This is a genomic window from Kitasatospora sp. NPDC001159, from assembly GCF_053598235.1.
This window is the reverse complement of record NZ_JBSFJV010000002.1, coordinates 112,781-224,826: the sequence shown is the minus strand read 5'-3', so window position 1 is coordinate 224,826 and position 112,046 is coordinate 112,781. Positions and strand designations below refer to the sequence as shown.

General features: G+C 71.1%; 110 protein-coding genes, 2 tRNA genes and 1 pseudogene (2 of these 113 running past the window's edge). 77 read left to right on the top strand and 36 right to left on the bottom strand.

Translation table 11 applies throughout. From position 1 onward, the window contains the following. Together ACWC9T_RS02490 and ACWC9T_RS02485 are read right to left on the bottom strand one after the other, a co-directional pair. A protein-coding gene (locus tag ACWC9T_RS02490) for a hypothetical protein (protein WP_449819184.1) crosses the window boundary here: on the bottom strand, positions 1-230 show its 5' portion. Its footprint begins 100 nt before the window's first position; only the first 230 of its 330 coding nucleotides appear in the window; the start codon lies at positions 228-230; its stop codon lies beyond the left edge, outside the window. Between the two features lie 148 nt (positions 231-378). Continuing rightward, entirely contained in the window at positions 379-843 is a 465-nt protein-coding gene (locus ACWC9T_RS02485) for an ATP-binding protein (protein ID WP_449819183.1), read from the bottom strand. Between the two features lie 171 nt (positions 844-1,014). Here ACWC9T_RS02485 and ACWC9T_RS02480 point away from each other — a divergent pair, with 171 nt between their 5' ends. Both ACWC9T_RS02480 and ACWC9T_RS02475 read left to right on the top strand, forming a co-directional pair. Next, on the top strand, positions 1,015-2,295 hold the full coding sequence (locus ACWC9T_RS02480; RefSeq protein ID WP_449819182.1) for a hypothetical protein: 1,281 nt from the start codon (positions 1,015-1,017) through the stop codon (positions 2,293-2,295). 17 nt (positions 2,296-2,312) lie between these two features. Continuing rightward, the gene (locus ACWC9T_RS02475; protein ID WP_449819181.1) at positions 2,313-3,026 is read left to right on the top strand and encodes a creatininase family protein; all 714 of its coding nucleotides are present in this window, start codon (positions 2,313-2,315) and stop codon (positions 3,024-3,026) included. A 311-nt stretch (positions 3,027-3,337) separates the two neighbouring features. On the opposite strand, the gene ACWC9T_RS02470 is transcribed toward ACWC9T_RS02475, so the two are convergent. After that, positions 3,338-5,281: a TIGR03960 family B12-binding radical SAM protein gene (locus tag ACWC9T_RS02470; protein ID WP_449819180.1), complete on the bottom strand. Its 1,944-nt coding sequence runs from the start codon at positions 5,279-5,281 to the stop codon at positions 3,338-3,340. Between the two features lie 545 nt (positions 5,282-5,826). Between ACWC9T_RS02470 and ACWC9T_RS02465 the strand changes: the two genes are divergently transcribed. After that, on the top strand, positions 5,827-7,143 hold the full coding sequence (locus tag ACWC9T_RS02465) for a M14 family zinc carboxypeptidase (RefSeq protein WP_449819179.1): 1,317 nt from the start codon (positions 5,827-5,829) through the stop codon (positions 7,141-7,143). Between the two features lie 103 nt (positions 7,144-7,246). Here ACWC9T_RS02465 and rodA read toward each other — a convergent pair whose 3' ends face one another. From rodA to ACWC9T_RS02415, 10 genes are all read right to left on the bottom strand, one after another. Then, complete coding sequence (rodA, locus tag ACWC9T_RS02460) at positions 7,247-8,446, bottom strand: rod shape-determining protein RodA (RefSeq protein ID WP_449819178.1); 1,200 nt, start codon at positions 8,444-8,446, stop codon at positions 7,247-7,249. 73 nt (positions 8,447-8,519) lie between these two features. Continuing rightward, positions 8,520-10,811 carry a penicillin-binding protein 2 gene (gene mrdA, locus ACWC9T_RS02455; protein WP_449819177.1) on the bottom strand — a complete coding sequence of 764 codons (2,292 nt, stop codon included), beginning with the start codon at positions 10,809-10,811 and terminating at the stop codon, positions 8,520-8,522. Between the two features lie 58 nt (positions 10,812-10,869). Next, the gene (gene mreD, locus ACWC9T_RS02450; protein WP_449819176.1) at positions 10,870-11,511 is read right to left on the bottom strand and encodes a rod shape-determining protein MreD; all 642 of its coding nucleotides are present in this window, start codon (positions 11,509-11,511) and stop codon (positions 10,870-10,872) included. Positions 11,512-11,514: 3 nt separating this feature from the next. Further along, positions 11,515-12,462, bottom strand: a complete 948-nt coding sequence (gene mreC, locus ACWC9T_RS02445; RefSeq protein ID WP_449819175.1) for a rod shape-determining protein MreC — start codon at positions 12,460-12,462, stop codon at positions 11,515-11,517. A gap of 97 nt (positions 12,463-12,559) precedes the next feature. Then, a complete protein-coding gene (locus ACWC9T_RS02440; protein ID WP_355669593.1) occupies positions 12,560-13,585 on the bottom strand; it encodes a rod shape-determining protein in 1,026 nt (341 codons plus the stop codon). A gap of 342 nt (positions 13,586-13,927) precedes the next feature. Beyond that, complete coding sequence (gene ndk, locus ACWC9T_RS02435) at positions 13,928-14,341, bottom strand: nucleoside-diphosphate kinase (protein ID WP_355669542.1); 414 nt, start codon at positions 14,339-14,341, stop codon at positions 13,928-13,930. Between the two features lie 110 nt (positions 14,342-14,451). Continuing rightward, positions 14,452-14,805, bottom strand: coding sequence for a DUF4233 domain-containing protein (locus ACWC9T_RS02430; RefSeq protein ID WP_449819174.1), 354 nt, complete (start codon positions 14,803-14,805; stop codon positions 14,452-14,454). A 1-nt stretch (position 14,806) separates the two neighbouring features. Beyond that, on the bottom strand, positions 14,807-16,198 hold the full coding sequence (gene folC / locus ACWC9T_RS02425) for a bifunctional tetrahydrofolate synthase/dihydrofolate synthase (protein WP_449819173.1): 1,392 nt from the start codon (positions 16,196-16,198) through the stop codon (positions 14,807-14,809). A 235-nt stretch (positions 16,199-16,433) separates the two neighbouring features. After that, the gene (locus tag ACWC9T_RS02420) at positions 16,434-16,958 is read right to left on the bottom strand and encodes a hypothetical protein (protein ID WP_449819172.1); all 525 of its coding nucleotides are present in this window, start codon (positions 16,956-16,958) and stop codon (positions 16,434-16,436) included. Positions 16,959-17,254: 296 nt separating this feature from the next. Beyond that, the gene (locus ACWC9T_RS02415; protein ID WP_449819171.1) at positions 17,255-19,891 is read right to left on the bottom strand and encodes a valine--tRNA ligase; all 2,637 of its coding nucleotides are present in this window, start codon (positions 19,889-19,891) and stop codon (positions 17,255-17,257) included. A 190-nt stretch (positions 19,892-20,081) separates the two neighbouring features. On the opposite strand from ACWC9T_RS02415, the gene ACWC9T_RS02410 reads away from it, so the two are divergent. Further along, positions 20,082-20,906 (top strand): hypothetical protein, encoded by an 825-nt coding sequence (locus tag ACWC9T_RS02410; RefSeq protein ID WP_449819170.1) that lies wholly within the window; start codon positions 20,082-20,084, stop codon positions 20,904-20,906. A 70-nt stretch (positions 20,907-20,976) separates the two neighbouring features. On the opposite strand, the gene clpX is transcribed toward ACWC9T_RS02410, so the two are convergent. The 5 genes from clpX to ACWC9T_RS02385 form a co-directional block, all read right to left on the bottom strand. Then, a complete protein-coding gene (gene clpX / locus ACWC9T_RS02405) occupies positions 20,977-22,266 on the bottom strand; it encodes an ATP-dependent Clp protease ATP-binding subunit ClpX (protein WP_063347569.1) in 1,290 nt (429 codons plus the stop codon). Between the two features lie 246 nt (positions 22,267-22,512). After that, the gene (locus ACWC9T_RS02400; protein WP_153460658.1) at positions 22,513-23,175 is read right to left on the bottom strand and encodes an ATP-dependent Clp protease proteolytic subunit; all 663 of its coding nucleotides are present in this window, start codon (positions 23,173-23,175) and stop codon (positions 22,513-22,515) included. Between the two features lie 56 nt (positions 23,176-23,231). Continuing rightward, positions 23,232-23,849: an ATP-dependent Clp protease proteolytic subunit gene (locus ACWC9T_RS02395; protein WP_449819197.1), complete on the bottom strand. Its 618-nt coding sequence runs from the start codon at positions 23,847-23,849 to the stop codon at positions 23,232-23,234. 268 nt (positions 23,850-24,117) lie between these two features. Continuing rightward, positions 24,118-25,521: a trigger factor gene (gene tig, locus ACWC9T_RS02390; RefSeq protein WP_449819169.1), complete on the bottom strand. Its 1,404-nt coding sequence runs from the start codon at positions 25,519-25,521 to the stop codon at positions 24,118-24,120. A 298-nt stretch (positions 25,522-25,819) separates the two neighbouring features. Further along, positions 25,820-25,893 (bottom strand) — tRNA-Pro (locus tag ACWC9T_RS02385). A gap of 159 nt (positions 25,894-26,052) precedes the next feature. Between ACWC9T_RS02385 and ACWC9T_RS02380 the strand changes: the two genes are divergently transcribed. Beyond that, positions 26,053-26,123, top strand: a tRNA-Gly gene (locus ACWC9T_RS02380). Between the two features lie 83 nt (positions 26,124-26,206). Here the strand turns inward: ACWC9T_RS02380 and ACWC9T_RS02375 are convergent. Beyond that, positions 26,207-26,782, bottom strand: coding sequence for a DUF6197 family protein (locus tag ACWC9T_RS02375; RefSeq protein WP_449819168.1), 576 nt, complete (start codon positions 26,780-26,782; stop codon positions 26,207-26,209). A 190-nt stretch (positions 26,783-26,972) separates the two neighbouring features. Between ACWC9T_RS02375 and ACWC9T_RS02370 the strand changes: the two genes are divergently transcribed. Next, a complete protein-coding gene (locus tag ACWC9T_RS02370; RefSeq protein ID WP_449819167.1) occupies positions 26,973-27,764 on the top strand; it encodes a DUF6348 family protein in 792 nt (263 codons plus the stop codon). Between the two features lie 18 nt (positions 27,765-27,782). Here the strand turns inward: ACWC9T_RS02370 and ACWC9T_RS02365 are convergent, their stop codons facing one another. The 4 genes from ACWC9T_RS02365 to ACWC9T_RS02350 form a co-directional block, all read right to left on the bottom strand. Beyond that, the gene (locus tag ACWC9T_RS02365) at positions 27,783-27,980 is read right to left on the bottom strand and encodes a hypothetical protein (protein ID WP_355669551.1); all 198 of its coding nucleotides are present in this window, start codon (positions 27,978-27,980) and stop codon (positions 27,783-27,785) included. A gap of 505 nt (positions 27,981-28,485) precedes the next feature. Continuing rightward, complete coding sequence (locus tag ACWC9T_RS02360) at positions 28,486-29,712, bottom strand: PP2C family protein-serine/threonine phosphatase (protein WP_449819166.1); 1,227 nt, start codon at positions 29,710-29,712, stop codon at positions 28,486-28,488. A 330-nt stretch (positions 29,713-30,042) separates the two neighbouring features. Then, a complete protein-coding gene (locus tag ACWC9T_RS02355; RefSeq protein ID WP_449819165.1) occupies positions 30,043-30,528 on the bottom strand; it encodes a ribose-5-phosphate isomerase in 486 nt (161 codons plus the stop codon). 47 nt (positions 30,529-30,575) lie between these two features. Further along, positions 30,576-31,175 carry a biotin transporter BioY gene (locus tag ACWC9T_RS02350; protein ID WP_449819164.1) on the bottom strand — a complete coding sequence of 200 codons (600 nt, stop codon included), beginning with the start codon at positions 31,173-31,175 and terminating at the stop codon, positions 30,576-30,578. 266 nt (positions 31,176-31,441) lie between these two features. Between ACWC9T_RS02350 and ACWC9T_RS02345 the strand changes: the two genes are divergently transcribed. Next, complete coding sequence (locus ACWC9T_RS02345; RefSeq protein WP_449819163.1) at positions 31,442-32,866, top strand: amino acid permease; 1,425 nt, start codon at positions 31,442-31,444, stop codon at positions 32,864-32,866. A gap of 14 nt (positions 32,867-32,880) precedes the next feature. Here the strand turns inward: ACWC9T_RS02345 and ACWC9T_RS02340 are convergent, their stop codons facing one another. Further along, positions 32,881-33,510 carry a mycothiol-dependent nitroreductase Rv2466c family protein gene (locus ACWC9T_RS02340; RefSeq protein WP_449819162.1) on the bottom strand — a complete coding sequence of 210 codons (630 nt, stop codon included), beginning with the start codon at positions 33,508-33,510 and terminating at the stop codon, positions 32,881-32,883. Between the two features lie 230 nt (positions 33,511-33,740). Between ACWC9T_RS02340 and pepN the strand changes: the two genes are divergently transcribed. From pepN to glmM, 39 genes are all read left to right on the top strand, one after another. Beyond that, on the top strand, positions 33,741-36,383 hold the full coding sequence (gene pepN / locus ACWC9T_RS02335) for an aminopeptidase N (RefSeq protein ID WP_449819161.1): 2,643 nt from the start codon (positions 33,741-33,743) through the stop codon (positions 36,381-36,383). Between the two features lie 1,406 nt (positions 36,384-37,789). Beyond that, positions 37,790-38,683 carry a glycosyltransferase family 2 protein gene (locus tag ACWC9T_RS02330; protein ID WP_449819160.1) on the top strand — a complete coding sequence of 298 codons (894 nt, stop codon included), beginning with the start codon at positions 37,790-37,792 and terminating at the stop codon, positions 38,681-38,683. A gap of 371 nt (positions 38,684-39,054) precedes the next feature. Then, complete coding sequence (locus tag ACWC9T_RS02325; RefSeq protein ID WP_449819159.1) at positions 39,055-40,878, top strand: hypothetical protein; 1,824 nt, start codon at positions 39,055-39,057, stop codon at positions 40,876-40,878. Positions 40,879-41,272: 394 nt separating this feature from the next. After that, entirely contained in the window at positions 41,273-41,581 is a 309-nt protein-coding gene (gene rpsJ / locus ACWC9T_RS02320; protein ID WP_012785157.1) for a 30S ribosomal protein S10, read from the top strand. 14 nt (positions 41,582-41,595) lie between these two features. Then, complete coding sequence (gene rplC / locus ACWC9T_RS02315; RefSeq protein WP_031063055.1) at positions 41,596-42,243, top strand: 50S ribosomal protein L3; 648 nt, start codon at positions 41,596-41,598, stop codon at positions 42,241-42,243. A 4-nt stretch (positions 42,244-42,247) separates the two neighbouring features. Beyond that, a complete protein-coding gene (rplD, locus tag ACWC9T_RS02310) occupies positions 42,248-42,925 on the top strand; it encodes a 50S ribosomal protein L4 (RefSeq protein WP_270146474.1) in 678 nt (225 codons plus the stop codon). After that, the gene (gene rplW / locus ACWC9T_RS02305; protein WP_030280768.1) at positions 42,925-43,242 is read left to right on the top strand and encodes a 50S ribosomal protein L23; all 318 of its coding nucleotides are present in this window, start codon (positions 42,925-42,927) and stop codon (positions 43,240-43,242) included. Before rplD ends, rplW begins: the two co-directional genes overlap by 1 nt. Positions 43,243-43,288: 46 nt before the next feature. After that, a complete protein-coding gene (gene rplB, locus ACWC9T_RS02300) occupies positions 43,289-44,125 on the top strand; it encodes a 50S ribosomal protein L2 (RefSeq protein WP_207810337.1) in 837 nt (278 codons plus the stop codon). Positions 44,126-44,136: 11 nt separating this feature from the next. Then, on the top strand, positions 44,137-44,418 hold the full coding sequence (gene rpsS / locus ACWC9T_RS02295; protein WP_030280772.1) for a 30S ribosomal protein S19: 282 nt from the start codon (positions 44,137-44,139) through the stop codon (positions 44,416-44,418). A 58-nt stretch (positions 44,419-44,476) separates the two neighbouring features. After that, the gene (gene rplV, locus ACWC9T_RS02290; RefSeq protein ID WP_030280773.1) at positions 44,477-44,824 is read left to right on the top strand and encodes a 50S ribosomal protein L22; all 348 of its coding nucleotides are present in this window, start codon (positions 44,477-44,479) and stop codon (positions 44,822-44,824) included. After that, positions 44,824-45,648 (top strand): 30S ribosomal protein S3, encoded by an 825-nt coding sequence (gene rpsC / locus ACWC9T_RS02285; RefSeq protein ID WP_030055823.1) that lies wholly within the window; start codon positions 44,824-44,826, stop codon positions 45,646-45,648. The genes rplV and rpsC overlap by 1 nt, the downstream gene beginning before the upstream one ends. Positions 45,649-45,653: 5 nt before the next feature. Next, positions 45,654-46,073, top strand: a complete 420-nt coding sequence (rplP, locus tag ACWC9T_RS02280; protein ID WP_030300385.1) for a 50S ribosomal protein L16 — start codon at positions 45,654-45,656, stop codon at positions 46,071-46,073. After that, positions 46,073-46,297, top strand: coding sequence for a 50S ribosomal protein L29 (gene rpmC / locus ACWC9T_RS02275; RefSeq protein WP_403062834.1), 225 nt, complete (start codon positions 46,073-46,075; stop codon positions 46,295-46,297). The genes rplP and rpmC overlap by 1 nt, the downstream gene beginning before the upstream one ends. Beyond that, positions 46,297-46,569 (top strand): 30S ribosomal protein S17, encoded by a 273-nt coding sequence (gene rpsQ / locus ACWC9T_RS02270; protein ID WP_153460991.1) that lies wholly within the window; start codon positions 46,297-46,299, stop codon positions 46,567-46,569. Before rpmC ends, rpsQ begins: the two co-directional genes overlap by 1 nt. A gap of 101 nt (positions 46,570-46,670) precedes the next feature. Further along, complete coding sequence (gene rplN / locus ACWC9T_RS02265) at positions 46,671-47,042, top strand: 50S ribosomal protein L14 (protein ID WP_030232481.1); 372 nt, start codon at positions 46,671-46,673, stop codon at positions 47,040-47,042. 15 nt (positions 47,043-47,057) lie between these two features. Next, the gene (gene rplX / locus ACWC9T_RS02260) at positions 47,058-47,369 is read left to right on the top strand and encodes a 50S ribosomal protein L24 (protein ID WP_270151185.1); all 312 of its coding nucleotides are present in this window, start codon (positions 47,058-47,060) and stop codon (positions 47,367-47,369) included. Then, positions 47,369-47,938, top strand: coding sequence for a 50S ribosomal protein L5 (gene rplE / locus ACWC9T_RS02255; protein WP_030280779.1), 570 nt, complete (start codon positions 47,369-47,371; stop codon positions 47,936-47,938). The genes rplX and rplE overlap by 1 nt, the downstream gene beginning before the upstream one ends. 4 nt (positions 47,939-47,942) lie before the next feature. Continuing rightward, entirely contained in the window at positions 47,943-48,128 is a 186-nt protein-coding gene (locus tag ACWC9T_RS02250) for a type Z 30S ribosomal protein S14 (RefSeq protein WP_030055830.1), read from the top strand. A gap of 286 nt (positions 48,129-48,414) precedes the next feature. After that, positions 48,415-48,822: a 30S ribosomal protein S8 gene (gene rpsH / locus ACWC9T_RS02245; RefSeq protein WP_207810340.1), complete on the top strand. Its 408-nt coding sequence runs from the start codon at positions 48,415-48,417 to the stop codon at positions 48,820-48,822. A gap of 22 nt (positions 48,823-48,844) precedes the next feature. Next, the gene (rplF, locus tag ACWC9T_RS02240; RefSeq protein WP_449819158.1) at positions 48,845-49,384 is read left to right on the top strand and encodes a 50S ribosomal protein L6; all 540 of its coding nucleotides are present in this window, start codon (positions 48,845-48,847) and stop codon (positions 49,382-49,384) included. Between the two features lie 3 nt (positions 49,385-49,387). After that, the gene (rplR, locus tag ACWC9T_RS02235; protein WP_031063032.1) at positions 49,388-49,771 is read left to right on the top strand and encodes a 50S ribosomal protein L18; all 384 of its coding nucleotides are present in this window, start codon (positions 49,388-49,390) and stop codon (positions 49,769-49,771) included. 48 nt (positions 49,772-49,819) lie between these two features. Continuing rightward, positions 49,820-50,440 carry a 30S ribosomal protein S5 gene (gene rpsE, locus ACWC9T_RS02230; RefSeq protein ID WP_449819157.1) on the top strand — a complete coding sequence of 207 codons (621 nt, stop codon included), beginning with the start codon at positions 49,820-49,822 and terminating at the stop codon, positions 50,438-50,440. Then, entirely contained in the window at positions 50,440-50,622 is a 183-nt protein-coding gene (gene rpmD, locus ACWC9T_RS02225; protein ID WP_030055835.1) for a 50S ribosomal protein L30, read from the top strand. Before rpsE ends, rpmD begins: the two co-directional genes overlap by 1 nt. Positions 50,623-50,624: 2 nt before the next feature. Continuing rightward, positions 50,625-51,077: a 50S ribosomal protein L15 gene (rplO, locus tag ACWC9T_RS02220; RefSeq protein ID WP_255752515.1), complete on the top strand. Its 453-nt coding sequence runs from the start codon at positions 50,625-50,627 to the stop codon at positions 51,075-51,077. Positions 51,078-51,402: 325 nt separating this feature from the next. Beyond that, positions 51,403-52,713: a preprotein translocase subunit SecY gene (gene secY, locus ACWC9T_RS02215; RefSeq protein WP_449819156.1), complete on the top strand. Its 1,311-nt coding sequence runs from the start codon at positions 51,403-51,405 to the stop codon at positions 52,711-52,713. After that, on the top strand, positions 52,713-53,366 hold the full coding sequence (locus ACWC9T_RS02210) for an adenylate kinase (protein ID WP_449819155.1): 654 nt from the start codon (positions 52,713-52,715) through the stop codon (positions 53,364-53,366). Before secY ends, ACWC9T_RS02210 begins: the two co-directional genes overlap by 1 nt. A gap of 114 nt (positions 53,367-53,480) precedes the next feature. Further along, entirely contained in the window at positions 53,481-54,320 is an 840-nt protein-coding gene (gene map / locus ACWC9T_RS02205; protein WP_449819154.1) for a type I methionyl aminopeptidase, read from the top strand. Positions 54,321-54,462: 142 nt separating this feature from the next. Next, positions 54,463-54,888: a large conductance mechanosensitive channel protein MscL gene (gene mscL, locus ACWC9T_RS02200; protein WP_449819153.1), complete on the top strand. Its 426-nt coding sequence runs from the start codon at positions 54,463-54,465 to the stop codon at positions 54,886-54,888. A gap of 192 nt (positions 54,889-55,080) precedes the next feature. Then, on the top strand, positions 55,081-55,302 hold the full coding sequence (infA, locus tag ACWC9T_RS02195; protein ID WP_003956442.1) for a translation initiation factor IF-1: 222 nt from the start codon (positions 55,081-55,083) through the stop codon (positions 55,300-55,302). A 32-nt stretch (positions 55,303-55,334) separates the two neighbouring features. Continuing rightward, positions 55,335-55,448, top strand: a complete 114-nt coding sequence (rpmJ, locus tag ACWC9T_RS02190) for a 50S ribosomal protein L36 (protein ID WP_003956441.1) — start codon at positions 55,335-55,337, stop codon at positions 55,446-55,448. Positions 55,449-55,624: 176 nt separating this feature from the next. Continuing rightward, positions 55,625-56,005 (top strand): 30S ribosomal protein S13, encoded by a 381-nt coding sequence (gene rpsM / locus ACWC9T_RS02185; RefSeq protein WP_380608253.1) that lies wholly within the window; start codon positions 55,625-55,627, stop codon positions 56,003-56,005. A gap of 72 nt (positions 56,006-56,077) precedes the next feature. Then, positions 56,078-56,485: a 30S ribosomal protein S11 gene (rpsK, locus tag ACWC9T_RS02180; RefSeq protein ID WP_030232513.1), complete on the top strand. Its 408-nt coding sequence runs from the start codon at positions 56,078-56,080 to the stop codon at positions 56,483-56,485. 182 nt (positions 56,486-56,667) lie between these two features. Continuing rightward, positions 56,668-57,690, top strand: a complete 1,023-nt coding sequence (locus tag ACWC9T_RS02175) for a DNA-directed RNA polymerase subunit alpha (RefSeq protein WP_049649049.1) — start codon at positions 56,668-56,670, stop codon at positions 57,688-57,690. Between the two features lie 127 nt (positions 57,691-57,817). Continuing rightward, complete coding sequence (gene rplQ, locus ACWC9T_RS02170; RefSeq protein WP_449819152.1) at positions 57,818-58,297, top strand: 50S ribosomal protein L17; 480 nt, start codon at positions 57,818-57,820, stop codon at positions 58,295-58,297. A gap of 90 nt (positions 58,298-58,387) precedes the next feature. Then, complete coding sequence (gene truA, locus ACWC9T_RS02165) at positions 58,388-59,311, top strand: tRNA pseudouridine(38-40) synthase TruA (RefSeq protein WP_449819151.1); 924 nt, start codon at positions 58,388-58,390, stop codon at positions 59,309-59,311. Between the two features lie 55 nt (positions 59,312-59,366). Then, on the top strand, positions 59,367-61,025 hold the full coding sequence (locus ACWC9T_RS02160) for an ABC-F family ATP-binding cassette domain-containing protein (protein WP_449819150.1): 1,659 nt from the start codon (positions 59,367-59,369) through the stop codon (positions 61,023-61,025). A 245-nt stretch (positions 61,026-61,270) separates the two neighbouring features. Next, complete coding sequence (rplM, locus tag ACWC9T_RS02155) at positions 61,271-61,714, top strand: 50S ribosomal protein L13 (RefSeq protein ID WP_035848207.1); 444 nt, start codon at positions 61,271-61,273, stop codon at positions 61,712-61,714. A 46-nt stretch (positions 61,715-61,760) separates the two neighbouring features. Beyond that, the gene (rpsI, locus tag ACWC9T_RS02150; protein WP_449819149.1) at positions 61,761-62,264 is read left to right on the top strand and encodes a 30S ribosomal protein S9; all 504 of its coding nucleotides are present in this window, start codon (positions 61,761-61,763) and stop codon (positions 62,262-62,264) included. Positions 62,265-62,425: 161 nt separating this feature from the next. Next, on the top strand, positions 62,426-63,790 hold the full coding sequence (glmM, locus tag ACWC9T_RS02145) for a phosphoglucosamine mutase (RefSeq protein ID WP_449819148.1): 1,365 nt from the start codon (positions 62,426-62,428) through the stop codon (positions 63,788-63,790). A 63-nt stretch (positions 63,791-63,853) separates the two neighbouring features. On the opposite strand, the gene coaA is transcribed toward glmM, so the two are convergent. Continuing rightward, positions 63,854-64,849, bottom strand: coding sequence for a type I pantothenate kinase (coaA, locus tag ACWC9T_RS02140; protein ID WP_449819147.1), 996 nt, complete (start codon positions 64,847-64,849; stop codon positions 63,854-63,856). A gap of 99 nt (positions 64,850-64,948) precedes the next feature. Between coaA and glmS the strand changes: the two genes are divergently transcribed. The 6 genes from glmS (at position 64,949) to ACWC9T_RS02110 (ending at position 71,980) form a co-directional block, all read left to right on the top strand. Continuing rightward, positions 64,949-66,805 (top strand): glutamine--fructose-6-phosphate transaminase (isomerizing), encoded by a 1,857-nt coding sequence (gene glmS / locus ACWC9T_RS02135; protein WP_449819145.1) that lies wholly within the window; start codon positions 64,949-64,951, stop codon positions 66,803-66,805. A 111-nt stretch (positions 66,806-66,916) separates the two neighbouring features. Next, entirely contained in the window at positions 66,917-68,392 is a 1,476-nt protein-coding gene (locus ACWC9T_RS02130) for an NAD(P)H-hydrate dehydratase (protein WP_449819144.1), read from the top strand. A 154-nt stretch (positions 68,393-68,546) separates the two neighbouring features. Continuing rightward, on the top strand, positions 68,547-69,746 hold the full coding sequence (alr, locus tag ACWC9T_RS02125; RefSeq protein WP_449819143.1) for an alanine racemase: 1,200 nt from the start codon (positions 68,547-68,549) through the stop codon (positions 69,744-69,746). Further along, a complete protein-coding gene (locus tag ACWC9T_RS02120; RefSeq protein ID WP_449819142.1) occupies positions 69,743-71,038 on the top strand; it encodes an alpha/beta fold hydrolase in 1,296 nt (431 codons plus the stop codon). Before alr ends, ACWC9T_RS02120 begins: the two co-directional genes overlap by 4 nt. A 96-nt stretch (positions 71,039-71,134) precedes the next feature. Further along, complete coding sequence (gene tsaE / locus ACWC9T_RS02115; RefSeq protein ID WP_449819141.1) at positions 71,135-71,629, top strand: tRNA (adenosine(37)-N6)-threonylcarbamoyltransferase complex ATPase subunit type 1 TsaE; 495 nt, start codon at positions 71,135-71,137, stop codon at positions 71,627-71,629. A gap of 156 nt (positions 71,630-71,785) precedes the next feature. Next, positions 71,786-71,980 carry a hypothetical protein gene (locus tag ACWC9T_RS02110; RefSeq protein ID WP_449819140.1) on the top strand — a complete coding sequence of 65 codons (195 nt, stop codon included), beginning with the start codon at positions 71,786-71,788 and terminating at the stop codon, positions 71,978-71,980. 17 nt (positions 71,981-71,997) lie between these two features. Here ACWC9T_RS02110 and ACWC9T_RS02105 read toward each other — a convergent pair whose 3' ends face one another. Further along, the gene (locus ACWC9T_RS02105) at positions 71,998-72,564 is read right to left on the bottom strand and encodes a hypothetical protein (protein ID WP_449819196.1); all 567 of its coding nucleotides are present in this window, start codon (positions 72,562-72,564) and stop codon (positions 71,998-72,000) included. Positions 72,565-72,719: 155 nt separating this feature from the next. On the opposite strand from ACWC9T_RS02105, the gene tsaB reads away from it, so the two are divergent. The 5 genes from tsaB (at position 72,720) to ACWC9T_RS02080 (ending at position 76,231) form a co-directional block, all read left to right on the top strand. Next, positions 72,720-73,394, top strand: coding sequence for a tRNA (adenosine(37)-N6)-threonylcarbamoyltransferase complex dimerization subunit type 1 TsaB (gene tsaB / locus ACWC9T_RS02100; protein ID WP_449819139.1), 675 nt, complete (start codon positions 72,720-72,722; stop codon positions 73,392-73,394). 23 nt (positions 73,395-73,417) lie between these two features. Next, positions 73,418-73,906, top strand: coding sequence for a ribosomal protein S18-alanine N-acetyltransferase (rimI, locus tag ACWC9T_RS02095; RefSeq protein WP_449819195.1), 489 nt, complete (start codon positions 73,418-73,420; stop codon positions 73,904-73,906). Further along, positions 73,899-75,005 carry a tRNA (adenosine(37)-N6)-threonylcarbamoyltransferase complex transferase subunit TsaD gene (tsaD, locus tag ACWC9T_RS02090; protein ID WP_449819138.1) on the top strand — a complete coding sequence of 369 codons (1,107 nt, stop codon included), beginning with the start codon at positions 73,899-73,901 and terminating at the stop codon, positions 75,003-75,005. The genes rimI and tsaD overlap by 8 nt, the downstream gene beginning before the upstream one ends. Continuing rightward, positions 75,002-75,262 (top strand): hypothetical protein, encoded by a 261-nt coding sequence (locus ACWC9T_RS02085; protein WP_449819137.1) that lies wholly within the window; start codon positions 75,002-75,004, stop codon positions 75,260-75,262. Before tsaD ends, ACWC9T_RS02085 begins: the two co-directional genes overlap by 4 nt. Before the next feature lie 78 nt (positions 75,263-75,340). Beyond that, complete coding sequence (locus tag ACWC9T_RS02080) at positions 75,341-76,231, top strand: polysaccharide deacetylase family protein (RefSeq protein ID WP_449819136.1); 891 nt, start codon at positions 75,341-75,343, stop codon at positions 76,229-76,231. Between the two features lie 4 nt (positions 76,232-76,235). Here the strand turns inward: ACWC9T_RS02080 and ACWC9T_RS02075 are convergent, their stop codons facing one another. From ACWC9T_RS02075 to ACWC9T_RS02065, 3 genes are read right to left on the bottom strand one after another with little or no spacing between them, the layout of a single operon-like run. Next, positions 76,236-77,423: a class I SAM-dependent methyltransferase gene (locus ACWC9T_RS02075; protein WP_449819194.1), complete on the bottom strand. Its 1,188-nt coding sequence runs from the start codon at positions 77,421-77,423 to the stop codon at positions 76,236-76,238. After that, complete coding sequence (locus tag ACWC9T_RS02070; RefSeq protein ID WP_449819135.1) at positions 77,420-77,728, bottom strand: hypothetical protein; 309 nt, start codon at positions 77,726-77,728, stop codon at positions 77,420-77,422. Before ACWC9T_RS02070 ends, ACWC9T_RS02075 begins: the two co-directional genes overlap by 4 nt. 2 nt (positions 77,729-77,730) lie before the next feature. Continuing rightward, on the bottom strand, positions 77,731-78,042 hold the full coding sequence (locus ACWC9T_RS02065; RefSeq protein WP_449819134.1) for a hypothetical protein: 312 nt from the start codon (positions 78,040-78,042) through the stop codon (positions 77,731-77,733). A 248-nt stretch (positions 78,043-78,290) separates the two neighbouring features. Here ACWC9T_RS02065 and groES point away from each other — a divergent pair, with 248 nt between their 5' ends. The 3 genes from groES to ACWC9T_RS02050 all read left to right on the top strand — a co-directional run bounded on the left by groES (position 78,291) and on the right by ACWC9T_RS02050 (position 81,509). Continuing rightward, on the top strand, positions 78,291-78,596 hold the full coding sequence (gene groES, locus ACWC9T_RS02060) for a co-chaperone GroES (protein WP_014136232.1): 306 nt from the start codon (positions 78,291-78,293) through the stop codon (positions 78,594-78,596). A gap of 116 nt (positions 78,597-78,712) precedes the next feature. Beyond that, positions 78,713-80,344 (top strand): chaperonin GroEL, encoded by a 1,632-nt coding sequence (gene groL / locus ACWC9T_RS02055; protein ID WP_449819133.1) that lies wholly within the window; start codon positions 78,713-78,715, stop codon positions 80,342-80,344. A gap of 166 nt (positions 80,345-80,510) precedes the next feature. Next, the gene (locus ACWC9T_RS02050) at positions 80,511-81,509 is read left to right on the top strand and encodes a LysR family transcriptional regulator (protein WP_449819132.1); all 999 of its coding nucleotides are present in this window, start codon (positions 80,511-80,513) and stop codon (positions 81,507-81,509) included. A 97-nt stretch (positions 81,510-81,606) separates the two neighbouring features. On the opposite strand, the gene ACWC9T_RS02045 is transcribed toward ACWC9T_RS02050, so the two are convergent. After that, complete coding sequence (locus ACWC9T_RS02045) at positions 81,607-81,933, bottom strand: WhiB family transcriptional regulator (protein WP_350519940.1); 327 nt, start codon at positions 81,931-81,933, stop codon at positions 81,607-81,609. A 564-nt stretch (positions 81,934-82,497) separates the two neighbouring features. Between ACWC9T_RS02045 and ACWC9T_RS02040 the strand changes: the two genes are divergently transcribed. The 4 genes from ACWC9T_RS02040 to ACWC9T_RS02025 all read left to right on the top strand — a co-directional run bounded on the left by ACWC9T_RS02040 (position 82,498) and on the right by ACWC9T_RS02025 (position 87,382). After that, entirely contained in the window at positions 82,498-83,109 is a 612-nt protein-coding gene (locus ACWC9T_RS02040; RefSeq protein WP_014136228.1) for a response regulator transcription factor, read from the top strand. A gap of 334 nt (positions 83,110-83,443) precedes the next feature. Further along, the gene (gene shbA, locus ACWC9T_RS02035; protein WP_449819131.1) at positions 83,444-84,160 is read left to right on the top strand and encodes an RNA polymerase sigma factor ShbA; all 717 of its coding nucleotides are present in this window, start codon (positions 83,444-83,446) and stop codon (positions 84,158-84,160) included. A gap of 252 nt (positions 84,161-84,412) precedes the next feature. Further along, a complete protein-coding gene (gene guaB, locus ACWC9T_RS02030; RefSeq protein WP_449819130.1) occupies positions 84,413-85,915 on the top strand; it encodes an IMP dehydrogenase in 1,503 nt (500 codons plus the stop codon). Between the two features lie 339 nt (positions 85,916-86,254). Then, positions 86,255-87,382 carry a GuaB3 family IMP dehydrogenase-related protein gene (locus ACWC9T_RS02025; protein WP_449819129.1) on the top strand — a complete coding sequence of 376 codons (1,128 nt, stop codon included), beginning with the start codon at positions 86,255-86,257 and terminating at the stop codon, positions 87,380-87,382. A gap of 121 nt (positions 87,383-87,503) precedes the next feature. Here ACWC9T_RS02025 and ACWC9T_RS02020 read toward each other — a convergent pair whose 3' ends face one another. After that, entirely contained in the window at positions 87,504-88,070 is a 567-nt protein-coding gene (locus ACWC9T_RS02020) for a hypothetical protein (RefSeq protein ID WP_449819128.1), read from the bottom strand. Between the two features lie 253 nt (positions 88,071-88,323). On the opposite strand from ACWC9T_RS02020, the gene ACWC9T_RS02015 reads away from it, so the two are divergent. Beyond that, on the top strand, positions 88,324-90,309 hold the full coding sequence (locus tag ACWC9T_RS02015; RefSeq protein WP_449819127.1) for a serine/threonine-protein kinase: 1,986 nt from the start codon (positions 88,324-88,326) through the stop codon (positions 90,307-90,309). Positions 90,310-90,369: 60 nt separating this feature from the next. Here ACWC9T_RS02015 and ACWC9T_RS02010 read toward each other — a convergent pair whose 3' ends face one another. Further along, positions 90,370-90,924, bottom strand: coding sequence for an SHOCT domain-containing protein (locus tag ACWC9T_RS02010; protein WP_449819126.1), 555 nt, complete (start codon positions 90,922-90,924; stop codon positions 90,370-90,372). 57 nt (positions 90,925-90,981) lie between these two features. Between ACWC9T_RS02010 and ACWC9T_RS02005 the strand changes: the two genes are divergently transcribed. The 8 genes and pseudogenes from ACWC9T_RS02005 to ACWC9T_RS01970 all read left to right on the top strand — a co-directional run bounded on the left by ACWC9T_RS02005 (position 90,982) and on the right by ACWC9T_RS01970 (position 103,563). Next, entirely contained in the window at positions 90,982-92,091 is a 1,110-nt protein-coding gene (locus ACWC9T_RS02005) for a protein kinase domain-containing protein (RefSeq protein WP_449819125.1), read from the top strand. Between the two features lie 163 nt (positions 92,092-92,254). After that, on the top strand, positions 92,255-94,060 hold the full coding sequence (locus tag ACWC9T_RS02000) for a protein kinase domain-containing protein (protein WP_449819124.1): 1,806 nt from the start codon (positions 92,255-92,257) through the stop codon (positions 94,058-94,060). Positions 94,061-94,163: 103 nt separating this feature from the next. Next, positions 94,164-95,807, top strand: coding sequence for a succinic semialdehyde dehydrogenase (locus ACWC9T_RS01995; protein WP_449819123.1), 1,644 nt, complete (start codon positions 94,164-94,166; stop codon positions 95,805-95,807). Positions 95,808-95,891: 84 nt separating this feature from the next. Further along, positions 95,892-97,697 carry a GMC oxidoreductase gene (locus ACWC9T_RS01990; protein ID WP_449819122.1) on the top strand — a complete coding sequence of 602 codons (1,806 nt, stop codon included), beginning with the start codon at positions 95,892-95,894 and terminating at the stop codon, positions 97,695-97,697. Between the two features lie 139 nt (positions 97,698-97,836). Beyond that, the gene (locus tag ACWC9T_RS01985; protein ID WP_449819121.1) at positions 97,837-99,723 is read left to right on the top strand and encodes a hypothetical protein; all 1,887 of its coding nucleotides are present in this window, start codon (positions 97,837-97,839) and stop codon (positions 99,721-99,723) included. A gap of 1,013 nt (positions 99,724-100,736) precedes the next feature. After that, on the top strand, positions 100,737-102,332 hold the full coding sequence (guaA, locus tag ACWC9T_RS01980; RefSeq protein WP_449819120.1) for a glutamine-hydrolyzing GMP synthase: 1,596 nt from the start codon (positions 100,737-100,739) through the stop codon (positions 102,330-102,332). 196 nt (positions 102,333-102,528) lie between these two features. Then, a pseudogene (locus ACWC9T_RS01975) lies at positions 102,529-103,062 on the top strand (DoxX family membrane protein); the annotation flags it as partial. Continuing rightward, positions 103,051-103,563, top strand: a complete 513-nt coding sequence (locus tag ACWC9T_RS01970; protein WP_449819193.1) for a QcrA and Rieske domain-containing protein — start codon at positions 103,051-103,053, stop codon at positions 103,561-103,563. The pseudogene ACWC9T_RS01975 and the gene ACWC9T_RS01970, both read left to right, overlap by 12 nt. A 27-nt stretch (positions 103,564-103,590) precedes the next feature. Here the strand turns inward: ACWC9T_RS01970 and ACWC9T_RS01965 are convergent, their stop codons facing one another. After that, on the bottom strand, positions 103,591-103,800 hold the full coding sequence (locus ACWC9T_RS01965; protein ID WP_449819119.1) for a hypothetical protein: 210 nt from the start codon (positions 103,798-103,800) through the stop codon (positions 103,591-103,593). Continuing rightward, positions 103,797-105,230, bottom strand: coding sequence for a PspC domain-containing protein (locus ACWC9T_RS01960; RefSeq protein WP_449819118.1), 1,434 nt, complete (start codon positions 105,228-105,230; stop codon positions 103,797-103,799). The genes ACWC9T_RS01965 and ACWC9T_RS01960 overlap by 4 nt, the downstream gene beginning before the upstream one ends. Positions 105,231-105,364: 134 nt before the next feature. Here ACWC9T_RS01960 and ACWC9T_RS01955 point away from each other — a divergent pair, with 134 nt between their 5' ends. The 3 genes from ACWC9T_RS01955 (at position 105,365) to pcrA (ending at position 110,243) form a co-directional block, all read left to right on the top strand. Then, positions 105,365-106,846, top strand: a complete 1,482-nt coding sequence (locus tag ACWC9T_RS01955) for a PspC domain-containing protein (protein ID WP_449819117.1) — start codon at positions 105,365-105,367, stop codon at positions 106,844-106,846. Next, positions 106,839-107,516: a response regulator transcription factor gene (locus ACWC9T_RS01950; protein ID WP_316523700.1), complete on the top strand. Its 678-nt coding sequence runs from the start codon at positions 106,839-106,841 to the stop codon at positions 107,514-107,516. Before ACWC9T_RS01955 ends, ACWC9T_RS01950 begins: the two co-directional genes overlap by 8 nt. Positions 107,517-107,618: 102 nt before the next feature. After that, positions 107,619-110,243 carry a DNA helicase PcrA gene (gene pcrA, locus ACWC9T_RS01945; protein ID WP_449819116.1) on the top strand — a complete coding sequence of 875 codons (2,625 nt, stop codon included), beginning with the start codon at positions 107,619-107,621 and terminating at the stop codon, positions 110,241-110,243. A gap of 8 nt (positions 110,244-110,251) precedes the next feature. Here the strand turns inward: pcrA and ACWC9T_RS01940 are convergent, their stop codons facing one another. Next, a complete protein-coding gene (locus ACWC9T_RS01940) occupies positions 110,252-111,040 on the bottom strand; it encodes a M23 family metallopeptidase (RefSeq protein ID WP_449819115.1) in 789 nt (262 codons plus the stop codon). A 338-nt stretch (positions 111,041-111,378) separates the two neighbouring features. Here ACWC9T_RS01940 and ACWC9T_RS01935 point away from each other — a divergent pair, with 338 nt between their 5' ends. Beyond that, positions 111,379-111,786 (top strand): cobalamin B12-binding domain-containing protein, encoded by a 408-nt coding sequence (locus ACWC9T_RS01935; protein ID WP_355669695.1) that lies wholly within the window; start codon positions 111,379-111,381, stop codon positions 111,784-111,786. A 69-nt stretch (positions 111,787-111,855) separates the two neighbouring features. On the opposite strand, the gene ACWC9T_RS01930 is transcribed toward ACWC9T_RS01935, so the two are convergent. After that, on the bottom strand, positions 111,856-112,046 hold the final stretch of the coding sequence (locus ACWC9T_RS01930) for a DUF5691 domain-containing protein (protein WP_449819114.1). Its footprint extends 1,435 nt past the window's final position; only the last 191 of its 1,626 coding nucleotides appear in the window; the start codon falls outside the window, past its right edge — the gene reads right to left on this strand; it ends in the stop codon at positions 111,856-111,858.

Genomic DNA, 112,046 nt, shown 5'->3' with positions numbered 1-112,046 from the left:
TGCCCGATCGACCGCACCACCTCCGGCTCGAACAGCTCGTCGAAGTACTCCCGCTGCCCCGCATCCAGCGGCAGCGCCCGCAGCGAGCCGAGCAGCGCCGCCAACGCGTCCGACAGCTTGGAGAACTGCGCGGGCCCCGTGACCCCCCGGACCTCCACCACGACTGGGAACGGGGAGGGCGCAGCCAACGGGGCCGTGCGCATGGTGTCAGTGACAGGAAGGACCGTCATGCCGGCACCTCCCCCGTACGGCGCGGGTGCTGCGCGTGGACACCGACCTTCCGACCGTTCACCACGATGTACCGCACCAACGCTTTCCGCAGCCCCGCACCGCAGTAGAAACACCGCGACGCCTCCACCCCGGACACCCTCCCGCACCTCATCGAGCACCACCTTCCGGGCCCACCAAAGCCCAAACGATCTTCCCGATACCTTCCGGCCGGGGCATCCAGCCCCACTCCACAGACAAGGCCTCCACCAGACACAACCCACGGCCCGAGTCGTCGTCCGGACCGGTGGACCGCCGGATCACCGGCTGCTCACCGATCGCGTCATGCACCTCGATCCGCAGATGACCACTGACCAACTCGAACCGCACCGCGATGCGCCGCCCCTTGGGCACACGGGCGTGCACCACGGCGTTGGTCACCAGCTCCGAGAGCACGACCAGACCGCCGGCTACGAGTGCGCCCCGCCCCGGGACACCGATGAGAAAGTCCCGCAGCAGCACGCGCGCCGCGTGGACCGACAGACGATGGCGCGGAAGCGTCGCCTCGAACGCGGATATCCCGGCAACCGACTTGTGGGCCTCCGCGTCGTCCTGGAGTTCTTCCGAGCTGATCACGTGCACCACCTCCCGATGCCCAATGGGGGCCGGAACTGGACGCTCCGGCCCTGGACACCAGATTGCCGAGGGGGAATGCGGCGGACGTACCCAAGCTGATTACCCACTGTGGGTAAACTCACAGGTAATCAACTTCCTTGCGGCGGCGACTGATCAACAGCGGGGGTAGTGGTGACCGAGGCGCGCGTTCCGGACCGGCTCCCGCCGGATCTGCTCTCCAACCCGGAGATGGTCACCGCGTGCCGAAGACGAGACTTCGCCGCAGTGTTCAGGCTGCTCAAGCTGGCTGGGATCTACCCGTCGCTCATCGCACGAGCCTGCGACATGACGCCGAGCCGAGTCGGCGAGGTCATGGCGGGCAAGCCCAAGATCGAGAAGATCGACCTCATCGAGCGAATCGCCGACGGCCTTCACATCCCGGGGCACATGCTCGGGCTGGCCTCTCGGCCCTGGGAACAGGAAGCACCCCGGCCACAGTCCCGCTCCCGGGTCCCGGAGCCATCCAAGAGCCGGCCGGGTCTCAACTCGCCGATCGACCATGAGTTCTTCGTCAGCCACCTCCGCAGCGCTATGCCCGGCCACTACAAGGCCGCGAATCTACTCGGCTCCCGCCACGCGCTCGACTCAGTGACCCGGCACCTCCAGCTACTTGACCGCCTTCAGCAGAACGCCGGGGGCCGTACCCGCGATCAACTCCTCACCATCGGCGCCCGCACAGCGGAGTTCTTAGGCTGGCCGAACCAGGATCTCGGGGACTTCGACCGGGCCTTGTACTGGTCGGACCGTGCAATGGAGTGGGCCCAGGAGTCCGGGGACGACGTCATGGCCGCCTACGTTCTCTTCCGGAAGAGCAACCAGGCCACTGCCCAGCGCAGCGCTCAGAAAGCCGTCAGTCTTGCCCGCGCTGCCCAGCGGTCGGCTGGCGCCACACAGCGCATCCGTGCCCTGGCCGCTCAGCAGGAGGCCCAGGGCCACGCTCTCATGGGCAACCCGCGCTTCGCCCAATCCAAGTTCGACGAGGCCCACGAACTCGCTGCCGAACCAGACGACTCGCATGACGACGATGCGCTCGATCTGGCGTACTGCACGCCGACGTACATCGAGATGCAACGCGCGAACTGCCTGATCGAACTCGGCGACCCGCACACGGCCGTGGACATGTTCGAGGCGGAACTTCGGGTCCTGCCGCCTCTTTACCGCAACGACCAAGGGGTGTACCTCTCACGTCTGGCGCGCGCGTACGCGGTGTCCGGCGAGCCGGAGCAGGCCGCCGCCGCAGCCGACCGAGCCTTGTCGATCGCCATCGACACCGAGTCCGCGCGTGCGATGTCCGAGCTGTCCGCAGCGGGCAAGGCCCTTCAGAGATGGAACGCCGTACCCGAAGTAGCCACGTTCACAGGCCGTTTGACGCTGATGAGCAGTAAGGAACACTCTCGACCGCTGACGACCTGATGAGAGAGGCTGAGCCCATGGACGCACTGATCACGGCCGCCACTTCCGCAGACGAACGCCAGCGCGGCGCGAAGATCGCCGTACTGCCGGTCGGAAGCTTCGAGCAACACGGCGATCACCTGCCGCTGACCACGGACACCGTGGTCGCCAGCCTGATCGCCCAGCGGATCGCCGCCGACTACGACTTGTTCCTACTGCCGCCCATCACGCTGTCCTGCTCCCACGAGCACGCCCACATGCCGGGCACCGTCAGCATCAGCGCCGCCACCCTCTACGCCGTGATCAACGACACATGGAAGTCACTCCAGGCGTCCGGCGTCCCCGGTCTGCTGATCGTGAACGGGCACGGCGGGAACTACGTCCTCTCCAACGTGGTCCAGGAGGCCAACACCGGGGGCTCGTGCGTCGCTCTGTTCCCCGTCCGCGAGGACTGGCACCAGGCCCGCGAGGCCGCCGGGCTGGAGAGCACCGGCGCTGAGGACATGCACGGCGGCGAGCTGGAGGTGTCACTTCTCCTCCACGGCGCCCCCCATCTCATCCGCGAAGGCATCGAGCAGGACGACCACGACGCCCCGGAGCGGCCCCATCTCCTCACCCTGGGTATGGCCGGCTACACCCGCACGGGCATCATCGGCCGTCCCTCGCTCGGGACGGCTGAGAAAGGCAGGGCCATCCTGGAGAGCCTGTCCAAGTCAGCCGCCCCGCACCTGTCACTCATAGGGGGTAGCTGACAGCTGTCAGCCATCACCCGCAGGTGGGCAATCCCACCAAACGCAAGAGCCCTCCCCGACAGGATCGGGGAGGGCTCTACACGTCGCCTCCAGGCCTCAGACCCACTCGATCGAGGACTCGATGCCCGGGGCACTCCGGGCGGCGGGCAGAGGGGTCCTCCGGCCGCTTTGCCGGGCCTCCCCGAGGACGGGGGCGGGCCCGCCCGGGGCGCGCGTCATGCCAAGCGCGCCCAGGACGAGCTCCCGCTCACCCTCCGGAAGGCTGTGAAGTAAGTCACACAGCTCGCTCACCGTGTCACCCACGTCGTCGGCTACTTCTGCTGGTCAGCGCCGTTAACGACGCTCAGCGGCAGCATCTTCTTGCCCGTCGGGCCGATTTGTATAGCCGTCTGCATCTGGGGGCACACGCCGCAGTCGAAGCACGGGGTCCAGCGGCAGTCGTCGACCTCGACCTCCTCCAGGGCGTCCTGCCAGTCCTCCCACAGCCAGTCCTTGTCGAGGCCGCTGTCCAGGTGGTCCCAGGGCAGCACCTCCTCGTAGGAGCGCTCGCGGGTGGTGTACCAGTCGACGTCGACGCCCGTGCCGGCCAGGCCCTTGTCGGCGCAGGCCATCCAGCGGTCGTACGAGAAGTACTCGCGCCAGCCGTCGAAGCGGCCGCCGTCCTCGTAGACGGCGCGGATGATCGCGCCGACCCGGCGGTCGCCGCGGGAGAGCAGGCCCTCGACGATGCCCGGCTTGCCGTCGTGGTAGCGGTAGCCGATGTTCTTGCCGTACTTGCGGTCGCCGCGGATGGAGTCGCGCAGCTTGGCCAGGCGGGCGTCGGTGGCCTCGGCGGACAGCTGCGGGGCCCACTGGAACGGGGTGTGCGGCTTGGGCACGAACCCGCCGATCGAGACGGTGCAGCGGATGTCGTTCTGGCCGGTGACCTCGCGGCCCTTCTGGATGACGTTCTTCGCCATCTCGCCGATCTGGAGCACGTCCTCGTCGGTCTCGGTGGGCAGGCCGCACATGAAGTACAGCTTCACCTGGCGCCAGCCGTTGCCGTACGCGGTGGCGACGGTGCGGATCAGGTCCTCCTCCGACACCATCTTGTTGATCACCTTGCGCATGCGCTCGCTGCCGCCCTCGGGGGCGAAGGTGAGGCCCGAGCGGCGCCCGTTGCGGGACAGCTCGTTGGCGAGGTCGATGTTGAAGGCGTCGACACGGGTGGACGGCAGCGACAGGCCGATCTTGTCCTCGGTGTAGCGGTCGGCCAGGCCCTTGGCGATGTCACCGATCTCGGTGTGGTCGGCGCTGGACAGCGACAGCAGGCCGACCTCCTCGAAGCCGGTCGCCTTCAGCCCGCGCTCGACCATCTCGCCGATGCCGGTGATGCTTCGCTCCCGCACGGGGCGCGTGATCATGCCGGCCTGGCAGAAGCGGCAGCCGCGGGTGCAGCCGCGGAAGATCTCCACGGACATCCGCTCGTGCACCGTCTCCGCGAGCGGGACCAGCGGCTGCTTCGGGTACGGCCACTCGTCCAGGTCCATCACGGTGTGCTTGGACACCCGCCACGGCACGCCCGGGGCGTTCGGCACGACGCGGCCGATCCGGCCGTCGGCCAGGTACTCCACGTCGTAGAACTTCGGGACGTACACCCCGCCGGTACGGGCCAGGCGCAGCAGCAGGTCGTCGCGGCCGCCCGGACGGCCCTCGGCCTTCCAGGTCCGGATGATCTCGGTGATGTCGAGGACGGCCTGCTCGCCGTCGCCGATCACCGCGCAGTCCAGGAAGTCCGCGATCGGCTCCGGGTTGAAGGCCGCGTGGCCGCCGGCCAGGACGATCGGGTCCTCGTCGGTGCGGTCCTTGGCCTCCAGCGGGATGCCGGCCAGGTCGAGCGCGGTCAGCATGTTGGTGTAGCCGAGCTCGGTGGAGAACGACAGCCCGAAGACGTCGAAGGCCTTCACCGGGCGGTGGGCGTCCACGGTGAACTGCGGGACGCCGTGCTCCCGCATCAGCGCCTCCAGGTCCGGCCAGACGCTGTAGGTACGCTCGGCCAGCACGCCCTCACGCTCGTTGAGCACCTCGTAGAGGATCATGACGCCCTGGTTGGGCAGGCCGACCTCGTAGGCGTCGGGGTACATCAGCGCCCAGCGGACGTCGCAGGCGTCCCAGTCCTTGACGGTCGAGTTGAGCTCGCCGCCGACGTACTGGATCGGCTTCTGGACGTGCGGGAGGAGGGCCTCCAGGCGTGGGAAGACCGATTCGACAGTCATGTACTAGGAACCCTTACGACGTGATTCGGTGCCGCGAGTCGGCACGGGAGGGGTGACCCTCAAGGGTAGCCCAATCCGGGGAACGCCCCGTCTGCCCGGGAGCCCCGCCCGAACCGGCCGCCGGCCGACCCCCGCCCGAACCGGCCGCCCGAACCGGACCCCAGCCAGACCCCGGCCAGACCCCCGGTGCGCCCCGGCGCGATCCGCCCCGCCCGCACCCGCCCGCACCCACCCGTACCCGCCCCGGCACGCACGGTGCGCGCCCGCCGCCCGGCACCGGCCGCCGTTGACACGCCCGGACGACCCGTGCGCTACTGACAGGGCCCTGCCCAAGGCCCTGTGCCCCTTCCGGAGAGGGGAGTTGGGTCGTACGCTCGGCCAACGCCGACTCCCCCGGCAGCCCGTCTCGCCAGCACGACCTCCCCCGTCCCCCGCGAGGCCCCCTCCCCCCGGCCCCGCAGAGCCCGTCCCCGGCCCGCAGGCCGCGTCCGGTGGCGCAGCACGCCCGCGCCCCGGCGGCCGTACGACCGGTCGCAAGGAGAACCATGACCGACACCGGTCGGCGGGTCCGACCCCTGCGGATCCTCGACAGGACCCTCGACACCCGGCCGCCGGCCCGCTACCCCACGCAGGCCCAGGCCGAATCCGCGGCCCGACGACTCGCCCTGCGCCGCCCGGACCGCTGCCGGCTGCGCGAGGTCGGCCGCTCCCGGGCCGGGCGCCCGCTGCTGCTGCTCTCGGTCGACCGCGGCCCGCGCGCCGCCCTGGTGGTGGGCGGACCGCACCCCAACGAGCCGATCGGCACCGCCGCCGCGGTCCGGCTGGCCGAGGTGCTGCTGGATCGCCCCGCCCGGCCGGGCCTGTCCTGGCACCTGCTGCTCTGCCTGGACCCGGACGGTGCCGCGCTCAACGCCGGCTGGCTGGACGGCCCGCTCACCATGAGCCGCCACTACGAGCACTTCTTCCGTCCCGCCTTCGAGGAGCAGCCCGAACTGCTGCCCGCCCCCGGCTCGGGCCGCCCGCCGATGCCGGAGAGCCTGGCACTGACCGGCCTGATCGACGAGCTGCGCCCGTTCCTGCAGTGTTCGCTGCACGGAGTGGACTTCGGCGGCGCCTTCGTCCAGTTGACCGGCCCGGTGCCGGGGCTGTCCGAGCGCTTCGCCCGCTCCGCCGACCGGGCCGGCCTGCCGCTGGACGTGGACTCCTACGACGCCATCGGTTGGGCCAGCCCGGCCCCCGGTACCTATCTGATGCCGAGGCCTGGCAGCGAGGACACCTCCCGGGCGCTGCCGGACGAGCCCGAGCTGTCCACCTGGTCCTACGCGGCCCGGTCCGGCGCGGTCACCGCTGTGCTGGAGGTCCCGATGTGGGCGGTGGACGCGGTCGGTGACGCCCGTCCGCACCCGGCCGGGCCGCAGGCCGTCGGCGAGGCCGCGCGCGAGCTCACCGCGCGTACCGCGGAGCTCAGCGCGCTGCTCGCCCGCGTTCCCGCGCAGGCCCGGGAGGCGCACGGCGCTCTGGTGCGCACCGCCGAGTTCAACCTGGCGGTCGCCCCGCGGGTCGCCGACGAGTGGCTGGAGCTCTGGTGCCCGCGCCCGCTGAGCGGCTCCCGGGCGACCACCGCCGGGCTGGTCGCCGCCCGGCTGCCGCTGCGGGTCGCCTCGATACTGCTGCGCCTGCTGGCCGACGCCCGCGGCTCGGCGGCCGAGGCCGCCCGGGAGCGCGCCCGCGCGGTGGTCGCTGACAGCCTGGACCGGCTGCGCCACCGCTTCGGCGCCCGCTGGGTCCCGGTGCAGGAGCAGCTGGCCCACCAGACCCGGGCGGTGCTCACCGCCGCCGACTGCCTGCTCCAGGTGATCTGACGGGTCTAACTGACGGTTCGTCAACTCACCGCTGCGGCAAGGAGAAGGGCCGGTCCGGGAAGATCCCGGACCGGCCCCGACATCAACCCGACAGCAAGCGGGCTCAGGCCGCTATCGGCCGCTGGCTGCGCACCGCCTGGAGCAGCCCGACACCGATCCACACCGCGAACATCGAGGAGCCGCCGTAGGAGACGAAGGGCAGCGGGATGCCCGCGACCGGCATGATGCCCAGGCACATCCCTATGTTCTCGAAGGCCTGGAAGGAGAACCAGGCGATGACGCCGGCCGCCACGATCGTCCCGTACAGGTCGGTCGCCTGGCGGGCGATCCGGCAGGCGCGCCACAGGATCACGCCGACCAGGGCGATTATCGCGAGCGCCCCGACGAAGCCCAGTTCCTCACCGGCGACGGTGAACACGAAGTCGGTCTGCTGCTCCGGCACGAACTGCCCGACGGTCTGCGTCCCGTGGAACAGCCCCTTGCCGGTCAGTCCGCCCGAGCCGATCGCGATCCGGGCCTGCGCGGTGTTGTAGCCGACGCCGTTCGGGTCGAGCTGCGGGTTGGCGAAGGCGGCGAAGCGGTCGATCTGGTACTGGCTCAGCAGTCCGAGCTTCCAGATCGCGATGCTGCCGCCGACGCCGGCCGCGAGGATGCCGAGCACCCAGCGGTTGGCCGCGCCGGAGCCGAGCAGGATGCCCAGCACGATCGCGGACATCACCATGGTCGACCCGGCGTCCGGCATCAGCAGCACCAGGCCCATCGGCAGGCAGGCCCAGATCAGACCGCGGAACACCGCCCGGTGCGAGGGGAACTCCCGCTCCCCCGCGTCCACCTGGTCCGACAGCACGACCGCCATCGACAGCACGATCCCGATCTTCGCGAACTCGGCGGGCTGGATCGAGAAGCCGCCGCCGAGCTGGATCCAGGAGTGCGCGCCGTTGACGGTCGAGCCGATCGGGCTGAGCGTCGCCAGCAGCAGCAGGATCACGCCGACGTAGACGAACGGCACCAGGGTGCGGACCCGCCGGGCTCCTATCGCTATCACCACGGCGCACAGCACCAGGGCGACGACGAAGTTGGTCAGGTGCCGGTAGAGGAAGTACTGCGGGTCCCCGTGGGTGAGGTTGTCGCGCCCGCGGGTCGCCGACCAGACCAGCAGCGAGCTGCCGAGCGAGAGGGCCAGCGCGGCCAGCAGCAGTATCCAGTCCAGCCGCCACAGCGGTGAGTCCTTGGCCAGGGCCTTGGAGACCCCGGTACGCTGCGGAGCCAGCCGCAGCTGCCGGTAGGAGCCGTAGGAGCTCATGCGCCCCCCTCGCTTCGCTCAGCAGGCGCTTCGCACAACGCGCACCTTCCGACGATTCGCTCGCTCCGCTCACTCATGCCCGTCCCCTTCCCGGGCGGTTCGGTTCGAGCGCGGCATCGGCCGCGGTGTACGGCGCCGGGCTGTCGGCCGGCGGCGTCGGGTCGAGGAAGGCCGTCGCCGGGGCCGCGTCCGCCTGGGCCGGGGTGACGGCCGGCAGCACCGGGGCCGGGGCGGGCACGCCCGGTGCCGGGTCGATCGTGTAGGAGGCCGGCTTGATGATCGCGGTGCCGTCCGGGTTGAACTTCGGCAGCTCGCTCTGCGGCGTCGGCAGCAGCGCCTTGCCGTTGTCGATGGTGCCCTTGTCGTCCACGCCGTACAGCGCCTGGTAGATCCGGCGGATGGCGTCACCGGAACCGCCGGAGCCGGTGCCGCCCTGGCTGATCGTCATGATGACCGCGTAGTCCTTGCTGTACGTGTCCAGCCACGAGGTGGTCTGCTTGCCCTCGACCTCGGCGGTGCCGGTCTTGGCGTGCAGCGCGATCTTGTCCTGCGGCCAGCCGTTGAACTTCCAGGCGGCGGTACCGCTGGTGATGACACCAGCGGTGGCCTGGTCGATGTAGCTGAGCAGCTTCTGGTCGCCGGGGAACTTGGCGTCCTCGTGCGGGGCGATCTCGCGGACGAGATCCCCGCTCGGGCTTATCACGGCCTTGGCGATGGTCGGCCGGTAGAAGGTGCCGCCGTTGGCCAGCGCCGAGTAGATACGGGCCATCTGGACCGGGGTGACGAGCGTGTCGCCTTGGCCGATCGCGTAGTTGACGGCGTCACCGGCGCGCATCTGGTAGCCGTCGGCGCAGTTCTCGCGGGCGATCTGGTCGGAGAAGCTGTTGCCGCCCTTCTGCGCCTGCGCGCACCAGGCGTCCTTGTTGTTGTCGTAGAAGGACTGCTTCCACTGCCGGTCCGGTACCCGGCCGGTGACCTCGGACGGCAGGTCGATGCCGGTCTTGGCGCCGAGACCGAACTGGTGGGCGGTCTTGAAGAACCAGTCGCCCGGATCCTTCTTCGGCTTGATGCCGCCGTCCTTCATCCACTGGTCGTACGCCAGGCCGTAGAAGACGGTGTCACAGGAAACCTCCAGCGCCTTCTCCAGGGAGATGGCACCGAAGTTCTCGCTCTCGAAGTTCTTGAACTCGCGGCCGCCGATGGTCATGCTCTTGGGGCACGGGTAGGTGCCGTCCAACGAGTAGCCGGCCTGCACGGCGGCGGTGGTCGAGACGACCTTGAAGGTCGAGCCGGGGGCGGACTGACCCTGTATGGCCCGGTTCAGCAGCGGGAAGTTGGAACCCTTGCTGGTCAGTGACTGGTAGTCCTTGCCGCTGATGCCGCCCACCCAGAGGTTGGGGTCGTAGGTCGGGGCACTCGCCATCGCGATGATCCGCCCGGTGTGCACGTCCATCACGACGGCGGCACCGGAGTCGGCCTCGTAGTTGCGGTTGGTGACCTTGTCGAAGGTGTTCCGGGCGTCGGCCATGGCCTGCGCCAGGTTGTCCTCGACCACCTTCTGCACCCGGGCGTCGATGCTGGTGACCAGGTTGTTGCCGGTCTGCGGCGCGACGGTGCCGGCGGTGCCGATCACCCGGCCGAGGTTGTCCACCTCCAGCTTGGTGATGCCGGCGGTGCCGCGCAGGTCGCGGTCGTACACCGACTCCAGCCCGGCCCGGCCGATCTGGTCGGCCGGCAGGTAGCGGTCCAGGCCGCTCTTGTCGGCGGTCTTGCTGACCTCGTCGTCGGTGACCGGTGAGAGGTAGCCGAGCACCTGGGCCATGTTGGCGCCCTCGATGCCGGTGTAGCGGCGCACGGCGGTGGGCTGCGCGGTGATCCCGGGAAAGTCCTCGCGGCGCTCCATTATCTGCATCGCCTGCTGGGTGGTCGCCTCCTTGGTGACCGGGATCGGCTGGTAGGGCGAGCCGTTCCAGCAGGGCTGCGGGGTCTTGGCGTCGCAGAGCCGGACCTTCTCCTGCACGTCCTTGGCCGACATGCCCAGCACCTCGGCGAGGCGGCCCAGCACCGCCTTGCCGCCGTCCTTCTGCTGCAGCAGCGAGGTACGGCTGACGGACACCACCAGCCGGGCCTCGTTGCCGGCCAGGATCCGCCCGGAGGCGTCCAGGATCTCGCCGCGGACGGACGGCTCGACCACCTCGCGGATGTGGTTGCCGGTCGCCTTGGCGGTGTAGACGCTGGCGTTGCGGATCTGCAGGTACCACAGCCGTCCGCCCAGGGTGGCGAGCAGCGACAGCACCAGGATCTGCAGTACCACCAGACGGATCGTCACCCGCCGGGTTCGGCCGGTCTCGGGGATGTTGCTCACGTCTCGTGCGCTCCAGGGTGCGGGAAAGTCGGGAGATCGGGGGCCTGGACGGGCCGGGTTACGGGCGCCGGGCGAAGCCGGGGACGCGCCGCTTCCTGTACTTCGGGCCGGACGAGACCTCACGCGTGGTGCGGTAGCGGGCCAGGGTGCCGAGGCCCGGGCCGCCCTCGTCGTCGTCGCTGGCGGCGGTCACCGGGTCGCGGCCGAAGCGGCGGCCGAGCAGCATCACCAGCGGCACCACGAACGGGGCCAGCAGCAGGTCGTACAGCAGGGCGCTGATCACCAGGCCGCCGAGGCCCACGTGCCGGGCCGCGGTGTCGCCGACTAGGGCGCCGACCATGGCGTACAGCACGGTGGAGGCGATCGCCGCGGCGCCGACCACCAGCAGCGCGCTGGAGACCGAGCGCTGTCGGCCGTGCTCGGGGCGCAGCAGCCCGGCGGCGTATCCCATCAGGCAGAGCACCAGGGCGTAGCGGCCGATGGCGTGGTCGGAGGGCGGCGCGAGGTCGGCGAGCAGGCCGGCCGAGAAGCCGACCAGGCAGCCGCCGGTCGGCCCGTAGACCATGGCCAGACCGACCACGACCAGCAGCAGTATGTCCGGGGTGGCTCCCGGGAGCTGGAGCCGGCCGAACACGCTGACCTGGAGGATCAGGCCGAAGAGGATCAGTGCGGCGGAGACGGGGATGCGGGCGAGGCGCATGGCTCAGTTCCCCCCATTGGGCTTGGCGGGCGGGGTGCTGGCCGCGGGGGCCTGCGGCTGGACGGGCGCGGCGGGGGCCTGGCTCTGGCCCGGGGCGGGCGGCAGGACGGCGTCGCGCGGATCGGCGCGCGGCGGCACGACCACCACGCCGACCAGGTCCAGCCGGGTGAACTGGACGAAGGGCTCGACCAGGATGGTCTTGGTCAGCTGGCCCGCGTTGGCCTGGACCTCGGTGACCTTGCCGACGGGGACGCCGGGCACGAACGGGTGGCCGCTCTGCGAGCCGAAGGTGACCAGCCGGTCGCCGGTCTTGACCTGCGCCTTGCCGTTGAGCAGGGAGACCTTCATCGGGCTGTCGCCGCCGCCGGAGGCGAAGCCGATCTCGCCGCTGCCCTCCAGCCGGGTGCCGGCCGAGAAGCCGGGGTCGGAGGCGAGCAGCACGGTGGCGGTGGTCGGGGCGATGGTGGTGATCCGGCCGACCAGGCCCTGGCCGTTGATCACGGTCATGTCGCGGGTGAGGCCGTCGTCGCTGCCGGCGTCGATGGTGATGGTCCAGGAGAAGCCCTGGGCCGGGCCGATCGCGATGACCTGGGCGGCCTTGACGGTGTATCCGCCAGCGCCCGCGGTGCGCAGCAGGTCGTCCAGTTGCTTGGTGCGCCCGCTCGCCATGTCGGAGGAGGCGAGCTTCTGTCGCAGTTCGGTGTTCTCGCGGGCGAGTTGGTCGGTGCGGCCGTTGTTGGTGGCGGCGTCGCGGAAGGCGCGGACGGTGTTGGCGACCGGGTCGACCACGGTGGCGGCGCCGCGCTCGACCGGGCCGAGGACGCGGGCGGCCGCGTGGCGGGCCGGGCCGAGCGGGGAGTCCTCACCGCCCTTGATGTCCACGGTGATGAGCGCGAAGGCGACGGCCACCAGCAGGATGAGCAGCAGCCGGCTCTCTCGTGTGTCCCTCACGGTGCTGGTACTGCCCCTTCGTACCTGGCAGCCGCCCGGGGCTGTGGGGCCCGGGCGGCTGCCCGTTCAGTTGAGTGTCGGATGTGTCGTCGTGGTGCTAACGGCGCGGCTGGGCGTCCAGTACCTGCTGGAGCGCCTCGAACTCCTCGACGCACTTGCCGGAGCCGAGTGCGACGGAGTCGAGCGGGTTCTCGGCGATGTGGATCGGCATGCCGGTCTCGCGGCGCAGCCGCTCGTCCAGGCCGCGCAGCAGGGCGCCGCCACCGGTGAGCACGATGCCGCGGTCCATGACGTCGCCGGCCAGCTCGGGCGGGCACTGGTCGAGGGTGGTCTTGACCGCGTCGATGATCGAGTTGACCGGCTCGTCGATGGCCTCGCGGACCTCGGCGGCGGAGATGACCACGGTCTTGGGCAGGCCGCTGACCAGGTCGCGGCCGCGGATCTCGGCGTGCTCGTCCTTCTCGCCCTCCAGGCCGAAGGCGCTGCCGATGCTCATCTTGATCTGCTCGGCGCTGCGCTCGCCGAGGAGGAGGGAGTACTCCTTCTTGATGTGCTGGACGATCGCGTTGTCCAACTCGTCGCCGGCCACCCGGATGGACTGGGCGGTGACGATGCCGCCGAGGGAGATCACGGCGACCTCGGTGGTGCCGCCGCCGATGTCGACGACCATGTTGCCGGTGGCCTCGTGGACGGGCAGGCCGGCGCCGATCGCGGCGGCCATCGGCTCCTCGATGATGTGCACCTGGCGCGCGCCGGCCTGCGAGGAGGCCTCGATGACGGCGCGGCGCTCGACGCCGGTGATGCCGGAGGGCACGCAGACCACGACGCGCGGGCGGGCGAGGTAGCGGCGGCGGTGGATCTTGAGGATGAAGTAGCGCAGCATCCGCTCGGTGATCTCGAAGTCGGCGATGACGCCGTCCTTGAGTGGGCGGATGGCGACGATGTTGCCGGGCGTGCGGCCGATCATCTTCTTGGCCTCGACGCCGACCGCGAGGATGCCGCCGGTGTTGGTGTTCACCGCGACGACGGACGGCTCGTTGAGGACGATCCCCTTGCCCCTGACGTACACCAGCGTGTTGGCAGTTCCGAGGTCGATCGCCAAGTCGCGGCCGATGAACGACAGGTTGCTCGCCATGGGGTGTGGGTGCCTTCCCGGGCTCGGAGTTCATGGGGGGTGGACGAATGCACGCCCATGCTTGGGCGGAGACCAGCTGAGCTGCCTTACCGGGCCCTTGAGTCGCGTCCATCGTAGTCACGCCGCACGGTACGGACGTCGACGTGGGGCATACCGTCCATTGTCCGGAGCGTGATCGCTTCTCCGAGCATTGGGACGCCGTGTCGGCGCCCGCAGTTCCCTATTTCACGATAAGAATGCCCCGGCCGGGCCAATGGTCCCGACCAGGGCAGTCCCAAGGTCCTCCGGGGCGTGACGCCCCGTCCGCCCGGGCGTGTCGCCCGGCTCGGATCAGGCGTGCGCCGGGAAGAAGATCTTGATCTCGCGCTCGGCGGACTCCGGGGAGTCGGAGGCGTGGATCAGGTTCTCGCGGGTGATGGTCGCGTAGTCGCCGCGGATGGTGCCGGCCCCGGCCTCCAGCGGGTTGGTGGCGCCGGCCAGCATGCGGATGCCCTTCACGACCTCCTCGCCCTCGACGATCATCGCGATCGACGGGCCGGAGGTCATGAACTCCAGCAGCGGCTCGTAGAACGGGCGGCCGACGTGCTCCGCGTAGTGCTGCTCCAGCGTCGCCCGGTCGAAGGTGCGCAGTTCCATGGCGGCGAGCTGCCAGCCGGCCTTGCGCTCGATGCGGCTGATGATCTCGCCGGCCAGGCCGCGGCGGACGGCGTCGGGCTTGAGCAGGACGAGAGTGCGCTGGGACACGGTGCGTCTCCTGGGGATTCGGTTCGGCAGACAGTCGGGTCGACGAGGTGGGAGCCGACAGGGCAGAGATTACCTTGCGTACACGGCGTGTCGGTTCGCCGGTCCGCGCCCTAGCCCTGTAGGGCCGCCCCGGCCTCGGCGGCCGCGCGGGCGGCCTTGAACCGGTCCACCTTGCGGCCGTAGTGCACCGAGCACCACCACAGGCCGGCGAAGACGACGCCGAGGCCGAACATGGTCGGCAGGACGAAGCCGCTGGCGATCAGGCCGACCTGCAGCACCCAGCCGACCTGCACCGCGCCGGGGCGGTTGATCATGCCGCAGAGCGCCAGGCACAGCGCCATCGCGATGCCGCTGACGATCCACACGCTGGCGGTCGAGACGCCGGAGAGCCGCATCGCGACCAGCGCCGCGAACATGATCAGCAACGCCTCGCCGATCAGCGTGGAGGAGCAGAGCGTCCTCATGTCACTTCCTCCCGAGCAGCAGGCGGGCCTCGCCCACCGTGATGACCGAACCGGTGACCAGTACCCCGGCGCCGCCGAGGTCGCCCTCCTCCTCGGCCAGGGTGACGGCCGCGGCGATGGCGTCGTCGAGCCGGGGCTCGACCTGGACGCGGTCCTCGCCGAAGACCTCCACGGCCAGGGCCGCGAGGGCGTCCACGTCCATCGCGCGGTGGGTGGAGTTCTGGGTGATGACGACCTCCGCCAGGATCGGCTCGAAGGCCTCCAGCACGCCCGTCACGTCCTTGTCCCCGGAGGTGCCGATCACCCCGACCAGACGGGTGAAGCCGAAGGACTCGGAGATCGCGGCGACGGTGGCCTGGGCGCCGTGCGGATTGTGCGCGGCGTCCAGGATGATCGTGGGGCTGCGGCGGACGACCTCCAGGCGGCCCGGCGAGGAGACGCCGGAGAAGGCCTGGCGGATCTTGTCCACGTCGAGCTGCCCGCCGCGGGCGCCGCCGACGCCGAAGAAGGCCTCGACCGCGGCCAGCGCGAGCGCCGCGTTGTGCGCCTGGTACTCGCCGTGCAGCGGGATGAAGACGTCCTCGTACTCTTCGCCGCCCAGCCCGCGCAGCGTCACCAGCTGGCCGCCGACGGCGAGTTCGCGGCGGATCACGCCGAACTCCATGCCCTCACGGGCGACCGTGGCGTCCACCTCGACGGCCCGGCGCAGGATGGTCTGGGCAGCGTCCAGCTGCTGCTGGGCGACCACGGCGACGGCGCCGGGCTTGATGATCCCGGACTTCTCGACCGCGATCTCGCCGGTGGTCTCGCCGAGCTTGTCGGTGTGGTCCAGCCCGATCGGGGTGATCACCGCGACGGCGGCGTCGATGACGTTGGTGGCGTCCCAGGAGCCGCCCATGCCGACCTCGACCACGGCGACGTCCACCGGGGCGTCGGCGAAGGCTGCGTAGGCCATGCCGGTCAGCACCTCGAAGAAGGACATCGGCACCGGCTGGGCCGCGTCGACCATCTGCACGTAGGGCTCGATGTCGCGGTAGACCTCGACGAAGCGCTCGGGGCTGATCGGGGCGCCGTCCAGGCTGATCCGCTCGGTGACGGTCTCCACGTGCGGGCTGGTGTAGCGACCGGTGCGCAGCTCGAAGGTGTTGAGCAGCTGCTCGATCATCCGGGCGGTGGAGGTCTTGCCGTTGGTGCCGGTGACGTGGATGGAGGGGAAGGACTGCTGGGGCTGGCCCAGGATGTCCATCAGCGCCTCGATCCGGTCGAGCGAGGGCTCCAGCTTGTTCTCCGGCCAGCGCTTGGAGAGCTCCAGCTCGACGTCGCGCAGGGCGTCGCCGGTGCCGCCGTCGGCGGGGCGGAGGGTGTACGGGTTCGGGTCGGCCTTGTCGCTCACGACCACAGTCTACGGAGCGACGGCGGCCCGTCCTCACAGGGTGAGAGCGAAGCCGGGGGTCGGGGTGTGGGTCGGGGTGAGAACGGCCACTTCGACCCGGCTTTGACCCATACCTCCGACTCACTCCATTTGTCATTGCTTTAGCAAGTTTGAACGGCAATGAAGCATCGATTCGCAACCTACGGGAGCCAACAGCCTTTGATCATGAGGAGTGCAGGCCCCGGCCGGTTCGGGATCAGACCCCGGCCCGGGCCTCCGGGACGTGCGCGGCACCACCGTGCCGACGGCGCAACTCGGCGGTGATCTCGGCGAGTTCGCCCTCGGGCAGCAGCGGCAGCATCATCGCGACGCCCTGCAGCAGGCCGCCGAGCAGGTAGGTGGTGTCGGCCGTCGCGGCGACCAGCCCACGGACCTCGGCCACCTCGCCGGCCGCGACCGCCTCGATCAGCTGGGCGGCGTTCGCGGTCTCCTCGTCCACCTGGACCGCGGCGGTGTCCTCCGGGGCCCGCCGGGCCATCGACCGCAGCACCCGGTCGCCGACCTCGGGGGCGTACGCCTTGCGGACGGCCTCGGCGGCGATCCAGGTGAGCAGTGTGGTCACCTCCCGCTCGACGTTCTCCTCGAGCAGCAGGTCCAGCTCGTGGTCGAACGCGAGCTGGTTGCCGTGCCGGAAGGCGAGCAGCAGCGTCGCCGCCCTGGCCTTGGCCTCCTCGACCGCCGCGGCAGGCAGTTCCTCGGCCAACTCCTCGGTCACCACCACGCCATGCCCTCCCGTCCGTCGTTCAGCAGGAACGCTCAGCAGAAACGCCCTTCGGAAACTCCGTACACACCGTACACATCCGACCTGCAAACTTCCGCGAACGCGCGCGGGCAAGACCGGAATCAATTCGCTCGGAATAGGGCGTCACCCGGTCCAGGATGAATATTCGCCGGAAGAGAGCAATGTTGCTGCTCTATTAGGCGTAGCGAAAAAGGCGACCGGCGCGGTGCCCGGAAAACGCCGAGGGCCGCACCCCGCGTGTCGCGGAGTGCGGCCCCTCAACGGGCGCGGGCGGCTCAGCCCTGCGGCAGCGCCGCGAGCTGGGCGGTGATCCGGGCGATGTCGGCCTCGGCGGCCTCCTGACGGCCCCGGATCTTGGCGACCACCTCGTCCGGCGCCTTGGACAGGAAGGCCTCGTTGCCGAGCTTGGCGGTGGTCTGGGCCTTCTCCTTCTCGGCGGCCGCGAGGTCCTTGGCGAGGCGCTTGCGCTCCGCCGCGACGTCGATGGTGCCGGAGAGGTCCAGCGAGACGGTGGCGCCGGCCACCGGCAGCGAGGCGGTGGCCGCGAAGCCCTCCTCGGGCACGGTCAGCCGCAGCAGCGAGCGGATCGCGTCCTCGTGGGCGGACAGCGCGGTGCCGTCCAGCTCCAGGGCGGCCGGGACGCGCTGGCCCGGCTTGAGGCCCTGGTCCGTGCGGAACCGGCGGACCTCGGTGACGACCTGCTGCAGCGTGGCGATCTCGGCCTCGGCCTCGGAGTCGCGGAAGCCGCTGTCCTTCGGCCAGTCGGCGATGACCACCGACTCGGCACCAGTGAGGGTGGTCCACAGCGTCTCGGTGACGAAGGGCACGATCGGGTGCAGCAGTCGCAGGGTGACGTCCAGGACCTCGCCGAGCACCCGGCGCGCGGCGTCGGCCTGCGGGCCGCCCTTGGCCAGGGTGGTCTTCGAGAGCTCGACGTACCAGTCGAAGACCTCGTCCCACGCGAAGTGGTACAGCGCCTCGGAGAGCTTGGAGAACTGGTAGTCCTCGTACAGCCCGTCCACCTCGGCGACGGTGCTGCCCAGGCGCGACAGGATCCAGCGGTCGGTCGCGGTCAGCTCCTCCGGCGCGGGCAGCGGGCCCTCGACGGTGGCGCCGTTCATCAGCGCGAAGCGGGTGGCGTTCCAGATCTTGTTGGCGAAGTTGCGGGCCGCCTGGACCCAGTCCTCGCCGATCGGCACGTCGACACCCGGGTTGGCACCGCGCGCGAGCGTGAAGCGCAGCGCGTCGGAGCCGTACTTGTCCATCCAGTCCAGCGGGTTGACCACGTTGCCGAAGGACTTCGACATCTTCTTGCCGTTCTGGTCACGGACCATGCCGTGCAGCGCAATGGTGTGGAACGGCGGGGTGCCGTCCATCGCGTAGAGGCCGAACATCATCATCCGGGCGACCCAGAAGAACAGGATGTCGTAGCCGGTGACCAGCACGGAGTTCGGGTAGAACTTCGCGAGGCTCTCGGTCTGCTCCGGCCAGCCGAGCGTGGAGAACGGCCACAGTCCGGAGGAGAACCAGGTGTCCAGGACGTCGGTGTCCTGGTGCCAGCCCTCGCCGGTGGGCGGCTGCTCGTCGGGGCCGACGCAGACGATCTCGCCGTTCGGGCCGTACCAGACCGGGATGCGGTGGCCCCACCACAGCTGGCGCGAGATGCACCAGTCGTGCAGGTTGTCGACCCAGTCGAAGTACCGCTTCTCCATCTCCTGCGGGTGGATCTTGACCTTGCCGTCGCGGACCGCGTCACCGGCGGCCTTGGCGAGCGGGCCGACCTTGACCCACCACTGCATGGACAGCCGCGGCTCGATGGTGGTCTTGCAGCGCGAGCAGTGGCCCACCGAGTGGACGTACGGGCGCTTCTCCGCGACGATCCGGCCCTCGGCGCGCAGCGCGGCGACGATCGCCGAGCGGGCCTCCAGGCGGTCTAGGCCGAGGAAGGGGCCGTGCGCGGTGATGACGGCGTGCTCGTCCATCACGGCGATGTTCGGCAGGTTGTGCCGCTGGCCGATCTCGAAGTCGTTGGGGTCGTGCGCGGGCGTCACCTTGACGGCGCCGGTGCCGAACTCCGGGTCGACGTGGGCGTCGGCGACGATCGGGATGCGGCGGCCGGTCAGCGGCAGCTCGATCTCGGTGCCGATCAGGTGCTTGTAGCGCTCGTCCTCCGGGTGGACGGCGACCGCGGTGTCACCGAGCATCGTCTCGGCGCGGGTGGTGGCGACGACGATGGAGTTCTCGCCCTCGCCGTAGCGGATCGAGACCAGCTCGCCGTCGTCGTCCTGGTACTCCACCTCGATGTCCGAGATGGCGGTCAGGCAGCGCGGGCACCAGTTGATGATGCGTTCGGCGCGGTAGATCAGCTCGTCGTCGAAGAGCTTCTTGAAGATGGTCTGGACGGCCTGGGAGAGGCCCTCGTCCATGGTGAAGCGCTCGCGGGACCAGTCCACGCCGTCGCCGAGGCGGCGCATCTGGCCGGAGATCTGGCCTCCCGACTCCGCCTTCCACTTCCAGACACGCTCGACGAAGGCCTCGCGGCCCAGGTCGTGGCGGGACTTGCCCTCCTTGGCGAGCTCGCGCTCGACCACGTTCTGGGTGGCGATGCCGGCGTGGTCCATGCCGGGCTGCCAGAGCGCCTCGTAGCCCTGCATCCGCTTGCGGCGCACCAGCGCGTCGATCAGCGTGTGCTCGAAGGCGTGGCCGAGGTGCAGGCTGCCGGTGACGTTCGGCGGCGGGATGACGATAGTGAACGGGGGCTTGTCGCTCTTGGCGTCCGCCGTGAAGTAGCCACGCTCTACCCAGCGCTCGTACAGCTCGCCCTCTACGTCCGCGGGGGTGTAGGTCGTCGGAAGGGTTGCCGCATCGTCCCCGGTGGTGCTCACGGGGCGCTGGTTCGTCGTGTCGGTCACGACGCACAGTTTACGTAACCCCGGGCGCTGGTTACGAACCGCTTTCGGTCCGTGGACTCGCCCCGCCCGGCGCTCCCGTCACGGGCACCGTGCGGTAGCGTGCCCGGACGCTCGTCCAGGCATCCGGACGTGCACGGAACTACCCAACACCACGATCGGCCGCGGGTGCGGCGGGGGAGCACGAGGACAGATGTACGGCCAGGGACAGCAGTATCCGCAGGGTCAGCCCTACGGCGGTCAGCCCTACGGCGGTCAGCCGCCGCAGCAGCCCTACGGCGCCCCGCAGCCCCAGTACGGGTACCCGCCGCAGCAGCAGCCCTACGGCGCGCCGCAGCAACCGTACGGCGTGCCGCCGCAGGCTCCGTACGGGCAGCCCGGCTACCCGACGCAGCCGCAGAAGGGCAAGGGCGGTCTGGTGATCGGCCTGGTGATCGGCGCCCTGGTGCTGGGCGGCGGCGGTTTCGCCGCCTGGAAGTTCCTCGGCGGCAGCGACGCGGGCGGCCAGTACAAGCTCAGCGCCCCGCAGACGCTGCTGGACGGCTACGTCCAGAAGTCTGCGAAGGAGGAGGCCGCCGACATGAGCAAGCCCGACGTCGCGAAGGTCGGCAAGGACCTGCACGCGCTGGGGGCCAGCTACAGCAAGGGCGCCGACGTCAAGAACATGGACTCCCTCTCGATCATCGGCATCTACGGGGACATCAACGACCCGGACCAGATCATCGCGGACTCCAAGAAGGACAGCGGCGGGCTGACCTGGACCACGCCGATGACCGACTACCCCGCCAAGGACAGCCACGCCTCCTCGGGCAAGCTCAGCTGCGGTGTGGCCAGCGTCATCGCGGGCAAGCCCGGGCCGACGATCTGCGTGTGGGCGGACAAGTCCACCTTCGGCCGGGTCACCTTCACCCACCTCAGCCTGAGCGCCACCGGTGACGGCGGCAACCAGGGCATCACCCCGGACCAGGCCGCGGAGAAGACCCGGGCGATCCGCGACGCCATGAAGGTCGCCAAGTAACCCGCACCTCATGCGAAGGGGCCCCGCACCGGATCCGGACGCGGGGCCCCTTCGTATGACGGCCGTCGGGTCAGGCGCTCTTCTCGCGGCGCTCGCGCTTGATCATGTCGCGCGGGACGAGGGTGGGGATGGCGTGCTTGGAGACCACGTCCCCGGTGACCACCACGCGGGCGACGTCCTGGCGCGAGGGGACCTCGTACATCACGGACATCAGCACCTCCTCCATGATGGCCCGCAGACCGCGCGCGCCGGTGCCGCGCAGGATCGCCTGGTCGGCGATCGCCTCCAGCGCGTCCCGGGAGAACTCCAGCTCCACGCCGTCCAGTTCGAAGAGCTTGCGGTACTGCTTGACCAGCGCGTTCTTCGGCTCGGTGAGGATCTGCAGCAGCGCCTCGCGGTCGAGGTTGTGCACGCTGGTGATCACCGGCAGACGACCGATGAACTCGGGGATCATGCCGAACTTCACCAGGTCCTCGGGCATCACCTGGCGGAAGTGGTCGCTGGCGTCCGACTCGCGCTTGGAGCGGATGTTGGCACCGAAGCCGATGCCCTTGGCACCCGCGCGGCCCTCGATGATCCGCTCCAGGCCGGCGAACGCGCCGCCGACGATGAACAGCACGTTGGTGGTGTCGATCTGGATGAACTCCTGGTGCGGGTGCTTGCGCCCGCCCTGCGGCGGCACCGAGGCGGTGGTGCCCTCCAGGATCTTCAGCAGCGCCTGCTGCACGCCCTCGCCGGAGACGTCGCGGGTGATCGACGGGTTCTCGCTCTTGCGGGCGACCTTGTCGATCTCGTCGATGTAGATGATCCCGGTCTCGGCCTTCTTGACGTCGTAGTCGGCCGCCTGGATCAGCTTGAGCAGGATGTTCTCGACGTCCTCGCCCACGTAGCCGGCCTCGGTCAGCGCGGTGGCGTCCGCGATCGCGAACGGCACGTTCAGCATCCGGGCCAGGGTCTGCGCCAGCAGCGTCTTGCCGGAGCCGGTAGGGCCCAGCAGCAGGATGTTGGACTTGGCCAGCTCGATGGCGTCCTCGCGGCCGTTGCCGCCGCTGCGGCCGGCCTCACCGGCCTGGACGCGCTTGTAGTGGTTGTAGACGGCGACCGACAGCGCCTTCTTGGCGAGGTCCTGGCCGACCACGTACTGGTCCAGGAACTCGTAGATCTCACGCGGCTTCGGCAGTTCCTCGAAGCGGACCTCGGAGGTCTCGGCGAGTTCCTCCTCGATGATCTCGTTGCACAGGTCGATGCACTCGTCGCAGATGTACACGCCTGGGCCGGCGATCAGCTTCTTCACCTGCTTCTGCGACTTGCCGCAGAACGAGCACTTGAGCAGGTCGCCACCGTCTCCGATGCGTGCCACGAGGTGCTTCCCCTTCGCCAGGGGCCCCGCGGGGTTTCGGGGCCTGGTGCTGTGGACCGTCCGCGCCGACGGCGCTCGGTCTCGCTATCCGACGGTACTCTGCCGGACCCGTGATTCCGTCCTCTTCGCCGGGTCTGCCCTACGCCCTGGGCGAATTGATACCGAACAGATGCCGTGACAGAGCCCGCCAACAGGCCGGGGCGGGGCGCGCAACCGGGTGCGCGCCCCGCCCCGACGGTGCCGGCCTCAGGAGGTCAGCGAGGTCTTGCGGGTGGAGATGATCTGGTCGACCAGGCCGTACTCGACGGCCTCCTCGGCGGTCAGGATCTTGTCGCGCTCGATGTCCTCGCGCACCTGCTCGACCGACTTGTTGGAGTGCTTGGAGAGCATCTCCTCCAGCTGCTCGCGCATCCGGAAGATCTCCTTGGCCTGGATCTCCAGGTCGGACACCTGACCGCGGCCGGTCTCGGTGTACGGCTGGTGGATCAGGATCCGGGCGTTCGGCAGCGCCATCCGCTTGCCGGGGGTGCCGGCGGCGAGCAGCACGGCCGCGGCGGAGGCCGCCTGGCCCATGCAGACCGTGGTGATGTCCGGCTTCACGTACTGCATCGTGTCGTAGATGGCCGTCAGGGCCGTGAACGAGCCGCCGGGCGAGTTGATGTACATCTGGATCTCGCGGTCCGGGTCCATCGACTCCAGGCACAGCAGCTGCGCCATGATGTCGTTGGCCGAGACGTCGTCCACCTGCGAGCCGAGGAAGATGATGCGCTCCTCGAACAGCTTGGCGTACGGGTCGTACTCGCGGATGCCCTGCGTGGTGCGCTCGACGAAGCGCGGGACGATGTAGCGGCCCTCGGCGCGCATGTCCTCGACGCGGGCCTTGGCGGCCGACAGGCTGGGGATGTTCATGGGGGTTCTTGTCCTCCGGGGCGTTGGGGCTGTGGTCTCGTGGGCCGGGCCGAGGCTCAGGCGCCCGTGCCGCCGCCGCCGGGGACGTCCGCGGCGCTGTGCATGATCGCGTCGATCAGGCCGTACTCCTGGGCCTCCTCCGGAGTGAACCAGCGGTCGCGGTCGGAGTCCCTGGTGATCTGCTCGAAGGACTGGCCGCTGTGGAAGGAGATCAGCTCGGACATCCGCTTCTTGGTGCGGAGCAGTTGCTCGGCCTGGATGCGGATGTCGGTGGCCGAGCCGCCGAGGCCCGCGGAGGGCTGGTGCATCAGGATGTTGGCGTTCGGCAGCGAGAAGCGCTTGCCCTTGGCGCCGGCGGTCAGCAGGAACTGGCCCATCGAGGCGGCCATGCCCATCGCGATGGTGACGACGTCGTTCTTGATGTACTGCATGGTGTCGTAGATCGCCATGCCGGCCGAGATCGAGCCGCCCGGGGAGTTGATGTAGAGGAAGATGTCCTTTTCCGGGTCCGCGGCCAGCAGCAGCAGCTGGGCGGTGATCTTGTTGGCGATGTCGTCGTCGACCTGCTGGCCGAGGAAGATGATCCGCTCGTTGAGCAGCCGGTTGTAGACCTGGTCGCCGAGGCCGCCGAGCACGTCACCAGCGGCGGCGTGCGGCGCCATCGGGCCAGGCATCTGCATCTGCGGGAACGTCACTTAGCCACCTGCTCAGTCGATTTGGACGGTCGCTCCACGGCCGTCACGGTGTCGCACAGCTTCCGGGTATCACGTCGTGATTGTTGCTGTCCAAGGACCCTAACGCGCAGGCCGCGCCGCAGAATCCCTCACGCAGAACTGTTCGCTGTGAGCGCAGGGTCGCGCCGGCGCGCGGGCGGGACGACAGCGGGCCCGGACACCGTACGGCGTCCGGGCCCGCTGTGCTGCCTCAGGGGGCTACCGGGGCTCAGGCCTCGGTGTTCTCCTCGGCGCTCTCGACGGCCTCGACGGCCTCGACGGTCTCGCCCGACTGCGCCTCGTCGACCTCGTCGTCATCGAAGTTGATCTCGTTGCCCTCGGTGTCGACGACCTTGGCGGCCTCGACCACGGTGGCCAGCGCCTTGCCGCGGGCGACCTCGCCGACCAGCAGTGGAACCTGGCCGCCCTGGACGACCTGCTGGGCGAACTGGTCCGGGGTGAGGCCCGAGCCGGCGGCGCGGCGGATGAGGTGCTCGGTGAGCTCCTCCTGGTTAACCCCCAGCTCCTCGTTGGCGACGATCTGGTCCAGGACGAACTGGGTCTTGATGCCCTTCTTCGCCTGCTCCTCGATCTCCGCGTCCCACTCCTCGCGGGTCTTGCCCTGGGTCTCCAGGTAGGTGTCGAGGTTCAGGCCCATCGGCTCGAGCTGGTGGTGCTCGACGTTGTGCTTGCGGGTCTCGATCTCGTCCTTGAGGAGCTTCTCGGGGTACTCGATCTCAACCAGCGCGAGCAGCGCGTCCAGCACCTTCTCCTGGGCCTGGGTGGCCTGGTCGTACTCCTTCATGCGCTCCAGGCGCTTGCGGGAGTCGGCGCGCAGGTCCTCCAGGGTGTCGAACTCGCTGGCCAGCTGGGCGAACTCGTCGTCCAGCTCCGGCAGCTCCTTCTCCTGGACGGCGGTGACGGTGACGGTGACCTCGGAGGTCTTGCCCGCCTGGGTGCCGCCCTTGAGCTCGGTGCTGAAGGTCTTCTCCTCGCCGGCGGACAGGCCGGTCACGGCCTCGTCGATGCCGTCGATCAGGCGGCCCGAGCCGATCTCGTAGCTGACGCCGTTGGCGGTGCCGTCCTCCGGCACCTCGCCGTCGACCTTGGCGACGAGGTCCACGACCACGATGTCACCGGCGGCGGCGGCGCGCTCGACGTCCTTGACCGAGGAGAAGCGCTCGCGCAGCTGCTCCAGCGACTTCTCGATGTCCTCGTCGGAGACGGCGATCGGGTCGACGGTCACCTCGATGGAGGAGAACTCCGGCAGGGTGATCTCCGGGCGGATGTCCACCTCGGCGGTGAACTTCAGGTCACCGCCGTCGGCGATCTTCTCGACACCCTCGATGTTGGTGATGTCGGGCTGGCCGAGGACCTCGATCTTGCCCTCGTCGACGGCCTGCGTGTAGAAGCGCGGCAGGGCGTCGTTGACGGCCTCCTCCAGCACGGCGCCACGGCCGAAACGCTGGTCGATGACGCGAGCCGGGATCTTGCCCTTGCGGAAGCCCGGAACCGTGACCTGCTGGTTGATCTTCTTGTACGCCGCGTCGAGGCTGGGCTTGAGCTCCTCGAAGGGCACCTCGACGGTGAGTCGAACCCGGGTCGGGTTCAGAGTCTCGACGGCGCTCTTCACGGTTAGGTCTCCTATGGGCTTGCGGTCAGGTTGCCTCCGCCCGATCCGTTCCGCCCGGCCGGAGCCGGTACGGGTGGTTCGGGCGAGACGGGCGATGGGCGGTTGGAGCTGCATCTCCCGTGTGGGTGGACGGTGAGCTTGACTCCTCGCCCTCGTGCGGTTGACCTGGGTGGACGCCACAGGGACTACCGCCAGCGCCCCATCCTACCGGTACCACGAAAGGCGGACGCCAGACGCCACCGTACCGCCCCAACAGAACAGGGCCCCGCCCGGTGGGCGAGACCCTGCGCACTCACTGTCGGGGTGACCGGATTCGAACCGACGGCCTTCCGCTCCCAAAGCGGACGCGCTACCAAACTGCGCCACACCCCGTGGTGCCGAGAGGAAGCGTACACGCCGGGCCTGCACGGCTCGTCGACTATTTCGGGGCGGGGCGGAAGAGGGTGCGCGACGAATGCGGTGTGCACGGGAGCGGCCGGACCAGGTACGCTGTCTCCCGAACTTCCGGCCGGAAACGGCTCGGGGGGTCGCGCGGGCGTAGCTCAATGGTAGAGCCCTAGTCTTCCAAACTAGTCACGCGAGTTCGATTCTCGTCGCCCGCTCTTCCGGTCCGGCCCCGGTGCGCCCAGCGCACCGGGGCCGTCGGCGTTCCCGGCATCCCGGGCCCCGGGAGGCCCCGGCGGCCTCAGAGCCCGAGCCGGGCGGCCCGGGCGGCGGCCCGGTCGAGCAGCTGGTGCACATCACCCTCCCGGGTGGCGGGGCGGTCGTTGTACTCGTCCGGGGAACGCGCCGGGCGCCCGGTGGCGTGCAGCACCTCCATCAGCTGGACCCGGGCGGTGCACACGGTCACCGGGGTGCCGTAGCCGTGCGCCAGGACCGCGGCCTGGGCGCCGAGCAGGCAGACCCGGCCGGCCTGGTCCCACATCGCGCCCTGCAGCCAGCCGTGGGCGCCGATGTAGCGGGAGGCGAGCCGCAGGTGGTCGGCGGCGCTGACCGGGACGGGCCGGGCGGGGCGGCGCAGCGCCCGGTCGAGCAGGGTGGCCCGGGGCACCGGGTGGCCGGCGCTCCAGGGGCGCAGGGTGCTGCCGTACCGGCAGACGTACGGCGCCGGGGTGCGCGCGGGGGCGGGCAGCGAGGCGAGGTAGGCCTCGATCTCGGCGACCAGGCCGGAGCCGTCCGGACCCGCCAGTAGCCCCGAAACCAGTAGCCCCGAAAGGGGGGTCCCGAGCGGCGGAAGGGGCGTCAGGTCGGTGCGGGGCATGCGGGTTCTCCAGGCGGGCGGCCTTCAGGTTCCGCTCCCCAAAGTGGGGCATTCGGGACATTTCCGCGACCGGAGGACCCGGGGGTCCGGGCGGTTTCCCGGTTGACGGTCGGGCCGATAGCCTCGGCTGCGTTCGAGCGCAGTTCGAGCGCGACCTCAGCCGGCGCGCTCCCGAGGTGGAGGAGTCCCGGTGCATCCGCAGGAGCGACTGGCCGTCATACAGCGCTGTGTGGTCCGGGAGATGGCGCGACTGGGCCAGGAGTTCCATCCGGACGGCGAGGTCGTGCGCGGCCCGGACACCACGGCGGTGGCGGTGCGCGAGCACCCCGGGGACGACGGCGCCGGGCACGTGGACCTCGGCTTCGTGCTGCAGCTGGGCCGGGCGGGCGCGCCGGTGGTCTGGGACTGCGCGGCGGGCCTCGGCAAGACCGAGGAGGAGAAGCTCGCGAACGCCGTGAAGATGTGGGCGACCACCACCGCCTCGGTGCTGGTCGAGCTGGCGGACGGGCGCGGGGTGCACGCCGACCACCCCGATCTGCCCGAACTCCCGGGCTGGCGCGCGGTGCAGGGCCCGGCAGCGGTGTTCGGCTTCGGCAACGAGCACCTGGCGGCGTGGCTCGCCGAGCACCGGGTGCTGCCGGCGCTGGCGCCCGCGCTGCGCGCGGAGCTGACCGGGCCGGGCCCGGTGGGGGTGAAGCTCTTCCTGGGCGGGAAGGCGGGCGACGACGTCGCCGAGGTCCGGGTGGGCGGCGAGGTGTCGGAGGCGGCCTCCGCGGCGCTCCGCGCGCTGGACTGGCCGCGCGGTGAACGACTGTGCTGGGCACGGCTGTTCGTACTACTGACCGCGGAGCGGGCAGCGCCGGTCACGGCCGCGCCGACGGGTGCCGCGGCACCCGCGCCCCTGCGCGTCCCGGCCCCGGCGGCGGCACGCCCCCGGGGTCTGTTCGCCCGCTGGCGGGAGGCCAGACGGGCCGGCCGGTGACCCGGCGGCCCGGCCCGGTCAGCCGCCGGTGATGCTGGAGATGCTGTGCGCCAAGTTGGACAGCAGGGAGTTGATCGAGGTCGCCATGGTGGTCTCGTGCAGCATGAAGCCGAACAGGGCGGCGACGATCGCGTGCGGGATCTTCAGCTGCTTGTTCCGGATGAAGATGATGCACAGGATCGCGAACAGGACCAGCGCGGAGACGGAGAGTGCCACCCGGACTCACTTCCTCGTTTCATAGCGTGGTGCCGCCGCCCGGCGGCACCTGCGAAGCCGGACCCCGGCCTGTCCGACGGTCCCGAGGCGGAATCGCGGACCGTCCGGCGCAGTGCCGGTGAGGGAGCCCGCGCTCGACCGCTGTCTGACGTGCCGCACGTGTCGCCCCCCATCCCCCGAATCCTGAACAGTCCCGCCCGGACTCAGTGTGGTCGACCGTGCCGATTGCGTAAAGGTCTGACTGTCAGCCCAACGCCGATATCCTGCGATGCGAGACGAGTTTCCGCCGACCGGGACGATAGCGGAGCCGTTCTGACGAATGGTCGGCGGGGCGGTGCTGAGCGGCCGGGAAACGTCCGGGGGCAGGGAGCGGAAGCCGCTGATCCGGTCAGCCGACGGGGCGTCCGATATGGCCGAAGATCAGCTGCCAGGCTTGACAGCGGGGTGCCGGTGGCATGTGACGTCGGGTCCGGCGGATCCGGCCCCGTCGTGCCGGGACGTGCCGTCAGTCGCGCCAGAGCAGCAGGACCGCGCGGTCGTCGTTGATGTCCCGGGCCACCGTCTCGATCAGCGCGGCCGCGGCCCCCGCACCGGTGCCCGGGGCACCGCCGGGGACCAGTCGGTCCGCCTCCCCCATCAGCCGGTCCATGCCCTCGGCGAGGTCCCGGCCCGGCGCCTCGACCATGCCGTCGGTGCAGAGCATCAGCACGTCACCGCGGTTCAGCCGGCCGCGCACGCCCTCGAACTTGGCGCCGTCGTAGATCCCGAGCAGCGGGCCCTCGGCCTCCTTGACCTCCCAGCGGCCGGCGCCCGCCAGCCGCTGCATGCCCGGCAGGTGCCCGGCCGAGAGCAGCTCGTACTCGCCGGTGTCCAGGTCCAGCACCAGGTGGACGGCGGTGGCGAAGCCCTCCTCCCAGGACTGGCGCAGCAGGTAGCCGTTGGCGGCGGGCAGGAAGTCGTGCGCGGGCAGCGAGCCGACCAGGCCGCCGAAGGCGCCGGACAGCAGCAGCGCCCGGGAGCCGGCGTCCATGCCCTTGCCGGAGACGTCCGCGAGGACCACCTCCAGCAGCCGCTGGCCGGGGCCGGTGCGGGCGGCCACCACGAAGTCGCCGGAGAAGGACTGCCCGCCGGCCGGGCACAGCGCCATGTCGGCGTGCCAGCCGTCCGGCAGCCGGGGAACCCGGCTCTGCACCCGCAGCCGCTCGCGCAGGTCGAACAGCATGGTGGAGCCGCCCCACCAGGGCACGCCGACCCGGGCCCGGAACTGGGCCAGCAGCAGGCCGCCCACGCCGGCGGCGCCGACCACCAGGGCCGCGCCGGGGGTGACGCCGTAGACGTAGGCCTCCGGGTTCTCGCTGGCGACCCGCTGGCCGGTGTGGATCACGGACTCGGCGGACAGGCCGAGGGCGGCCAGCGCGTAGAGCACCACCAGGCTGCCGGGGCGCAGCAGCAGCGCGCCGGCCAGGATCGGCAGGACCAGGGCGGTGGGCGGGGCCCAGTCGGGGATCCAGACGTTGAGCACGATCAGCAGCGGGACGAGCAGGGCGAGCGCGCAGAGCACCGGCCAGTCGGCGGCGCCGCCGCGGAAGTAGTCGACACCGGCCGTGCGCAGCCTTCGGCGGACCCGGCGGAGCCTCTTGCGCAGCCGGGCCGTCACGGGCTCGGACGCCGGGGCGACGCCGGGCCTCGTCGCAGTCGTCTGGGGCGTTGCGCCCGGCGGTCTGCCAGCCATGGGGCCCGACCCTATCCACGGGTGCGGCCCGGCGTCGACGGCTCGGGGGCGGTCGACGGCGTCGGCGCGCGGGGCGCTCAGCGGGTTTCGGCCGATCGGAGCGGTGCCGGGCGCGCCGTCAGGAGGCGTACGCCGGTTGGGCGTACGGAACAGGCGCGCGGTGTGCGCGCCCTGCGTGCGGGGGTGTGCGCGCGCCGGGGCCTGTGGCCGATCCCACAGGTCCGGGGCTTGCGGCGGGTCTCGCGGATCCCTACCGGGCCCCGGGCGGAAACGGCGGCGGCCGGCCGCACGGGAGGTGCGGCCGGCCGTCGGGGACGGGTGGGGGCGGGATCAGCCCTGCGGGTGGTGGGCCGGGATCGGCGGGAGCTCGCCGGTGGTCTCGTACTCGCTCAGCATCTCGATCCGGCGGGTGTGCCGCGACTCGCCGCTGTAGGGGGTGTTGAGGAAGACCTCGACGAACTCGGTGGCCTCCTCGACGGTGTGCATGCGCCCACCGATGGAGATCACGTTGGCGTTGTTGTGCTGACGGCCGAGCTCGGCGGTCAGCACGCTCCAGGCCAGCGCCGCGCGGACGCCCTTGACCTTGTTGGCGGCGATCGCCTCGCCGTTGCCCGAGCCGCCGATCACGATGCCCAGGGCCTCCGGGTCGGCGGCGGTGCGCTCGGCGGCGCGCAGGCAGAACGGCGGGTAGTCGTCCTCGGCGTCGTAGATGTGCGGCCCGCAGTCGACCGGCTCGTGGCCGGCCCCCTTCAGCCACTCCACCAGGTGGTTCTTCAGTTCGTATCCGGCATGGTCGGAGCCCAGGTACACGCGCATGCCATGAGTGTGGCATGCGCGTGCGCCCGGACCCGACAACGGGGGCGTCAGCGCTTGCCGAGCAGCTTCCAGGCCAGCGGCAGGGCGCCGGCGGCGAAGGCGGCCTTGAGCGCGTCGCCGACCAGGTACGGGTAGAGACCGAGCTCGGCGGCGCGGGCGAGCGACACGTGCAGGGTGAAGGCCAGGTAGGGGACGCCGACGGCGTAGATGGCCAGGCTGCCGAGGACCATGGTGACGGCGGTGTTCACCGGGGTGCGGTCGGCACCGCGGCGGGCGAGCGCGCCGGTCACGGCGGCGGCGAGGACGAAGCCGAGCACGTAGCCGAAGGAGGGCATGGCCCAGCCGGAGGCGCCCTCGGCGAACCAGGGCATGCCCGCCATGCCGGCCAGCAGGTAGAGAGCGAGCGAGGCGACGCCGCGGCGGGCCCCGAGCGCGGTGCCGACCAGCAGGGCGGCGAAGGTCTGGCCGGTGACCGGCACCGGCGAGCCGGGGACGTTCACCGACAGCTGGGCGGCCACACCGGTCAGCGCGGCGCCGCCGACCACCAGGGCGAGGTCGCGGGCCTGGGCACCGAGGCGGGTGGAGGCGGCGGGCAGCAGGTCGGCGAGAACGGCGCGGCGCGCTATCGGGGTGGTGGCAGTGGCCATCGGGGGATCCTCCGTAAGGGTCCAGGTGAGTGAACACCTGTGAACCTACGCGGTGATCCACTGCGTCACCGCCACGGTTTCGGACAAAGCCCCGCCCTCGGGCGTTGTCGGAACCGGCCCGAAACGACGTTCTGTCGCGCGGCGGTCACGCTGAGGTGTGACCGGGTCCGCATGGTGGGCCTGAAGCGGATGTTCTTGGCATGAACAACGGCTCCCCGGATATTGGACAACTCATGCCGCATTCCGCACAGTCTGGATCCACGCCTATGGCCCCCACCCCCGCACCCACGGCGCCCGGGACCACCGAAGCCGCCACCCGAGCGGGCTCAGGCCCGGCGCCCGGCCAGCAGCTCAGCCACGGGCTCAAGCAGCGCCACCTGTCGATGATCGCCCTCGGCGGCGTCATCGGCGCCGGCCTCTTCGTTGGCTCCGGCGCGGGCATCGCGGCCGCCGGTCCGGCGATCATCCTCGCCTTCGCCCTCTCCGGCGTGCTGGTCATGCTGATCATGCGGATGCTCGGCGAGATGTCCGCCGCCCGTCCGGCCTCCGGCTCGTTCTCGGTGCACGCCGAGAAGGAGATCGGCCCCTGGGCCGGGATCACGGCCGGCTGGATGTACTGGGTGATGCTCTGCTGCGGCGTGGCCGCCGAGGCCACCGCCGCCGGGAAGATCGTCAACGGCTGGATACCCGGCGTTTCGGCCTGGGTCTGGGTCGGCCTGTTCATGGTCTTCTTCTGCGTCAGCAACCTGACCGCGGTGAAGAACTTCGGTGAGTTCGAGTTCTGGTTCGCCACCATCAAGGTCGCCGCGATCGTCGCCTTCCTGGTCCTCGGCGGGCTCGGCATCGCCGGTGTGATCGGCCCCGGCTCCCCCGGCACGAGCAACCTCACCGGTCAGGGCGGCTTCCTGCCCAACGGCGTCAGCGGGCTGGTCGTCGGCCTGCTCGCCTCGGTCTTCGCCTACGGCGGCCTGGAGACGGTGACCATCGCCGCGGCCGAGTCCGACGATCCCAAGAAGAACGTCGCCAGCGCGGTGCGCACGGCGGTGTGGCGGATCGCGATCTTCTACATCGGCTCGATGGCCCTGGTGGTCACCCTGGTCTCATGGAAGGACCCGGCGGTCGTCGCCGACGGCCCGTACGTCACGGTGCTGCGCCACCTCGGGGTGCCCGCGGCCGGGACGATCATGGAGGCGGTGGTGCTGATCGCACTGCTGTCCGCCATGAACGCCAACATCTACGGCGCCTCCCGGATGGCGTACTCGCTGGTCGGCCGCGGCCAGGGCCCCAAGGCGCTGGCCAAGGTCAGCGGCGGGGTGCCGCGCCGGGCCGTGCTGGCCTCCTGCCTGTTCGGCTTCGGCGCCGTGCTGGCCGCCAAGTTCTGGCCCGCCACCGTGTTCACCTGGCTGATGAACACCACGGGCGTGGCGATCCTGGTGGTCTGGCTGTTCATCTGCGTCGTCCAGCTGCGGATGCGCCGCCGGCTGGAGCGGGAGGCGCCCGAGCTGCTCACCGTGAAGATGTGGGGCTACCCGTACCTGACCTGGGTCGCGATGGCCGCCGTGGCCGGCGTCCTCGCGCTGATGACCACCACCGAGGGCAACCGCCAGCAGCTGTACGCGGCCGGGGTGCTGGTCTCGCTGCTGATCGCGGGCGGCCTGGTCAAGCAGCGCCGGGACGCGGCCGCCCGCTAGGAAACCCGGTGGGCCTACTCGAAGGACGGACCCGCCGTGCGGGTGCGCTTGATCTCGTAGAAGCCCGGGGTGGAGGCCACCAGCAGGGTGCCGTCCCAGAGCCGGGCCGCGGCCTCGCCCTTCGGGGCCGGGGTGACGACCGGGCCGAAGAAGGCGACCCGCTCGCCGTCCGCGCCCTCGACCGCGATCACCGGGGTGCCAACGTCCTCGCCGACCAGGGTGATGCCCTCCTTGTGCGAGGCGCGCAGGGCCTCGTCGTAGGCGTCGGTGTCGGCCGCGTCCGCCAGCTCGGCGGGCAGGCCGGCGGCCACCAGGGCGGCCTCGATGGTCTCCCGGTTCTGCGGCAGGCCCTGGTTGTGGAAGCGCAGGCCCAGCTCGGTGTAGAGCCGGCCCAGCACCTCCTCGCCGTGCTGCTGGGCGGCCGCGATGCAGACCCGCACCGCGCCCCAGGCGTTGTCCAGCAGCTCGCGGTACTGCTGCGGCAGGTCGCGGTGCTCGTTGAGCACCGACAGGCTCATCACGTGCCAGTTCACGTCGACCGGCCGCAGCTGCTGGACCTCGATCAGCCAGCGGGACGTCATCCACGCCCACGGGCAGGCCGGGTCGAACCAGAAGTCGGCGGTCTTGCGCTCAGCGGCAGTCATCACTGGGGTCTCGTCCTTCATGAGGTGATCCGAGGCAGCGGGGTGTTCCCCCTCCAGCACCCCAACACCCGTCCGGCACCGGTGATTCCGGCCCCGACGCGGCGGCCTGTGCAATGGTACTGGTCAGGGTGCGCGTGAAAGGATGACCCTGCGTGCGCGACGCACACCGCGCACGGGACCGCACCACCCACAGACGCACCACCGTGCGAGCCGGACAAAGGAGTACCGCCGTGCCGGGCAAGAACCTGAGCCGCGAGGAAGCACAGCAGCGAGCCGGCATCCTGGCCGTGGACAGCTACCGGGTCCAGCTGGACCTGACCTCGGCCCCCGACCCGGCCACCGCCACCTTCCGCTCCACCACCACCGTCGCCTTCCGCTGCTCCCAGCCCGGCACCGCCACCTTCCTCGACCTGCTCGCCCCGGCCGTCCGCTCGGTCACCCTCAACGGCCGTGCCCTGGACCCGGCCACCGCCTACGACGGCGCCCGGGTGCACGTCGACGACCTGGCCGCCGAGAACGTCCTCACCATCGAGGCGGACTGCGCCTACAGCCGCACCGGCGAGGGCCTGCACCGCTTCGTCGACCCGGTGGACGGCGAGACCTACCTCTACACCCACTACGAGCCGGCCGACGCCCGGCGGGTGTTCGCCAACTTCGAACAGCCCGATCTGAAGGCCCCGTTCAGCTTCACGGTGACCGCCCCGGCCGCCTGGGACGTGTGGTCCAACGCCGTGCACGAGACCGTGACCGAGGAAGGCGCCGCCCGCACCTGGGAGTTCGCGCCGACCAAGCCGATCTCCACCTACCTCACCGCCGTGGTGGCCGGCCCGTACCACGTCGCCCGCGACCACTACAGCCGCGAACTCGCCGACGGCACCACCCTGGAGATCCCGCTCTCCGCGATGTGCCGCCAGTCGCTCGCCCCGTACTTCGACGCGGAGGAGATCCTCGGCGTCACCAAGCTCGGACTCGACTTCTTCCACGAGGAGTTCGACTTCCCGTACCCCTTCGGCAAGTACGACCAGACCTTTGTCCCCGAGTACAACATCGGCGCGATGGAGAACCCGGGCTGCGTCACCTTCAAGGAGGAGTTCGTCTTCCGCTCGAAGGTCACCGACGCCGCCTACGAGTCCCGCGCCAACGTCATCCTGCACGAGATGGCGCACATGTGGTTCGGCGACCTGGTCACCCCGCGCTGGTGGGACGACCTGTGGCTGAAGGAGTCCTTCGCCGACTTCATGGGCTCCTACGGCCTGATCGGCGCCCGCACCCGGTACTCCTCCGCCTGGGTCACCTTCGCCAACCAGCGCAAGGCCTGGGCCCACCGGCAGGACCAGTTCCCCACCACCCACCCGATCACCGCCGACATCCGCGACCTCGAGGACGCCAAGCTCAACTTCGACGGCATCACCTACGCCAAGGGCGCCGCCGTCCTCAAGCAGCTGGTCGCGTACGTCGGTTCGGAGGCCTTCTTCGAGGGCGCCCGCCGCTACTTCAAGCGGCACGCCTTCGGCAACACCGAACTGGCCGACCTGCTGGACGTGCTGGAGGAGACCAGCGGGCGCGACCTCAAGAGCTGGGCCGCCGCCTGGCTGCAGACCTCCGGGGTAAACGCGCTCACCCCGCAGGTCACCACCGACGCCGAGGGCCGGATCACCGAACTCGCCGTCCTCCAGGACACTCCGATTGATTCTGCGACTCCGTCGCGCGGCGTCCTCCGCCCGCACCGGATCGCGGTCGGCCTGTACGACCGGGACGCCGACGGCGCCCTGGTGCGCACCGACCGGATCGAGCTGGACGTCACCGGCGCCCGTACGGTCGTCGCCGAAGCGGTCGGCCGCCCGCGCCCGGCCCTGGTCCTGCTCAACGACGAGGACCTGACCTACTGCAAGATCCGCTTCGACGCCGACTCGCTGGAGACCCTGCGCACCGGCCTCGGCGACATCCGCGACGAGCTGGCCCGCGCGCTCGCCTGGTCCGCCGTCTGGAACCTCACCCGGGACGGCCTGATGCCGGCCCGCGACTACGTCGCCCTGGTGCTGCGCTTCGCCGGCCAGGAGGGCAACATCGGCGTGCTGCAGTCGCTGCACGCCCAGGCCAGGACCGCCGTCGACCTGTACGCCGCCCCCGAGTGGCGCGCCGAGGGCACCCGGCAGCTCGCCGACGGCGCCCTGCGCGAGCTGCGCGAGGCCGTCCCCGGCAGCGACCACCAGCTGGCCTGGGCCCGATTCCTGGCCCAGACCGCGGGCGGTGCCGAGCACCTCGGCCTGGTCCGCGGCCTGCTGGCCGGCAGCGCCCGGATCGACGGCCTGGAGGTCGACCAGGAGCTGCGCTGGTCGCTGTGGCTGGCGCTGGCCGCCGCCGGGCAGGCCGCCGACGAGGAACTGGCCGGGGAACTGGCCGCCGACAACACCGCGGGCGGCAAGCGCCAGTACACCCAGTGCCTGGCCGCCCGGCCCACCCCGGAGGCCAAGGCCGCCGCCTGGTCGGCCGTGATCGACTCGGACGAGCTGCCGAGCGCCCTGGTCGAGGCCAACACCGCGGGCTTCTCGATCCCCTCCCAGCGGGACCTGACCGCCCTCTACGCGGCACCGTACTTCAAGCTGCTGGAGAAGGTCTGGGCCGAGCGGACCATCGAGATCGCGATGCGGATCGTCGGCGGCTTCTTCCCGATCGCCCAGACCGACGAGCAGACCCTGGCCGAGGCCGACGCCTGGCTGTCCGGCCGCCCGCAGGCCGCGCCGGCGCTGCGCCGCCTGGTGCTGGAGCGCCGGGACGACCTGGCCCGCGCGCTGCGGGCGCAGGCGCCCGGCTGCGGCCAGGCACCGAGCCCGAGGCCGCCGGGGGTGTCGCTGCCCCACATCAGGAAGTAGCTCGGCTCGGTGTAGACGTCGAAGTAGCAGTAGCGGTCGACGGCCCCGCCGGCCGAGGAGAGGAACTTGGTGAGGTAGAAGCCGGAGACCGCGACGAACGTCGCCACGGTCGAGCCGATCAGCAGCAGGGCCGTGACCAGGGCGCCGGCCCCGTGGGTGCGCCACTGCCGGACGAGCAGGATGACGCCCATCAGCATCAGACCGGCCGCGGACCAGACGAACCAGCCCGAGTACAGCAGGAAGAGCAGGCCGAGCACGGCCCCGACGACGGCCCCCAGCACGGCGGCGCGGCTCCGGCTGAGCAGTTGGGAGCGCTGGATGAGCTGCAGCAGCTTCGCCAGCACCGGGAGCAGCCCGACCAGCACGATGGTGGTGTACGGCTTGTACGGGTCAGCCAGCGGCAGCGAGGCGGTGACGCCGATGCCCAGGGCCCACAGCGGCGGCAGGATCAGCCGCCAGGCGACGTAGGCCGTCGGTCCCAGCAGCGCGGTGAACGCCAGGCTGACCATCTTGAGCGCGTGGCCGGGGTCGCTGTTGGTGAAGTGCTGGGTGTACCAGCCGAGCAGGTGGGGGAAGAGCGGCGGGTAGGTGTCGTCGATCGGCTGGCCGTGGATGAGGTTGTACGCCCACCCCTGCAGCACGCCGGCGTCCCCGATCTGGCCGTAGAGCGACCAAGGGGTGCCGCGCAGCGCGAGCGCGACGGCGCCGGCGAGCACGCCGCTGGAGAGCCCCGCGAATATCGCGGCGCCGAATTGCACCGGAAGTATCGACCAGCGGCGCATGGCGATCATCAGCACCCCGACCGTGGCGCCCATCGCGATCAGCAGAATGAGCTGGAGCCCGGCGAGGCCGCTGACCTGACCGACACGAACCATCGGATCGATGTCGATGAATCGGGTCATCCAGGTCATGAACATGGCGGCCACTACGCCGATGACGCCCTCGACCGCCAGCCACCAGGCTGAGCTCTCACGCCGGTACATCCGTTGCGGCAGAGGGGGGAGCAGCGACTGTTCGGGCGACCGCCGGGCCCTGTCGGCACGGTGCGGAACGCTGATGGTCATTCTGGAAGACCCTTCAGAACCCGGCTGTCCGGGAGTTGTCGTGACGAACCGAAGATATCGTAGAGGCCTAGGCCCGGTTCGCTCCGGTACTGGATATTTAAATCGGCGAAAATCCGGACATTGGCAGCTCTAATTCATTGCCGCGATGCCGGGCGGACTTATTTCCGCGGGCCGGAATTTCCGATTGGTGACGTATGCGAACGCCGGCGCGTGCCGTAGGGCCTCGGGGCGGACAACCCGGCCGACGCAGTCGTTTGAAAAAGCTGGTTGACTTGGCTCGCCCGGCGGCCGCGGCCGGGCGGCACCGAAGCGTGATCCAGGACCAGGAGGTGCGGCGCCGTCATGAGCGTCGATTTCGTCATCCCGTACTACGGCGACCCGGAGTACCTGTTCGCCACCATCGACAGCATCCGGGCTCAGAACCAGCAGGACTGGCGGCTGACCGTCGTGGATGACCAGTACCCGGGCTTCCGCGCGCTGCAGTACATCGAGAGCCTGAACGACGAGCGGATCCGCTACATCCGCAACGAGGAGCGGCTCGGCCCCAACGGCAACACCTACAAGGCGTCCACCCTGGCCGAGCGCGAGTTCGTCTCGATGATGGGCGCCGACGACCTGCTGGAGCCGGACTACCTGGACGTCGTCCTGGAGCGCATGAAGGCCGACCCGAACGCGATCGCGGTCCAGCCGGGCGTGAAGGTGATGGACAGCGACGGGAACCTGGTGCCCTCGCTCGGCATCGGCGACAAGGTCAAGCGCCGGATCGCCGCCCCGGCCCGCAAGGCCGGCGTCATCAGCGGCGAGGACGCGGTGAAGAGCCTGCTGTCCGGCAACTGGCTGTACACCCCGTCGCTGCTCTACCGGCAGTCCGCGTTGTCGAAGATCCCGTACCGCCCGGACATCGACGCCGTCCACGACCTGGCCTTCATGGTCGACATGCTGATGGACGGCGGCAACCTGCTGGTCGACGAGCGCGAGGTGTTCCGCTACCGCCGCCACCAGGCCAGCGACTCCTCGACCCGAGTGAAGGACGGCAAGCGCTTCGACGAGGAGCTGCGCTACTACGGGCTGATCGCCAAGGAGCTGCGCGCCAAGGGCTGGAACGCGGCGGCCCGCTCGGCCGACCTGCACCTCTCGTCCCGCCTGCACGCCCTGATGGTCGCCGCCGGACGCCTCGGTGCGGGCGACTTCGCCCACGCCGGAGCCATGGTCGGCCGCGCCGTCCGCAGTAGCTGACCCGGCCCGGAGCGGGACTTCGCCACCCGTCACCACGTCAACCCGCCGCTCCAGGCTCGCGGCGGCCGGCCGATCAGGTCGGCTCCGCGCGCCGGGCACGGGTTGATCGTCGGGCAGCCGAGCCTGCATTGCCGAAGCGGCGGGCGAAAGGCGGACGGTCAAAATGCGACAAGAGGGCGGATGCGGCATCTCAGATGCCCTAGGCCATTCGCATGTATACGATCCGCCGAATGACCGCGCTGGCTCGACATCGGGCCGCATGGCAGACTTCCCGTGCGATCCAACGAGTGGGGGTGCGTCCAGGCGACTCGCGGCGCACCTATGAGTAGGACATGACAAGTGCTGGTTCCAACAAGTAGGGAAGTGTCCCGGTGCAGCCGCTGATCGATTCTGCCCATGCGTCCGACGGGCAGACATTGAGGGAGGGCGGTGACGGGAACGCGGCCGGGGCCGCCGAGACGACGACACCTCCAGCCGCACTGATCCGACTGAGGGCCCTTGCCGCCCACCGCTGGTTCTGGCCGGCGGCCCTGCTGCTCGGCTACCTCGGGCAGACGGCGTTCCGACTGTCGCTGTCGATCCACAACTACTTCCCCTCGGTGCACGCGGACGAGGACGGGTACCTCGCGATCGCGCGGGTGCTGGCCGGTCGGCCGACCACCGAGATGCCCACCGGCGTGATAATTCCCGGCGGCTACTCGCTGCTGATCTCACCGGCGCTGCGGATCGCCGACAACCCCGCGACCGCGTACCACCTGATCATGGGCATCAACGCGGCGCTCAACGCGCTGGTCTTCCCGCTGGCCTTCGTGGCAGCCCGCCGCCTGGGACTGTCCCGGCCGCACGCGTTCCTGGCGGGGACCGCCGTCGCGCTGGTGCCGCCGGTGATCTTCTACTCCCAGTTCGTCATGACGGACACCGTCCTCCCGGTGCTCCTGCTGATCTGGCTGATCGCGATGCACGGCTGGCTCTCGCCCGGATCGCCGCGCCGCCGCTCGCTCTACGCGGTGACGATGAGCCTGGCCGCCGGCTACTCGATGGCCACCCATGACCGCGGCGGCGTGGTCGTGGCGCTGACGGCGCTGGCCCTGGTCGTGGTGCTGGCCTTCGGCTGGGCGCCGCGGCTCTCCTCGCTGGCGGGGATCGGCGGGCTCGGGGTGGCCTACCTGGGTGTCAAGCTGCTGGCCCGCTTCGTCGAGAGCAAGTTCAAGGACGTGCCGGGGGCCGGCGTGGGCAACAAGGTCTTCGAGAACCTCGAGGACAGCAAATACCTCGGCACGATCATCGTCCGCACCCTCGGCGAGCTGTGGTACTTCATGGCCTCCACCTACGGCCTCGGGGCGGTCGCCTTCGTGCTGTGCGCGGTGGCCGTGTTCCGCCGCCGGTTCTCGGTGGCCGACCGGGTGGTGGCCTTCTGCATGATCGCCATGCTGTGCGGCACCGCGCTGGCCTCAGCCGCCGGCCTCGCGGACAATGAGCGCATCGACAACTGGGTGTACGCCAGGTACTGCGCCGTGCTGGTGCCGGTGTTCCTGGTGGTAGGCCTGGCCGCACTGTTCCGGGCCGGGACGCGCCCGCTGCTGCGGCTGGCCGTGGCCGGCACGGTGGTCGTCGGGATCACCGGGCTGTCGGTCACCGAGTACGCGGGCTCCAAGCTCAGGGCCTGGATCATCCCGTGGACCGTGCCGGACGCGCAGTTCCTCTCCTCGACCTATGACGGCCTGCACATGGGCCGTACGACGTTCGGTGCGCTCGCCGTGCTGGCCGCGTGCCTGCTGCTGCGGGTGGTCGGCGGTCGCCGGGTCGTCACGGCCGTGGTGGGCTGCCTGGCGATCTTCGCCGCCTACGCGACCGTCACCGTCACCAACAACGTCGCCGAGCCGCACTCCAAGTTCCGTAAGTACGAGGGTGCCACCCTGGCCAAGGAGGCCGGCCTGGGCAAGGGCGACAACGTGATCATGGACTGGGACCTCGACTGGGGCACCAGGATGGCGCTGACCTTCCAGGTCTACTGGGGCCGGGTCTGGACCAGCAACGTGAAGCACGGCAACACCCCGCCGGCGACGGCCGACGCGATGCTGTTGACCGTCTCCAAGGACGCGACGCCGGAGTCCAGCTGGGAGAAGCCGCTTCCGGGCTGGCGCGTCGCGAAGTACAACAAGGACCGCGGCTGGGTGCTCTGGCGCAAGGGCTGACCAGCAGAGCTACCCGATCGGGGCCGGTGAGGGACACCTCACCGGCCCCGATTGGCATCCGGGCTGCTCCATGTGGCAGTATGTCCAAGTTGCTCGGTTGAGTGCCGATGCTGCGCGCCTCCCGCCGGGAGGACTGGAAGCGAGTCCCATGTACTCGTCGTTCCCGTGATGGCCGTCAAGCGTGAGTTCTACGCCACGGCAGCTGCGGGGCGGACGTACGGGAATCTTCCGGGAAGCGTATGCGGGGTCTCGGCCCGGCTCCCCCCTCTCCTGAAAGTTCGAAACCGACGAGTTCTTCGCCGGTTTTTTGCAAGCGCGAGTGCGACACGCCCGAGCGCGGGGGTCGGAGGGGAAGTCGTGCAGCAACTTACGGACAAAGGACTACTGAGTAGCCATGGCGGGACAGAAGATCCGCATCCGGCTCAAGGCCTACGACCACGAGGTCATCGACTCCTCGGCGAAGAAGATCGTCGAGACGGTGATCCGTACTGGTGCGCAGGTCGCGGGCCCGGTGCCGCTGCCCACTGAGAAGAACGTGTACTGCGTCATCCGCTCGCCGCACAAGTACAAGGACTCGCGCGAGCACTTCGAGATGCGTACTCACAAGCGTCTGATCGACATCCTCGACCCCACGCCGAAGACGGTTGACTCGCTGATGCGTCTCGACCTGCCGGCTGGCGTCGACATCGAGATCAAGCTCTGAGAGGCGCACCGAAGATGGCTAAGCAGATTAAGGGCATCCTGGGCGAGAAGCTCGGCATGACCCAGGTCTGGGACGAGAACAACCGGGTCGTCCCGGTGACCGTCGTCAAGGCTGGGCCGAATGTCGTGACCCAGGTCCACACCGCTGACAGCCCGGCCGGCTACGACGCCGTCCAGATCGGCTTCGGCGAGATCGACCCCCGCAAGGTGAACAAGCCCCTCGCGGGCCACTTCGCCAAGGCCGGTGTCACCCCGCGCCGTCACCTGGTCGAGCTCCGTACCTCGGACGCGTCCGAGTACACCCTGGGCCAGGAGATCACCGCCGAGCTGTTCGAGGCGGGTGTCAAGGTCGACGTGACCGGCACCTCCAAGGGCAAGGGCTTCGCCGGTGTCATGAAGCGTCACAACTTCAAGGGTCTCGGCGCCGGTCACGGCACCCAGCGCAAGCACCGCTCGCCCGGTTCCATCGGTGGCTGCGCCACCCCGGGCCGTGTGTTCAAGGGCCTGCGCATGGCTGGTCGGATGGGCCACGAGCGTGTGACCACCCAGAACCTGACCGTGCACGCGGTCGACGCGGAGAAGGGTCTGCTGCTCATCAAGGGCGCCGTCCCGGGCCCGAACGGCGGCCTCGTCCTCGTCCGCACCGCGGCGAAGGGGCTGTGAGGAAATGAGCACCATTGACATCCTGTCGCCGGCTGGCGACAAGACCGGCAGCATCGAGCTGCCGGCCGAGATCTTCGACGCGAAGGTCAGCGTTCCGCTGATGCACCAGGTCGTCGTGGCGCAGCTCGCTGCGGCCCGTCAGGGCACCCACAAGACCAAGACTCGTGGCGAGGTCCGCGGTGGCGGCAAGAAGCCGTACCGCCAGAAGGGCACCGGCCGCGCCCGTCAGGGCTCGACCCGTGCGCCGCAGTTCGCCGGCGGTGGCGTCGTGCACGGTCCCGTGCCGCGTGACTACTCGCAGCGGACCCCGAAGAAGATGATCGCCGCCGCCCTGCGCGGTGCGCTCACCGACCGGGCCCGCCACAACCGCATTCACGTCGTCACCGGCGTGACCGCGACCGAGGCGCCGTCGACCAAGGCCGCCAAGGGCCTGTTCGGCAAGATCACCGACCGCAAGAACGTCCTCCTGGTCGTCGAGCGTTCGGACGAGCTGGGCCTCAAGTCCGCTCGCAACCTGCCGAACGTGCACATCCTGGACGCCGGTCAGCTGAACACCTACGACGTGCTCGTCTCCGACGATGTGGTCTTCACCCAGGCCGCCTTCGAGCGTTTCGTGGCCGGTCCGGCCGCGTCCGCCAAGGCCGTTGCCGCTGAGGGCGAGCTCGAAGGGAGCGCCGCCTGATGAGCGACGTTACGAGCAAGACGTTCACGGACCCCCGTGACGTCCTGGTGAAGCCGGTCATCTCCGAGAAGAGCTACAGCCTTCTCGACGAGAACAAGTACACGTTCATCGTGTCGCCGGGCGCCAACAAGACCCAGATCAAGCAGGCCGTCGAGGCGGTCTTCTCGGTCAAGGTCGAGGCTGTCAACACGATCAACCGTCAGGGCAAGCGCAAGCGGTCCAAGACGGGCTTTGGCAAGCGCAAGGACACCAAGCGCGCCATCGTGACGCTGGCCGAGGGCAACCGCATCGACATCTTCGGTGGTCCGGTCTCCTGAACCAGGAGATCGTGATCGTCGATTAGGACGAGGACGAGAGAGCCAAATGGGCATCCGCAAGTACAAGCCGACTACGCCGGGCCGTCGCGGCTCCAGCGTGGCCGACTTCGTAGAAATCACGCGGTCCACGCCGGAGAAGTCGCTGGTTCGCCCCCTGCACAGCAAGGGCGGCCGTAACAACGCCGGTCGTGTCACCGCTCGCCACCAGGGTGGCGGTCACAAGCGCGCCTACCGCGTGATCGACTTCCGTCGTCACGACAAGGACGGCGTGCCGGCCAAGGTCGCGCACATCGAGTACGACCCGAACCGCACCGCGCGCATCGCGCTCCTGCACTACGCGGACGGCGAGAAGCGCTACATCATCGCGCCGCGCGGCATCACGCAGGGCGACCGGATCGAGAACGGCGCTGGCGCCGACATCAAGCCGGGCAACAACCTGCCGCTGCGCAACATCCCGGTCGGTACCACCATCCACGCGGTGGAGCTGCGTCCCGGCGGCGGTGCCAAGCTGGCCCGCTCGGCCGGCTCCGGCATCCAGCTGCTGGCGCGTGAGGGCAAGATGGCGCACCTGCGCATGCCCTCCGGTGAGATCCGCCTGGTCGACGCGCGCTGCCGCGCGACCGTCGGCGAGGTCGGCAACGCCGAGCAGTCGAACATCAACTGGGGCAAGGCCGGCCGCATGCGCTGGAAGGGCGTCCGCCCGACCGTGCGTGGTGTCGCCATGAACCCGATCGACCACCCGCACGGTGGTGGTGAGGGTAAGACCTCCGGTGGTCGCCACCCGGTCTCGCCGTGGGGTAAGCCCGAGGGCCGCACCCGTCGCCCGAACAAGGCGTCGGACAAGCTCATCGTGCGCCGCCGCAAGACCAACAAGAAGCGCTAGGAGCAGGTCAGATGCCGCGCAGTCTTAAGAAGGGCCCCTTCATCGACGGCCACCTCATCAAGAAGGTGGACGCTCAGAACGAGGCGGGTACTCAGAACGTCATCAAGACCTGGTCCCGTCGTTCCGTGATCTCCCCGAGCATGCTCGGTCACACGATCGCGGTCCACGATGGCCGTAAGCACGTCCCGGTGTTCGTCACCGAGTCGATGGTCGGCCACAAGCTCGGCGAGTTCGCTCCGACCCGCACCTTCCGTGGCCACGTGAAGGAAGACCGGAAGTCGAAGCGTCGCTAAGCGCCTGAGCTTCAAGCGCCAGAACGACTCAATGACTTACTCCATTAAGGGGACAACCATGGAAGCCAGGGCACAGGCGCGGTACATCCGCGTGACGCCCATGAAGGCCCGCCGCGTGGTGGACCTCATCCGTGGCATGAATGCCACGGAGGCCCAGGCCGTCCTGCGTTTCGCTCCGCAGGCCGCCACCGTGCCGGTCGGCAAGGTGCTCGACAGCGCCATTGCCAACGCCGCGCACAACTACAACCACTCCAACGTGGACGACCTCTACATCTCCGAGGCGTACGTTGACGAGGGCCCGACCCTGAAGCGGTTCCGTCCGCGTGCCCAGGGCCGCGCCTACCGGATCCGCAAGCGGACCAGCCACATCACCGTGGTCGTCAGCAGCAAGGAAGGGACCCGGTAATGGGCCAGAAGGTTAACCCGCACGGGTTCCGCCTCGGCATCAGCACGGACTTCAAGTCCCGCTGGTACGCCGACAAGCTGTACAAGGACTACGTCAAGGAAGACGTTGCCATTCGTCGCATGATGACGAAGGGCATGGAGCGCGCCGGCATCTCCAAGGTCGAGATCGAGCGCACCCGCGACCGCGTCCGCGTCGACATCCACACCGCTCGCCCCGGCATCGTCATCGGTCGCCGTGGCACCGAGGCCGACCGCATCCGCGGCGACCTCGAGAAGCTGACCGGCAAGCAGGTCCAGCTGAACATCCTCGAGGTCAAGAACCCCGAGCTGGACGCCCAGCTCGTGGCTCAGGGCGTCGCGGAGCAGCTGTCCTCCCGCGTCTCCTTCCGTCGTGCCATGCGCAAGTCGATGCAGGGCACCATGAAGTCCGGCGCCAAGGGCATCAAGGTCCAGTGCTCCGGTCGTCTCGGCGGCGCCGAGATGAGCCGTTCGGAGTTCTACCGCGAGGGCCGTGTGCCGCTGCACACCCTGCGTGCGAACGTCGACTACGGCTTCTTCGAGGCCAAGACCACCTTCGGCCGCATCGGCGTGAAGGTCTGGATCTACAAGGGCGACGTCAAGAACATCGCCGAGGTCCGCGCTGAGAACGCCGCTGCCCGCTCGGGCAACCGCCCGGCCCGTCCCGAGGGTGGTCGTCCCGCCCGCGGTGGCGAGCGCCGTGGTGGCGAGCGCGGTGGCCGTGGCCGTCGTCCCGCCGCTGCCGAGGCCCCCGCGGCCCCGGTCGCCGAGGCTCCGGCTGCTGAGAACACCGGAACGGAGGCCTGACCCCAATGCTGATCCCCCGTCGGGTCAAGCACCGCAAGCAGCACCACCCGAAGCGCCGTGGCGCTTCGAAGGGTGGCACCGAGCTGGCGTTCGGCCAGTTCGGCATCCAGGCCGTGACCCCGGCCTACGTGACGAACCGTCAGATCGAGTCCGCTCGTATCGCGATCACCCGTCACATCCGTCGTGGCGGCAAGGTCTGGATCAACATCTACCCGGACCGCCCGCTCACCAAGAAGCCGGCCGAGACCCGCATGGGTTCCGGTAAGGGTTCGCCGGAGTGGTGGATCGCGAACGTGCACCCGGGTCGGGTCATGTTCGAGCTGTCGTACCCGAACGAGAAGGTTGCTCGCGAGGCGCTCACCCGCGCCGCGCACAAGCTGCCGATGAAGTGCCGGATCGTCCGGCGCGAGGACGGTGAGAGCTGATGTCGGCCGCTACCAAGGCTGCTGAGCTTCGCTCGCTGGACAACGAGGCCCTCGTTGCCAAGCTGCGCGAGGCCAAGGAGGAGCTGTTCAACCTCCGCTTCCAGGCGGCGACCGGGCAGCTCGACAACCACGGACGGCTCAAGCTCGTCCGCAAGGACATCGCGCGGATCTACACCCTGATGCGCGAGCGCGAGCTGGGCATCGAGACGGTGGAGAACGCCTGATGACTGAGAACACCAACGAGACGCGCGGTTTCCGCAAGACCCGTGAGGGTCTCGTCGTCAGCGACAAGATGGACAAGACCGTCGTCGTCGCCGTCGAGGACCGCGTCAAGCACGCTCTGTACGGCAAGGTCATCCGCCGTACGAACAAGCTGAAGGCGCACGACGAGCAGAACGCGTGCGGCGTGGGCGACCGGGTCCTCCTGGCGGAGACCCGCCCGCTGTCCGCGTCCAAGCGCTGGCGCGTCGTCGAGATCCTCGAGAAGGCCAAGTAACGAAGCCGATGAGGTACGGCCGTATGTGCATCGGGTCCCCCGGGACGCCGGTGTGAGCAGCGGCCGGCCCGTCGACTCTCGTTGACGATCAGGAGAAAGCTGTGATCCAGCAGGAGTCGCGACTGCGTGTTGCCGACAACACTGGTGCCAAGGAGATCCTTTGCATCCGTGTTCTCGGTGGCTCCGGTCGCCGCTACGCCGGTATCGGGGACGTCATCGTCGCGACCGTCAAGGACGCGATCCCCGGTGGTTCGGTGAAGAAGGGTGACGTCGTCAAGTGCGTCGTCGTCCGTACCGTCAAGGAGCGTCGTCGTCCGGATGGCTCGTACATCCGCTTCGACGAGAACGCCGCTGTCGTGCTGAAGAACACCGAGGGTGACCCCCGTGGCACCCGCATCTTCGGCCCGGTCGGCCGCGAGCTGCGCGACAAGAAGTTCATGAAGATCATCTCGCTGGCGCCGGAGGTGCTCTAACCCATGGCGAACAGCATGAAGATCAAGAAGGGTGACCTGGTCCAGGTCATCACCGGCAAGGACAAGGGCAAGCAGGGCAAGGTCATCCAGGCCCTGCCGGCCGAGAACAAGGTCCTGGTCGAGGGTGTCAACCGGGTCAAGAAGCACACCAAGCCGGGTCCGGGTACCCAGGGTGGCATCGTGACCGTCGAGGCCCCGGTGCACGTCTCCAACGTCCAGCTGGTCGTGGAGAAGGACGGCAAGAAGGTCGTCACCCGCGTCGGCTACCGCTTCGACGACCAGGGCAACAAGATCCGCGTTGCCAAGCGGACCGGTGAGGACATCTGATGTCTGAGACGACTGTTGAGAAGGTGGCCCCCCGCCTCAAGGAGCGTTACAACTCCGAGATCAAGGGCCAGCTGCAGGAGCAGTTCTCGTACGAGAACGTCATGCTGATCCCCGGCCTGGTCAAGGTCGTGGTCAACATGGGTGTCGGCGAGGCCGCCCGTGACAGCAAGCTGATCGAGGGCGCGATCCGCGACCTGACCGCGATCACCGGTCAGAAGCCGGCCGTGACCAAGGCTCGCAAGTCCATCGCGCAGTTCAAGCTGCGCGAGGGCCAGCCGATCGGCACCCACGTCACCCTCCGTGGTGACCGCATGTGGGAGTTCCTGGACCGTCTGGTGTCGCTGGCCCTGCCGCGTATCCGTGACTTCCGTGGTCTCTCCCCGAAGCAGTTCGACGGCCGTGGCAACTACACCTTCGGTCTGACCGAGCAGGTTATGTTCCACGAGATCGACCAGGACAAGGTCGACCGTCAGCGCGGTATGGACATCACCGTCGTGACCACCGCTCAGACCGACGACGAGGGCCGGGCGCTCCTGCGCGCTCTGGGCTTCCCGTTCAAGGAGGCGTGAGCCAATGGCGAAGAAGTCCCTCATCGCGAAGTCCGAGCGCAAGCCGAAGTTCGGCGTCCGGGCCTACACCCGGTGCCAGCGCTGCGGCCGTCCGCACTCGGTGTACCGCAAGTTCGGCCTCTGCCGTGTCTGCCTCCGTGAGATGGCGCACCGCGGCGAGCTGCCGGGCGTGACCAAGAGCTCCTGGTAGTCCTCTTTCAGTAGAGAGCCAGAGCTTTAGGCACAGCTAGCGAAGCAGAGGTGCCCGATCCCACACCGGCCCGTTTTGGGTCTGCCGTACGGGTTCCCGTAAGGTAGTGGGGTCGGGCCCCCTGCCACGGCTTCCCCATGGATGCCCGTGGTCCTCTTCTGGGAGGGCTCGCACCCAGTCTTACTACGTCGCAGGTCCCCTGCGCTTGTGCCCTTGGCGCACTCGGAAGAGTGCGACAGGGGGACCTGGCGCGGAGAAACCACGGCGAGAGAGGCCTGAGGCCATCATGACCATGACCGACCCCATCGCAGACATGCTCACGCGTCTGCGTAACGCGAACTCGGCGTACCACGACTCTGTCGCGATGCCGTCGAGCAAGATCAAGGCGCACGTCGCCGAGATCCTGCAGCAGGAGGGTTACATCTCCTCCTACAAGGTTGAGGAGCCCGCTGAGGGCGAGGTCGGCAAGAAGCTGACCATCGAGCTCAAGTTCGGCCCCAACCGTGAGCGCTCCATCGCCGGCATCAAGCGCATCAGCAAGCCGGGTCTGCGCGTTTACGCAAAGTCCACCAACCTGCCGAAGGTGCTCGGCGGCCTGGGCGTGGCGATCATCTCCACGTCGTCCGGCCTCCTGACCGACAAGCAGGCCGCCAAGAAGGGCGTAGGCGGAGAAGTTCTCGCCTACGTCTGGTAATTCGGGAAACGGAGGTACAGCAATGTCGCGCATTGGACGGCTGCCCATCCAGGTCCCCGCTGGCGTGGACGTCACCATCGATGGCCAGACGGTCTCGGTGAAGGGCCCCAAGGGCTCGCTCACCCACGTCGTCGCTGAGCCGATCGAGATCGGCAAGGGCGAGGACGGCACCGTGCTCGTCACCCGCCCGAACGACGAGCGTCGCTCGAAGGCCCTGCACGGCCTGACCCGCACGCTGGTGGCGAACATGATCACCGGCGTGACCGCGGGCTACCGCAAGTCGCTGGAGATCAGCGGTGTCGGCTACCGCGTCGCGGCGAAGGGCTCCGACATGGAGTTCTCGCTCGGCTACAGCCACCCGATCCTGGTCACCGCGCCGGAGGGCATCTCCTTCGTCGTCGAGTCGCCCACCAAGTTCCACGTGGACGGCATCGACAAGCAGAAGGTCGGCGAGATCGCCGCGAACATCCGCAAGCTGCGCAAGCCCGACCCGTACAAGGCCAAGGGCGTCAAGTACGCGGGCGAGGTCATCCGCCGCAAGGTCGGAAAGAGTGGTAAGTAAGCGATGAGTGTCTCTGTCAAGATCGGCAAGGGCAACGCCTACAAGAGCGCCGCTCGCAAGCGCCGCGCGATCCGCGTTCGCAAGCGCGTCGTCGGCACCGAGGTGCGTCCGCGTCTCGTCGTGACGCGCTCGAACCGTCACATGGTCGCCCAGGTCATCGACGACGCCAAGGGTCACACCCTGGCGTCGGCGTCCACCCTCGACGTGTCCATCAAGGGCACCGAGGGCGACAAGACCGAGCTGGCCAAGAAGGTCGGGAGCCTGGTCGCCGAGCGCGCCAAGGCCGCCGGCATCGAGTCGGTCGTCTTCGACCGCGCGGGCAACCGGTACGCCGGCCGCATCGCCGCCCTGGCGGACGCGGCTCGCGAGGCCGGGCTCGACTTCTAAGCCGCTCGTCGACTCTGTCGACGGACGTAAACGAGAGAGGTAATTCCAATGGCTGGACCCCAGCGCCGCGAAGGCGGCGCCGGTCGCGGCACGGGTGGCGAGCGGCGCGACCGTAAGCGTGACGGTCAGGGCAGCGCCCAGGCTGTCGAGAAGACCGCTTACGTCGAGCGCGTCGTCGCGATCAACCGTGTTGCCAAGGTTGTCAAGGGTGGCCGTCGCTTCAGCTTCACCGCGCTCGTCGTGGTGGGCGATGGCGAGGGCACCGTGGGTGTCGGTTACGGCAAGGCGAAGGAGGTTCCGGCCGCCATCGCCAAGGGTGTTGAGGAGGCCAAGAAGAACTTCTTCCGCGTCCCCCGTATCCAGGGCACCATCCCGCACCCGGTTCAGGGTGAGAAGGCCGCCGGCGTCGTGCTGCTGAAGCCCGCCGCCCCCGGTACCGGTGTTATCGCCGGTGGTCCGGTGCGTGCCGTCCTGGAGTGCGCCGGCATCCACGACATCCTGTCGAAGTCGCTCGGCTCGGACAACGCGATCAACATCGTGCACGCCACCGTGGCTGCTCTGAAGGGCCTCGTGCGCCCCGAGGAGATCGCCGCCCGTCGTGGCCTGCCGCTGGAGGACGTGGCCCCCGCCGCTCTGCTGCGGGCGCGTGCTGCTGGGGTGAGCGCCTGATGGCTCGCCTGAAGATCACGCAGACCAAGTCGTACATCGGCAGCAAGCAGAACCACCGTGACACCCTGCGTTCGCTTGGCCTCAAGCGCATGCACGACGTCGTGGTGAAGGAGGACCGTCCCGAGATCCGCGGGATGGCCCACACGGTCCGTCACCTGGTGACGGTTGAGGAGGTGGACTGATCATGGGCGACAACCCGATCAAGATCCACAACCTGCGTCCCGCCCCGGGTGCCAAGACCGACAAGATCCGCGTGGGTCGTGGTGAGGGCTCCAAGGGTAAGACCGCCGGTCGTGGCACCAAGGGCACCAAGGCCCGCTACCAGGTTCCGCAGCGCTTCGAGGGTGGCCAGATGCCGCTCCACATGCGCCTGCCGAAGCTGAAGGGCTTCAAGAACCCGTTCAAGATCACGTTCCAGGTTGTCAACCTCGACAAGCTGGCCGAGCTCTACCCGCAGGGTGGCGAGGTCACGGTCGAGGACCTGGTCGCCAAGGGCGCGGTTCGCAAGAACTCCCTCGTCAAGGTGCTCGGCACCGGCGAGATCTCGGTTGCCCTGCAGGTGACGGTCGACGCCGTCTCCGGCTCGGCCGCCGAGAAGATCACCGCCGCCGGCGGTACGGTCACCGAGCTCGTCTGAGCCCGCTGACCACCGGCTTCGAGCCCCGCACTTCCTCCGGGAAGTGCGGGGCTCGTGCTTTTTCGGGCCATTCCGCATTGGCCGCTCCGGCCCGGTGGGGCTCTCGTTCTTTTGTGTGGCAAAACCGGGCATCCCGTACCCCGTGAGTGGGGGAGCGGCCGTACGCGCTTCTTTCGAGTGGCCGCGCACTGTTAGAGTCCGTGGAGTTCCCTTGTAGGCTGCGCGTAGGCTCGCCTGTGCCGTCTGTACGGGAGCCCGAACCGCAAACTCCCCATTCCAGGACCGACCCTCCCGCCGACGACGCGCGGGAGGCGCAGGAGGCACCGTGCTCAGTGCGTTCGCGCGGGCGTTCCAGACGCCCGACCTGCGCAAGAAGCTGCTGTTCACGCTGGGCATCATGGTGCTGTTCCGGCTGGGCTCGCACATTCCGATCCCGGGCGTGAGCTTCACGGCCGTGAACGAGTGCGTGAAGGAGACCAAGAACAACGGCCTCTTCGGGCTCGTCAACCTGTTCAGCGGTGGCGCGCTCCTCCAGCTGACGATCTTCGCCCTCGGCATCATGCCGTACATCACGGCGAGCATCATCCTCCAACTCCTCACCGTCGTGATCCCGCGACTGGAGGCGCTGAAGAAGGAGGGCCAGGCCGGTACGGCGAAGATCACCCAGTACACCCGCTACCTGACCATCGCGCTCGCCGTGCTCCAGGGCACCGGCATCGTGGCGACGGCCTCCAGCGGTGCGCTGTTCTCGGGCTGCCCGCTGGCCAACCAGATCGTGCCGGACACCTCGGTGTTCCGGATCGCCACCATGGTCATCACGATGACGGCCGGCACCACGGTCATCATGTGGCTGGGCGAGCTGATCACCGACCGCGGCATCGGCAACGGCATGTCGCTGCTGATCTTCACCTCGATCGCGGCGCAGTTCCCGACCTCGATGTGGGCGATCAAGCAGTCCGGCACCATCGGCGGCGGCTGGGTCGAGTTCCTGTCCGTGGTCGCGGTCGGCGTCATCGTCGTGATGCTGGTCATCTTCGTCGAGCAGGCCCAGCGCCGGATCCCGGTCCAGTACGCGAAGCGGATGATCGGCCGCCGGGCGTTCGGCGGCACCTCGACCTACATCCCGCTCAAGGTGAACCAGGCCGGTGTCATCCCGGTCATCTTCGCCTCGTCGCTGCTGTACATCCCCGCTCTCGTGGTCCAGCTGACCAACAGCCAGGCGGGCTGGGCGGTGTGGATCAAGCAGAACTTCGTCAGGGGTGACCACCCGATCTACATGGCCACCTACTTCCTGCTGATCGTCTTCTTCGCCTTCTTCTACGTCGCGATCTCCTTCAACCCCGAAGAAGTTGCCGACAATATGAAGAAGTATGGTGGCTTCATCCCGGGCATCCGGGCCGGCCGGCCGACGGCCGAGTACCTGAACTACGTGCTGACCCGAATCACGTGGCCGGGTTCGCTCTACCTGGGCCTGATCGCGTTGATCCCGATGATCGCCCTGGTCGCCTTCGGACAGCAGACCAACTTCCCGTTCGGCGGCACCAGCGTTCTCATCGTCGTCGGCGTCGGACTCGAAACTGTGAAGCAGATCGAGAGCCAGCTCCAGCAGCGCAATTACGAAGGGTTCCTCCGCTGATGCGTATCGTCCTCGTTGGTCCTCCCGGGGCCGGGAAGGGTACTCAGGCGCACTTGCTCGCCAAGACCCTGTCCATCCCCCACATCTCCACCGGCGACCTGTTCCGCGCCAACATCGGCCAGGGCACCCCGCTGGGGCTCGAGGCCAAGAGCTACATGGACGCGGGTCGCCTGGTGCCGGATGAGGTCACCATCGGGATGGCCAAGGACCGCATGCTCCAGGCCGACGCCGCCAACGGCTTCCTGCTCGACGGCTTCCCCCGCAACCTGGGCCAGGCCAAGGCGCTGGACGAGTTCCTCGCTGAGCAGGGCATCAAGCTGGACGGCGTGCTGGACCTGGAGGTCCCCGAGGACGAGGTCGTCCGCCGGATCGCTGGCCGCCGCCTGTGCCGCAACGACGGTGGCCACGTCTTCCACGTGGACTACAACCCGCCGAAGGCCGAGGGCGTCTGCGACGAGTGCGGCGGCGAGCTGTACCAGCGCTCGGACGACACCGAGGACAAGGTGCGCACCCGCCTGGAGGTCTACCACACGGAGACCGAGCCGATCATCGACTACTACGTCCAGCAGGGCCTGGTGGCGACGATCTCGGCCCTCGGCAAGGTGGACGAGGTCACCCAGCGCGCGATCGAGGCGCTGAAGCAGAACGGCTGAGTTCCCTCAGCGGAGTACGCGTGTACGGCCGGATCGCCCGTGGAGCGGGCGGCCCGGCCGTTTCGGCGTCGTACGGTGGTAGGCAGTTAATCCGGACTTGGAAGGCGTGACCTGATGGTGGAGATCAAGACCCCCGAGCAGATCGCGAAGATGCGAGCGGCCGGGCTGGTCGTCGCCGAGGCGCTCAAGGCCTGCCGTGAGGCGGTCGCTCCCGGGGTGACCACCCAGGAGCTCAACGACATCGCCGACAAGGTCATCACTGACCACGGCGCCACCTCGAACTTCCGCGCCCACCACGGCGGCCTGTGGTTCCCCGGCGTGATCTGCGCCTCGGTGAACAACGAGGTCGTCCACGGCATCCCGGGCGAGCGGGTGCTGCAGGAGGGCGACATCATCTCGATCGACTGCGGCGCCATCCTGGACGGCTGGCACGGCGACTCGGCGATCACCGTCGCGGTCGGCGAGGTCCGCCCCGAGGTCGAGATGCTGAGCCGGGTGACCGAGGGCTCGATGTGGGCCGGCATCGCCCAGATGAAGAAGAACAACCGCCTGGTCGACGTCTCCAAGGCGATCGAGGGCTACATCCGCCGCCAGCCGCTGCCGCCCAAGGGCAAGTGGGGCATCACCGAGGGCTACGGCGGCCACGGCATCGGCACCGCGATGCACATGGAGCCGCACGTGCTGAACTACGTCGAGCGCGGCCGCGGCAAGGGCCCGAAGCTGGTCCCCGGCACGGTGCTGGCGATCGAGCCGATGGTCTCGCTGGGCACCCCGCACACCGCCGTGCTGGACGACGAGTGGACGGTCGTCACCAACGACGGCACCTGGGCCTCGCACTGGGAGCACTCGGTGGCCGTCACCGAGCAGGGCCCGCTGGTGCTGACCGCCTTCGACGGCGGCAAGGCCGAGCTCGCCAAGCTGGGCGTCACCGCAGCTCCGGACCCGCTGGCGTAGCCGCCGCGGCATCCGACTGCCGCTCCTGACTAGGGATCAGAGCCCTGGAGGTTTGGACCTCCAGGGCTTTTGTCCTATTTTTAATGGCCCGCAGTGGCAAACTGCGGCTCGGCTGGCCCTCGATCGATGCAGGAGAGAGCACGTGCTCAAGGGATTCCGCGACTTCATGATGCGCGGCAACGTCGTCGACATGGCGGTCGGTGTGGTCATCGGTGCCGCGTTCACCGCCGTGGTGACCGGCTTCGTGTCGGCCTTCCTCACCCCGCTGGTCGGTGTGGTGGTCGGCGCGGCCGGCGACTTCAGCTCGTACAAGGCGACCGTCGCCGGGGTCACCTTCCCGTACGGCCAGTTCCTGAACGTGCTGATCGCGTTCGTCATGACCGCCGCGGTGCTGTACTTCTGCGTGGTGCTGCCGATCACCAAGGCCACCGAGCGCTACCTGCCGAAGAAGCCGAAGGCCCCGAAGCGCCCCTGCCCCGAGTGCCTGACCGAGATCCCCGCGGCTGCCCGCCGCTGCTCGGCCTGCACCGCCCACGTGGAGCCGCTGGCCGCCTCCACCGGTGTCTGACGTACGGGTGTGACGAGTACCGCCTTCCGGGTCCCGGTTTTGGCCCATCGGACGCGCTGGCGTAGGATGGACCGTCGGCTCACTCGTAGCGTGCTTCAGCACGCCCTCTTCCCCTCGGGGATGGGGTGAACCCAGGTTCGCACGAGCGTTCCGCATACGGTAGCCGGTCCCGGAAGGTGGATCTCGCAGTTCATGGCTAAGAAGCAAGGCGCCATTGAGATCGAGGGCACCGTGATCGAGTCTCTTCCGAACGCGATGTTCAAGGTCGAGCTGCAGAACGGTCACAAGGTCCTCGCGCACATCAGTGGCAAGATGCGCATGCACTACATCCGCATCCTGCCGGACGACCGGGTCGTCGTGGAGCTCAGCCCCTACGACCTCACGCGCGGCCGGATCGTCTACCGCTACAAGTAAGAACGTCAGATCTAGACCCGGAGAACCTGAACATGAAGGTCAAGCCGAGCGTCAAGAAGATCTGCGACAAGTGCAAGGTGATCCGCCGTCACGGCCGGGTCATGGTGATCTGCGACAACCTGCGCCACAAGCAGCGCCAGGGCTGATCTCTCCCCAGCATTTCTCGTAGTACTTCGCGCGACGCGAAAACGTCATAAGCGGGCTACCCGATCCGTCTCGGAACGGACGGACTGCCGCCCCCGGTCAGAGGCCGGGGCTCCCTCACCGTGAGGTGTCGGAGTAGGTAGCACGCAAGACCTCTGAAGAACCACAGGAGCCTTGAATGGCACGCCTCGCCGGCGTTGATCTCCCCCGTGAGAAGCGGATCGAGATCGCCCTCACCTACGTGTACGGCATCGGCCGTACCCGCGCCCAGCAGACCCTCGCCGAGACCGGCGTCAACCCGGATGTCCGCGTTCGCGACATCACCGAGGACGACCTGGTCAAGCTGAGCCAGTACATCGACGCCAACTTCACGGTCGAGGGTGACCTCCGCCGCGAGGTGGCCGCCGACATCCGCCGCAAGGTCGAGATCGGCTGCTACGAGGGTCTGCGTCACCGCCGGGGCCTGCCGGTCCGCGGCCAGCGCACCCACACCAACGCGCGTACCCGCAAGGGCCCGCGTCGCGCGATCGCCGGTAAGAAGAAGCCGGGCAAGAAGTAGTCCGTCCCGTAACCGGACATCCCTCCGGCCCGCGGGTCAGCGGACCGACCACCTCAGTAGGAGAACAGACTTATGCCCCCCAAGGGTCGTCAGGCTGCCGGCGCGAAGAAGATCCGCCGCAAGGAAAAGAAGAACGTCGCTCACGGCCACGCGCACATCAAGAGCACGTTCAACAACACCATCGTTTCGATCACCGACCCCGCGGGCAACGTGATCTCCTGGGCCTCCGCCGGCCACGTCGGCTTCAAGGGCTCGCGCAAGTCCACCCCGTTCGCCGCGCAGATGGCCGCCGAGGCCGCTGCCCGTCGCGCGCAGGAGCACGGCATGCGCAAGGTTGACGTCTTCGTGAAGGGTCCGGGCTCCGGCCGCGAGACCGCGATCCGTTCGCTCCAGGCCACCGGCCTGGAGGTCGGCTCGATCCAGGACGTCACCCCCACCCCGCACAACGGCTGCCGTCCGCCGAAGCGCCGCCGCGTCTGACCCGTGTCGTCCCCTCTGGGGGCGACCCGGGCCTGGGTTCTGCTTTAAACCTCGTACGGGCTCCTGCGCAGTTGATTCAACACAGCGTGCAGGAGCCCGTACGCTTGGCATGAGGCCACCGCCTCATGGCCATTCGTTCGGCGTCAAATAGTGGGCGCCGAAGACTGGAGGATCGAAACCCCATGCTTATCGCTCAGCGTCCCTCGCTGACCGAAGAGGTCGTCGACGAGTTCCGCTCGCGGTTCGTGATCGAGCCGCTGGAGCCGGGCTTCGGCTACACCCTCGGCAACTCCCTGCGCCGCACGCTCCTGTCGTCGATCCCGGGTGCCGCTGTCACCAGCATCCGCATCGACGGCGTCCTGCACGAGTTCACCACCGTGCCGGGCGTCAAGGAGGACGTGACCGACCTCATCCTCAACATCAAGCAGCTGGTCGTCTCCTCGGAGCACGACGAGCCGGTCGTGATGTACCTGCGCAAGCAGGGCCCGGGTGTCGTCACCGCCGCCGACATCGCCCCGCCGGCGGGTGTCGAGGTGCACAACCCCGAGCTGGTCCTCGCCACGCTGAACGGCAAGGGCAAGCTGGAGATGGAGCTGACCGTCGAGCGCGGTCGCGGCTACGTCTCCGCCGTCCAGAACAAGGCCTCCGGCCAGGAGATCGGCCGCATCCCGGTCGACTCGATCTACAGCCCGGTGCTGAAGGTCACCTACAAGGTCGAGGCCACCCGTGTCGAGCAGCGGACCGACTTCGACAAGCTGATCGTCGACGTCGAGACCAAGCCCGCCATGCGTCCGCGCGACGCCATGGCCTCGGCCGGCAAGACCCTGGTGGAGCTGTTCGGCCTCGCCCGCGAGCTGAACATCGACGCCGAGGGCATCGACATGGGCCCGTCCCCGACGGACGCCGCCCTGGCCGCCGACCTGGCGCTGCCGATCGAGGAGCTGGAGCTCACCGTCCGCTCCTACAACTGCCTCAAGCGCGAGGGCATCCACACCGTGGGTGAGCTCGTCGCCCGCTCCGAGGCCGACCTGCTCGACATCCGCAACTTTGGCGCGAAGTCGATCGACGAGGTCAAGGCGAAGCTGGCCGGCATGGGCCTGGCCCTCAAGGACAGCCCGCCCGGGTTCGACCCGACCGCTGCCGCCGACGCCTTCGGCGCCGACGACCTCGACGACTCGCACTTCGCCGAGACCGAGCAGTACTAAGAGATTTGGCCGCGGGGGCGGTTCCACGGAGCCGCCCCCGTCGTCATGAAAGCCGTGCGGGCACAGTGCCCGTACGCCCGCTGCGGTACCTGGTACGGCCGCAGTCGGAGATTCGAGGAGTAATTCCATGCCGCGTCCCACCAAGGGTGCCCGCCTCGGCGGCGGCCCGCACCACGAGCCGCTGCTGCTCGCCGGTCTGTGCCGGGAGCTGTTCCAGTACGGCCGCATCACCACGACCGAGGCCAAGGCCCGTCGGATGCGCCCGCTGGCGGAGAAGCTGATCACCAAGGCGAAGAAGGGCGACATCCACAACCGTCGCCTGGTGCGCAAGACGATCACCGACGTCTCCGTGCTGCACACCCTCTTCACCGAGATCGCGCCGCGCTACGAGAACCGCCCGGGTGGCTACACCCGCATCACCAAGATCGGTCCCCGTCGTGGCGACAACGCCCCGATGGCCGTGATCGAGCTGGTCGAGGCGCTGACCGTCGCGCAGACCGCCGTCGGCGAGGCCGAGGCCGCCACCAAGCGCGCCGTCAAGGAGGCCGAGGAGGCCAAGGTCGAGGAGACCAAGGCCGACGAGGCCGCCGAGGCCGAGCAGGCCTGACGCCTCTAGGTGTTGCCGCGGGCCCGCTTTCCCAGTGATGGGGGAGCGGGCCCGTTCCTTGTCCGCGAGGTCCCTGGGAGAAGAGAAGCAGTGGTCAGTGATTGCGCCGAGCAGCCGCCGGTGAAGGACGGTCCGGCCGACGGGTACGTCCGCGTCCGGCTCGACCTCGCCTACCACGGCGCCGAGTTCTCCGGCTGGGCCCGCCAGAAGGGCGGCCGCCGGACGGTCCAGGAGGAGATCGAGAGCGCGCTGCAGGTCGTCACCCGCAGCCAGGAGCTCTTCCCGCTCACCGTGGCCGGCCGCACCGACGCCGGGGTGCACGCCCGCGGCCAGGTCGCCCACGTCGACCTGCCGGCCGAGCTGTGGGAGGCGCACCGGGAGAAGCTGCTGCGCCGGCTGGCCGGGCGGCTGCCCGGGGACGTCCGGATCTACCGGGTCGGCGAGGCGCCGGCCGGGTTCGACGCGCGCTTCTCGGCGATCTGGCGCCGGTACGCGTACCGGGTCGCCGACCACCCCGGCGGGGTCGACCCGCTGTTGCGCGGGCACGTGCTCTGGCACGACCGGCCGCTGGACCTGGAGAAGATGAACGCGGCCGCGAAGCTCCTGCTCGGCGAGCACGACTTCGCCGCGTACTGCAAGAAGCGCGAGGGCGCCACCACCATCCGCACCCTGCTGGAGCTGCACTGGGACCGCGTCCCGGTGGACACCTACGCCGCCCAGGAGGGCTCGCTGGCGGTCGCCACCGTCCGGGCCGACGCCTTCTGCCACAACATGGTCCGGGCGCTGGTCGGCGCGATGCTGCTGGTCGGCGACGGGCACCGGCCGGTGGAGTTCCCCGGCGAGGTGCTGGCCGGCGGAGTGCGCAACTCGGCCGTCAACGTGATCCGGCCGTACGGGCTCACCCTTGAGGAGGTCGGCTACCCGCCGGACGACCAGCTCGCCGAGCGCAACCGCCAGGCCAGGCGGATGCGGACCCTGCCCGGGCAGCCCGCCGCCACCCAGGCGGGAGCCTGAAGACCGGTCCTTAATCCGTTTTGGCCGGGGGCGTCCGCTTGGGACAATCGCTCCCATGGGACACGTCGAGATTTCGCACCTGGAGTACTACCTGCCGGACGGGCGGGTGCTGTTCGACGACGCGTCCTTCCGGGTCGGCGAGGGTGCCGCGGTCGCCCTGGTCGGGGCCAACGGCGCCGGCAAGACGACGCTGCTGCGCATGATCGCGGGGGACATCCAGCCGCACGGCGGCACGGTGACGATCAGCGGCGGGCTCGGCGTGATGCGCCAGTTCGTCGGCACCACCGGCCGCGAGGACCAGCAGTCCGCCCCGGGCGCGCTGCCGGCCGACGCCTCGGTGCGCGACCTGCTGGTCTCGGTCGCCCCCGAGCGGATCGCCAAGGCCGCCCGCGCGGTGGACGCCGCCGAGCTGGCGATGATCGCCCAGGACGACGAGAAGACGCAGATGGCCTACGCCCAGGCGCTCTCCGACTGGGCGGACGTGGGCGGCTACGACTACGAGACCGACTGGGACGTCTGCACCATGGCGGCCCTCGGCATGCCCTTCGACAAGGCCCAGTGGCGCGGCCTGAACACCCTCTCCGGCGGTGAGCAGAAGCGGCTGGTGCTGGAGGCGCTGCTGCGCGGCCCGGACGAGGTGCTGCTGCTCGACGAGCCCGACAACTACCTGGACGTACCGGCCAAGCGCTGGCTGGAGGAGGCCATCAAGGCCACCTCGAAGACCGTCCTGTTCATCTCGCACGACCGGGAACTGCTCTCCCGTACCGCCGACAAGATCATCAGCGTCGAGTCCGGCGCGGCCGGCAGCAGCGTCTGGGTGCACGGCGGCGGCTTCGACACCTTCCACGAGGCCCGCAAGGCCCGCTTCGAGCGCTTCGAGGAGCTGCGCCGCCGCTGGGACGAGGAGCACGCCAAGCTCAAGAAGCTGGTCGTCACCCTGCGTCAGGCCGCCGCCGTCAGCCACGAGATGGCCTCCCGCTACGCCGCCGCCCAGACCAGGCTGAAGAAGTTCGAGGACGCCGGCCCGCCGGAGGCGCCGCCGCGCGAGCAGACCATCACCATGCGGCTCAAGGGCGGGCGCACCGGCGTGCGCGCCTTCACCATGGAGCGGCTGGAGCTCACCGGTCTGATGAAGCCCTTCGACCTGGAGGTCTTCTACGGCGAGCGGGTCGCGGTGCTCGGCTCCAACGGCTCCGGCAAGTCGCACTTCCTGCGGCTGCTGGCCGGCGACGGGACCGTGGCGCACACGGGCAACTGGAAGCTCGGCGCCCGGGTGGTGCCCGGCCACTTCCGGCAGACCCACGCCCACCCGGAGCTGTTCGGCCGGACCGTCCGCTCGATCATCGAGGAGGAGCACGCGCTCAGCCGCGGCGCCGCGATGGGCGCGCTGCGCCGGTACGAGCTGGACCGTCAGGAGGAGCAGAAGTTCGAGTCGCTGTCCGGTGGACAGCAGGCCCGGCTGATGATCCTCAAGCTCGAACTCTCCGGCGTGACGGCCCTGTTGCTCGACGAGCCGACCGACAACCTGGACCTGGAGAGCGCCGAGGCGCTGCAGGCCGGGCTGGAGGCCTTCGACGGCACGGTGCTGTGCGTCACCCACGACCGCTGGTTCGCCAAGACCTTCGACCGCTTCCTGGTGTTCGGCGCGGACGGGCGGGTGTACGAGTCGCCCGAGCCGGTGTGGGACGTCACCCGGGTGGAGCGCGAACGCTGAGTTGCCGGGGGAGGGGCCTTCGGCCGGTGGACGAGGCGATTTTTGACCCCTCCCCGCCCGCCCGGTAACCTGGACGCTTGATGTGCGTATTGGCTCGCTCTATCTCACGTGAGAGGTCGGTACGCCGGAGACATCAGGTCGACGACCAGCGGTCCCCCTTGAATTGCGTCCAAGGTTGGCCAGGCTGCTCTTCCGTCCGGGTGCTCCTGTCAGGACTCACTCACTGAAAAGCGAAGGCTACGACCGTGCGTACGTACAGCCCCAAGCCCGGCGACGTCCAGCGTCAGTGGCACGTCATCGACGCGACCGACGTCGTGCTCGGCCGCCTGGCCTCCCAGGCCGCCAACCTCCTCCGGGGCAAGCACAAGGCGATCTACGCGCCGCACGTTGACACTGGTGACTTCGTCATCATCATCAACGCCGACAAGGTGCACCTGTCCGGTAACAAGAAGACCCAGAAGCTGGCCTACCGCCACTCGGGCTTCCCGGGCGGTCTGCGCTCGGTGCGCTACGACGACCTCCTGGACAAGAACCCGGAGAAGGCCGTCGAGAAGGCCATCAAGGGCATGATCCCCAAGAACAGCCTGGGCCGTCAGATGCTCTCGAAGCTGAAGGTCTACTCGGGCGACCAGCACCCCCACGCTGCCCAGCAGCCGGTGCCGTTCGAGATCACCCAGGTCGCGCAGTAATTCCGGCCACCAAGCCCCCCATCACTGAAAAGAGCTGAGGAACACCGTGGCCGAGACCACTGAAACCCTTGAGGTCGACTTCGACGAGACCGTCGTCGAGGGCGAGTACACCTCCGAGGAGACCTACACCTCCGAGTCCCTGGCCGGCCGCTTCGGCGAGGCCGTCCCCGGCGCCGGCCTCGGCCGTCGCAAGGAGGCGATCGCCCGCGTGCGCATCGTCCCCGGCACCGGCCAGTGGAAGATCAACGGTCGCACCCTTGAGGACTACTTCCCCAACAAGGTGCACCAGCAGACCGTGAACGAGCCCTTCAAGCTCCTCGAGCTGGACGGCCGTTACGACGTCGTCGCCCGCATCAGCGGTGGCGGCGTCTCCGGCCAGGCCTACGCGCTGCGCCTCGGCGTTGCCCGTGCCCTGAACGAGGCCGACGTGGACAACAACCGCGGCGCCCTCAAGAAGGCCGGCTTCCTGACCCGTGACGCCCGCGCCGTCGAGCGCAAGAAGGCCGGTCTGAAGAAGGCCCGCAAGGCGCCGCAGTACAGCAAGCGCTAGTCGCGCCCCCGGGGGTGCGGTCCGCCCTGGCGGCGCACCCCCTGGTTGCGCAAACCGTCGCCCCGGAGTACCCCGCGTACTCCGGGGCGACGTGTTCCCCGGCTCACGTGCGGCGGCCGGGATCATCGGTGGGTTCCGAGCATGGTGATGGAGGACGGACAGTGGGACGACTCTTCGGTACGGACGGCGTACGCGGGGTGGCGAACGAGGGCCTGACGGCGGAGCTGGCGCTCGGCCTGTCGGTCGCGGCCGCGCATGTGCTCGGTGAGGCCGGCGCCTTCGACGGTCACCGGCCGGTCGCGGTGGTCGGCCGCGACCCGCGTGCCTCGGGCGAGTTCCTGGAGGCCGCGGTCATCGCCGGTCTGGCGAGCTCCGGCGTCGACGTCCTGCGGGTCGGTGTCCTGCCCACCCCGGCCGTGGCCTACCTCACCGGCGCGCTCGGCGCCGACTTCGGCGTGATGCTGTCCGCCAGCCACAACGCCATGCCGGACAACGGCATCAAGTTCCTCGCCCGCGGCGGCCACAAGCTGGACGACCGGATCGAGGACGCGATCGAGGCGCACTACCGCAAGTACACGGTCGGCGGCGAGGACTGGAACCGTCCCACCGGCGCGGCCGTCGGCCGGGTGCGCGAGTACACCGAGGGCTTCGACAAGTACGTCGCCCACCTGATCGGCGTGCTGCCCAACCGCCTGGACGGCATCAAGGTCGTCATCGACGGCGCCCACGGCGCGGCCGCGTACGTCGCCCCCGAGGCCTTCGCCCGGGCCGGCGCCGAGGTCGTCCACACCCTGGGGGCCGAGCCCACCGGCCTCAACATCAACGACGGTGTCGGCTCCACCCACCTGGACCGGCTGCGCGTCGCCATGAAGGAGCACCAGGCCGACCTCGGTATCGCCCTGGACGGCGACGCCGACCGCTGCCTGGCCGCCGACGCCGAGGGCAACGAGGTGGACGGCGACCAGATCATCGCCATCCTCGCCGTCGCCATGAAGGAGGCCGGCACCCTGCGCCGCAACACCGCGGTGGCCACCGTGATGTCCAACCTCGGCTTCAAGCTGGCGATGGAGCGCGAGGGCATCGACCTGGTGGAGACCGCGGTCGGCGACCGCTACGTGCTGGAGGCGATGAAGGAGCACGGCTTCGCGCTGGGCGGCGAGCAGTCCGGCCACGTCATCCTGCTGGACCACGCCACCACCGGTGACGGCACCCTGACCGGCCTGATGCTGGGCGCCCGACTGGCCGCCACCAAGCAGCCGCTGGCCGACCTGGCCGCCGTGATGACCCGTCTGCCGCAGGTGCTGATCAACGTCAAGGGCGTCGACAAGAGCCGGGTGAAGACCAGCGTCGAGCTGACCGGGGCGGTCGCCGCGGCCGAGGCCGAGCTGGGCTCCACCGGCCGGGTGCTGCTGCGCCCGTCCGGCACCGAGCCGCTGGTCCGGGTCATGGTCGAGGCCGCCGACCCGGCGCAGGCCGAGGCGGTCGCGCAGCGGCTGGCCGAGGCGGTGCGCACCCACCTGGGCTGAGCCCCCGGTACGGCGAAGGCCCCCACTGGACCAGTGGGGGCCTGGCGTCGTTTCCGGAGCGTGCTAGAGCTTGCGCAGCAGTGCCCGGCGGACCTTGTGGTCCTGGCCCTTCTGCAGGATCAGGGTGGCCCGGCCGCGCGTGGGCAGCACGTTCTCCAGCAGGTTGGGCTTGTTGATGGTGCGCCAGACCTGGCGGCCGTACTCCATCGCCTCCTCCTCCGGCACCTCGGTGAAGCGGCGGAAGTAGGAGTTCGGGTCCTGGAAGGCGGTCTGCCGCAGCTTGCGGAAGCGGTCCAGGTACCAGTGCTCGATGTCGTCGGTACGGGCGTCGACGTAGATCGAGAAGTCGAAGTAGTCGGCCACCGCGAGGCGGGTGCGGCCGTCGGTGCCGGGCAGGGCCGGCTGGAGCACGTTCAGGCCCTCGACGATCAGGATGTCCGGGCGCTCCACGGTCAGCCGCTGGTCCGGCACGATGTCGTACACCAGGTGCGAGTACACCGGAGCGGTGACCCGCTCCTTGCCCGCCTTGACGTCCGCGACGAAGCGCATCAGGGCCCGGCGGTCGTACGACTCCGGGAAGCCCTTGCGGGCCATCAGGCCGCGACGGCGCAGCTCGGCGTTGGGCAGCAGGAAGCCGTCGGTGGTGACCAGTTCGACCCGGGGGTGTTCGGGCCAGCGGGCCAGCAGGGCCTGCAGCAGGCGGGCGGTGGTGGACTTGCCGACCGCGACCGAGCCGGCCACGCCGATGATGAACGGGGTGCGGGTGCGCTCGGTGTCCGGGGTGTCCAGGAAGGTGCCCAGCGTGCCGCGCAGCTCGTGCGTGGCGTGGATGTACAGGTTCAGCAGCCGGGACAGCGGCAGGTAGACGTCGCGGACCTCGTCCAGGTCGAGGGCCGTGCCGAGGCCGCGCAGCTGCTCCACCTCCTCGGCGGTCAGCGGCAGCGGCGTACGCTCGCGCAGCGCGCTCCACTCGGCCCGGCTGAGGTCCACGTAAGGGGACGGCGACGGGCCGGGCGTGGCGGCGCCCCGCGTACAGAGTTCGGTCAGCACATGCTCCATTGTGAGCCGTAGCGGTGTTCACGGTGGCTGTGGTGTCGGTCACGCAGCGTTGGCCCGAGACGGGAATACGGCCACAGAACCGCCCTTATGCTGGCACGCATGTGCGGAATTGTTGGATACGTGGGCGCGCAGTCCGCCCTCGACGTAGTAATCGCTGGTCTGCAGCGGCTGGAGTACCGGGGCTATGACTCGGCCGGTGTCGCGGTGCAGACGCAGGACTCCGAGGGGCAGTGGAGCCTGGTCACGGACAAGCGTGCCGGAAAGCTCGGCAACCTGGAGAAGTCGCTCGCCGAGTCCCCTCTGCCCGGCGGCACCACCGGCATCGGCCACACCCGCTGGGCCACCCACGGCGGCCCGACGGACGCCAACGCCCACCCCCACCTGGACGACGACTGCCGGGTGGCCGTGGTCCACAACGGCATCATCGAGAACTTCGCCCAGCTGCGCGCCGAGATCGCCGAGCGCGGCCACACCCTCCGGTCCGAGACCGACACCGAGGTCGTCGCCCACCTGCTGGGCGAGGCGTACGAGGGCGACCTCGCCGAGGCCATGCGCGTGGTCTGCCGCCGTCTGGACGGCGCCTTCACCCTGGTCGCCGTGCACGCGGACGCGCCCGGCGTGGTGGTCGGCGCCCGCCGCAACTCGCCGCTGGTGGTGGGCCGCGGTGAGGGCGAGAACTTCCTCGCCTCGGACGTCGCCGCGTTCATCGCGCACACCCGTGAGGCGATCGAGCTGGGCCAGGACCAGGTCGTCGAGCTGCGTCACGAGGCCGTGACGGTGACCAACTTCGACGGCACCCCGGCGGAGGTGCGCGAGTACCACGTCGACTGGGACGCCTCCGCCGCCGAGAAGGGCGGCTACGACTACTTCATGCTCAAGGAGATCGCCGAGCAGCCGAAGGCCGTCGCGGACACCCTGCTGGGCCGCATCGGCACCGACGGCCGGCTGACCCTGGACGAGCTGCGCATCTCCGACGCGGACCTGCGCTCGGTGGACAAGGTCGTCATCGTCGCCTGCGGCACCGCGTTCCACGCGGGCATGATCGCCAAGTACGCGATCGAGCACTGGACCCGCATCCCCTGCGAGGTCGAGGTCGCCTCGGAGTTCCGCTACCGCGACCCGATCATGGGACCGGGCACGCTGGTCATCGCCATCTCGCAGTCCGGCGAGACCATGGACACCCTGATGGCCCTGCGGCACGCCCGGGAGCAGGGCGCCAAGGTGCTGGCGATCTGCAACACCAACGGCTCCACCATCCCGCGCGAGTCGGACGCGGTGCTGTACACCCACGCCGGCCCGGAGGTCGCGGTCGCGTCCACCAAGGCGTTCCTGACCCAGCTGATCGCCTGCTACCTGGTCGCCCTGTACCTGGGCCAGGTGCGCGGCACCAAGTGGGGCGACGAGATCTTCGCCGTCATCAAGGAGCTCGGCGACGCGCCGAAGCAGGTCGAGCAGGTCCTGGAGACCATGGAGCCGGTGCGCGAGCTGGCCCGCTCGCTGGCCGACGCCCGCTCGGTGCTGTTCCTCGGCCGCCACGTCGGCTTCCCGGTGGCCCTGGAGGGTGCGCTCAAGCTCAAGGAGCTCGCCTACATGCACGCCGAGGGCTTCGCGGCGGGCGAGCTCAAGCACGGGCCGATCGCGCTGATCGAGGAGGGGCTGCCGGTCGTGGTGGTCGTGCCCTCGCCGCGCGGGCGCTCGATCCTGCACGACAAGATCGTCTCCAACATCCAGGAGATCCGGGCCCGCGGCGCCCGCACCATCGTGATCGCCGAGGAGGGCGACGAGGCGGTCGTCCCGTACGCGGACCACCTGATCCGCATCCCGGTGACCCCGACCCTGCTGCAGCCGCTGGTCTCCACCGTCCCGCTCCAGGTCTTCGCCTGCGAGCTGGCCACGGCCAAGGGCCACGAGGTCGACCAGCCGCGCAACCTGGCGAAGTCGGTCACCGTCGAGTAGTCGCTCGGCCTCTCACGGCGTCCCTGCGGTGGCTGCGTCCTACCGCAGGGGCGCCGTTGTGTCCGGTGCGGGATAGCGTCGGCGGTAGCCGACCGCCGAAGGAGTCCTGCCATGCGTCACGCCCATCGGGTGGAAGTCGTCCGGGCCGCCGAGGCCGCGCTGATGGCGCGGTTGCCGGAGGGGACGTTGATGCAGCGGGCGGCGGCCGGGCTGGCGGCGACCTGCGCGCGGCTGCTGACGCGGCGTCGCGGGCGGGTGTACGGCAGCCGGGTGGTGGTGCTGGCGGGCAGCGGGGACAACGGGGGTGACGCCCTGTACGCCGGGGCCGCGCTGGCCCGGCGCGGGGCGCGGGTGACGGCGGTGCTGCTCGCGCCGCAGAAGGCCCACCGGGGCGGGCTGGCCGCGCTGCGCGCTTACGGCGGACGGGTGACGGCGGAGCGGGAAGTCGGTCTGGCCGACTTCTCGTGCGCGGACCTGGTGCTGGACGGGATCGTCGGCATCGGCGGCCGCGGCGGGCTGCGCCCCGAGGCGGAGCCGTACGCACGGGCCGAACGACGCGGCACGGTGGTGGCGGTGGACCTGCCCAGCGGGGTCGAGGCGGACACCGGCGAGGTTCCGGGGGCGGCGCTGCGCGCGGACGTCACGGTCTGCTTCGGCACGTACAAGCCCGGGCTGCTGATCGACCCGGGGGCCTCGTACGCGGGCGCGCTGCAACTGGTGGACATCGGGCTGGAGCTGCCGGAGCCGGACGTGACGGCCCTGCAGCACGCGGACGTGGCGGCGCTGCTGCCGCTGCCGGGCGCGGAGAGCGACAAGTACCGGCGCGGCGTGGTCGGGGTGGCGGCCGGCTCGGCGACGTACCCGGGGGCGGCGCTGCTGGCGGTCGCCGGGGCGCTGCGGGGCGGCGCGGGCGCCGTCCGGTACGTCGGCACGGCGGCCGAGGAGGTGGTCCGGCGCTTCCCGGAGACGCTGGTCACCGAGGGCGGACCGGCCGGGGCCGGGCGGGTGCAGGCCTGGGTGGTCGGGCCGGGCGGCGGCGAGGGGGCGCGGCAGGTGCTGGCCGAGGCGCTGGCGGGTGACGTCCCGGTGCTGGTGGACGCGGACGGGCTGACCGAGCTGGGTCGGCTCGGCCCCGAGGCGCTGGCCGGCCGTACCGCGCCGACCCTGCTCACCCCGCACACCGGCGAGGCCGCCCGGCTGCTCGCGGGCGTCGAGGGCACCGCGCCGCCCGCCGCCGGGGACCTGGCCGCCACCCGGCTGGCCACCGCCCGGCGGCTGGCGGCCGCCTACCGGGCCACCGTGCTGCTGAAGGGCTCCACCACCGTGGTGGCCGATCCGGGCGGGGCCGTCCGGGTGAACCCCACCGGCACCTCCTGGCTGGCCACCGCGGGCAGCGGGGACGTGCTGGCCGGTCTGGCCGGTTCGCTGCTCGCCTCGGGCCTGTCGCCGCTGGACGCCGCCTCGGTGGCCGCCTATCTGCACGGCCTGGCGGGCCGTGGGGCGGCGGGTGACCCGGGCGCGCCGGTGACCGCGACGGGCGTCGCCCAGGCGCTCCCGACGGCCTGGCGAGCGGTGCGGCAGGGGTAGTCCGAGCGGAACCGAACCATCCGTTCCAGGCGTCTCAGACGGGGCGGACGAGCCGTCCGCCGCAGGTCGACGGGGTGCCCGGCGCCCCGGTGCCGACCGCCGCGCCGATGGGCCGTTCGGCGAGGACTCCGGGACGTCTGGGAGACTGACCCTGATGACAACTGCGAACACGACCGGCACAGCCACCCTCACCGACGGCGTACGGGCTGAGGCGACCATCGATCTCGCCGCCCTGCGCGGCAACCTCGCCGCGCTGCGCGAGCGCGTCGGCGGCTCTGCCGTGATGCTCGCGGTCAAGGCGGACGCCTACGGCCACGGCGCGCTCGAGTGCGCCCGTGAGGCGGTCGCGAACGGCGTCGGCTGGCTCGGCTGCGCGACGCCCGACGAGGCGCTGGCGCTGCGGGCCGGTGGCATCCGCCCGGAGCACGCCCGCATCCTGTGCTGGCTGTGGACGCCCGGCGGGCCGTGGCGCGAGGCGCTGCGCGCGGACCTGGACATCTCGGTCAGCGGCCAGTGGGCGCTGGACGAGCTGCTGCCGGCCGTACGGGAGACCGGCATCCCGGCGCGGGTCCACCTGAAGGCCGACACCGGACTGGGCCGCAACGGCTGCCAGCCGCACGACTGGCCGCAGCTGGTGGCGAACGCCCGGCGCGCCGAGGCCGAGGGACTGCTGAAGGTGGTCGGCATCTGGTCGCACTTCGCCGCCGCCGACGAGCCGGGCCACCCGTCGATCCAGGCCCAGCTGGACTCCTACCACGCCGCGCTGGCGCACGCCGAGGCCGCCGGGCTGCGCCCCGAGGTGCGGCACCTGGCGAACTCCCCGGCCACCCTGCTGCTGCCGCAGTCGCACTTCGACCTGGTCCGCACCGGCCTGGCCGCGTACGGGCTGTCGCCGGTGCCCGAGGTGGGCTCCCCGGCCGACTTCGGGCTGCGCCCGGTGATGGCGCTGACCGCCCGGCTGGCGCTGGTCAAGCACGTCCCCGGCGGGCACGGGGTCAGCTACGGCCACCACTACGTGACGCCCGGCCCGACCACCCTTGGGCTGGTCCCGGTCGGCTACGGCGACGGCATCCCGCGCCACGCCAGCGGCACCGGCCCGGTGCAGATCGGCGGCAAGTGGCGCACGGTGGCCGGCCGGGTCGCGATGGACCAGTTCGTGGTGGACCTGGGCGGTGACACCCCCGGGATGGGTGACGAGGTGCTGCTGTTCGGCAACGGCGAGCACGGTGAGCCGACCGCCGAGGACTGGGCCCGCGCCTGCGGCTCCATCTCGTACGAGATCATCACCCGGATCGGCGCCCGGGTGCCCCGCCGCTACCTGGGCGGCAGCCACGCCGAGGGCCTGTCGGCATGACCGACTCGCCGGCCGAGCACACCCCGGTCGCCGTGGTGGCCAAGGCGGCCGGCGCGGCCACCGGGGTGAGCCGGGCCGGTGTGATCGGGATCTCCGTCGGCGTGCTGGCGGCCGGCGCGGCGGCGGGCGTGGCGATCGAGCGGCTGACGGTCGGCCGGGCGATGCGCCGCCGGGCGCGGGCCGAGCTGGACGCGGCCGCCCCGTACGGCTCGCTGCGCGGGCGACCGCTCACGGTGGCCGCGCCGGACGGCACCGAGCTGTACGTGGAGCTGGACGGCACCGGCTGGGCCGAGCCGGACGGCCTGGGCGAGTGGGCGAGTGACAGCCCCGAGCGCCCGGGAAGCGAGCGGGCGAGCGACCGCGCCGAGCCGCTGACCGTGGTGTTCTGCCACGGCTACTGCCTCAACCAGGACAGCTGGCACTTCCAGCGCGCCGCGCTGCGCGAGGGCGTGCGGCTGGTCTTCTGGGACCAGCGCAGCCACGGCCGCTCCGAGCGCTCCCGCTCGTACCTGGCCGGCGAGCCGGCCGGCATCGACCAGCTGGGCGGCGACCTCAAGGCGGTGCTGGACGCCGTCGCGCCGACCGGGCCGCTGGTGCTGGTGGGCCACTCGATGGGCGGCATGACGGTGATGGCGCTGGCCGAACTGCACCCGGAGCTGTTCCGCGACCGCGTCGCCGGGGTCGCGCTGGTCGGCACCCTGGCGGGGGACTGGGACGATGTGAGCCTCGGCCTGCCGAAGGTCGGCGCCAAGCTGTTCAAGAAGGTCGCGCCCGGCGTGATGCGGCTGCTGGGCCGTCAGGTGGAGCTGGTGGAGGCGACCAGGCGGGTCGGCGCGGACGTGGCGGCCGTCTTCTACCGGAAGTTCTCCTTCGGCGGGAAGGACGTCGACCCCGGCGTGGTGCGCTTCGCCGAGCAGCTGTTGGACGCCACCCCGATCGACGTGGTCGCCGAGTTCTACCCGGCGTTCGGCGCGCACGAGAAGTACGAGTCGCTGAACGCCCTGCGTGGCCTGCCGGCCCTGGTGCTGGCCGGAACGAAGGACCTGCTGACGCCCGCGACCCACAGCGAGGCGATGGCCGAACGGTTGCCCGGCGCCGAGCTGGTGCTGGTCGAGGGCGCCGGGCACCTGGTGCTGCTGGAACGCCCCGGGCTGGTCGACCACGAGCTGGCGCGGCTGCTGTGCCGGGCCGCCGGGTTCGCCGGCGCCGCGCCGCTGCCGCCGGCCGTCCTGGAGCTCGCCAGCGAGCGGCCCCGGGAACCGGAGCCGAACCCGGTCGCCGACCCCGCCTGACCCCCGCCCGCCGCGCCGGGGTGCGGCGATGTGGCACGGTAGCGGTGGCGGCCGGTGGTCGGCGCGCCGCTACGGACCGAAGGGCAAGACACGCGCATGGGCTCGCACGCCACTCTCACCGTCCCCACTCCGGAGCGGATGGGCCGACTCGGCCGGGAGCTGGCCGCGCTGCTGCGGCCGGGTGACCTGGTGCTGCTCTCCGGCGAGCTGGGGGCGGGGAAGACCACGCTGACCCGGGGCCTCGGGGAGGGGCTGCAGGTCCGCGGGGCGGTGACCTCGCCGACCTTCGTGATCGCCCGGGTGCACCCCTCGCTGGTCGGCGGCCCGGCCCTGGTGCACGTGGACGCGTACCGGCTGGGCGGGAACCTGGACGAGATGGAGGACCTCGACCTGGACGTCTCGCTGCCGGACTCGGTGATCGTGGTCGAGTGGGGCGAGGGCAAGGTCGAGCGGCTGTCCGAGGACCGGCTGGAGGTGCGGATCGAGCGGGCGATCGGCGACACCGCCGGGGAGGACCACGACCCGCGCCGGGTGGTGCTGACCGGCGTCGGAGAGCGCTGGGCGGATGTGGAGCTGGAGGAGCTCGCCTGAAGGTCCGGTCGTCGAACTCCCGCCCGCGGGGTGTTCGAGGGCGGGCCCCGGCGGTTCCCCGTTTTGCCGACAGCCTGTCGGCATGGTGTTGCGGGCGGGGTGCCGGGCGTGGTGGGATGGGTGCTGCGGTTAGGTCTGCCTAACTAGGGAGGCGCCATGTCGAGCCCCACCCCCGCCCCGGAGCGTGCCCCGCGCGGCACCGGGACCGGAGAGTCCGCCCGCCGCGCTCCGGGAGCGCCGATGCGGGCGCTGCTGGCCGCCTGCGCGGCCGCCGAGGCGGTGTCCACCCCGCCCGAACCGCAGCCGCGGCAGGCCGAAGAGCCCGAGGCGGAGACACCCCGGGCTGCCTGACGCCCTGACCGCCCGGCTCAGGCGACCACGACCACCTTGGTGCCGTTCGGCGCGAAGTCCCAGAGCAGCTGCCCCTCGGCGCGGCCGCTGCGGATGCCGCCGGTCTTGGCCTTCGGATCGGCGGTCGGCGTCGCGCCGTCCATGGCCGAGCTGAAGCCGAACACCACGCCGTTCTGCTGCGCGAAGCGCACCACGTGCTCGATCTGCCGGCCGTCGGTACCGGTGCCGACCGGGGTGCGGCTGTACACCGAGTAGCTGCCCGGGGTCGGCTCGACCGTGCCCGGGGCGACCAGGAAGGTGGCCGTGACCTGCGGGTTCTTCTTCGGGTCGACCAGCCAGACGCAGTGGCTGCCCACCGAGTAGACGACCCGCGTGCCACTGCCCGAGCTGGCCGGCAGCGCCGGGGCGGTCGGGGTGGCCGTGGCGCTCGGCGTCGCCGAGGCGGCCGGCCCGGTCGACGTCGCCACGGTGGTGGGACGGGCACCGCCCGCGCGGTCCTGCGCGCCGTTGGCCTGGAAGGCCAGCAGGCTCACCACCGCCAGGGCCCCCAGGGTCAACCCCGTGACCACCACTCCAGGACCCATCTTCGCCACGTGCCACTCCCGCCGCCGTCCTCTGTACGTACCGCCCTAATCGTGCCAGGTCCCCCTGGCCGGTCGGCAGCGCCCAGCACGTGTGTTCCGGACGGGGACACCAGCTCGATCAGCTGGTCGGCTCAACGTCGGTCTAACCTTGTCCTGTGCTGCTGCTCGCGTTCGACACCGCTACCCCCGCCGTCACCGCCGCCGTCCACGACGGCACGGCCGTCCTCGCCGAGACCCACCAGGTCGACGCCCGACGCCACGGTGAACTGCTGCTGCCCGCGATCGACCAGGTCCTGCGGGCTGCCGGGGTGGACAAGCACCAGCTCACCGGCATCGCAGTCGGCGTCGGCCCGGGCCCGTACACCGGCCTGCGGGTCGGCCTGGTGACGGCCGCCGCGCTCGGCCACGCGCTCGGGCTGCCGGTGCACGGCGTCTGCACCCTGGACGCGATCGCCTTCCAGGCCCGCGCCGAGGGCTTGACCGGGCAGCCGTTCACGGTGGCCACCGACGCCCGCCGCAAGGAGGTCTACTGGGCCTCCTACGACGCCGAGGGCCGCCGCACCGAGGGTCCCGGCGTGGACCGCCCGGCCGAGCTGACGCCCCAGGCCCGCTCGGTGGGCGCCGGCGCGCTGCTCTACCCCGACGCCTTCCCGGGCGCCCACGGTCCCGACCACGTCTCGGCCGGCGCCCTCGCCGGCTTCGCCGCCGCCGAGCTGGTCGCCGGGCGCGAGCTGCTGCCGAACCTCCCGCTGTACCTGCGCCGCCCGGACGCCCAGGTGCCCGCCGCCTACAAGACCGTTCTAGGGGGCAAGGCGGTGCTCCCGGCGTGAACCACGGCACCACCCTGCGCCCGATGCGCTGGTGGGACATCGAGCCGGTGATGGAGCTGGAACTCAGGCTCTTCCCCGAGGACGCCTGGTCCCACGGGATGTACTGGTCCGAACTCGCCGAGGCCCACCCCGGCGGCACCCGCCACTACACCGTCGCCACCACCGGGGACGGCGCCATCGTCGGCTACGCCGGACTGATGGAGATCGCCGGCGAGGGCGACGTCCAGACCATCGCCGTCGACGAGCGCCACCAGGGCGCCGGTCTCGGCGCGGCGCTGCTCACCGACCTGATCCACGAGGCCGCCCGGCGCGGCTGCGCCGAACTGCTGCTGGAGGTACGGGTGGACAACCCGCGCGCCCAGCGGCTGTACGAGCGCCACGGCTTCGAGCCGGTGGGCATCCGGCGCGGCTACTACCAGCCCGCCAACGTCGACGCGCTGGTGATGCGCCTCGACCACCCGAGCACTGACAGCACCGACCCGAAGGACATTGAGGACACCCGCCATGGCTGACGAACCGCTCGTCCTCGGCATCGAGACCTCCTGCGACGAGACCGGCGTCGGCATCGTGCGCGGCACCACGCTGCTGGCCGACGCGGTCGCCTCCAGCGTCAACGACCACGCCCGCTTCGGCGGCGTCGTCCCGGAGATCGCCAGCCGCGCCCACCTGGAGGCGATGGTCCCGACCATCCAGCGCGCCCTGGACACCGCCGGGATCAAGGCGAGCGACCTGGACGGCATCGCCGTCACCGCCGGCCCCGGCCTGGCCGGTGCGCTGCTGGTCGGCGTCAGCGCCGCGAAGGCGTACGCCTGGGCGCTGGACAAGCCGCTGTACGGGGTCAACCACCTCGCCTCGCACATCTGCGTCGACCAGCTGGAGCACGGTCGGCTGCCCTCGCCGACGATGGCCCTGCTGGTCTCCGGCGGGCACTCCTCGCTGCTGCTCAGCGAGGACATCACCAGCGACGTCCGCCCGCTCGGCGCGACCATCGACGACGCGGCCGGTGAGGCCTTCGACAAGGTCGCCCGGGTGCTCGGCCTGGGCTTCCCCGGCGGCCCGATCGTCGACCGCACGGCCCGCGAGGGCGACCCCAAGGCGATCAACTTCCCGCGCGGCCTGAGCGGCAGGAACGACCCGGAGTACGACTTCTCCTTCTCCGGCCTGAAGACCGCCGTCGCCCGTTGGGTGGAGGCCAAGCGACGGGCTGGCGAGGAGGTGCCGATCGCGGACGTGGCGGCCTCCTTCCAGGAGGCGGTCACCGACGTGCTCACCCGCAAGGCCGTCAAGGCGTGCAGGGACAACGGCGTCGACCACCTGATGATCGGCGGCGGCGTCGCGGCCAACTCCCGGCTGCGCGAGATGGCCCAGCAGCGCTGCGACCGGGCCGGCATCCGGCTGCGGGTGCCCCGGCCGGGCCTGTGCACCGACAACGGTGCCATGGTGGCCGCGCTGGGCGCCGAGATGGTGTGGCGCGACCGCACGCCCTCCGCCTTCGACCTGTCGGCGGACTCCTCGCTGCCCGTCACCGACGTCCACGTCCCTGCTGCGGACATCGGGCACGGCGACTTCCATGGCCAGGCCTACGACGCCCTCGGCGGCGGTGCGGCATGACCGTCGCCGCGATGTGGGAGGCCCGGGCGGCGGACCACCGGGGCGACGAACTCGCCGCCTGGGTAAGGGAGTTCGCGCTGCCCATGGTCCGCGGCGCGGCTGGTCTGGAGCGCCTTGAGCTGCTCTCCGCCCCGGGCGAGCGGGTGTTGCTGATCACCTGGTGGAGCGGCGATCCGGTACTGGTCGCCGACCCGCCGGCCGAGCTGCTCGGCCGCCCGGTGCACCGCTGGTCCTTCACCAGCGAGCACGTCGAGTAGACGGTGGTCGGGAACCGCCGCGCGCCCGCTACCGTGCATAGCTGAGAGAAGGCCGGACGGGATCGGGAGCGCGGCGCGGTGAACAGGGACGGGCGGAGCAGGATCAGGACGTACGCGGTGGGGGCGCTGGCCCTGCTGGCCTTCGCCACCGCGTGCGGCGACAACGGGGCCGGCGGCGGTGCCGCCCCGGCCGCGTCCCAGCCGTCCGGCGGCGCCGCGCCGACCGCCGCGGCCACCACGCCGGGCGCGGCCCCGGCCGAGGGCGACGCCGCGGCCTGGGCGAAGTGGAACCTCAAGCCGCTCGCCCCGGCCCCCGCGCCGCCCGCCGACAAGCCGATCAAGCTCGAACGCACCGGCACCGTACCGGTGATCAGCGACGTGAAGACGAGCGACAAGGTCGTCTTCATCACCATCGACGACGGTGCCGAGAAGGACCCGAAGTTCGTCGAGATGCTGACCGACCTCAAGGTGCCGATCACGATGTTCTTGACCAAGGACATCGTCAAGAACGACTACGGCTACTTCAAGCCGCTCCAGGCGCTCGGCAACCACATCCAGAACCACACCGTCACCCACCCGGTGATGAGCAAGCTCCCGGCGGACAAGCAGAAGGCCGAGATCTGCGACGACCAGGCCGCGCTCACCCAGCAGTACGGCACCGCCCCGCTGCTGTTCCGCCCGCCGTTCGGCGACGGCGCCAACACCCCGATGCTCAACACCTCGGTGCAGCAGTGCGGCCCGCGCGCGATCGTGCTCTGGCGCGAGTCGATGCAGATCCACGACATGCAGTACCAGGCCGCCGACAAGAAGCTGAAGCCCGGCGACATCATCCTGGCGCACTTCCGCGGCCCCAAGGAGCTCAAGGGCGCCACGATGACCCAGATGTTCGCCGACCTGCTGGCCCGGATCCAGGAGCAGGGCTTCTCGGTGGCCCGGCTGGACGACTACATCCAGCCGCCGGCGTCGTAACCGCTCAGACCGGCTGACCGAGCATCATCAGCGGACCGTGGTCGGTGCGGCTGAGGATCACCGTGACGGTGTTCGGCCCGGAGGGCCTGAGCTGACGGCGCAGCTCCTCCGGGGTGATCGCCATCCCGCGCTTCTTGATCACCACCGTGCCGGCCTGACGCTCGCGCAGCAGCGCCTTCAGCTTCTTGATGTGGAAGGGCAGCACGTCGGTGAGCTCGAAGGCGTGCGCGTACGGGGTGGCGACCAGCTCGTCCGAGGTCAGGTAGGCGATCTTCGGGTCGATCAGCCGGCCGCCGACCTGCTCGGCCACCTCGGCCACCAGGTGGGCCCGGATCACCGCGCCGTCCGGCTCGTACAGGTACCGCCCGACCGGTCCGGCCGGCGGGTCGGGCAGGTCGCCGCCGGTCAGGCTGGCGCCCTGCGGCAGCAGGGTGGCGCGGTGCGGGCGGGCCGCCTTGGTGCCGAACCAGAGCACCGCCTCCTTGACGTCCCCGTGGTCGGAGACCCACTCGGCCTCGGCGTCCGCCGGGACGGCCTCGTGCGGGATGCCCGGTGCCACCTTCAGCGCGCCGATCGGGGTCCGCCGCCCGGCCTCGATCGCCCAGGACAGCGGCGGGGCGTACGCCTCGGGGTCGAACACCCGGCCGCGCGAGGTACGGCGGGCAGGGTCGGTGAACACCGCGTCGTAGCCGGTGACGTCCACCTCGGCGACGTCCGCGCAGCGCACCTCGACCAGCTCGGACAGGCCCAGAGCGGCGGCGTTGGCCGCGGTCGCGGCGCAGGCGGCCGGGTCCTTGTCCACCGCCAGCACCTCGATCCCGGCCCGGGCCAGAGCCAGCACGTCCCCGCCGATGCCGCAGCACAGGTCCGCCAGCCGCCGTACCCCCAGCTCGGCGAACCGGCGGGCCCGCCACTCGGCCACACTGCGCCGGGTGGACTGCTCGACCCCGTTGGGCGTGAAGTACATCAGGTCCGCGTCCGTCCCGAACTTCGCCCGCGCCCGCTGCCGCAACCGCGCCTGCCCGAACGCCGCCGACACCAGCTCCGCCGGATGCTCCCGGCGCAGCCGGGTGGCGAGCGCCAGCTCCTCCTGGGGCGTGAACTCGCGCAGCTCGGCGAGCAGGGCCTGACCCTCGGGGGTCAGCAGGGGCTGGAGGTTCTCGGTGTCCACGGGCCCATTCTGACCGGTCAGAGGAGGTGGACGCCGGGTAGGACCGACAACGTGATGACGGACAGGGCCACCCCGGTGACGACCGGGACGATCCGGTACCCGATCCGCCAACTGGCCCGGACGATCCAAGCGGGCACCGGGAGCGTGGCCGCGATGAGGATCAGGGTGCCGACCGGCCTGGACGCGTGCAGTGACATCACGATCAGGAAGGTCACGAGGCCGCCGACGATCAGCGCCGGAACCAGCGCGACGGCCACGACCAGGGCGAGCAGCAGGTCCGTCAGCCAGTGGGCACGCGGTCGCAGGGGATCCCGGATCAGCGGCACGCTTATCGGAACACCCCCAGGCACAGCAGCACGGGCAGCATGAAGGGCGCGACCCCGGCGGCGAGTGGCAGGAGCTCGTAGCCGCTCCGGTGGCCGCGCAGGACGACGGTGACGGGCACTCCGTAGCCGATGACCACCGCGGAGAGCGCGCCGAACACGATGACGCCGCCCGGGTCGGAGCCGGCGGAATCGGCGATCGCTCCGCCGAGCCAGAAGGCGATGAGCGGAAGGGCCGTCAGCAGCGGCAGCAGCAGAAGCGCGAGCACGGCGTCCTTGGCGTTGGACGGGCCGATGCGTACCGGGGTGTCGGTCATGGCAGGAGTCTGTCCGAGGGGGCGCCGCCCGCACATGAGTACGGCTACTCATCCGTATCGCGAGGGTTCAGGGCGCGTCGTTGGCACTCTGGTTGACTGAGTGCTAACACCGGCCTATGGTCGTCCTTGGCACTCCCCACTGGGGGAGTGCTAACGCGAAGACGCGTGTCTGACCCCCGCGACGGCAGGCTCGCAAGTTCGCCCCTACCCGTTAGAAAACCCCGTAATCTCCGAAGGGGAGCTCGGACGTGACCACCAGCAGCAAGGTTGCCATCAAGCCGCTTGAGGACCGCATCGTGGTCCAGCCGCTCGACGCCGAGACCACCACGGCCTCCGGCCTGGTTATCCCGGACACCGCCAAGGAGAAGCCCCAGGAGGGCGTCGTCCTGGCCGTCGGCCCGGGCCGCTTTGAGGACGGCCAGCGTCTGCCGCTCGATGTCGCCGTCGGTGACATCGTCCTGTACTCGAAGTACGGCGGCACCGAGGTGAAGTACCAGGGCGAGGAGTACCTGGTGCTCTCCGCCCGCGACGTCCTCGCGATCATCGAGAAGTAAGACGTCCCGACCCGCCCCGGATCCGTGTCCTTCGTGACAGTGGCCCGGGGCGCGGTTGTTGGTTCACGTTGTTCGGCGGCCGGTGGGTCGGCCGCAGCCCCGAGGGAATAGGGAACATGGCGAAGATCCTGCAGTTCGACGAGGACGCCCGCCGCTCGCTGGAGCGCGGTGTCAACAAGCTGGCCGACACCGTCAAGGTGACCATCGGCCCCAAGGGCCGCAACGTCGTCATCGACAAGAAGTTCGGCGCCCCGACCATCACCAACGACGGTGTCACCATCGCCCGCGAGGTCGAGCTGGACGACCCGTACGAGAACCTTGGCGCGCAGCTCGTCAAGGAGGTCGCCACCAAGACCAACGACGTCGCGGGTGACGGCACCACCACCGCCACCGTGCTGGCCCAGGCCCTGGTCAACGAGGGTCTGCGCAACGTCGCCGCCGGTGCCGGCCCGGCCGCCCTGAAGAAGGGCATCGACAAGGCCGTCGCCGCCGTCTCCGAGCACCTGCTCTCGGTGGCCCGCGAGATCGAGGGCAAGGACGACGTCGCCGCCGTCGCGTCCCTCTCCGCCCAGGACACCCAGGTCGGCGAGCTGATCGCCGAGGCGATCGACAAGGTCGGCAAGGACGGTGTCATCACCGTCGAGGAGTCGAACACCTTCGGCGTGGAGCTGGACTTCACCGAGGGCATGCAGTTCGACAAGGGCTACCTGTCGCCGTACTTCGTCACCGACGCGGAGCGGCAGGAGGCGGTCCTGGAGGACCCGTACATCCTGATCAACCAGGGCAAGATCTCCTCCATCCAGGAGCTGCTGCCGCTGCTGGAGAAGATCCTGCAGGGCGGTGCCTCCAAGCCGCTGCTGATCATCGCCGAGGACGTCGACGGCGAAGCGCTGTCGACCCTGGTCGTGAACAAGATCCGCGGCACCTTCAACGCCGTCGCCGTCAAGGCCCCGGGCTTCGGCGACCGCCGCAAGGCGATCCTCGGCGACCTGGCCGTCCTGACCGGTGGCCAGGTCATCTCCGAGGAGGTCGGCCTCAAGCTCGACCAGGTCGGCCTGGACGTGCTGGGCACCGCCCGCCGCGTGACCATCACCAAGGACGAGACCACGATCGTCGACGGTGCCGGTGACGCCGAGGCCGTGGCCGGCCGCGTCGCGCAGATCAAGGGCGAGATCGCCGCGACCGACTCCGACTGGGACCGCGAGAAGCTGCAGGAGCGCCTGGCCAAGCTGGCCGGCGGCGTCTGCGTCATCAAGGTCGGCGCCGCCACCGAGGTGGAGCTGAAGGAGCGCAAGCACCGTCTCGAGGACGCCATCTCGGCGACCCGCGCCGCGGTCGAGGAGGGCATCGTCGCCGGTGGTGGCGCCTCCCTGGTCCACGCCGCCAAGGTGCTGAACGACGGCCTGGGCCTGTCGGGTGACGAGGCCACCGGTGTCGCCGTGGTCCGCAAGGCGCTGCACGAGCCGCTGCGCTGGATCGCCCAGAACGCCGGCCTGGAGGGCTACGTCATCACCTCCAAGGTCTCCGAGCTGGAGATCGGCCAGGGCTACAACGCCGCCACCGGCGAGTACGGCGACCTGGTGAAGGCCGGCGTCATCGACCCGGTCAAGGTCACCCGCTCCGCCCTGGAGAACGCCGCCTCGATCGCCTCCCTGCTGCTCACCACCGAGACCCTCGTGGTGGAGAAGAAGGAGGAGGAGGCCGAGAGCGGTCACGGCCACTCGCACGGTCACGGCCACTCGCACTGAGGCCCGGCGCGATAGCCGCAGCTCCTGACCGGAGGCCCGGTCCGCTCCCTCGGGGAGGCGGGCCGGGCCTCCGGCATTGCCGGGCGGATGCGCCCGGCAGTCGTTCTTCAGGCTTCAACTATCAGTGGAATTTTGCAGAACGCAAAGATTGCCTTATAACTGAGGCATGATCGAGGCCCGCCATCTGCGCGTCCTGCGTGCCGTCGCCCGCACCGGCTCCTTCTCCGCCGCCGCCCGCGAGCTGGGGTGTACGCAGCCTGCCGTCAGCCAGCAGATGAAGGCCCTGGAGAAGTCGGTCGACACCCCACTGGTGGTGCGTTCGGGCCGCGGCATGCAGCTCAGCGAGGCCGGGCGGGTCCTGCTCAAGCATGCCACCGGGATCCTGGCCGGGCTCTCCGCCGCCGAGGAGGAGGTGGCCGCGATCGCCGGGCTGCGGGCCGGGCGGGTGCGGCTGGTGTCCTTCCCGACCGCGAGTTCCACCCTGGTGCCGCCCGGCGTCGCCCGGCTGCGGGACAGCCATCCGGGGGTGCGCGTGTCGCTGGTCGAGGCGGAGCCGCCGGAATCGCTGGCGATGCTGCGCGGCGGGGAGTGCGAGATCGCGCTGGCCTTCCGCTACCCGCAGTCCGACGGCGTCGTCGCGCCGCCGGTCGCCGCGCACGGCACCCCGCGCGAGGCGCGGGCCGAGGCGAACCTGGAGGCGCAGCAGCTGTCGGCCGGCACCGACTGGTCCGACCTGGTGGTCACCCCGCTGCTGGACGATCCGCTGGTGGGCCTGCTGCCCGCCGCCCATCCGCTGGCCGGGCGGGGCGGGCCGGTGGAGCTGGCCGAGCTGGCGGGGGAGCAGTGGATCGCCGGCTGCCCGCAGTGCCGGGGGCACCTGGTGGAGCTGTGCGCCGGGGCGGGCTTCGAGCCCCGGATCGACTTCGCGACCGACGACTACCCGGCGGTGGTCGGCCTGGTGGCGGCCGGGCTGGGGGTGGCGGTGCTGCCCCGGCTGGCGCTGCAGTCGGTGCGTCCTGACGGCGTGTCGACGGTGCCGGTGCGGACGGCCTCCGGGGTGCCGGCGGTGCGCCAGGTGGTGGCGCTGACCCTGCCGGACCTGGCCGAGGTGCCGGCCGTCGCGCTGATGCTGGAGCGCCTGGCGGGCGCGGCCGCCGACCGCTGACGGTCGGGGACGGGGCTCCTGCCTGTTGGGTGGCGGCTGCGAGCAGCCTGAGGCGCCGCGAAGAAACGTTTCTTCACGGCGTGTCGTGGATGTGGGTCTAGCGCTGCGCGACCGCCGGCGGGGTCAGCGGAACCTCTACCAGGCGGTGCCGCGAGCGGCCCAGCATCTCCTCGCGCTCGTCCTCCGTCATCCCGCCCCAGACGCCGTACGGTTCGCGGACCGCCAGGGCGTGCGCGGCACACTCGGCGATCACGGGACAGCGCATGCAGACCTCCTTGGCGCTGGCCTCGCGCGAACTGCGCGCCGCCCCGCGCTCGCCCTCGGGGTGGAAGAAGAGCGAGCTGTCCACGCCACGGCAGGCTGCCGAGAGCTGCCAGTCCCAGAGGTCCGCGTTGGGACCGGGGAGGCGGGAGAAATCTGCCATGGCTCATTCCCTTCGGAAGCGGTCGGCCGTCGGCCGGGCGTGCTCGGCGGGCTGCTGCCGAGCGGTGCCCGGCGGGGCGTCCCGCACTGGTATGGACACCTGGAAATATGACTTAAGGCAACTCCATGGACAAGTCACCCACACACTGGCACAACAGTCAATGACCATACGAAAGCTATAAAAACGGGCAATGTGGGCAAGGGCTTCCGGCGGGCGCGGGTGCGGCAATCGGGTGGCCGACGGGCGCGCGACACGCCGCACCGGTGTGCGGGTCGTACGCCGACCGCGCGCGAGCTGCGCAAAAGTGCGGCGTGTGCACCGCGATGCGGCTGATCGGTAATGGGTTGGCCACGTACAGTGGTGGGGATGGCCCGAAGGCCGTAACTCATTCGAGTGACGGTCGTTGGAAGTGCGGAGGCGGTTAGCGGGCGCCGGACGTCGGGAACGATCGCGGGCAAGTCGGGGCGATCAGGACGAAGTCTGTCGCCGATCGGCCGTGTCGGAGAGGTTCGTACCAGCCAGGAGGCTCAACGTGACGCGGATCAGCTGCGGAGGACGACGGTCATGACTTCCGTTCTCGTTTGCGACGATTCCCCGCTCGCCCGCGAGGCGCTTCGCCGCGCCGTCGCGACCGTACCCGGTGTGGACCGGGTCACCACCGCGACGAACGGGGAGGAGGTCCTTCGCCGCTGGGTGGCCGACCGGTCCGATCTCGTCCTGATGGACGTCCGGATGCCCGGCCTCGGCGGGGTCGAGACGGTCCGGCGGCTGCTGTCCGCCGACCCGGGCGCCCGGATCATCATGCTCACCGTCGCCGAGGACCTCGACGGTGTCGCCCTGGCGGTGGCCGCGGGTGCTCGCGGGTACCTGCACAAGGACGCCTCGCGCGCCGAGCTGCGGGCCACCGTCACCCAGGCCCTCGCTGACCCGACCTGGCGGCTCGCCCCGCGCCGGCTGCGCAGCCCCGACATGGGCGCGGCGCCGACCTTGACGGCGCGTGAGATCCAGGTGCTGGAGGGCATGAGCCACGGGCGCAGCAACGCCGAGATCGGCCGCGAGCTGTTCCTGTCCGAGGACACCGTCAAGACCCACGCCCGACGGCTGTTCAAGAAGCTCGGGGCCTCGGACCGCGCGCACGCGGTGGCGCTGGGCTTCCGCTGGGGCCTGGTCCGCTGACCACCGGCGGCGCCGCCGGCCCAGGCGCGCCGTCATCGATTCCGGAGCGGGAGCCGCACGGGCGTGTGACGTTACGGTCCCGAGGTTGCACCATGGAGGAGTGGAGCACCTCGGGGACCAGCGGACAGGCACTGCGGCGAACCACGCAACCGCAGGACACTCGGCGGACGGCGCGACGGGCGGGACCACTCACGGCGGCGGGGCGGGAGGCGGCACGGTGCAGGAGGGGCCGGTGATGCGCGGCACGCCGCGCGGTGCCGCAGCGCATAACGTTCCGGTGCACAACTCCGGACGCGGTGCCGCGTTTTCCCGATCGACCAGGCACCATGGACCGATGCGCGACGACGTCGCCGGTGCGGCCGGCCAGGCGGACCCGGGTGAGGCCCAGCCCTCCGGCCCGGGCCACGATCCGTCGTACGCCGACTCCGGTGGCCCCGGTGCCGGGGCCGGACCGGGCCGCCCGCCGGTGCTCGGGACGGGCGGCTCGCCGCTGGTGGGCGAACTGGTCGCGGCCGCCGTCCGCGGCGAGGGCCCGGCCATCGACGCCCTGCTCGCCTACGTCCACCCCCTCGCGCTGCGCTACTGTCGCGCCAAGCTGGTCCGGCTGCCCGGCGGGGCCCGGCACCACGTGGACGACGTGGCCCAGGAGGTCTGCGTCGCGGTGCTGTGCGCGCTGCCCCGGTACAAGGACCAGGGGCGGCCGTTCGAGGCCTTCGTCTACGGGATCGCCGCGCACAAGATCGCCGATCTGCAGCGGGCCGCGATGCGCGGGCCCGGTTCGACGGTCGTGCCGCAGGACGACCTGCCGGAGGTGCCGGACGAGGCGCTCGGCCCGGAGGAGCAGGCGCTGCTCAGCAGCGACGCGGCCTGGGCCAAGGAGCTGCTCTCCAACCTGCCGGCCCGTCAGCGTGAGCTGGTGCTGCTGCGGGTGGCCGCCGGGCTGTCGGCGGAGGAGACCGGTGAGGTGCTCGGGATGTCGCCCGGCGCCGTCCGGGTGGCCCAGCACCGGGCGCTCAGCCGGCTGCGGGCGCTCGCCGAGGAATCGTCCTGAGCCCTAGACCGCGCGGAATGAGCGACGGGGGCGGGTTGTTGTCAAGGGCACACGAGGGCACATTCGCGGTGCCAGTACCATGGGGTATCGGCGCCTGGGCAGGTTGCCAAAGTTTCGCGGGTGCACACGGGGTTCCCTTGGAGGTTCCTCCGAACCCACCCGGCTTTCGGCGGTCTGCGCGAGTGAGCGATGAACACGCCCCCTCCCTCAGGGCGTGAGCGGATTAGGCCGGCCACGGAAGGTACCCCCCAAATGTCTTACAACGCCGCAGGCGTACCCGAGAAGTTCGCCATGCTCGGGCTCACGTTCGATGACGTCCTGCTGCTGCCCGGGGCCTCCGAGGTGCTGCCGAACCAGGTCGACACCTCCTCGCGGGTCTCCCGGAACGTCCGCGTCAACATCCCGCTGCTGTCCGCGGCGATGGACAAGGTCACCGAGTCGCGGATGGCCATCGCGATGGCCCGCCAGGGCGGCGTCGGCGTGCTGCACCGCAACCTGTCGGTCGAGGACCAGGCCAACCAGGTCGACCTGGTGAAGCGCTCCGAGTCCGGCATGGTCACCGACCCGATCACGGTCGGCCCGGACACCACGCTGGCCGAGGCCGACGCGCTGTGCGCCAAGTTCCGCATCTCCGGGGTGCCGATCGCCGACCAGTCCGGCAAGCTGCTGGGCATCGTCACCAACCGTGACATGGCCTTCGAGTCGGACCGCAGCCGCCAGGTCCGCGAGATCATGACCCCGATGCCGCTGATCACCGGCAAGGTCGGCATCTCCGGCGTGGACGCGATGGCGCTGCTGCGCCGCCACAAGATCGAGAAGCTCCCGCTGGTCGACGACGAGGGCCGGATCAAGGGCCTGATCACCGTCAAGGACTTCGTCAAGGCCGAGCAGTACCCGAACGCCGCCAAGGACGCCGAGGGCCGTCTGTTGGTCGGTGCCGCGGTCGGCGCCAGCGCCGAGGCCTTCGACCGGGCCCAGGCCCTGGTCGAGGCGGGCGTGGACTTCCTGGTCGTCGACACCTCGCACGGCCACAGCCACAACGCGCTGGCCTGGATCGCCAAGATCAAGTCGGCCGTCAAGGTCGACGTGGTCGGCGGCAACGTCGCCACCCGTGACGGCGCCCAGGCGCTGATCGACGCCGGCGTGGACGGCGTCAAGGTCGGCGTCGGCCCCGGCTCCATCTGCACCACCCGCGTGGTCGCCGGCATCGGTGTCCCGCAGATCACCGCCATCTACGAGGCCGCCCAGGCCTGTCAGGCGGCCGGCGTGCCGGTCATCGGCGACGGCGGCCTGCAGTACTCGGGCGACATCGGCAAGGCGCTGGCCGCCGGTGCCGACACCGTGATGCTGGGCTCGCTGCTGGCCGGCTGCGAGGAGTCCCCCGGCGAGCTGCTGTTCATCAACGGCAAGCAGTTCAAGTCCTACCGCGGCATGGGCTCGCTGGGCGCCATGCAGTCCCGCGGCCAGGGCCGCTCCTACTCCAAGGACCGCTACTTCCAGGCCGAGGTGGCCTCGGACGACAAGCTCGTCCCCGAGGGCATCGAGGGCCAGGTGCAGTACCGCGGCCCGCTGTCGGCCGTGCTGCACCAGCTGGTCGGCGGCCTGCGCCAGACCATGGGCTACGTCGGCGCGGGCACCATCGCCGAGATGGAGAGCAAGGGCCGCTTCGTCCGGATCACCTCGGCGGGCCTCAAGGAGAGCCACCCGCACGACATCCAGATGACCGTCGAGGCGCCGAACTACTCGAGCCGCTGAACGGCCTGACCGGCTGAGGGATCCGGCCTGAACCACCGAGGGGCCCGCCGTCGTACCGCGACGGCGGGCCCCTCGGCGTGTCCGAGCCGCGGGCCCCTCGGGGCGCCCGCGCCGGTGCCGAAGGGGCGCGCCGGTGCCGAAGGGGTGGGCCCCTCCTCCCGTCGGCGGGCGAGGAGGGCGAGCGAGGAGGCCCCGAGGAGCGAGGGGCATCGGAGTGGCGACCGTCGGCACCGGGTCGGAGCGGTCAGGAGGCGAGCGCGCGAGTCGCAGCTGGTACGGGATACTGGGGGCGGCCGGGGTGACCCGGCGGGCATGAGCAACAAACCAGAAGGGCTCGAAGTGACTGAGATCGAGATCGGGCGAGGCAAGCGCGGCCGCCGGGCGTACGCCTTCGACGACATCGCCGTCGTCCCCAGCCGCCGTACGCGTGACCCGAAGGAGGTCTCGATCGCCTGGCAGATCGATGCCTACCGCTTCGAGCTGCCGTTCCTGGCCGCCCCGATGGACAGCGTGGTCTCGCCCGAGCAGGCCATCAAGATCGGCCGCCTGGGCGGTCTGGGCGTGCTGAACCTGGAAGGCCTCTGGACCCGCTACGAGGACCCGCGCCCGCTGCTGGACGAGATCGCCTCGATCACCGACGAGTCCATCGCGACCCGCCGCCTGCAGGAGATCTACTCCGCGCCGATCCGCGCCGAGCTGATCAAGCAGCGGATCCAGGAGGTCCGTGACTCCGGCGTGGTCACCGCCGCCGCGCTCTCGCCGCAGCGTACCGCCGAGTTCTCCAAGGCCGTCGTGGACGCCGGTGTCGACGTCTTCGTCATCCGCGGCACCACCGTCTCGGCCGAGCACGTCTCCAGCGCCGCCGAGCCGCTCAACCTCAAGCAGTTCATCTACGAGCTGGACGTCCCGGTGATCGTCGGCGGCTGCGCCACGTACACCGCCGCGCTGCACCTGATGCGGACCGGCGCGGCCGGCGTGCTGGTCGGCTTCGGCGGCGGCGCCGCCCACACCACCCGCAACGTGCTCGGCATCCAGGTGCCGATGGCCACCGCCGTCGCCGACGTGGCGGCCGCGCGCCGCGACTACATGGACGAGTCCGGCGGCCGCTACGTGCACGTGATCGCGGACGGCGGCGTCGGCTACAGCGGCGACATCCCGAAGGCGGTCGCCTGCGGCGCCGACGCGGTGATGATCGGTGCCGCACTGGCCCGCGCCACCGACGCCCCGGGCAAGGGCTTCCACTGGGGCATGGAGGCCGTCCACGAGGAGCTGCCGCGGGGCAAGCGGGTGGACCTCGGCACGGTCGGCACCACCGAGGAGATCCTCACCGGTCCGTCGCACACCCCGGACGGAACCATGAACCTGTTCGGTGCGCTGCGCCGCGCGATGGCCACCACGGGCTACACGGAGCTGAAGGAGTTCCAGCGGGTCGAGGTGACCGTCAACCCGGCGCTCGACCACCGCTGAGCAGTATCCTGACGCGGTGTCGAAGGTCCCTGTCCGGTTCGCCGGGCGGGGGCCTTCCGGGTTTTCCGGGGGTTGGGGGGCGGACGCGGGGCGCGCGGCCTTCGCCCTGCGTGCCCGAGGGTCAGCCGCGGTTGGCGGTGCGGCGGGTGAGGAGGAAGCCGCCGATGAGGGCGATGGCGTAGAAGGCGAGGTCGAGGGGGCGCAGGTTGGCGTGCCAGGAGCTGAGGGTGTCGCGCAGGAGGCCGTGCGCGCCGGGGCTGTCGGTTCGCACGATGCGGAGCTGCTCGGTGAGTTGGCCGAGCAGCAGGGCGCCGGCCGACAGCAGGGCGCCGAGGACCGGGAGCAAGCGGTTCCGGCCGCCGAGGAAGCCGAGCGGGAGGGCGATCAGGCCGGCCTGGGCGATGGCCAGCCAGCCGAGGCTGTCGGCGGCCCGCAGCGGGGCGCAGCCGTACGCCAGGCCGCCGAGCAGGGCGGCGAGCAGGGCGAGGGTGAGGGCGAGGGCGGTGCGGCGGCGTGGGGCGGTCCCGGGGGTGGCGGGGGAGACGGGGTCGTAGCCGGTGACCGGGATGCCGGGCATGCCGGGGGCGACGTACCCGTCGGGGGTGTCGAGGACGGGCGCGACCGAGTAGTGCTGGGCGGTGCGCGGCCGGATCGATGGGCCGTCAGCGCCTGGTGCGGGTGCGGTCATGGGCGTCGAGTCCCCCCGGAAAAGACGATGAGCTGCCGAACGGTAGCAGCGGTTCGGACGGATCTTGGCGAGTTTTCGATCACAGATCGGGCACGGAGCGCCGCACCCGTTCCGGTTCGTCCCGGCTTGGGACGGGGGGTGGGTGGTCGAGGGCCCTCCGGACAGGGGATGATGGAGGCTTGGGCGTTCGGGCCCGGGCCGGGCCGACGCGCCGTCACCACGACCGCCAGCAGCACATGGGGGAACGTTCCGAATGACCCAGGCGCAGGGTTCCACCGGCCGCCTCCTGGCCGGCCGCTACCGGCTGAACGGCGTGCTCGGGCGCGGCGGCATGGGCACCGTCTGGCGCGCCGAGGACGAGATGCTGGGCCGGACCGTCGCGGTCAAGGAACTGCGGATGAACGCCAGCGTCGACGAGGAGGAGAAGCACCGGCTGATCGTCCGGACGCTGCGCGAGGCCAAGGCGACCGCGCGGATCCGGCACAACTCGGCGGTGACCGTCTTCGACGTCGTCGACGAGGACGACCGGCCGTGGATCGTCATGGAGCTGGTCGAGTCCCGCTCGCTGGCCGACGTGGTCCGGGAGGACGGGCCGCTGACGCCCGGCCGGGCGGCGGAGATCGCGCTGGACGTGCTGGGCGTGCTCATCGCGGCGCACGCGCTGGGCATCCTGCACCGGGACGTCAAGCCGTCCAACGTGCTGATCGGCGAGGACGGCCGGGTCGTGCTCACCGACTTCGGGATCGCCAGCGTGGAGGGCGACGCCTCGGTCACCTCCACCGGCATGCTGGTCGGCGCGCCCTCGTACATATCCCCGGAGCGGGCGCGCGGGCAGAAGCCCGGGCCGCCGGCCGACCTGTGGTCGCTGGGCGGCACGCTGTACGCGATGATCGAGGGCCGGCCGCCGTACGACCGCGGCTCGGCGCTGGCCACCCTGACCGCGGTGATGACCGAGGAGCTGGTCCCGCCGGTGAACGCCGGGCCGCTGCTGCCGGTGATCGAGGGGCTGCTGGAGAAGGACCCGGCGAAGCGACTCGACGCCTCGCAGACCCGCTCGATGCTCAAGCGGGTGGTCGCCGAGGCGACCGCGAGGGCCGAGTCGACCACCGAGCACGCGATGCCGGTGGAGAAGGTGGAGAAGTCGGCCGGGAAGAAGGCCGAGAAGACGGCCGCTGAGTCGGAGCCCGCCGAGGCCGGGTCCAAGACCGAGTCCAAGACCGAGTCCAAGGCCGAGGAGGCCGCCCCCAAGCGGACCGTGGGCGGGCTGCTGGGGACGGTCCGGGTGGGCAGCCGGGCCCGGGACGAGGAACCGGCGGCGGAGCCCGTCGCCGAGCCCGCCGCCGAGCCGGAGCCCGTTCCGGCGGCCGAGCCGATCCGGCCGGTGACCAGCGAGTGGACCATGGGCGCGACCCAGGCGGCCGGGGCCGACCCGCGCACGGGCCGGCGGCGGCTGGCCATCGCGACCGTGGTGGTCGTGCTGCTGCTGATCGCCGGGGTGGTCGCGGTGGTCAAGGCCGTGGGCAGCGGGGACAGCGGCGCGAAGGGCGGGAGCACCCGCAGCGCGGGCGCCACCTCGCCGACGGCGGCGACCACCGAGGCCACGCCGAGCCAGACGCCGGCGACCCCGCCCGGCGAGCCCGCGCCCACCGGGACGGCCGCCGATCCGGCCACCACGGCGGCCTCCTCGGCCGCCGCACCGCCGCCGGCCGTCGGCACCCCGGCCCAGACCCCGGTGTCCGCGCCCGCGCAGACGCCCACCCCGACGCCGACCCCGACCCAGGCCGCCCCGGGCGGGGCGGCGCCGGCCGGGTACCACGAGTACAAGGACCCGAGCGGCTTCTCGGTGTTCCTGCCGGACGGGCTGCAGCCGGCCGGGTCGGACTCCAACCGGCGGATCTTCAAGAGCGCGGACGGCAGCCAGCTGCGGATCGAGTGGAGCACCTCGCCGCACTCGAGCGCCGTCGCCGACTGGCAGGACGCCGAGCCCGACCTCCGCTCGCAGGTGAGCAACTACCAGCGGGTGAACCTGTCGGCGATCACCTACCGGCAGTGGACCAACGCGGCGGACTGGGAGTGGACCAACGGCACGCCCAAGATGCACTCGCTCAACCGTGGCTTCGTGACCGGCACTCCGGCCAAGTACGGCTACTCGATCTACTGGATCGTCCCGGACGCCCAGTGGGCCGCCCAGGCGCCGGTCCGGGACGTCGTGTTCAACAGCTTCCAGCCGGCGCCGTAGGGCCGGTCTTCGAACTCGAGCCCGCGGGAGATTCGAAGACCGGCCCTGTGGCGGGCGGGTTCAGCCGAGCAGACGCTGCTTGGCCCGGCTGAACTCCTCCTCGGTGAGCGCACCTGAGGCCCGCAGGGCGGCCAACCGCTCCAGCTGGCCGAGGAGTTGCTCACCGGCCGAGAGCTCGACGGGGGCGGCGCCGGAGGGCACCGGGACGGCGGCGGGCGCCTGCGGCGATGCGCTGCGGGCGAGCCGGGCGGCCTCGCGGATCCGCTCGGCGAAGACGTCGGCCTTGGCCACGTCCTCGAAGCGGTGCGAGCCGGTCAGCGCGACGACCGTCAGCACGTCGCCGTTGAGCTTGGTGCGGGTCACGGCGGCGTCGGTGACGGCCGTAAGCGGAACCGGGACCGGCGGTTTTCCGTCCTTGAGGAAGAGCATCCGGTGGGTGGTGAGCACCAACACCCCCTTGCGGAAGTGGTCGGGGTGGCGCCCGGCGGTGGAGGCGACCGGCTTCTCGCCGTTTATGACGGCGGCCTCGACCGTGCGGACGGCCGCGGCCTGGTTGGCTTGGCTGTTGTTGCCCGCCGCCTTGAAGGCGGTGTCGATCAGATCGGTCCAGTCCATGGGGTCGAGCGTAAAGGAGCCGCTCAGTAGGCTGCTCGATGAGCGAGAGGAACTGGCATGCGAGTCGGCCCGGGGCAGTTGCTGGCGGGGCGGTACCGGCTGACGGACCGTCCCGAACTGCTGCGCGCCTTCGCGGTGGACGAGCGGACCGGCGAGTCGGTGCTGCTGCGCGCGGTGGAGCTGCCCGCGCTGCTGACCGCCGGTCAGGACCCGGACGAGCCGAACCCGGCGCACGGGGACCGGCTGGTGCGGCGGGTGGCGGCGGTCGGCTCGGCCGCGCCGTCCTGGCACCCGCGGCTGCTGCGCGGGGTCGGGGCCTTCGTCGAGGGCGAGTTGCTGTGGACGGTGGAGGAGCGGCCGGCCGGGCAGACGCTGGCCGAACTGCTCGCCGCCGCTCCGGTACCGCCGTACCGGGCGGCCGAGCTGGCGGCGGACGTGGCCGGCGCGCTGCGGGCGCTCCACGAGGCCGGGCTCGCCCACGGCAACCTGACCGCCGAGTCGGTGCTGGTCTGCGAGGACGGCGCGGCGATGCTCGGCGGGCTGCTCGCCGGGGTGGCGCAGGAGGCGCTGGCCGAGGACCTCGGCGGGCCGGGCGGCCGGCGCCGGTACGAGGTCCGGGCCACCCTGGTCGGCCCGGTGGCCGAGCGCTGGCCGCTGGACGGCGGCCCGGCGGGTGACTGCTGGGCGCTCGGGGTGCTGGTGCAGCGGCTGGTGACCGGCCGTGCGCCGTACCCGGAGGGTGGTGTGCCGGAGCTGGTGACGGCGGTGCGGGACGGGCGGCGCGAGCCCTCGGTGGTCTGTGGTCCGCTGGCGCCGCTGGCCGAGCGGCTGCTGCAGCCCGATCCGACCCTGCGGCCGACCGCGGACGCGGCGCGGCAGGAGCTGGCGGCGCTGCTGGCGGGTGCGCCGGAGCCGGCCGACGAGGAGCGGGCGGCGCGGGCGGTGGAGCTCAAGCCGGACGCGCCGCTGGTGCCGCTGCGGCCGCGTCGGCGCGGCGCGGGCGGCCGGGGCGGGCGGCCGGAGGTCGGTGCGGAGTTCAACGGGGCACGGACCGGCGGCGGCAGAGCGCCGCGGATGGCCCCGGCCCTCCTCGGGCCGCTGCTGGTCGGGGGCGTGTTCCTGCTGCTGGTGCTGGGAATAGCCGCCGTGGTGCTGTTCGCAGGCTGACGGCCCCGGTGTGCACCGGCTCCTCGGTCCGGTGGGCGGGCGTGATTACCGGGGTGGGCAGGGTGCGCCTAATGTGTGCGTGGGATTTGTTCGAACAGCGGTCTGCACCAGGCGATCCGCCGCGGTGACGGCAGGTGGAAGTCGAGAGGGGGAGCGGTCGCCGATGGGCGTGCAGGACCGGCCGGAGGCGGCCGAAGCGGAGCGGCTGTTGGCCGGGCGGTACGAGCTCGGTGACCGGCTCGGCCGGGGCGGGATGGGCACGGTCTGGCGGGCCTGGGACCGGATGCTGGACCGCGAGGTCGCGGTCAAGGAACTGACCGTCAACCACCTCCCCGAGGAGGACCTGCAGATCCTGCACGCGCGGATGAAGCGCGAGGCCAGCGCCGCCGCCCGGATCAAGCATCCCGGCGTGATCACCGTGCACGACGTGCTGGAGCAGGACGGCCGGCCGTGGATCGTGATGGAGCTGGTCGACGGCCGCTCGCTGGCCGACGTGATCAGCCAGGACGGCACCCTCCAGCCGCGCGCCGCCGCCGAGGTCGGCAGCCAGGTGCTCGCCGCGCTGCACCGCGGCCACCAGCTCGGTGTGCTGCACCGGGACGTCAAGCCGGCCAACGTGCTGCTGGAGCGCGGCACCGGGCGGGTGGTGCTGCTGGACTTCGGCATCGCGACCTACGAGGGCTCGACCGAGCTGACCCGGCCGGGCGACCTGGTCGGCTCGCCGGACTACCTGGCCCCCGAGCGCGCCCAGGGCGAGCGGCCCGGGCCGGCCTCCGACCTGTGGGGCCTCGGGGCGACGCTGTACGCGGCGGTCGAGGGCCAGTCGCCGTTCCGCCGGGACTCGCCGATCACCACGCTGGCCGCGGTGGTCGACGAGCCGCTGCCGGAGTCGCGCCGGGCCGGGCCGCTGGGGCCGGTGCTGGCCGCCCTGATGGCCAAGGACCCGGCCGACCGGCCGAGCGCGGACGAGGCGGCCCGGATGCTGGCCGAGGTGCAGGCCGGGCACACCATGGGCCTGAAGTCGGTCGCGTCGGTCCGTACGCCCACCCAGTCGGTGCCGGTGGTGGACCGCAGCGAGGTGCCGGAGGGGACCGCGAAGTCCCCGCTGGAGGACTCGGAGGAGCGGACCGAGCCGCGTCCGGTCGCGCCCGCGACCGCCGTCACCTCCGCCGTTCCGGTCGTTGCCGCGGACACCGCCGGGGGCGTGCCAGCCGCACCGCAGGCGCACACCGCCGGGGGCGTGCCAGCCGCACCGCAGGCGCACACCGCCGTCAGCGCGCCGGTCGCGCACACCGTCGCGCCCGCGCGGGGCCCGGCCAAGCGCCGCAGCCGGATGAAGCTGGTCGCCATCGCGGTGGCCGTCGGGGTGCTGGCGGCCGCGGGGACCTTCTTCGCCACCCGGCACGTGGCCGGCGCCCCGGACGCCGACACCACCCCGACCGGGCAGCCGGGCACGGCCGAGCCGTCCGACCCGGAGCCGACCGGCAGCGCGACCCCGGGGGCGCCGGCGCCCTCCGGCTACCGCTGGGTTGACGACCCAGCCGGCTTCCGCTTCCCGCTGCCGACCGCGAACCCGGCCTGGCAGCGCATCCTCGGGACCGACAACAACCAGATCTTCTACAGCCCCGACGGCAAGGTGCACTACCTGCAGTTCGCGGTCACCGTCGGCCAGTCGGTCAAGCCGCTGGAGCACATGCGGGAGATGGAGGCCAGCGTCTCCAAGGCGCAGAAGGACTACAAGCAGCATCGGATGGCGAGCACCGCGGTGAACGGTCACGAGGCGGCCGTCTGGGAGTTCAGCTACGCGGCCAAGGAAGGCGGCCGCCGGCGCGCGATCGAGACCGAGTTCCTCGACGAGGACGGCACCGCGTACGCGATCTACTCGTCCAGCCCGGACAGGGGCAATGACTGGACCGAGGCCTTCCAGCGTTTCACCACGGTGCTCAACGGTTTCACCCCGACCCGCTGAGCGGAGGGCCGTACGGGTGGAGCGCCCCGCTTTCGCCCGACTGCGGCAGATTTTTGTTACCGACGGGTACCGAACCGGCCCCCGAAGGCCTAGGCTGCGCCGTATGTCGGACCTCACAGCAGATGCAGCGGCCACCGAACACCCCGACGCCGGTTCCGCGAGCGGCAACCCGGCAGCTCCCGGTGGTGGCCGGACCGTCGCGGCCGCCGTCCCGCCGTCCCTGGTGGCCCGGCTGGCCGCCGGGGTCACCGCGACCGGCGAGCCGAGTGTGGTGGAGACCGTCGCCCCGCTGACCGGTGAGCGGCTGGCCGGCCTGCCGCAGTCCACCCCGGCCGACGTCGAGGTCGCCTTCCAGCTGGCCCGCCGCGCCCAGCCCGCCTGGGCCGCGCTGCCGGTGCGCCGCCGCGCCGCCGTCCTGCTGCGCTTCCACGACCTGCTGCTCAAGCGGCAGGACGAGGTGCTGGACCTGATCCAGGCCGAGACCGGCAAGGCCCGGCTGCACGCCTTCGAGGAGGTGCTGGCCGTCGCCATGGCCGCCCGGCACTACGGGCGCGGCGCCCAGGGCTACCTGCGCGACCGCCGCCGCGGCGGGGCGCTGCCGGTGCTCACCCACACCGTCGAGGCCCGCCGTCCCAAGGGCGTGGTCGGCCACATCTCGCCGTGGAACTACCCGCTGGAGCTGTGCATCGGCGACCTGCTGCCCGCCTTCGCGGCCGGCAACGCGGTGGTCAACAAGCCCGACACCCAGACCGCGCTGACCGGGTTGTGGGCCCGTGAGCTGCTGATCGAGGCCGGGCTGCCGGCCGACCTGTGGCAGGTGGTGATCGGCGACGGCCCGGTGATCGGCCCGGCCGTGGTGGAGCACGCCGACTACGTCTCCTTCACCGGCTCCACCCGCACCGGCCGTGAGGTCGCCCAGCGCGCCGCCGCCCGGCTGGTCGGCGCCTCGCTCGAACTCGGCGGCAAGAACGCCATGTTGGTGCTCTCCGACGCCGACCTCGACGCGGCTGCCGCGGGCGCGGTACGGGCCTGCTTCTCCTCGGCCGGACAGCTGTGCATCTCGATCGAGCGGCTGCTGGTGCACCGCTCGGTGGCCGACGAGTTCCTGGAGCGTTTCGTCGCCCGCACCCGGGCGCTGCGCCTGGGCGGCGGCCTCGCGTACGGCGCCGACATGGGCTCGCTGGTCTCGGTCCGCCAACTGGACACCACCATCCGGCACGTGGAGGAGGCGGTCAAGGCGGGCGCCACCGTGCTGGCCGGCGGCCGGGCCCGGCCCGACCTCGGCCCGTACTTCTACGAGCCGACGATCCTCGCCGGGGTGACCCCGGAGATGTCGGTCTGCGGTGAGGAGACCTTCGGCCCGGTCGTCGCGGTCTACCGCTTCGACACCGAGGAGGAGGCGGTCGCGGCCGCCAACTCCACGCCGTACGGCCTGAACTCCAGCGTCTGGACGAGGGACCTGCGGCGCGGCCGGGCGGTCGCGGCCCGGCTGCGCACCGGGACGGTCAACGTCAACGAGGCCTACGCGGCCGCGTACGGCTCGGTCGCCGCGCCGATGGGCGGCATGGGCGACTCCGGGCTCGGCCGGCGCCACGGTGCGGAGGGCATCCTGCGCTTCACCGAGGCGCAGACCATCTCGACCCAGCGGGTCATGCCGCTGGCGCCGTCGTTCGGCCTGGACGACGAGCAGTTCGCGGCCGTGATGACCGGCGGGCTGCGGGTGCTCAAGGCGCTGCGGTTCAAGTAGCCCGGGGCGCAAGTGGCCGCGGGCTCAGGCGGCCCCCAACCGGCTTTTTTCAAGCAGGTTCAACCCTCGAAGGAGCAGTGGCAGATGGTGGAGTCCGGCGGTGCGGCCGAGTTCGACTACGACGTGGTCGTGGTCGGCTCCGGCTTCGGCGGTTCGGTCGCGGCGCTGCGGCTGACCGAGAAGGGCTACCGGGTCGCCGTCCTGGAGGCCGGGCGGCGCTTCGAGCGGGACGAACTGCCCCGGAACTCCTGGGACCTGCCGAACTACCTGTGGGCGCCGCAGCTCGGGTTGTACGGCATCCAGCGGATCCACCTGCTGGCCAATGTGCTGATCCTGGCCGGCGCCGGGGTCGGCGGCGGCTCGCTGAACTACGCCAACACCCTGTACGTGCCGCCGAAGGCCTTCTTCGAGGACCGCCAGTGGCGCCACATCACCGACTGGCAGCAGGAGTTGGCGCCTTTCTACGACCAGGCGCAGCGGATGCTCGGGGTGCGGCTCAACCCGACCGTCACCCCCTCGGACGTCCACCTCAAGGCGGCCGCCGAGCGGATGGGTGTCGGCGACACCTTCCACATGGCGCCGGTCGGGGTCTACTTCGGCGACGGCAAGGACACCGACGGCACGGCCAAGGCGGCGCCCGGCGAGGAGATCGCCGACCCGTACTTCGGCGGCGCCGGCCCGGCCCGCAAGGCCTGCGTGGAGTGCGGCGAGTGCATGACCGGCTGCCGCCACGGCGCCAAGAACATGCTCACCGAGAACTACCTGTACCTGGCGGAGCGGGGCGGCGCCGAGATCCACCCGCTCACGACGGTGGCCCGGATCCGCGAGCACGGCGATGCCCATGGGAACCGTGGCTATGCGGTGGACGTGCGGCGCACCGACTCCCGGTCGAAGACCGACCGGGTGAAGGCGGGCGCGCGGACCATCACCGCCGCCCGGGTGGTCGTCGCGGCCGGCACCTACGGCACCCAGTCGCTGCTGCACCGGATGCGCGACTCGGGCCACCTGCCCCGGATCTCCGCCCGGCTCGGCGAGCTGACCCGCACCAACTCCGAGGCGCTGGTGGGCGCGCAGACCACCGACCGGCGCTACGGCAGCAAGGCGGACTTCACCAAGGGCGTCGCGATCACCTCCTCGATCCACCCGGACGCCAACACCCACATCGAGCCGGTCCGCTACGGCAAGGGCTCCAACGCGATGGGCGCGCTGTCCATCGCCCAGGTCAAGGGCGGCGGGAAGACCCCGCGCTGGCTGCGCTACCTGGGCAACTCGGCGCTCCACCCGGTGACCTTCGCCCGCTCGATGAACCAGCGCGGCTGGTCCGAGAAGACGATCATCGGTCTGGTGATGCAGTCGCTGGACAACTCGATCACCGTCTCGCTGAAGAAGGGCCCGCTCGGCAAGCCCCGGCTCACCTCCAGCCAGGGCCACGGCACCCCCAACCCGACCTGGATCCCGGCCGCCGAGCAGGGCGCCCAGGCGCTGGCAGACGAGATCAACGGCTTCCCGGGCAGCACCGTCGGCGAGATCTTCGACATCCCGATGACCGCGCACTTCCTCGGCGGATGCCCGATCGGCGACACCCCCGAGACCGGCGTGGTCGACCCGTACCACCGGCTGTACGGGTACCCCGGGATCAGCGTGGTGGACGGCGCGGCCGTTTCCGCCAACCTCGGCGTCAATCCCTCGCTCACCATCACCGCGCAGGCCGAGCGCGCCATGTCGATGTGGCCCAACAAGGACGAGGAGGACCCGCGTCCGGCCCCGGGCGAGGCCTACCGCCCGGTCGCCGCGGTCGCGCCGGTGCGACCGGCCGTACCGGAGGGCGCGTTCGGCGCGTTGCGGCTGCCGCTGCTGCCCGTCCCGGAGGTCCCGAAGAAGCGTGACTAGGACCGCGGCGCGGCCCCGGTCCGACCAGGCCGGGGCCAACCCGCCCGGTGGCTTTCGCGGTTGACAGCCGTTCAGGTCCGATGGGATAAACGGGCTCCCTGGGGGACCAGGAACTCGTCGAGCGGGGGGAAAGCGGCCCATGGCCAACTGCGCATCGTGCGGCGCGACTTCGATGGAGGGAGCGCCCGCCTGCGGCTCGTGCGGCCGGCCGCTGGCACCCCCGCCGCCGACCGCCGTCGCCCCGCCCGCCGTACCGCCGACCGCCCCCGGGCACGGGCAGCCGCCCACCGCGCCGCCCGGCTACTACCCACCGCCCGGCCAGGGCGCCGGGTACCCGCCGGTCGGCGGCCCGCCCGCGATGGGCGGTTGGGGCGCCGGGCAGCCGTACTACCCGAAGACCGCCCAGTCGCCCGTGCTGCGCTGGCTGACCGGTTCGAACTGGCGTCCCGCGCTGGTGGCGGCCATCGGGCCGACCGTCGTCCTGCTGGTGGCGGCGCTGATCGCCGCCGTCCCGGGCGACTACGACTACGACGGCGCCTACGCCGCGCCCGATTTCGGCGACCGCTTCGGCGCGGCGCTGGCGATGGCCCTGAACGCGCTGGGCGCACCGTTCCGGATCGGCGAGAGCACGGGCTCGTCGGGTCGTTCCCTTCAGGAGGGCATGGAGTTCACCTTCCGGGTCCTGCCGCTGACCGTCACCGTGTTCTGGGCGCTGGCGCTCTGGCTCGGCCTGCGGGCCGGGCTGCGCCGGCGCAAGGCCGACGGCACCCAGCTGACCCGGGCCCAGGCCGCCGGTGAGGCACTGCGCAGCGCCGTGGTGCTGGCCGCCGTCACCCTGCTGCTCGGTCTGATCGCGGGCACCGACTGGAACCCGGGGCGCCCCGGCGGCTACTCCGGCTTCCCGGACTACTCCGACTCCGGCAGCCGAAGCCGCGGGATGGGCATCACCGCGGACAGCACCTGGCTGGAGGCGGTCGGCTGGACCGCCCTGCTGGCCTTCCTGCTGGCCTTCGCCGTCTACGGCACCGACGCACTGCGTTGGGCCGCCTGGCGCAGCCGGTCGGTGCGCGGCTGGGCGGTGGCCGCGCTGACGGCCGGCCAGGCGCTGGCGCTGTCGGTGGCCCTGTCATCGGTGGCGGCCTTCGTGCTGGTCGCGGTGAACGCCGAGAACGGTGCGATGACCGCGGTCTCACTGGCGTTCCTGCCCAACCTCGGTCTCCAGTTGCTCGGCTTCGGCTCGGGGGCGACCTTCTCGGCGCACGTCAGGATGACCAGCGGCGACACGACGTGGGGCAACCGCAGCAGCGGGGTGGAGCTCTCCTTCTTCGATCTGCACGACGTGCCCGCCGACTGGCGCTGGTGCGGCCTGGCGGCAGTGGTCGCGGCCCTCCTGCTCGGCTGGGTGGCGCACCGGCGGCAGCTGGACGCGGCCGACCGGCTGCGCCTGGCGGCCGTGTACACGGTGGTGCTGACCCTGCTGATGACGGTGGCCGGCGCGCTGCTGACCAGGACGGTGTCGATGGCGGGCTGGACCTCCTCCGTCCACTCGGAGATGTCCGAGGAGAACTCGGTCGGCCTGGTGTTCCTCAGCGTGCTGGTGGCCAACGCGGTCTGGGCGGTGGTCGGGGCGGTGCTGGTGCCGGCGGCGATGGCGGCGCTCGGTGGCCGGGGTGCCGCGGCTCCGTACGGGGCGGTGCCGCCCGGCGCGGCGCCGTACGGGCCGTACGGGGCGGTGCCCCCGCAGGTGCCGTACCCGACCGGTCCGGCGTACGGCGTTCCGCCGCAGGGCGTGCCCCCGCAGGGCGTGCCCCCGGTCGGCGTGCCGCCGCAGGGCGCCGCACCGTACTCCGCGCCGCAGGGCGGGCCGCAGGACGCGCCGGCGGAGGTGCTCGGGGCCGGGGTGAGCGAGGTGGTCGGCTCGCACGAGGCGCCGGCCGCCCCCACCGCCGGGACGCCGCTGCCCGCCGACGCGTCGCGGCCGCCCGAGGAGCCGGTCGACCCGAGCGTCTGGCGCGACCACCCCTGAGGCGGACCGGAAACCCCGGGAGCGGCCGAAACGGCCGGAAAGCGCCGTAGGGAGCCGGAAAGGGCAAAGGGCCCCGTGGGGAACGGGGCCCTTTGTCGCTCAGCACCGGCGTCAGGGCTGCGCCGGTGCTGGAGGTGACGGCGCCGGGGGAGGGGCGCCGTCGTGTCGGTTGGCTTCGGGTCGCGTCCTCGCGGCTCCGGCTTGGGGGCCGGCGGAGCGGGGCGCGCGCGCCCGTGCGACGGCGGGTCGGCGCGCAGGTTTGCGCCGGGCCCCCGCTCACGGAGCGTGAAGTGAAAACCGCTGTCGCCATTCCATGCGGCGACGGCGGAGACATCGGTCCGGACCTCCGCGATGAGCCTGTCGGCCGCCGGGAGAACCGTTCACACCGAGCATCGTGCTGGACGAAGGGCTTGCTCTGCAACCGATTCGGCACAGTTCGGCACAGTCCATTTACGGCAGACACCGTGCTGAATGATCACGGTGCGTAGTGGTCGAAGTGGTTGCGACGCACGGGGACGCGCGTAGCAGCGCGGGGCGATGAGGGGTGTGCGCCCGGAGTGAACCGTCGGTGCGACGGCCGGTCCCGGGCGTCCCCGGAGGCCGACCGTCCCACCTCTCGGCCCAGTCGCGGCCGGGGTCGCTGTCCCCTGCTGGCCGGCCACGGCACCCGCGCACGGTCCCACGGAGCCGCGCTCCCCGGCCGGCCGGGGTGGCGGCGCCACATGCGCCGGTGGACTGGGGGTGAAGCTCCACGCGTGGTCCTGCAGCCCGTACGGCGGTGTCCCCGGTCGGGGGCGGAGCCGGCGCGTCTGGCGGACGCGGCGCGGCCGTACGGTCGTCAGAAGCAACGAAGCGAGGGCCCGCCCGGTCACGGTCCTTTGGACGGGCAGACGAGTGAAACCGGACAGCCCGGTAGAATCGGTGTTCAGACACCCACACCCGTCCGCCGCCGCAGCCCCCGTCGGGGAGGCGGTTCAGCGCGACACCTCGATACCGCTGCCGGAAGGCCGTCTGTGTCCTCTGCAATTCCCGTCCAGTCCGCACCGGACAACGACACCGTCCTGGTGGTCGACTTCGGTGCCCAGTACGCCCAGCTCATCGCCCGTCGGGTGCGTGAGGCGCGGGTCTACAGCGAGATCGTGCCGAGCAGCATGCCGGTCGCCGAGATGCTCGCCAAGAACCCGAAGGCGATCATCCTCTCCGGTGGCCCGTCGTCGGTCTACGAAGAGGGCGCGCCGCAGATCGACCGCGCGATCTTCGAGGCCGGGGTCCCGGTCTTCGGCATGTGCTACGGCTTCCAGCTGATGGCCGTGACCCTCGGCGGCACCGTCGACAACACCGGCGCCCGCGAGTACGGCCGCACCCCGCTGACCGTCTCCCGCGTCGGCTCCACCCTGTTCGAGGGCGTCCCGGCGCAGCACTCGGTGTGGATGTCGCACGGCGACGCCTGCTCCGCCGCCCCGGAGGGCTTCACCGTCACCGCCTCCACCGACGTGGTCCCGGTCGCGGCCTTCGAGAACGACGAGGCCCGCCTGTACGGCGTCCAGTACCACCCCGAGGTGCTGCACTCCGACCACGGTCAGCAGATCCTGGAGCACTTCCTCTACCGCGGCGCCGGCATCGCCCCGACCTGGACCACCGGCAGCGTGGTCGAGGAGCAGATCGCCCTGATCCGCGAGCAGGTCGGCGACAAGCGCGCGATCTGCGGCCTGTCCGGCGGTGTGGACTCCGCGGTCGCGGCCGCCCTGGTCAACAAGGCCATCGGCGACCGGCTGACCTGCGTCTACGTCGACCACGGCCTGATGCGCAAGGGCGAGACCGAGCAGGTCGAGAAGGACTTCGTGGCCGCCACCGGTGTCCAGCTGAAGGTCGTCGACGCCTCCGAGCGCTTCCTGAACGCGCTGAAGGGGGTCACCGACCCCGAGGAGAAGCGCAAGATCATCGGTCGTGAGTTCATCCGGGTCTTCGAGCAGGCCCAGGCCGAGATCATCGCCGAGGCCGGCGAGCACGGCGAGTCGGTCGACTTCCTGGTCCAGGGCACCCTGTACCCGGACGTGGTGGAGTCCGGCGGCGGCACCGGCACCGCCAACATCAAGTCCCACCACAACGTCGGCGGCCTGCCCGAGGACCTGCAGTTCCAGCTGGTCGAGCCGCTGCGCAAGCTGTTCAAGGACGAGGTCCGGATGGTCGGCCAGGAGCTCGGCCTGCCGGAGGAGATCGTCCAGCGCCAGCCGTTCCCGGGCCCGGGTCTGGGCATCCGGATCGTCGGCGAGGTCACCAGGGAGCGTCTGGACCTGCTCCGCGACGCCGACGCGATCGCCCGCGAGGAGCTGACCGCGGCCGGTCTGGACCGCGAGATCTGGCAGTGCCCGGTCGTGCTGCTCGCCGACGTCCGCAGCGTGGGCGTGCAGGGCGACGGCCGCACCTACGGTCACCCGATCGTGCTGCGTCCGGTCTCGTCCGAGGACGCGATGACCGCCGACTGGTCGCGCCTGCCCTACGACGTGCTGGCCCGGATCTCCACCCGGATCACCAACGAGGTCCGCGACGTGAACCGCGTCGTCGTCGACGTCACCAGCAAGCCGCCGGGCACCATCGAGTGGGAGTAGCACTCCCGCGCCGCTGAGCCGGTGCTGAACGGTCGCGCCGTCGTTCCCGCATGGGGGAGCGGCGGCGCGGCCGTTTGCTCCCCGGGGTGGGACGTCTTGTTCCTCCCGGGGGACGTCCCACCGAAAGCGTGCAGGAGCGGGCAGAATGCGACCGGACCTGTCAGGGAGTGGCAGGCCGCGAAGGAAGGTGTGAGGGATGTCGGAGGCCAGCAACTCCGTGGCGGTCGACGGGGGCGCGTCCGGCCGGGCCGACCGGGCGGCCCAGCTGCGGGCGCTCGCGTCCAGGTACGCGCTGCTGCCGCTGCGGATCCTCCTCGGCACCACCTTCGTCTACGCCGCCCTGGACAAGCTCTCCGACTCCCACTTCCTGGCCGGCGCGGGCGATCCGGCCTCGTTCGTCTCGCAGACCCAGGCGGCCAAGGCCGCCGGCAGCCCGATCTCCTTCCTGCTCGGCCCGGCCCTCGACGCGCCCACCCTGTTCGCCCTCGTGGTCGCCTTCGGCGAGCTGGCGGTCGGCCTCGGCACCCTGCTCGGCCTCTGGGGGCGGGTCGCGGCGCTGGGCGGCGCGCTGATCAACCTGAGCCTCTGGCTCACCGTCAGCTGGAGCGTCTCGCCGTACTACCTCGGCAACGACCTCGCCTACCTGATGTCCTGGACCCCGCTGCTGCTGGCCGGCACGCCGTACCTGTCGGTGGACGGCTACCTGGCCGGCCGGGCCGTGCGGGACCGGGCGCGCGGGCTGGCCGAGGGCCACGTCAAGCGCCGGGCGCTGGTGGACGGCGGGATCGCGGCGGTCGCGATCGGCGGCGCCGGGCTGCTGACCGGCTCGCTGACCCGAACCTTCGGCCGGAACAAGCAGGCCGCCCCCAAGCAGTCGGCGGCCCCGGCCCCCGCCGCGACGGCGTCCGCCGCGACGGCGTCCGCCCCCTCGGTGGCCGCGGCGAGCGTGCCGGTCGGCGGCTCCGTGCAGGTCAAGGACCCGGCCAGCGGGGACGCCGTCTACATCGTCCAGCCCAAGGCCGGGCAGTACTGCGCCTTCTCCTCGGTGTGCACCCACTCCGGCTGCGCGGTGGACGCCCCGAAGAACGGCCAGCTCTACTGCCCCTGCCACGGCTCCCGGTTCGACGCCGCGACCGGCGCGGTGGTCAACGGGCCGGCGGTCAAGCCGCTGCCCAAGTACACCGTCAGCAAGGACGGGGACAAGCTGACCCTGGGCCCGCTGCAGAGCTGAGCGCTCCCGCGGTCCTCGCGGTCGGGCTCAGTCCTCGCGGTCGGGCCGGTTGCGCCGGGCCACCGCCACGACCGCGCCGGCCAGGCCGCCGACGCCGAGCACGAGGAACGTGATCGGGACGACGATCCGTCCGCTCACCGTCTCGTCGTTGAGCGCCGCCACCAGGTAGCTGACGGCGACCACGGTGAACAGCCCGCCCGCGATCAGCGAGAACAGGTCGAGCCGGTGCTTCCTCACTGCTGGACCACCTTGATGTCGCCGATGCCGATTCCGAGTTCGAGGTCGAGCGTGCCCTTGGACGGGTGGCCGACCGGCGGGTTGAGCACGTAGGTGTGCCGGCCGGTGCCGTTGTTCTGGTCGCCCGGGACGTTGATGTTGCCGAGGCCGACCCGGGCCACCAGGTTCACCGTGACGTCGGACGGCAGGGTGACGGTCAGTTGGCCGGCGCCGAGGTCGACCTTGGTGGCGAGGGCGGTCCCGGCGGGGTCGAGCCCGGCCAGGTCCATCCGGATCTCCCCGGCGCCGAGGTTGTAGCGGTCCTTCAGGTCGGCGGCGGAGGTGATCGTCCACGAGCGGTCGCCGACGGCGTCCTGCACGGAGTGCGGCGAGCGGCCGACGAAGGCCAGCGCCAGGGTGACCAGCAGACCCAGCACCGCGAGCTTGCGGGCCTTGCCGAACTTCGCGGCCAGCAGCAGGGTCAGACCGACCACCAGCAGTCCGGTGGCCAGCACCACGGTGCTCAGCTTGGTGACGTCGGTGTGGCCGACCGAGCCGGACCAGACCGCGGTGGCCGCGCCGATCGCCAGCAGGAAGCCGAAGAAGCCGAGCGCCGAGCGCTCCTTGGGGTGCCGGACGACGGCCGGTTCGCGGCGGCGCTGCGGGCGCTCCTTGCGCAGCGGGTCGCCCTCCGGCAGGTCGGTGCGCTGCCACCAGGGCTGGGCCGGGCTGCCGGGCGGCGGCACCTTCGTACCGAACGGGGGCGTGGTGGCCGAGGAGGCGGGGGCGGCGTCGCCGTACGGGTTGCGCTCGGGGTGGCGCGGGTCCCACAGGTAGCCGCTCGGGCCCTGGGCGGGGGAGCCGGTGGGGACCTTCCCGGCGGCCCGGTCGGCGGCGTGCTGGGCGCGGGCCGCCTCGTCCTGCGGCGGGCGCGGCCAGGTGTAGCCGTCGGCCTCGGGGACGTGACGGTCGTACGGGCCGCCGCGCCGGCGGCCGCGGGTTTGGCCGCGGCGGCGCTCCGGGTCGTAGCGCACCGCCAGGAAGACCAGGCCGCCGAGCAGCAGCAGCGGGAACAGCTGGTCGCCGTCGCCCATCGAGGAGAAGAACACCCCGGTGCCGATCACGGTCAGCAGCACCGCGCCGACCGACTGGCCGTCCACCCGGCCGGTGAGCACCCGCTGGAGCTCGGTGCGCCCGCCCTTGCCGCCGGTGGCGCCCTCGGTCGGGACGATCAGCCAGGCCAGGCCGTACAGGAACAGTCCGAGGCCGCCGGAGAGGCAGAGCACCACGGTGACCACCCGGAAGACCACCGGGTCGATGTCCAGATGCCGCCCGAGGCCGCCGCAGACGCCGGCCACCACACGGTGGTGCTCGGCCCGGGTCAGCGGGGGGCGGTCCGGTTCCGGCGGGGCGGCGGGCCCGGCCTCCTGGATGCGGTGGTCCTCGGTCATGGGCACCATCCTTCCGGCAGGGGGTGGTCCGGCCCAACCGGGCCCGGCCCTGCCCGTACCCTGACTTCTCCCTGATAGACGTTAGGGACACACCCTGATGCGCCCGCGGGCACCCGCGTGGAACCATCGGTGACGTGGCAGCACCCGGTACCGATCCCCGACCCCCCGCCCCCGACACCGCGTCGTCGCCCAGCGGCGACCCGAACGCGCCCGACAGCGGACGGCCGCCGTACCGTCGGCTCTACCGCAGCCCGCAGGGGCGGATGCTGGGCGGCGTCGCGCACGGGCTGGCGGTGCACCTCGGGCTGCCGGTCCGCTGGGTGCGGCTCGCCTTCGTCCTGCTGTTCTTCGCGCAGGGGATCGGCGCGCTGCTGTACGCCGCGTTCTGGTTCGTGGTGCCGATCGGCATCGGCGAGCCCTCGCAGCGCGGTGGCACGCACTGGGTGAACGTCAACGGCGTCTACATCCCGACCTCGGCCTGGCTGCGGCCGGGCACCCCGCTGACCAAGTCCGGCGGCGGCTGGGTCGGCCGGCTGCGCGAACTGCTCCAGCACGCCCTCCAGGGCGAGCCGGTCACCGTGCCCGCCGCCGCTGCCGAGGGCGAGTCCGCCGAGGCCGCCGACCGGCCCGCCGCCAAGAACGGGCAGGGCGGCATCGGCCAGCTCGCCGCCCTGGTCATGGTCGTGATCGGCCTGATCGCCCTGCTGAACGTGCTCGGCGTGCAGACCGCCAAGCCGTACACCTGGCCGCTGCTGGCGATCGGCGTCGGCGTCGCGCTGGTCTGGCGGCAGGCCGACGACTCGCGCTGGCAGCGCTGGTTCGGCATCGAGGAGGGCGAGAAGCGCCGCGGCGCCTACACCCGGGTCGGCGCCGGCGTGCTGCTCACGGTGGCCGGCACCATCGCGCTGCTCGCCATGCAGGGCAGCGGCTCCACGCTCGGCTCGGTGATCGAGGCCTCCCTCGCGGTGCTGGCCGGCGTGCTGGTGCTGCTCGGCCCGTACGGCCTGCGGATGTGGCAGGACCTCGGCGCCGAGCGCACCGCCCGCATCCGCGCCCAGGAGCGCGCCGAGATCGCCGCGCACATCCACGACTCGGTGCTGCACACCCTGACCCTGATCCAGCGTCGGGCCGAGGACCCCAAGGAGGTGCTGCGGCTGGCGCGCTCCCAGGAGCGTGAGCTGCGGCTGTGGCTGTACCGCCCGGAGGCCGTCGCCGAGGCCGCGCCGGACACCATGGCGGAGACCCTGCGCGCCGCCGTCGCCGAGGTCGAGGACCGGCACGGCGTCCCGGTCGAGCTGGTGATCGTCGGCGACTGCCCGATGGACGAGAAGATCGCGGCACAGATGCAGGCCGCGAGGGAGGCGACCGTCAACGCGGCCAAGTACGGTGGCGGGGGACCGGTCCGGGTCTACGCCGAGGTGGAGGGGAGGACGGTGTCGGTGTTCATCCGTGACCACGGCCCCGGCTTCGACCCCGACACGGTGCCCGAGGACCGGATGGGCGTACGGGAGTCGATCATCGGCCGGATGAAGCGCAACGGCGGCACCGCTCGGGTGCGGCCGGCTGCGGGCGGCGGCACCGAGGTCGAGCTGGAGATGGAGAGAACGAATGACTGAGGCAGCGCCGGAGCGCACGGCCAGGGTCGTCCTGGTGGACGACCACCGGATGTTCCGGACGGGGGTCAGGGCCGAGATCGGCCGTACCGAGGTGACCGGCATCGACGTGGTCGGCGAGGCCGACGACGTCGACTCGGCGGTCCGCGTGGTCGCCGAGACCAGGCCGGACGTGGTGCTGCTCGACGTCCACCTGCCCGGCGGCGGCGGTGTCGAGGTGCTGCGCCGCTCGGTCGGCGTGATGGGCGAGCAGGGAGGGGTGAAGTTCCTGGCGCTGTCCGTCTCGGACGCCGCCGAGGACGTCATCGGCGTCATCCGCGGCGGCGCGCGCGGCTACGTCACCAAGACCATCACCGGCACCGACCTGGTCAACGCGATCTTCCGGATCGCCGACGGCGACGCCGTCTTCTCGCCCCGGCTGGCCGGCTTCGTCCTGGACGCCTTCGCCGCCACCGACACCCCGCCGGTGGACGAGGACCTCGACCGCCTCACCCAGCGCGAGCGCGAGGTGCTCCGGCTGATCGCCCGCGGCTACGCCTACAAGGAGATCGCCAAGCAGCTCTTCATCTCGGTGAAGACCGTCGAGAGCCACGTCTCCGCCGTCCTGCGCAAGCTCCAGCTCAGCAACCGCCACGAGCTCACCCGCTGGGCCACCGCCCGCCGCCTGGTCTGAGCCCCTCCGCGGGGTGTCTTCGAATGCCGCGGTAAGCCCGCCCGCCCGGTTTCCTCCGGGCGGGCGGGCTTGTCCGTGGGTGGCCATAGACTCGTCAGTGCCATGAGTAGCCTCTTTGACGACCTCCCGCTCCCCGGTTTCGAGGCACCCGCCGCCGGGTCGAAGCAGCCCGCCGCACCCATCGACGCCGTCGACGAGGAGCCCCCGCCGTACGAGGACGACGTCCCGTACGACGCGTACGAGGAGGCCATCCCGGACGGGCTGTTCCGGACCGACCATGCGGCCGAGGCCGAGCGGGACGCCTGGCACCGCAACGGCGCCGCCCGGACGGTGGTGGACCCGGCACAGCTGCTGGAGGGGATGAACGACCCGCAGCGCGAGGCGGTGCTGCACGCGGGCTCGCCGCTGCTGATCGTGGCCGGCGCCGGCTCCGGCAAGACCCGGGTGCTGACCCACCGGATCGCGTACCTGCTGGGCGCCCGCGGGGTGCAGCCGGGCGAGATCCTGGCGATCACCTTCACCAACAAGGCGGCCGGCGAGATGCGCGAGCGCGTCGAGGCGCTGGTCGGCCCGCGCGCCCGGGCGATGTGGGTGTCCACCTTCCACAGCGCCTGTGTGCGGATCCTGCGCCGCGAGTCCAAGGTGCTGGGCTTCACCTCCAGCTTCTCGATCTACGACTCGGCCGACTCGCAGCGGCTGATGTCGCTGGTCTGCCGCGACCTCGACCTGGACCCGAAGCAGTTCCCGCCGAAGTCCTTCACGGCGAAGGTCAGCAACCTCAAGAACGAGCTGATCGACGAGGAGACCTTCGCCGACCAGGCCGCCAACCCGATGGAGAAGAAGCTCGCCGAGGCGTACGCGCTGTACCAGCGGCGGCTGCGCGAGGCCAACGCGCTGGACTTCGACGACATCATCATGACGACGGTGAACCTGCTGCAGGCCTTCCCCGACGTCGCCGAGCACTACCGGCGCCGGTTCCGGCACATCCTGGTCGACGAGTACCAGGACACCAACCACGCCCAGTACACGCTGGTCCGCGAGCTGACCGGCGGCTCGGTGGCCGACGCCCCCAAGCGCACCGTGGACGGCGAGCTCGTGAACCCGGCGGCCGGGCGCCGGGCCGAGGTGCCGCCGGCGGAGCTGTGCGTGGTCGGTGACGCGGACCAGTCGATCTACGCCTTCCGCGGCGCGACCATCCGCAACATCCTCCAGTTCGAGGAGGACTACCCGAACGCGACCACGATCCTGCTGGAGCAGAACTACCGCTCCACCCAGACCATCCTGAGCGCCGCCAACGCCGTCATCGAGCGCAACGCCAACCGGCGCGACAAGAAGCTCTGGACGGCCGGCGAGCACGGCGAGAAGGTGGTCGGCTACGTCGCGGACGACGAGCACGGCGAGGCCCAGTTCATCGCCGACGAGATCGACCGCCTCACCGACCAGGGCGAGGCCAAGCCCGGCGACGTCGCGATCTTCTACCGCACCAACGCCCAGTCCCGAGTGTTCGAGGAGGTGTTCATCCGGGTCGGCCTGCCGTACAAGGTGGTCGGCGGGGTGCGCTTCTACGAGCGCAAGGAGGTCCGGGACGTCCTGGCGTACCTGCGGGTGCTCTCCAACCCGGAGGACACCGTGCCGCTGCGCCGGATCCTCAACGTGCCCAAGCGCGGCATCGGCGAGCGGGCCGAGGCGATGGTCGACGCGCTGGCCGCGCGGGAGCGGATCTCCTTCGCCCAGGCGCTGCTGCGGGTGGACGAGGCGTACGGGATGGCCGCGCGCTCGGCCAACGCGGTCAAGAAGTTCAACACCCTGATGGCCGGGCTGCGCCAGGTCGTCGAGTCGGGCGCGGGCCCGGCGGCGGTGCTGGAGGCCGTCCTGGAGGAGACCGGCTACCTGGCCGAACTCCAGGCCTCCACCGACCCGCAGGACGAGACCCGGGTGGAGAACCTGCAGGAGCTCGCCTCCGTCGCGCTGGAGTACGAGCAGGACCCGGGCGAGCGGCCGGACGCCGGGGAGGAGGGCGCGCCGCCGGTCGGCTCGCTGGCCGACTTCCTGGAGCGGGTCGCGCTGGTCGCCGACTCGGATCAGATCCCGGACGAGGACGAGGAGGGACAGGGCGTCATCACGATGATGACCCTGCACACCGCCAAGGGCCTGGAGTTCCCGGTGGTCTTCCTGACCGGTATGGAGGACGGGATCTTCCCGCACATGCGGGCGCTCAACCAGGCCAAGGAGCTGGAGGAGGAGCGCAGGCTCGCGTACGTGGGGCTCACCCGCGCCCGGGAGCGGCTCTACCTGACCCGCTCGGTGCTGCGCAGCGCCTGGGGGCAGCCGGCCTACAACCCGGCCTCGCGGTTCCTGGAGGAGATCCCGGAGACGCTGGTCGACTGGAAACGGACGGGCGCGGCGCAGGCGCCGGTCCAGCGCGGCTTCTCCTCGGGCTCGTCCTGGGGCAAGTCCTCGTCCGGGGGCTCGCGTTCCGCCGGGTCTTCGTCGGCGACCGCCTCACCGAAGGCGGGTTGGGGCCAGTCGGCGCGGCGCGCCGGCAAGGTGGTGGAGCGCGAGGCCGTCTCGCTCGCGGTCGGCGACCGGGTCACCCACGACACCTTCGGGCTGGGCACGGTGGTGGGCGTCACCGGCGTCGGCGACCGGGCGCAGGCCACGGTCGACTTCGGCTCGGAGGGGCGCAAGCAGCTGCTGCTGCGCTACGCGCCCGTCGAGAAGCTCTAGCGACTGCCCTAGCGCGGATCGAGTCCGTTCGCGAGGAACCAGGGCAGCGGGTCGACCGGCCCGCTGCCCGGCGGCCGGATCTCGAAGTGCAGGTGCGGTCCGGTGCTGTTGCCGCTGCTGCCGACGAAGGCGATCACGTCGCCCTGCTTCACCGGGCCCTTGCGCACCTTGTAGGCGCGCAGGTGGCAGAACCAGGCCTCGGTGCCGTCGTTCATCTTCAGGATGGACATGTAGCCGTAGAACGGGTTCCACTGCGTGCGGATCGTGCCGTCGGTGACGGCGTAGACCTCGGAGCCGCCGTCCACCGGGAAGTCGATGCCGGTGTGCAGCTTGGCCCAGTGGGTGCCGGCCGCGCCGAACAGCTCGCCGAGGCCGTGCTGGGCGACCGGCATGACCACCTTGGGCTTGGCCGGCTCCGCGGTCGGCTGGGCCGTCGGGGTGTCGGTGGGCTGGGCGTCGGCGGGTTGGGCGCCGGCCAGCGGCTGGCGGGCGTCGCCGCGCGAGGCCTGGGTCTGGCCGTCGCCCGTGACCGCCTGCTGCGCGGCCTGCCGGGCGGCCGTGTTGTCCGGGGCGTCGGCCGCCGTCGCCTGCTGCGGCACCCGGTCGGCCTGGTCCTGGACCACCGTGACGGCCGCGGCCCCGGCGACCCCGAGTGCGGCGACCGACGGGATCGCCACCCGGAACAGCGCGGCCCGGGTGGCCGCCTTGGCGGCGCCGCGGCGCCGGGCGCGGGACTGTTCGCGGGCGGCGAGGCGCAGCTCCGCACGGGTCGGGCGGGCGGCTGCTTCGGGAGCCATCGGGGGCTGCCTCCTCGGTGGGCCTCGGGCACGTCGTCGGGCGAGAGGGAAAACAGCCGTGACTGTAGCCGCAAGGCCGACGCCCCGGAAAAACCTCCGGTTGTCAAGGGGGCGGCCGGGGGTCTGGCCGGTGTCTGTACGGAGGGTCCGCGGAGGGGTATACCCACTGGTAGCAAGGCCTGGGGCTGTGACTTTGCCCTCCTCTTGGGAGGCGGCGCGGCCATCCGGGCCGGGTGGCGCTAATCTCCCCTCAGGTTGGTTGGTTATCGAGCGTTAACCGCACCCGTGGGCCCACAAGGTCCGGTCGGATGGTGGACGACGAGGTCCAGGAGGCAGTGATGAGTGTGTCGGGGCCGATCCGTGTGGTGGTCGCCAAGCCGGGGCTCGACGGTCACGACCGTGGTGCCAAGGTCATTGCGCGCGCCCTGCGCGACGCCGGTATGGAGGTCATCTACACCGGGCTGCACCAGACGCCCGAGCAGGTGGTCGACACCGCGATCCAGGAGGACGCGGACGGCATCGGGCTGTCGATCCTCTCCGGCGCCCACATGACGCTGTGCGCGCGGGTGCTGGAGCTGTTGAAGGAGCGCGACGCGGAGGACATCAAGGTCTTCTGCGGCGGGATCATCCCGGACGAGGACATCGCCGAACTCAAGGCGATGGGCGTCGCGGACATCTTCACCCCGGGCACGCCCACCCGGGACGTGGTGGCCTGGGTCGAGGCCAACCTGCGCACCGCCAGCTGAACCCGGACGCGAGGAGCGGGCCGGTCCCGGTGCGGACCGGCCCGCTTCGCCGTGCTCGGGGCGAGCGGCTCAGGGCGCCGGTTCGGCCGGCCTCAGCTCATTCAGCATCGCGGCCCGGAAGCGCAGCGTCCCGGCCAGCCGGGCGAAGGTCTCCGACCAGGCGGAGTCGGGGGCGGCCCCGGCGGCCAGCTCCTCCACCGCGGCGGCCGTCTCCGGGACGAGCGCGCGCTCCGTCATCCCGAGCACCCCGCTGTGGCTCC

Excerpts from the sequence above, each read along its gene's own strand:
- ACWC9T_RS02475 (WP_449819181.1), top strand. The coding sequence starts at position 2,313 with ATGGACGCACTGATCACGGCCGCCACTTCCGCAGACGAACGCCAGCGC.
- ACWC9T_RS02470 (WP_449819180.1), bottom strand. The coding sequence starts at position 5,281 with ATGACTGTCGAATCGGTCTTCCCACGCCTGGAGGCCCTCCTCCCGCAC.
- ACWC9T_RS02465 (WP_449819179.1), top strand. The coding sequence starts at position 5,827 with ATGACCGACACCGGTCGGCGGGTCCGACCCCTGCGGATCCTCGACAGG.
- rodA (WP_449819178.1), bottom strand. The coding sequence starts at position 8,446 with ATGAGCTCCTACGGCTCCTACCGGCAGCTGCGGCTGGCTCCGCAGCGT.
- mreD (WP_449819176.1), bottom strand. The coding sequence starts at position 11,511 with ATGCGCCTCGCCCGCATCCCCGTCTCCGCCGCACTGATCCTCTTCGGC.
- ACWC9T_RS02430 (WP_449819174.1), bottom strand. The coding sequence starts at position 14,805 with ATGAGGACGCTCTGCTCCTCCACGCTGATCGGCGAGGCGTTGCTGATC.
- ACWC9T_RS02410 (WP_449819170.1), top strand. The coding sequence starts at position 20,082 with ATGTACGGCCAGGGACAGCAGTATCCGCAGGGTCAGCCCTACGGCGGT.
- ACWC9T_RS02400 (WP_153460658.1), bottom strand. The coding sequence starts at position 23,175 with ATGAACATCCCCAGCCTGTCGGCCGCCAAGGCCCGCGTCGAGGACATG.
- ACWC9T_RS02395 (WP_449819197.1), bottom strand. The coding sequence starts at position 23,849 with ATGCCTGGCCCGATGGCGCCGCACGCCGCCGCTGGTGACGTGCTCGGC.
- ACWC9T_RS02375 (WP_449819168.1), bottom strand. The coding sequence starts at position 26,782 with ATGCCCCGCACCGACCTGACGCCCCTTCCGCCGCTCGGGACCCCCCTT.
- ACWC9T_RS02360 (WP_449819166.1), bottom strand. The coding sequence starts at position 29,712 with ATGGCTGGCAGACCGCCGGGCGCAACGCCCCAGACGACTGCGACGAGG.
- ACWC9T_RS02355 (WP_449819165.1), bottom strand. The coding sequence starts at position 30,528 with ATGCGCGTGTACCTGGGCTCCGACCATGCCGGATACGAACTGAAGAAC.
- ACWC9T_RS02350 (WP_449819164.1), bottom strand. The coding sequence starts at position 31,175 with ATGGCCACTGCCACCACCCCGATAGCGCGCCGCGCCGTTCTCGCCGAC.
- ACWC9T_RS02345 (WP_449819163.1), top strand. The coding sequence starts at position 31,442 with ATGGCCCCCACCCCCGCACCCACGGCGCCCGGGACCACCGAAGCCGCC.
- ACWC9T_RS02340 (WP_449819162.1), bottom strand. The coding sequence starts at position 33,510 with ATGACTGCCGCTGAGCGCAAGACCGCCGACTTCTGGTTCGACCCGGCC.
- ACWC9T_RS02330 (WP_449819160.1), top strand. The coding sequence starts at position 37,790 with ATGAGCGTCGATTTCGTCATCCCGTACTACGGCGACCCGGAGTACCTG.
- rpsJ (WP_012785157.1), top strand. The coding sequence starts at position 41,273 with ATGGCGGGACAGAAGATCCGCATCCGGCTCAAGGCCTACGACCACGAG.
- rplC (WP_031063055.1), top strand. The coding sequence starts at position 41,596 with ATGGCTAAGCAGATTAAGGGCATCCTGGGCGAGAAGCTCGGCATGACC.
- rplD (WP_270146474.1), top strand. The coding sequence starts at position 42,248 with ATGAGCACCATTGACATCCTGTCGCCGGCTGGCGACAAGACCGGCAGC.
- rplW (WP_030280768.1), top strand. The coding sequence starts at position 42,925 with ATGAGCGACGTTACGAGCAAGACGTTCACGGACCCCCGTGACGTCCTG.
- rplB (WP_207810337.1), top strand. The coding sequence starts at position 43,289 with ATGGGCATCCGCAAGTACAAGCCGACTACGCCGGGCCGTCGCGGCTCC.
- rpsS (WP_030280772.1), top strand. The coding sequence starts at position 44,137 with ATGCCGCGCAGTCTTAAGAAGGGCCCCTTCATCGACGGCCACCTCATC.
- rplV (WP_030280773.1), top strand. The coding sequence starts at position 44,477 with ATGGAAGCCAGGGCACAGGCGCGGTACATCCGCGTGACGCCCATGAAG.
- rpsC (WP_030055823.1), top strand. The coding sequence starts at position 44,824 with ATGGGCCAGAAGGTTAACCCGCACGGGTTCCGCCTCGGCATCAGCACG.
- rplP (WP_030300385.1), top strand. The coding sequence starts at position 45,654 with ATGCTGATCCCCCGTCGGGTCAAGCACCGCAAGCAGCACCACCCGAAG.
- rpmC (WP_403062834.1), top strand. The coding sequence starts at position 46,073 with ATGTCGGCCGCTACCAAGGCTGCTGAGCTTCGCTCGCTGGACAACGAG.
- rpsQ (WP_153460991.1), top strand. The coding sequence starts at position 46,297 with ATGACTGAGAACACCAACGAGACGCGCGGTTTCCGCAAGACCCGTGAG.
- rplX (WP_270151185.1), top strand. The coding sequence starts at position 47,058 with ATGAAGATCAAGAAGGGTGACCTGGTCCAGGTCATCACCGGCAAGGAC.
- rplE (WP_030280779.1), top strand. The coding sequence starts at position 47,369 with ATGTCTGAGACGACTGTTGAGAAGGTGGCCCCCCGCCTCAAGGAGCGT.
- ACWC9T_RS02250 (WP_030055830.1), top strand. The coding sequence starts at position 47,943 with ATGGCGAAGAAGTCCCTCATCGCGAAGTCCGAGCGCAAGCCGAAGTTC.
- rpsH (WP_207810340.1), top strand. The coding sequence starts at position 48,415 with ATGACCATGACCGACCCCATCGCAGACATGCTCACGCGTCTGCGTAAC.
- rplF (WP_449819158.1), top strand. The coding sequence starts at position 48,845 with ATGTCGCGCATTGGACGGCTGCCCATCCAGGTCCCCGCTGGCGTGGAC.
- rplR (WP_031063032.1), top strand. The coding sequence starts at position 49,388 with ATGAGTGTCTCTGTCAAGATCGGCAAGGGCAACGCCTACAAGAGCGCC.
- rpsE (WP_449819157.1), top strand. The coding sequence starts at position 49,820 with ATGGCTGGACCCCAGCGCCGCGAAGGCGGCGCCGGTCGCGGCACGGGT.
- rpmD (WP_030055835.1), top strand. The coding sequence starts at position 50,440 with ATGGCTCGCCTGAAGATCACGCAGACCAAGTCGTACATCGGCAGCAAG.
- rplO (WP_255752515.1), top strand. The coding sequence starts at position 50,625 with ATGGGCGACAACCCGATCAAGATCCACAACCTGCGTCCCGCCCCGGGT.
- ACWC9T_RS02210 (WP_449819155.1), top strand. The coding sequence starts at position 52,713 with ATGCGTATCGTCCTCGTTGGTCCTCCCGGGGCCGGGAAGGGTACTCAG.
- map (WP_449819154.1), top strand. The coding sequence starts at position 53,481 with ATGGTGGAGATCAAGACCCCCGAGCAGATCGCGAAGATGCGAGCGGCC.
- infA (WP_003956442.1), top strand. The coding sequence starts at position 55,081 with ATGGCTAAGAAGCAAGGCGCCATTGAGATCGAGGGCACCGTGATCGAG.
- rpmJ (WP_003956441.1), top strand. The coding sequence starts at position 55,335 with ATGAAGGTCAAGCCGAGCGTCAAGAAGATCTGCGACAAGTGCAAGGTG.
- rpsM (WP_380608253.1), top strand. The coding sequence starts at position 55,625 with ATGGCACGCCTCGCCGGCGTTGATCTCCCCCGTGAGAAGCGGATCGAG.
- rpsK (WP_030232513.1), top strand. The coding sequence starts at position 56,078 with ATGCCCCCCAAGGGTCGTCAGGCTGCCGGCGCGAAGAAGATCCGCCGC.
- ACWC9T_RS02175 (WP_049649049.1), top strand. The coding sequence starts at position 56,668 with ATGCTTATCGCTCAGCGTCCCTCGCTGACCGAAGAGGTCGTCGACGAG.
- rplQ (WP_449819152.1), top strand. The coding sequence starts at position 57,818 with ATGCCGCGTCCCACCAAGGGTGCCCGCCTCGGCGGCGGCCCGCACCAC.
- ACWC9T_RS02160 (WP_449819150.1), top strand. The coding sequence starts at position 59,367 with ATGGGACACGTCGAGATTTCGCACCTGGAGTACTACCTGCCGGACGGG.
- coaA (WP_449819147.1), bottom strand. The coding sequence starts at position 64,849 with ATGGAGCATGTGCTGACCGAACTCTGTACGCGGGGCGCCGCCACGCCC.
- glmS (WP_449819145.1), top strand. The coding sequence starts at position 64,949 with ATGTGCGGAATTGTTGGATACGTGGGCGCGCAGTCCGCCCTCGACGTA.
- ACWC9T_RS02130 (WP_449819144.1), top strand. The coding sequence starts at position 66,917 with ATGCGTCACGCCCATCGGGTGGAAGTCGTCCGGGCCGCCGAGGCCGCG.
- alr (WP_449819143.1), top strand. The coding sequence starts at position 68,547 with ATGACAACTGCGAACACGACCGGCACAGCCACCCTCACCGACGGCGTA.
- ACWC9T_RS02120 (WP_449819142.1), top strand. The coding sequence starts at position 69,743 with ATGACCGACTCGCCGGCCGAGCACACCCCGGTCGCCGTGGTGGCCAAG.
- tsaE (WP_449819141.1), top strand. The coding sequence starts at position 71,135 with ATGGGCTCGCACGCCACTCTCACCGTCCCCACTCCGGAGCGGATGGGC.
- ACWC9T_RS02110 (WP_449819140.1), top strand. The coding sequence starts at position 71,786 with ATGTCGAGCCCCACCCCCGCCCCGGAGCGTGCCCCGCGCGGCACCGGG.
- ACWC9T_RS02105 (WP_449819196.1), bottom strand. The coding sequence starts at position 72,564 with ATGGGTCCTGGAGTGGTGGTCACGGGGTTGACCCTGGGGGCCCTGGCG.
- rimI (WP_449819195.1), top strand. The coding sequence starts at position 73,418 with ATGCGCTGGTGGGACATCGAGCCGGTGATGGAGCTGGAACTCAGGCTC.
- tsaD (WP_449819138.1), top strand. The coding sequence starts at position 73,899 with ATGGCTGACGAACCGCTCGTCCTCGGCATCGAGACCTCCTGCGACGAG.
- ACWC9T_RS02085 (WP_449819137.1), top strand. The coding sequence starts at position 75,002 with ATGACCGTCGCCGCGATGTGGGAGGCCCGGGCGGCGGACCACCGGGGC.
- ACWC9T_RS02065 (WP_449819134.1), bottom strand. The coding sequence starts at position 78,042 with ATGACCGACACCCCGGTACGCATCGGCCCGTCCAACGCCAAGGACGCC.
- groL (WP_449819133.1), top strand. The coding sequence starts at position 78,713 with ATGGCGAAGATCCTGCAGTTCGACGAGGACGCCCGCCGCTCGCTGGAG.
- ACWC9T_RS02050 (WP_449819132.1), top strand. The coding sequence starts at position 80,511 with ATGATCGAGGCCCGCCATCTGCGCGTCCTGCGTGCCGTCGCCCGCACC.
- ACWC9T_RS02045 (WP_350519940.1), bottom strand. The coding sequence starts at position 81,933 with ATGGCAGATTTCTCCCGCCTCCCCGGTCCCAACGCGGACCTCTGGGAC.
- ACWC9T_RS02040 (WP_014136228.1), top strand. The coding sequence starts at position 82,498 with ATGACTTCCGTTCTCGTTTGCGACGATTCCCCGCTCGCCCGCGAGGCG.
- shbA (WP_449819131.1), top strand. The coding sequence starts at position 83,444 with ATGCGCGACGACGTCGCCGGTGCGGCCGGCCAGGCGGACCCGGGTGAG.
- guaB (WP_449819130.1), top strand. The coding sequence starts at position 84,413 with ATGTCTTACAACGCCGCAGGCGTACCCGAGAAGTTCGCCATGCTCGGG.
- ACWC9T_RS02020 (WP_449819128.1), bottom strand. The coding sequence starts at position 88,070 with ATGACCGCACCCGCACCAGGCGCTGACGGCCCATCGATCCGGCCGCGC.
- ACWC9T_RS02015 (WP_449819127.1), top strand. The coding sequence starts at position 88,324 with ATGACCCAGGCGCAGGGTTCCACCGGCCGCCTCCTGGCCGGCCGCTAC.
- ACWC9T_RS02010 (WP_449819126.1), bottom strand. The coding sequence starts at position 90,924 with ATGGACTGGACCGATCTGATCGACACCGCCTTCAAGGCGGCGGGCAAC.
- ACWC9T_RS02005 (WP_449819125.1), top strand. The coding sequence starts at position 90,982 with ATGCGAGTCGGCCCGGGGCAGTTGCTGGCGGGGCGGTACCGGCTGACG.
- ACWC9T_RS02000 (WP_449819124.1), top strand. The coding sequence starts at position 92,255 with ATGGGCGTGCAGGACCGGCCGGAGGCGGCCGAAGCGGAGCGGCTGTTG.
- ACWC9T_RS01995 (WP_449819123.1), top strand. The coding sequence starts at position 94,164 with ATGTCGGACCTCACAGCAGATGCAGCGGCCACCGAACACCCCGACGCC.
- ACWC9T_RS01990 (WP_449819122.1), top strand. The coding sequence starts at position 95,892 with ATGGTGGAGTCCGGCGGTGCGGCCGAGTTCGACTACGACGTGGTCGTG.
- ACWC9T_RS01985 (WP_449819121.1), top strand. The coding sequence starts at position 97,837 with ATGGCCAACTGCGCATCGTGCGGCGCGACTTCGATGGAGGGAGCGCCC.
- ACWC9T_RS01960 (WP_449819118.1), bottom strand. The coding sequence starts at position 105,230 with ATGACCGAGGACCACCGCATCCAGGAGGCCGGGCCCGCCGCCCCGCCG.
- ACWC9T_RS01950 (WP_316523700.1), top strand. The coding sequence starts at position 106,839 with ATGACTGAGGCAGCGCCGGAGCGCACGGCCAGGGTCGTCCTGGTGGAC.
- pcrA (WP_449819116.1), top strand. The coding sequence starts at position 107,619 with ATGAGTAGCCTCTTTGACGACCTCCCGCTCCCCGGTTTCGAGGCACCC.
- ACWC9T_RS01940 (WP_449819115.1), bottom strand. The coding sequence starts at position 111,040 with ATGGCTCCCGAAGCAGCCGCCCGCCCGACCCGTGCGGAGCTGCGCCTC.
- ACWC9T_RS01935 (WP_355669695.1), top strand. The coding sequence starts at position 111,379 with ATGAGTGTGTCGGGGCCGATCCGTGTGGTGGTCGCCAAGCCGGGGCTC.